The sequence below is a fragment of the Hymenobacter fodinae genome, from assembly GCF_004745825.1.
Classification (GTDB): Bacteria; Bacteroidota; Bacteroidia; order Cytophagales; family Hymenobacteraceae; genus Hymenobacter; species Hymenobacter fodinae.
This window is the reverse complement of record NZ_SRLA01000001.1, coordinates 115,080-229,658: the sequence shown is the minus strand read 5'-3', so window position 1 is coordinate 229,658 and position 114,579 is coordinate 115,080. Positions and strand designations below refer to the sequence as shown.

104 protein-coding genes (2 of these 104 running past the window's edge) are annotated in these 114,579 nt (G+C 57.3%); 42 read left to right on the top strand and 62 right to left on the bottom strand.

Annotated features, from left to right (window positions below; all coding sequences use genetic code 11):
• From EU556_RS00960 to EU556_RS00925, 8 genes are all read right to left on the bottom strand, one after another.
• Window positions 1–330, bottom strand: the 5' portion of a protein-coding gene (locus EU556_RS00960) for a DUF2625 domain-containing protein (protein WP_135430108.1). Its footprint begins 366 nt before the window's first position; 330 of the gene's 696 nt are visible here — the first part of the coding sequence; its start codon is at window positions 328–330; its stop codon lies beyond the left edge, outside the window.
• Between the two features lie 141 nt (window positions 331–471).
• Complete coding sequence (locus EU556_RS00955; protein WP_135430106.1) at window positions 472–1,203, bottom strand: ZIP family metal transporter; 732 nt, start codon at window positions 1,201–1,203, stop codon at window positions 472–474.
• A 118-nt stretch (window positions 1,204–1,321) separates the two neighbouring features.
• Complete coding sequence (locus EU556_RS00950; RefSeq protein ID WP_135430104.1) at window positions 1,322–2,059, bottom strand: class I SAM-dependent methyltransferase; 738 nt, start codon at window positions 2,057–2,059, stop codon at window positions 1,322–1,324.
• Window positions 2,060–2,179: 120 nt separating this feature from the next.
• A complete protein-coding gene (locus EU556_RS00945) occupies window positions 2,180–2,443 on the bottom strand; it encodes a heavy metal-binding domain-containing protein (protein WP_135430102.1) in 264 nt (87 codons plus the stop codon).
• A gap of 3 nt (window positions 2,444–2,446) precedes the next feature.
• Window positions 2,447–2,830 (bottom strand): hypothetical protein, encoded by a 384-nt coding sequence (locus EU556_RS00940; RefSeq protein ID WP_135430100.1) that lies wholly within the window; start codon window positions 2,828–2,830, stop codon window positions 2,447–2,449.
• A 61-nt stretch (window positions 2,831–2,891) separates the two neighbouring features.
• A complete protein-coding gene (locus EU556_RS00935; protein WP_135430098.1) occupies window positions 2,892–3,515 on the bottom strand; it encodes a hypothetical protein in 624 nt (207 codons plus the stop codon).
• A gap of 98 nt (window positions 3,516–3,613) precedes the next feature.
• Window positions 3,614–4,474, bottom strand: coding sequence for a carboxylating nicotinate-nucleotide diphosphorylase (gene nadC, locus EU556_RS00930; protein ID WP_135430096.1), 861 nt, complete (start codon window positions 4,472–4,474; stop codon window positions 3,614–3,616).
• Window positions 4,475–4,616: 142 nt separating this feature from the next.
• Complete coding sequence (locus EU556_RS00925) at window positions 4,617–5,015, bottom strand: DUF4783 domain-containing protein (RefSeq protein ID WP_135430094.1); 399 nt, start codon at window positions 5,013–5,015, stop codon at window positions 4,617–4,619.
• A gap of 141 nt (window positions 5,016–5,156) precedes the next feature.
• On the opposite strand from EU556_RS00925, the gene gpmI reads away from it, so the two are divergent.
• Window positions 5,157–6,704 carry a 2,3-bisphosphoglycerate-independent phosphoglycerate mutase gene (gpmI, locus tag EU556_RS00920; protein WP_135430092.1) on the top strand — a complete coding sequence of 516 codons (1,548 nt, stop codon included), beginning with the start codon at window positions 5,157–5,159 and terminating at the stop codon, window positions 6,702–6,704.
• Window positions 6,697–7,284 carry a hypothetical protein gene (locus tag EU556_RS00915; RefSeq protein ID WP_135430090.1) on the top strand — a complete coding sequence of 196 codons (588 nt, stop codon included), beginning with the start codon at window positions 6,697–6,699 and terminating at the stop codon, window positions 7,282–7,284. Before gpmI ends, EU556_RS00915 begins: the two co-directional genes overlap by 8 nt.
• A gap of 94 nt (window positions 7,285–7,378) precedes the next feature.
• Here EU556_RS00915 and EU556_RS00910 read toward each other — a convergent pair whose 3' ends face one another.
• The 4 genes from EU556_RS00910 to prfA form a co-directional block, all read right to left on the bottom strand.
• Window positions 7,379–7,972, bottom strand: coding sequence for a hypothetical protein (locus EU556_RS00910; RefSeq protein ID WP_167855396.1), 594 nt, complete (start codon window positions 7,970–7,972; stop codon window positions 7,379–7,381).
• Between the two features lie 108 nt (window positions 7,973–8,080).
• A complete protein-coding gene (locus EU556_RS00905) occupies window positions 8,081–8,503 on the bottom strand; it encodes a secondary thiamine-phosphate synthase enzyme YjbQ (RefSeq protein ID WP_135430086.1) in 423 nt (140 codons plus the stop codon).
• 92 nt (window positions 8,504–8,595) lie between these two features.
• Window positions 8,596–10,155: a hypothetical protein gene (locus EU556_RS00900; RefSeq protein ID WP_135430084.1), complete on the bottom strand. Its 1,560-nt coding sequence runs from the start codon at window positions 10,153–10,155 to the stop codon at window positions 8,596–8,598.
• Window positions 10,156–10,301: 146 nt separating this feature from the next.
• Window positions 10,302–11,372: a peptide chain release factor 1 gene (gene prfA / locus EU556_RS00895; RefSeq protein ID WP_135430082.1), complete on the bottom strand. Its 1,071-nt coding sequence runs from the start codon at window positions 11,370–11,372 to the stop codon at window positions 10,302–10,304.
• 383 nt (window positions 11,373–11,755) lie between these two features.
• Here prfA and thrA point away from each other — a divergent pair, with 383 nt between their 5' ends.
• From thrA to EU556_RS00865, 6 genes are all read left to right on the top strand, one after another.
• Complete coding sequence (gene thrA, locus EU556_RS00890; protein WP_317128694.1) at window positions 11,756–14,224, top strand: bifunctional aspartate kinase/homoserine dehydrogenase I; 2,469 nt, start codon at window positions 11,756–11,758, stop codon at window positions 14,222–14,224.
• Window positions 14,225–14,370: 146 nt separating this feature from the next.
• Window positions 14,371–15,300, top strand: coding sequence for a homoserine kinase (locus EU556_RS00885; RefSeq protein ID WP_135430078.1), 930 nt, complete (start codon window positions 14,371–14,373; stop codon window positions 15,298–15,300).
• A 33-nt stretch (window positions 15,301–15,333) separates the two neighbouring features.
• The gene (gene thrC / locus EU556_RS00880) at window positions 15,334–16,641 is read left to right on the top strand and encodes a threonine synthase (RefSeq protein WP_135430076.1); all 1,308 of its coding nucleotides are present in this window, start codon (window positions 15,334–15,336) and stop codon (window positions 16,639–16,641) included.
• A gap of 56 nt (window positions 16,642–16,697) precedes the next feature.
• Window positions 16,698–17,375, top strand: a complete 678-nt coding sequence (locus EU556_RS00875) for a c-type heme family protein (protein ID WP_135430074.1) — start codon at window positions 16,698–16,700, stop codon at window positions 17,373–17,375.
• 112 nt (window positions 17,376–17,487) lie between these two features.
• Window positions 17,488–18,306, top strand: a complete 819-nt coding sequence (locus tag EU556_RS00870; RefSeq protein WP_135430072.1) for a toxin-antitoxin system YwqK family antitoxin — start codon at window positions 17,488–17,490, stop codon at window positions 18,304–18,306.
• Between the two features lie 56 nt (window positions 18,307–18,362).
• Window positions 18,363–19,628, top strand: coding sequence for a protoporphyrinogen/coproporphyrinogen oxidase (locus EU556_RS00865; RefSeq protein ID WP_135430070.1), 1,266 nt, complete (start codon window positions 18,363–18,365; stop codon window positions 19,626–19,628).
• 150 nt (window positions 19,629–19,778) lie between these two features.
• Here the strand turns inward: EU556_RS00865 and EU556_RS00860 are convergent, their stop codons facing one another.
• Genes EU556_RS00860 through EU556_RS00850 form a run of 3 tightly spaced genes read right to left on the bottom strand, consistent with a single transcriptional unit; the run spans window position 19,779 to window position 21,345 of the window.
• Entirely contained in the window at window positions 19,779–20,549 is a 771-nt protein-coding gene (locus EU556_RS00860) for an exodeoxyribonuclease III (protein WP_135430068.1), read from the bottom strand.
• Between the two features lie 52 nt (window positions 20,550–20,601).
• A complete protein-coding gene (locus EU556_RS00855) occupies window positions 20,602–20,961 on the bottom strand; it encodes a hypothetical protein (protein WP_135430066.1) in 360 nt (119 codons plus the stop codon).
• 3 nt (window positions 20,962–20,964) lie between these two features.
• Window positions 20,965–21,345: a carboxymuconolactone decarboxylase family protein gene (locus EU556_RS00850; protein ID WP_135430064.1), complete on the bottom strand. Its 381-nt coding sequence runs from the start codon at window positions 21,343–21,345 to the stop codon at window positions 20,965–20,967.
• A gap of 202 nt (window positions 21,346–21,547) precedes the next feature.
• Here EU556_RS00850 and EU556_RS00845 point away from each other — a divergent pair, with 202 nt between their 5' ends.
• On the top strand, window positions 21,548–22,255 hold the full coding sequence (locus EU556_RS00845; RefSeq protein ID WP_135430062.1) for a ComF family protein: 708 nt from the start codon (window positions 21,548–21,550) through the stop codon (window positions 22,253–22,255).
• Between the two features lie 151 nt (window positions 22,256–22,406).
• On the opposite strand, the gene EU556_RS00840 is transcribed toward EU556_RS00845, so the two are convergent.
• Complete coding sequence (locus EU556_RS00840) at window positions 22,407–23,663, bottom strand: SUMF1/EgtB/PvdO family nonheme iron enzyme (protein WP_210116196.1); 1,257 nt, start codon at window positions 23,661–23,663, stop codon at window positions 22,407–22,409.
• Between the two features lie 67 nt (window positions 23,664–23,730).
• Entirely contained in the window at window positions 23,731–24,744 is a 1,014-nt protein-coding gene (locus tag EU556_RS00835; protein WP_167855395.1) for a PorP/SprF family type IX secretion system membrane protein, read from the bottom strand.
• 366 nt (window positions 24,745–25,110) lie between these two features.
• On the opposite strand from EU556_RS00835, the gene EU556_RS00830 reads away from it, so the two are divergent.
• Both EU556_RS00830 and EU556_RS00825 read left to right on the top strand, forming a co-directional pair.
• A complete protein-coding gene (locus EU556_RS00830; RefSeq protein WP_135430058.1) occupies window positions 25,111–28,191 on the top strand; it encodes an AsmA family protein in 3,081 nt (1,026 codons plus the stop codon).
• A 122-nt stretch (window positions 28,192–28,313) separates the two neighbouring features.
• Window positions 28,314–29,153, top strand: coding sequence for a DUF4382 domain-containing protein (locus tag EU556_RS00825; RefSeq protein ID WP_135430056.1), 840 nt, complete (start codon window positions 28,314–28,316; stop codon window positions 29,151–29,153).
• Window positions 29,154–29,245: 92 nt separating this feature from the next.
• On the opposite strand, the gene EU556_RS00820 is transcribed toward EU556_RS00825, so the two are convergent.
• The 9 genes from EU556_RS00820 to fumC form a co-directional block, all read right to left on the bottom strand.
• Window positions 29,246–32,632 carry an Ig-like domain-containing protein gene (locus tag EU556_RS00820; protein ID WP_167855394.1) on the bottom strand — a complete coding sequence of 1,129 codons (3,387 nt, stop codon included), beginning with the start codon at window positions 32,630–32,632 and terminating at the stop codon, window positions 29,246–29,248.
• A gap of 671 nt (window positions 32,633–33,303) precedes the next feature.
• A complete protein-coding gene (locus EU556_RS00815) occupies window positions 33,304–36,432 on the bottom strand; it encodes an Ig-like domain-containing protein (RefSeq protein ID WP_167855393.1) in 3,129 nt (1,042 codons plus the stop codon).
• Between the two features lie 747 nt (window positions 36,433–37,179).
• Window positions 37,180–37,800, bottom strand: a complete 621-nt coding sequence (locus EU556_RS00810; protein ID WP_135430050.1) for a thioredoxin family protein — start codon at window positions 37,798–37,800, stop codon at window positions 37,180–37,182.
• Window positions 37,801–37,897: 97 nt separating this feature from the next.
• On the bottom strand, window positions 37,898–38,401 hold the full coding sequence (locus EU556_RS00805; RefSeq protein ID WP_135430048.1) for a DinB family protein: 504 nt from the start codon (window positions 38,399–38,401) through the stop codon (window positions 37,898–37,900).
• An 88-nt stretch (window positions 38,402–38,489) separates the two neighbouring features.
• On the bottom strand, window positions 38,490–38,963 hold the full coding sequence (locus tag EU556_RS00800; protein WP_135430046.1) for a DUF6970 domain-containing protein: 474 nt from the start codon (window positions 38,961–38,963) through the stop codon (window positions 38,490–38,492).
• 113 nt (window positions 38,964–39,076) lie between these two features.
• Window positions 39,077–39,469 (bottom strand): diacylglycerol kinase family protein, encoded by a 393-nt coding sequence (locus EU556_RS00795; protein ID WP_245327348.1) that lies wholly within the window; start codon window positions 39,467–39,469, stop codon window positions 39,077–39,079.
• Entirely contained in the window at window positions 39,462–40,058 is a 597-nt protein-coding gene (locus tag EU556_RS00790; RefSeq protein ID WP_135430044.1) for a GNAT family N-acetyltransferase, read from the bottom strand. Before EU556_RS00790 ends, EU556_RS00795 begins: the two co-directional genes overlap by 8 nt.
• A gap of 119 nt (window positions 40,059–40,177) precedes the next feature.
• Window positions 40,178–41,248, bottom strand: coding sequence for a DHH family phosphoesterase (locus tag EU556_RS00785; RefSeq protein WP_135430042.1), 1,071 nt, complete (start codon window positions 41,246–41,248; stop codon window positions 40,178–40,180).
• A 322-nt stretch (window positions 41,249–41,570) separates the two neighbouring features.
• Complete coding sequence (gene fumC, locus EU556_RS00780) at window positions 41,571–42,977, bottom strand: class II fumarate hydratase (RefSeq protein ID WP_135430040.1); 1,407 nt, start codon at window positions 42,975–42,977, stop codon at window positions 41,571–41,573.
• Between the two features lie 180 nt (window positions 42,978–43,157).
• Between fumC and EU556_RS00775 the strand changes: the two genes are divergently transcribed.
• Complete coding sequence (locus tag EU556_RS00775) at window positions 43,158–43,448, top strand: hypothetical protein (protein ID WP_135430038.1); 291 nt, start codon at window positions 43,158–43,160, stop codon at window positions 43,446–43,448.
• Between the two features lie 261 nt (window positions 43,449–43,709).
• Here EU556_RS00775 and EU556_RS00770 read toward each other — a convergent pair whose 3' ends face one another.
• A complete protein-coding gene (locus EU556_RS00770) occupies window positions 43,710–45,152 on the bottom strand; it encodes a TonB family protein (RefSeq protein ID WP_135430036.1) in 1,443 nt (480 codons plus the stop codon).
• A complete protein-coding gene (locus tag EU556_RS00765; protein ID WP_135430034.1) occupies window positions 45,139–45,768 on the bottom strand; it encodes an RNA polymerase sigma factor in 630 nt (209 codons plus the stop codon). Before EU556_RS00765 ends, EU556_RS00770 begins: the two co-directional genes overlap by 14 nt.
• A 305-nt stretch (window positions 45,769–46,073) precedes the next feature.
• Here EU556_RS00765 and EU556_RS25925 point away from each other — a divergent pair, with 305 nt between their 5' ends.
• Window positions 46,074–46,247 (top strand): hypothetical protein, encoded by a 174-nt coding sequence (locus EU556_RS25925; RefSeq protein WP_167855392.1) that lies wholly within the window; start codon window positions 46,074–46,076, stop codon window positions 46,245–46,247.
• A gap of 42 nt (window positions 46,248–46,289) precedes the next feature.
• On the top strand, window positions 46,290–48,260 hold the full coding sequence (locus EU556_RS00760; RefSeq protein WP_135430032.1) for a vWA domain-containing protein: 1,971 nt from the start codon (window positions 46,290–46,292) through the stop codon (window positions 48,258–48,260).
• 349 nt (window positions 48,261–48,609) lie between these two features.
• On the opposite strand, the gene EU556_RS00755 is transcribed toward EU556_RS00760, so the two are convergent.
• A complete protein-coding gene (locus EU556_RS00755) occupies window positions 48,610–49,389 on the bottom strand; it encodes a porin family protein (protein ID WP_135430030.1) in 780 nt (259 codons plus the stop codon).
• A 486-nt stretch (window positions 49,390–49,875) separates the two neighbouring features.
• Between EU556_RS00755 and EU556_RS00750 the strand changes: the two genes are divergently transcribed.
• The 7 genes from EU556_RS00750 (at window position 49,876) to EU556_RS00720 (ending at window position 59,065) form a co-directional block, all read left to right on the top strand.
• Window positions 49,876–51,498 (top strand): vWA domain-containing protein, encoded by a 1,623-nt coding sequence (locus EU556_RS00750; protein ID WP_135430028.1) that lies wholly within the window; start codon window positions 49,876–49,878, stop codon window positions 51,496–51,498.
• A 610-nt stretch (window positions 51,499–52,108) separates the two neighbouring features.
• On the top strand, window positions 52,109–52,939 hold the full coding sequence (locus tag EU556_RS00745; protein ID WP_135430026.1) for a prephenate dehydratase: 831 nt from the start codon (window positions 52,109–52,111) through the stop codon (window positions 52,937–52,939).
• Window positions 52,940–52,965: 26 nt separating this feature from the next.
• Window positions 52,966–54,135, top strand: a complete 1,170-nt coding sequence (locus EU556_RS00740) for a pyridoxal phosphate-dependent aminotransferase (protein WP_135430024.1) — start codon at window positions 52,966–52,968, stop codon at window positions 54,133–54,135.
• Between the two features lie 40 nt (window positions 54,136–54,175).
• A complete protein-coding gene (locus tag EU556_RS00735; protein WP_135430022.1) occupies window positions 54,176–55,021 on the top strand; it encodes a prephenate dehydrogenase in 846 nt (281 codons plus the stop codon).
• A 220-nt stretch (window positions 55,022–55,241) separates the two neighbouring features.
• Complete coding sequence (locus EU556_RS00730) at window positions 55,242–56,345, top strand: chorismate mutase (RefSeq protein WP_135430020.1); 1,104 nt, start codon at window positions 55,242–55,244, stop codon at window positions 56,343–56,345.
• 603 nt (window positions 56,346–56,948) lie between these two features.
• Entirely contained in the window at window positions 56,949–57,836 is an 888-nt protein-coding gene (locus EU556_RS00725; protein WP_210116195.1) for a hypothetical protein, read from the top strand.
• A gap of 155 nt (window positions 57,837–57,991) precedes the next feature.
• Window positions 57,992–59,065 (top strand): proline iminopeptidase-family hydrolase, encoded by a 1,074-nt coding sequence (locus EU556_RS00720; protein WP_135430016.1) that lies wholly within the window; start codon window positions 57,992–57,994, stop codon window positions 59,063–59,065.
• A gap of 117 nt (window positions 59,066–59,182) precedes the next feature.
• Here the strand turns inward: EU556_RS00720 and EU556_RS00715 are convergent, their stop codons facing one another.
• On the bottom strand, window positions 59,183–59,995 hold the full coding sequence (locus tag EU556_RS00715) for a tetratricopeptide repeat protein (protein WP_135430014.1): 813 nt from the start codon (window positions 59,993–59,995) through the stop codon (window positions 59,183–59,185).
• Window positions 59,996–60,294: 299 nt separating this feature from the next.
• On the opposite strand from EU556_RS00715, the gene EU556_RS00710 reads away from it, so the two are divergent.
• The gene (locus EU556_RS00710) at window positions 60,295–61,695 is read left to right on the top strand and encodes a lysophospholipid acyltransferase family protein (RefSeq protein ID WP_135430012.1); all 1,401 of its coding nucleotides are present in this window, start codon (window positions 60,295–60,297) and stop codon (window positions 61,693–61,695) included.
• A 5-nt stretch (window positions 61,696–61,700) separates the two neighbouring features.
• Here the strand turns inward: EU556_RS00710 and EU556_RS00705 are convergent, their stop codons facing one another.
• From EU556_RS00705 to EU556_RS00685, 5 genes are all read right to left on the bottom strand, one after another.
• The gene (locus EU556_RS00705) at window positions 61,701–62,306 is read right to left on the bottom strand and encodes a hypothetical protein (RefSeq protein WP_135430010.1); all 606 of its coding nucleotides are present in this window, start codon (window positions 62,304–62,306) and stop codon (window positions 61,701–61,703) included.
• Window positions 62,290–63,117, bottom strand: a complete 828-nt coding sequence (locus tag EU556_RS00700; RefSeq protein WP_135430008.1) for a metallophosphoesterase family protein — start codon at window positions 63,115–63,117, stop codon at window positions 62,290–62,292. The genes EU556_RS00705 and EU556_RS00700 overlap by 17 nt, the downstream gene beginning before the upstream one ends.
• 66 nt (window positions 63,118–63,183) lie before the next feature.
• The gene (locus EU556_RS00695; RefSeq protein ID WP_135430006.1) at window positions 63,184–63,825 is read right to left on the bottom strand and encodes a hypothetical protein; all 642 of its coding nucleotides are present in this window, start codon (window positions 63,823–63,825) and stop codon (window positions 63,184–63,186) included.
• A 2-nt stretch (window positions 63,826–63,827) separates the two neighbouring features.
• Entirely contained in the window at window positions 63,828–64,658 is an 831-nt protein-coding gene (locus EU556_RS00690) for a metallophosphoesterase family protein (RefSeq protein ID WP_135430004.1), read from the bottom strand.
• Between the two features lie 260 nt (window positions 64,659–64,918).
• Window positions 64,919–65,512 (bottom strand): arylesterase, encoded by a 594-nt coding sequence (locus tag EU556_RS00685; protein ID WP_135430002.1) that lies wholly within the window; start codon window positions 65,510–65,512, stop codon window positions 64,919–64,921.
• A 381-nt stretch (window positions 65,513–65,893) separates the two neighbouring features.
• On the opposite strand from EU556_RS00685, the gene EU556_RS00680 reads away from it, so the two are divergent.
• Both EU556_RS00680 and EU556_RS00675 read left to right on the top strand, forming a co-directional pair.
• Window positions 65,894–66,211 carry a thioredoxin family protein gene (locus tag EU556_RS00680; protein WP_135430000.1) on the top strand — a complete coding sequence of 106 codons (318 nt, stop codon included), beginning with the start codon at window positions 65,894–65,896 and terminating at the stop codon, window positions 66,209–66,211.
• 8 nt (window positions 66,212–66,219) lie between these two features.
• Complete coding sequence (locus EU556_RS00675; RefSeq protein ID WP_135429998.1) at window positions 66,220–66,462, top strand: DUF6952 family protein; 243 nt, start codon at window positions 66,220–66,222, stop codon at window positions 66,460–66,462.
• A gap of 98 nt (window positions 66,463–66,560) precedes the next feature.
• On the opposite strand, the gene EU556_RS00670 is transcribed toward EU556_RS00675, so the two are convergent.
• The 8 genes from EU556_RS00670 to EU556_RS00635 form a co-directional block, all read right to left on the bottom strand.
• Window positions 66,561–67,175: a TetR/AcrR family transcriptional regulator gene (locus EU556_RS00670; RefSeq protein ID WP_135429996.1), complete on the bottom strand. Its 615-nt coding sequence runs from the start codon at window positions 67,173–67,175 to the stop codon at window positions 66,561–66,563.
• 224 nt (window positions 67,176–67,399) lie between these two features.
• Complete coding sequence (locus EU556_RS00665; RefSeq protein ID WP_135429994.1) at window positions 67,400–68,011, bottom strand: TetR/AcrR family transcriptional regulator; 612 nt, start codon at window positions 68,009–68,011, stop codon at window positions 67,400–67,402.
• A gap of 68 nt (window positions 68,012–68,079) precedes the next feature.
• Window positions 68,080–68,763, bottom strand: coding sequence for a carotenoid biosynthesis protein (locus tag EU556_RS00660; protein ID WP_135429992.1), 684 nt, complete (start codon window positions 68,761–68,763; stop codon window positions 68,080–68,082).
• A 102-nt stretch (window positions 68,764–68,865) separates the two neighbouring features.
• On the bottom strand, window positions 68,866–70,374 hold the full coding sequence (crtD, locus tag EU556_RS00655; RefSeq protein ID WP_135429990.1) for a 1-hydroxycarotenoid 3,4-desaturase CrtD: 1,509 nt from the start codon (window positions 70,372–70,374) through the stop codon (window positions 68,866–68,868).
• 59 nt (window positions 70,375–70,433) lie between these two features.
• A complete protein-coding gene (locus EU556_RS00650) occupies window positions 70,434–71,696 on the bottom strand; it encodes a hypothetical protein (protein ID WP_135429988.1) in 1,263 nt (420 codons plus the stop codon).
• Window positions 71,697–71,750: 54 nt separating this feature from the next.
• Window positions 71,751–72,938: a class I SAM-dependent rRNA methyltransferase gene (locus EU556_RS00645; RefSeq protein WP_135429986.1), complete on the bottom strand. Its 1,188-nt coding sequence runs from the start codon at window positions 72,936–72,938 to the stop codon at window positions 71,751–71,753.
• Window positions 72,939–73,037: 99 nt separating this feature from the next.
• Entirely contained in the window at window positions 73,038–73,580 is a 543-nt protein-coding gene (locus tag EU556_RS00640) for a hypothetical protein (protein WP_135429984.1), read from the bottom strand.
• A gap of 102 nt (window positions 73,581–73,682) precedes the next feature.
• Complete coding sequence (locus EU556_RS00635) at window positions 73,683–74,138, bottom strand: SRPBCC family protein (RefSeq protein WP_135429982.1); 456 nt, start codon at window positions 74,136–74,138, stop codon at window positions 73,683–73,685.
• 224 nt (window positions 74,139–74,362) lie between these two features.
• Here EU556_RS00635 and EU556_RS00630 point away from each other — a divergent pair, with 224 nt between their 5' ends.
• Window positions 74,363–74,818 carry a hypothetical protein gene (locus tag EU556_RS00630; protein ID WP_135429979.1) on the top strand — a complete coding sequence of 152 codons (456 nt, stop codon included), beginning with the start codon at window positions 74,363–74,365 and terminating at the stop codon, window positions 74,816–74,818.
• Between the two features lie 161 nt (window positions 74,819–74,979).
• Here the strand turns inward: EU556_RS00630 and EU556_RS00625 are convergent, their stop codons facing one another.
• The 5 genes from EU556_RS00625 to EU556_RS00605 all read right to left on the bottom strand — a co-directional run bounded on the left by EU556_RS00625 (window position 74,980) and on the right by EU556_RS00605 (window position 81,162).
• On the bottom strand, window positions 74,980–75,186 hold the full coding sequence (locus EU556_RS00625) for a hypothetical protein (RefSeq protein WP_135429977.1): 207 nt from the start codon (window positions 75,184–75,186) through the stop codon (window positions 74,980–74,982).
• A 46-nt stretch (window positions 75,187–75,232) separates the two neighbouring features.
• The gene (locus EU556_RS00620; protein WP_135429975.1) at window positions 75,233–78,202 is read right to left on the bottom strand and encodes a DEAD/DEAH box helicase; all 2,970 of its coding nucleotides are present in this window, start codon (window positions 78,200–78,202) and stop codon (window positions 75,233–75,235) included.
• 310 nt (window positions 78,203–78,512) lie between these two features.
• Window positions 78,513–79,742 carry an FtsX-like permease family protein gene (locus EU556_RS00615; protein ID WP_135429973.1) on the bottom strand — a complete coding sequence of 410 codons (1,230 nt, stop codon included), beginning with the start codon at window positions 79,740–79,742 and terminating at the stop codon, window positions 78,513–78,515.
• Between the two features lie 91 nt (window positions 79,743–79,833).
• Complete coding sequence (locus tag EU556_RS00610; RefSeq protein WP_135429970.1) at window positions 79,834–80,643, bottom strand: class I SAM-dependent methyltransferase; 810 nt, start codon at window positions 80,641–80,643, stop codon at window positions 79,834–79,836.
• A gap of 87 nt (window positions 80,644–80,730) precedes the next feature.
• A complete protein-coding gene (locus tag EU556_RS00605; RefSeq protein WP_135429966.1) occupies window positions 80,731–81,162 on the bottom strand; it encodes a ribosome-binding factor A in 432 nt (143 codons plus the stop codon).
• Window positions 81,163–81,386: 224 nt separating this feature from the next.
• On the opposite strand from EU556_RS00605, the gene EU556_RS00600 reads away from it, so the two are divergent.
• Entirely contained in the window at window positions 81,387–82,802 is a 1,416-nt protein-coding gene (locus EU556_RS00600; RefSeq protein ID WP_135429964.1) for a hypothetical protein, read from the top strand.
• A gap of 234 nt (window positions 82,803–83,036) precedes the next feature.
• Here EU556_RS00600 and rpiB read toward each other — a convergent pair whose 3' ends face one another.
• From rpiB to EU556_RS00585, 3 genes are all read right to left on the bottom strand, one after another.
• Window positions 83,037–83,471 carry a ribose 5-phosphate isomerase B gene (gene rpiB / locus EU556_RS00595; protein WP_135429962.1) on the bottom strand — a complete coding sequence of 145 codons (435 nt, stop codon included), beginning with the start codon at window positions 83,469–83,471 and terminating at the stop codon, window positions 83,037–83,039.
• Window positions 83,472–83,565: 94 nt separating this feature from the next.
• The gene (tatC, locus tag EU556_RS00590) at window positions 83,566–84,423 is read right to left on the bottom strand and encodes a twin-arginine translocase subunit TatC (RefSeq protein ID WP_317128692.1); all 858 of its coding nucleotides are present in this window, start codon (window positions 84,421–84,423) and stop codon (window positions 83,566–83,568) included.
• Between the two features lie 150 nt (window positions 84,424–84,573).
• A complete protein-coding gene (locus EU556_RS00585) occupies window positions 84,574–85,866 on the bottom strand; it encodes a serine hydroxymethyltransferase (RefSeq protein WP_135429960.1) in 1,293 nt (430 codons plus the stop codon).
• Window positions 85,867–86,375: 509 nt separating this feature from the next.
• On the opposite strand from EU556_RS00585, the gene EU556_RS00580 reads away from it, so the two are divergent.
• From EU556_RS00580 to EU556_RS00570, 3 genes are all read left to right on the top strand, one after another.
• Window positions 86,376–88,622: a beta-1,3-glucanase family protein gene (locus EU556_RS00580; protein ID WP_135429958.1), complete on the top strand. Its 2,247-nt coding sequence runs from the start codon at window positions 86,376–86,378 to the stop codon at window positions 88,620–88,622.
• Between the two features lie 132 nt (window positions 88,623–88,754).
• Window positions 88,755–89,270 carry an RNA polymerase sigma factor gene (locus EU556_RS00575; protein ID WP_135429956.1) on the top strand — a complete coding sequence of 172 codons (516 nt, stop codon included), beginning with the start codon at window positions 88,755–88,757 and terminating at the stop codon, window positions 89,268–89,270.
• 102 nt (window positions 89,271–89,372) lie between these two features.
• Entirely contained in the window at window positions 89,373–90,179 is an 807-nt protein-coding gene (locus EU556_RS00570) for a tetratricopeptide repeat protein (protein WP_135429954.1), read from the top strand.
• Here EU556_RS00570 and EU556_RS00565 read toward each other — a convergent pair.
• The 6 genes from EU556_RS00565 to EU556_RS00540 all read right to left on the bottom strand — a co-directional run bounded on the left by EU556_RS00565 (window position 90,176) and on the right by EU556_RS00540 (window position 95,834).
• Window positions 90,176–90,874, bottom strand: a complete 699-nt coding sequence (locus EU556_RS00565; protein ID WP_135429952.1) for a metallophosphoesterase family protein — start codon at window positions 90,872–90,874, stop codon at window positions 90,176–90,178. The two genes, EU556_RS00570 and EU556_RS00565, sit on opposite strands and share 4 nt — an antisense overlap.
• A 135-nt stretch (window positions 90,875–91,009) precedes the next feature.
• Complete coding sequence (locus EU556_RS00560; RefSeq protein ID WP_135429950.1) at window positions 91,010–91,225, bottom strand: hypothetical protein; 216 nt, start codon at window positions 91,223–91,225, stop codon at window positions 91,010–91,012.
• 71 nt (window positions 91,226–91,296) lie between these two features.
• Window positions 91,297–91,797, bottom strand: a complete 501-nt coding sequence (locus tag EU556_RS00555) for a hypothetical protein (RefSeq protein ID WP_135429948.1) — start codon at window positions 91,795–91,797, stop codon at window positions 91,297–91,299.
• Between the two features lie 283 nt (window positions 91,798–92,080).
• Window positions 92,081–93,172 carry a 3-oxoacyl-ACP synthase III family protein gene (locus EU556_RS00550; protein ID WP_135429946.1) on the bottom strand — a complete coding sequence of 364 codons (1,092 nt, stop codon included), beginning with the start codon at window positions 93,170–93,172 and terminating at the stop codon, window positions 92,081–92,083.
• Window positions 93,173–93,593: 421 nt separating this feature from the next.
• Window positions 93,594–94,820, bottom strand: a complete 1,227-nt coding sequence (locus EU556_RS00545; RefSeq protein ID WP_135429944.1) for a multidrug effflux MFS transporter — start codon at window positions 94,818–94,820, stop codon at window positions 93,594–93,596.
• Window positions 94,821–95,105: 285 nt separating this feature from the next.
• Window positions 95,106–95,834, bottom strand: coding sequence for a GAF domain-containing protein (locus EU556_RS00540; RefSeq protein WP_135429942.1), 729 nt, complete (start codon window positions 95,832–95,834; stop codon window positions 95,106–95,108).
• Between the two features lie 252 nt (window positions 95,835–96,086).
• Here EU556_RS00540 and EU556_RS00535 point away from each other — a divergent pair, with 252 nt between their 5' ends.
• The 8 genes from EU556_RS00535 (at window position 96,087) to EU556_RS00500 (ending at window position 103,163) form a co-directional block, all read left to right on the top strand.
• Entirely contained in the window at window positions 96,087–96,341 is a 255-nt protein-coding gene (locus tag EU556_RS00535) for a 4a-hydroxytetrahydrobiopterin dehydratase (RefSeq protein ID WP_135429940.1), read from the top strand.
• 307 nt (window positions 96,342–96,648) lie between these two features.
• Complete coding sequence (rsmI, locus tag EU556_RS00530; RefSeq protein WP_135429938.1) at window positions 96,649–97,398, top strand: 16S rRNA (cytidine(1402)-2'-O)-methyltransferase; 750 nt, start codon at window positions 96,649–96,651, stop codon at window positions 97,396–97,398.
• Window positions 97,388–99,094, top strand: coding sequence for an apolipoprotein N-acyltransferase (lnt, locus tag EU556_RS00525; protein WP_245327345.1), 1,707 nt, complete (start codon window positions 97,388–97,390; stop codon window positions 99,092–99,094). The genes rsmI and lnt overlap by 11 nt, the downstream gene beginning before the upstream one ends.
• Before the next feature lie 159 nt (window positions 99,095–99,253).
• A complete protein-coding gene (locus EU556_RS00520) occupies window positions 99,254–100,060 on the top strand; it encodes an inositol monophosphatase family protein (protein WP_135429936.1) in 807 nt (268 codons plus the stop codon).
• A gap of 196 nt (window positions 100,061–100,256) precedes the next feature.
• Entirely contained in the window at window positions 100,257–100,454 is a 198-nt protein-coding gene (locus EU556_RS25920; protein WP_245327344.1) for a FeoB-associated Cys-rich membrane protein, read from the top strand.
• A 121-nt stretch (window positions 100,455–100,575) separates the two neighbouring features.
• Window positions 100,576–100,917, top strand: coding sequence for a hypothetical protein (locus tag EU556_RS00510; protein WP_135429934.1), 342 nt, complete (start codon window positions 100,576–100,578; stop codon window positions 100,915–100,917).
• 91 nt (window positions 100,918–101,008) lie between these two features.
• Entirely contained in the window at window positions 101,009–102,304 is a 1,296-nt protein-coding gene (locus tag EU556_RS00505; protein WP_135429932.1) for an erythromycin esterase family protein, read from the top strand.
• Window positions 102,305–102,512: 208 nt separating this feature from the next.
• Entirely contained in the window at window positions 102,513–103,163 is a 651-nt protein-coding gene (locus tag EU556_RS00500; RefSeq protein ID WP_135429930.1) for an outer membrane beta-barrel protein, read from the top strand.
• A gap of 117 nt (window positions 103,164–103,280) precedes the next feature.
• Here the strand turns inward: EU556_RS00500 and EU556_RS00495 are convergent, their stop codons facing one another.
• From EU556_RS00495 to EU556_RS00485, 3 genes are all read right to left on the bottom strand, one after another.
• On the bottom strand, window positions 103,281–104,252 hold the full coding sequence (locus EU556_RS00495; protein WP_135429928.1) for a hypothetical protein: 972 nt from the start codon (window positions 104,250–104,252) through the stop codon (window positions 103,281–103,283).
• A gap of 134 nt (window positions 104,253–104,386) precedes the next feature.
• Window positions 104,387–105,034 (bottom strand): helix-turn-helix domain-containing protein, encoded by a 648-nt coding sequence (locus EU556_RS25915; protein WP_167855391.1) that lies wholly within the window; start codon window positions 105,032–105,034, stop codon window positions 104,387–104,389.
• 129 nt (window positions 105,035–105,163) lie between these two features.
• Entirely contained in the window at window positions 105,164–106,186 is a 1,023-nt protein-coding gene (locus EU556_RS00485) for an SPASM domain-containing protein (RefSeq protein ID WP_135429926.1), read from the bottom strand.
• Window positions 106,187–106,391: 205 nt separating this feature from the next.
• Here EU556_RS00485 and EU556_RS00480 point away from each other — a divergent pair, with 205 nt between their 5' ends.
• A complete protein-coding gene (locus EU556_RS00480; protein WP_135429924.1) occupies window positions 106,392–106,754 on the top strand; it encodes a hypothetical protein in 363 nt (120 codons plus the stop codon).
• Window positions 106,755–106,864: 110 nt separating this feature from the next.
• Here EU556_RS00480 and EU556_RS00475 read toward each other — a convergent pair whose 3' ends face one another.
• Both EU556_RS00475 and radA read right to left on the bottom strand, forming a co-directional pair.
• Window positions 106,865–108,343: a TlpA family protein disulfide reductase gene (locus tag EU556_RS00475; RefSeq protein WP_135429922.1), complete on the bottom strand. Its 1,479-nt coding sequence runs from the start codon at window positions 108,341–108,343 to the stop codon at window positions 106,865–106,867.
• 360 nt (window positions 108,344–108,703) lie between these two features.
• Complete coding sequence (radA, locus tag EU556_RS00470; protein WP_135429920.1) at window positions 108,704–110,095, bottom strand: DNA repair protein RadA; 1,392 nt, start codon at window positions 110,093–110,095, stop codon at window positions 108,704–108,706.
• A gap of 503 nt (window positions 110,096–110,598) precedes the next feature.
• On the opposite strand from radA, the gene EU556_RS00465 reads away from it, so the two are divergent.
• The 4 genes from EU556_RS00465 to EU556_RS00450 form a co-directional block, all read left to right on the top strand.
• On the top strand, window positions 110,599–112,209 hold the full coding sequence (locus EU556_RS00465; RefSeq protein ID WP_135429918.1) for a hypothetical protein: 1,611 nt from the start codon (window positions 110,599–110,601) through the stop codon (window positions 112,207–112,209).
• 47 nt (window positions 112,210–112,256) lie between these two features.
• A complete protein-coding gene (locus EU556_RS00460; protein ID WP_317128690.1) occupies window positions 112,257–112,940 on the top strand; it encodes a phage tail protein in 684 nt (227 codons plus the stop codon).
• A 16-nt stretch (window positions 112,941–112,956) separates the two neighbouring features.
• Window positions 112,957–114,384 (top strand): T9SS type A sorting domain-containing protein, encoded by a 1,428-nt coding sequence (locus EU556_RS00455; protein WP_135429916.1) that lies wholly within the window; start codon window positions 112,957–112,959, stop codon window positions 114,382–114,384.
• Window positions 114,385–114,578: 194 nt separating this feature from the next.
• Window position 114,579 carries a 1-nt sliver of a sensor histidine kinase gene (locus EU556_RS00450; protein WP_135429914.1) on the top strand. Its footprint extends 1,394 nt past the window's final position, so a 1-nt sliver of its 1,395-nt coding sequence is all that appears in the window; only part of the start codon is in view: it crosses the right edge, with 1 base visible at window position 114,579; the stop codon falls past the right edge of the window.

Genomic DNA, 114,579 nt, shown 5'->3' with positions numbered 1-114,579 from the left:
CAGTAGCATACCTGCGGGCTTGCCTTGGTTCCAGCCCATCAGGGTCCGGTTCATCTGAAAGCTACCAGAGCCCAGTACTCGGAGCCACCCGTTATCAATCAGAATGCCTCCCGTCTCGTAAATAATAGCTCCTATAGGCGACCGGGTGGTGACTTGCGCGGCTAGCAAGGCACTATCGGCCCGCGCGGGCGTTTTCGGTAGCACTTGCACCTTGTTCTTGGCCTCACGAATCCACTGATTTACGACCTCCCAAGCCGGCTCCTGCCTATTGATGAGCTCTGCTAATGGCCGGGTTGCCGTACCCTGCGCGTGTAGAGTGGAGGTGGTCATAAGCAGGATAAGGATGCCGAGGCAATACCTAAATAAACAGACAGAATACACGTTGCGTAACACAAGGATGCTTATTAGCTAGAGCAGGAAAGGTAGCTAAACTCGCCTCCGCTTACATAAATAATATCAGGCCTTACTGGCCTACACCAAATCCACCAGCAGCGCCAAGGCTAGGCCTGCTACGGTGGCTACTACTTTGCGCAGGTTGAGGCTGTGGTCAGGGCTGGTTTCGAAGAGGATAGTGGTGGAGACGTGCAGGAAGTTGCCAGCTACCAAGCCTAGCAGACAGGCATAAAGGCCATTGCGCAGCAAGTCTTCCAGTACCACATAGTTGCTCATAATAATGCCTGCTGGGCCCGCCAGCGCAAACAGCACCAGATACGGCAGCGCCCGGTTGAAGCTGCCCAGCCGCAGCAACAGCGCCGCCATCAGGGCAAACGCCGCCGGCACGTGGTGCAAAGCTACGCCTGCCAGAATAGCGTAGAAATTATTGCTCACGTCGCCAGCCTCGGGGGTTTTAACCAGAATACTGCCTTCCAGAAACGAGTGCAGCACCAGTGAGAACAGCAGCAGGAAGGGCACCCTACCGGCGTGCTCGGTGTGATGGTGCACATGGCCGTGTTCTACGCCCTGCGAGAACACCTCCAGTACCAGTTGCCCGAAAAAGCCCGCCAGTACAAAATACCCAATGCGGTGGCCGGGCATCATCTCCAGCGCCTCGGGCAGCAAGTGGGTGATGGTGAGCGTAAACAAGTAAGCGCCGCTGAAGGCTAACAGCGGCTTCATCCAGGTGGTGCGAGCCGTGGGCATCAGGCGGGTAAGCCAACCGGCTCCCAGCACTGTGCAGAACAACGCAAAAACGGCAAACCACATAGGAAGTGATGAAGTGATGGGGAATGAAGTGATGGGGTTAACAGCGTACTGGCGTAAAAGTGAGAAAGCAGGAGAATGCTCATGGCATAACGGCTTGCTTTATCACCCTGTCACTGCATCACTTTTTAAGCACGAAAATCATGCGGGGGCTGGTAGCCTCATCGAACGGAGCTAGGTGGTAGTCGCCGAGTACCTCCACAAGCCGTAGGCCTGCCATACGGAAATACTCCTCGAAACGCTCCCGATTGAGAGCCCGCACCCACTCCTGAAAGTGCCGCTCCTGGCCCGTTTCATCCTGAAACCAAATGTCTTTCACGATAAAATCGTGGTGCAAGTGCCGCTGAATTCGGAAGGTGGTCCCGCCCGTTTCTTTGGTTTCCGTCGCCACCAAGTTGCGCACGGTACGCTCCGTGTTCAGGAAGTCAATAACCATTTTGCCGCCCGGCTTCAGAGCCGCCGCCGCATTGCGCAGGGCTACCACATTTTCAGCCTCTTCCTTGAAATAGCCAAAGCTGGTAAACAGGTTGAAGATGAAATCGAACTCGCCGGTCAGCGGTTGGCGCATGTCGTGCACAAAAAAGCGCAGATGTGAGTGCTCAGCTTCGCTGGCGTAGGCAATGCTTTCCGGCGAAAGATCAATGCCCGTCACATCATACCCTTGTTGGCTGAGATAGATAGCATGCCGGCCTTTGCCACAGGCTAAATCTAGTAATCGGGAGCCTGGCTTAGGTTGCAGCCGCTCTAGTAAGGCTGAAATAAACGCCTGTGCCTCGGCATAATTTCGATCCTGGTACAAGAGGTGATAGTAGGGCGAGTCGAACCAGGTGCTAAACCATTCGGTGTGGGTGGTGGGCATAGAGAGCAAGAAAGCACACAATGAAAAAGGGCGTCTGCACGCCCTTCTCCTGAAGTCCCGAAAACAACCGGGCGCCATATTCGCAACAATGTTGCAAACATAGGCGCCCGGCTGGTAAAATCAAAGCGAATCGGTGGGGGCAGCGGTAGCTTTTGCAGTAGGGTTAGGCTCTAGGTCCATCCCACACACTGGGCATTTACCAGGCTTGTCGCTGGCACTGCCCTCGCAGCCCATAGGGCAGACATACGCGGCAGTCTTCACGGGAGTAGCAGCGGCGGGGGCAACGGCTGTCTGTTCAGCAGGCTTCTGCTGGCAGCTGGCGAAAGAGGCCGCCATGGCCACTAGGCCACTTGCCACCCACGATTTCCAAGAAGTATTCCGCATCGTTTACTGCTGGCTGCCAGCCTTCTGCTGAGTTGCCTTGGGCTGCTCAGCGGGCGTGGGGTTGCTCTTCTTCACGCTGTTAGGAGCGGCCGTGTTCTTGGTGGCAGGAGCGGCATCGTCGTTAGCCGTGCGGCTCTGGTCGCCGTTGGGGCGCTCATCACCCTGCAAATCTGCGTGCGAGCTGATGGGAGCCTCAATAGCACCACCCTTCGACTGGTCGGCGGCAGCCGCAGTGTGCTGGTCGAAGTTGTCGGAAGAGCGCGAGCCGGGAGCTACCATGTCGAGGGACACTTTATTTTCAGGGCGCCAGTCGGAAGGCTCCGAGCTGCAGGCGTTCAGGGCGAGGGTAGCCAGAGCTAAGGCAGAAAGCGCGAATTGCTTGGTCATGAGAAGGAGAATGATCTAATACAAACGAGTTAAGGACGAAAGAAGGTGCCGCGAGGTTCGGCTAGGCCACCTGCCCGGGCAGGGCCGGTAGCAGGCTCTTGCGGCGCAACATAGCCTCGAACAGCTTCTGGTCGTTGGCGCCTTTGAAAATTTTATCGGGTACCTGCAGGAAAATAGGCGTGTCGAAGGTTTTAGCCGCCCAACGCTTCCAGCCGGTAATTTCAGCGGGCAGCTCCTCGGGGCCTTTCAGCGTGAGCAGGTAGCCATCGGCCTCGCGCTGCACGCCGCCAATCATGTCCCAAGTCAGGCGCATGCCTTCGCGCTCATTGCGGCGCAGCACAATCTGCTTGTTATCAAACTCATAGTTGAGCTTCTCGAATAGGGGCTTGCTTTGCTCCATCTGGGTGGCACCCGTAATCTGGGCCGAGCGCAGCAGCACGTACAGCAGCGTTAGGATGAGGGCCGAAGCCAGCCACCACCACGAGTGCCAAATGAGGGCGGGCGCTAGGCCAATGGCAAACGGAATAAGGGCGTACCACCACTCTTTCCGCCATACCCGGCCCATAGCTAAGCGGGTATAGGTGTCGGTGTCGAGCTGGTGCTTTTTGGTGACGATGGCCAGCGGTGAAGCCCCCGACTGGGATTGTTGCTGCCGAAAGCCGCCACGTTGATTGGGAAGTTGCATTGGGTATGTGGTAATTGCTGATTGCTGGTGGTTACTTGTTGGCTACTGTGAACGATTACGATCTAACAATCAACAACTAACCCGTAACAGCCACCTTTTTAAAAAGCTTTCAAACTCAGGTCGAGGCTTTTAACTGAGTACGTTAAAGCGCCCACCGAGATATAGTCGACGCCCGTGGCCGCTACTTCGGCCAGGGTTTCATCCGTAATGCCCCCGCTGGCTTCTAGGGGGTAGCGGCTAGCTACCAATGCCACGGCTTCGCGCAGCTGGGTGGGGTTCATGTTGTCGAGCATGATGCGGTTCACGCCCCCTATTTCCAGCACCTGCTGTACTTCCGACAGGTTGCGCGTTTCCACTTCAATCTCCAGCGTACGGCCGGTTTGGGCTAAGTACTGGTGCGTAGCCTCAATGGCCTGGCGGATGCCGCCGGCATAATCGACGTGGTTATCCTTCAGCATAATCATATCGAAGAGGCCGTAGCGGTGGTTTACGCCGCCGCCAATAACTACCGCCCACTTCTCGCACAGTCGGAAATTGGGCGTGGTTTTGCGGGTATCCAGCAGGCGGGCCTTGGTGCCGGCCAACAGGCTGGTCAGATAAGCCGTGCGGGTAGCAATGCCGCTCATGCGCTGCATGCAATTGAGTACCAGGCGCTCAGCGGTCAGAATACTGCGCGACCGGCCTTCTACCGTGAAGGCAACGTCGCCGTGCTGCACGCGCGCGCCGTCGGTGAGAATGTTCTGCACGCGCAGCTCCGGATCTACTTCCCGGAAGATGTGGTGGGCCAGCTCCACGCCCGCCAGTACGCCGGCGTCTTTCACCAGCAGCTGCGCCCGGTTGTGGGCGTCGGCCGGAATGGAGGCCAGCGCAGAATGGTCGCCATCACCAATATCTTCGGCCAGGGCCGTTCGGATGAACGAGGAAAGAGACTCGGGAGTAATGTAAGGGGGGATTTGCACGGTGCAAAAATAGCAAAAAACGGCCCGATTAGCGCCGTTCAGCTTGCTATCTGGCCTGGGTGGCCTGGGTTAATCGTAATCCATAAAAAAAGCGCGCCGCAGAAGGTTCTGCGACGCGCTTCAGGGAGAGTCTAAAAGCTGTTTACTCTTTCGAAAAATCGATAGTCCCGATTTTCAGAGTTCCTCCTACCGATTTCATCTTCACGAACATACGGTAGGTGCTGGTTTTGCCAGCGTACTTGCCCACGGCATAGGGCGTTCCTTCGTTGCTGCCGCCGTAGTGGATAAAGTCAAAAGAAGCGGGTGAGTTCTTCGCAAAGAAATCCTTCATCACAAACTCGGCCTGCGTAGCGCTGTAGCTTTGCTTGTCGCCATCGAAGCTCAATTCCACCGTAGGAGCGAAAAAATCGGCCAGCTCCCGCGAGGAGCTTCCTCGGATGGCATTGCGAATGGGCGCGAAGGCTTCACCTTGGGCGTTGGCACCTACCGCAATAAGCAGGCTCCAAACGAGGGCAAAAGCCAAAAAGAGGTTGCGTTTCATGTTAGCGTAAAGATTTCATCATCTCACTGGCGAAAACTATGCCAAGCTTGCATCGTAAATAAAAACTCTCCTAGGCCACCCCACCGCGGCTAAGTTAGGAAAATGTGCGTGTTTCGGTGGCCTACGTGTATCTTTGCCCTTATGAACAAACAGGTATTGTTGGTGATTCTGGACGGCTGGGGTCTGGCGCAGAACAAAGAAGTATCGGCCATTGACCAAGCGCGTACGCCCTTTGTCGACTCGTTGTTTCAGCGCTTCCCGCACAGCAAGCTGCAAGCGTCCGGCGAAGCCGTAGGTCTGCCCGATGGGCAAATGGGTAATTCTGAGGTTGGCCACATGAATATTGGGGCTGGCCGCGTAGTATACCAAGACCTGGTTCGCATCAATAAAGCTATTCGGGAGCGGAAGCTGGGCTCTATGCCCGCCTTGGTGCAAGCCTTCGAGTATGCCCGCACTAATGGTAAGCCCGTGCACCTGATAGGACTGCTCTCCGATGGCGGTGTGCACTCGCACATTGAGCATCTGAAGGCACTGTGCACCCTGGCCCACGACCAGGACGTGCATAAAGTGTTCATCCACGCCTTCACCGATGGCCGCGACACCGACCCTAAGGGCGGCGTGAGCTACGTGAACGACCTGGAGCAGCACCTGCAGCATGGCGCCAGCGGCAAAATTGCCTCCATTGTAGGCCGCTACTACGCCATGGACCGCGACAACCGCTGGGAGCGGGTGAAGGTGGCCTACGACCTGCTGGTAAACGGCAAGGGCACCCAGTCGCAGAACCTGATTCAGTCCATGCTCGACTCGTATAAGGAGGGAGTGACAGATGAATTCCTAAAGCCGATTGTGAAAGTAGGGGCCGACGGACTGCCGCTGGCTACGATTCAGGATGGCGACGTGGTGCTATGCTTTAACTTCCGCACCGACCGGGGCCGCGAAATTACGCAGGCCCTGACGCAGCAGGACTTCCACGCCTTCAACATGCACCGGCTGAACCTGCACTACCTCACCATGACCAACTACGACGCTACGTTTTTGGGCGTCACTCCCATCTTTGAGAAAGACAACCTCGAAGATACCTTGGGTGCGGTGCTGGAAGCCAACCACAAGAAGCAAATCCGGATTGCCGAAACTGAGAAGTACCCGCACGTAACCTTCTTCTTTTCGGGGGGCCGCGAGAAGGAGTATGAGGGGGAAAGCCGCATTCTGCGTAACTCGCCGAAGGTAGCCACCTACGACTTGCAGCCCGAGATGAGTGCCTACGAGTTGCGCGACGCTCTGGTGCCCGAGCTGCAGGCTAAGTCGGCTGACTTCGTGGTGCTGAACTTTGCGAATACGGATATGGTAGGCCACACCGGCGTATTTGAAGCCGCCGTGAAAGCCGCCGAAGCGGTAGACGCCTGCGCTAAAGACGTGGTGGAAGCTGCACTAGCCAGCAACTACTCCTGCATCATCATTGCCGACCACGGTAACGCCGACATGATGATCAACCCCGATGGCACGCCCAACACGGCCCACACTACCAATCTGGTGCCCTGTATCTTGGCCGATAATGACTACCGTGGCACGCTGGTAGATGGCAAGCTCGGCGACATTGCTCCCACGGTGTTGCAGCTTATGGGCCTACCCCAGCCGGAAGTAATGACGGGCCAGAGCCTGCTCCGCCCTGAAACCGCCCCTAATGCGTAACGCGAGTTGCGCATCGGCGGTAGTGCTGCTCCTGTTCACGGCCGCGTGCGGTGGACAGGAGCAGCCCGTTACGGCCAGCTCCAACCGGCCGGTCCACGCGCCGCGCTATTTTGACGTGAACGGCTTTATAGGCCAGCAGGCTGCCCGGCTCAACCAGCAGCGGCCCGCCGTGGAAAAGCAGGTGCAGCTCCGCACGGGTGGCCTAGAAACTACGCGCGTACCACAGGTAGACTGGACAAAAGAACTGCAGATTTTTCAGCAGGCCGATATCAACAAGCCGGCCTTGCGGGGCACGTACGCCATCGACTCCCTCACCACTCCGGAGGGCCTGACCAAGCGCACCTACCTCCGCCTGCCAGGTCAGGAGTTTCCGGTGGAACAGCTTACTGTAATTACGCAGGGCCCGGCGGTGCAAGCACTTACGGCAACTCTAGCGCAGGATAATCCGCTGGTCTACTCGCAGAAAAAGCTGGAGCTACAGTGCCGGAACGGCCAAGTGGTCAGCTACCGGGTAGATGGCACCCAGAAGCTGGTCTTGTTTGATACGGTTCGGTATTCGGCGGCTGGCAAGGTATTGTAACCGTTGCGGGCAATTAGCCTGATAGAAAAGGGAGCCGGAAAGCAGCATAGTACTTGCTTTCCGGCTCCCCTTCTTATGTTGAGCTAGGCCTTGTTTAATCAACGTAAGGCTCTACATGCACGGCGCTTAACCGGCCGCTATTGTAAGTCACAGAAACGTAGTTGGCGCGCTCCGTGTCGCCAATACGGACACGCTCAGTGGTACCAGCGGCGGGGCGGTGTGCAGCAGTCATACGGGCACGAAGTCGCTGCCCATAGGCCGTTTCAAAGTTAGTGATGGAGGCGTCGCGCAGTAGGTCCTTTTCGGGCGCGCGGTAAAACTCAAATAAGTTACCGCGGTGACGAAGCAGCAGAATGGTATCAACCTGGCCGGCTTCGTGCAGGTTGTGGAAAGGCTTACGCGTAACTACGGTGCCACCCGCGTGTAGAAGTTCGGTTACCGTTGGCTCCGAGCCGAAGGGCTGACCGGCCAATGAGTCGTTGGTCAGGCGCACTACCTTGGCGGTCGAGTTGGGGGCCGCCAGTGGCTTAGCTTGGGCCGGGGTAGACCTGGGCCGTTGGGTTGTTTGCTTCCGCTCGTCGGCACCGGTGTCGCCGGAGGCGGTAGTAGCACCCAGGAGCAGCGCTGCATATACCGATGCAGCAGTAAGGGCCTTGGCAGAAGAGGAGAGTAACAACACGGTAAGCATAAGCACAGGCGAACAGTACCTTTTCGCTGTATACGCAAAAGTGCAGCCAACGGCTTGCATATCATGCGGTAAATCGGCGGGCAGGCGCGCTGGCTATGCCGATTGAGCCTACTGCCCCATCAGGGTGGCTACCACCCAGCGACGCCCTCCTTGGTTACGGTGCTCCCCCAGGTAAATGCCCTGCCAGGTGCCCAGCGCCAGCTCGCCGTTGCTGATAGGAATGCTCACGGCGTGGCCTAGCAAGCTGGCTTTGATATGCGCGGGCATGTCATCGGGACCTTCTAGGGTGTGGCGGAAGTAGGGCGCGTTTTCGGGCACCGTACGGTTGAAGAACTGCTCAAAATCGTGGCGGACGGTGGGGTCAGCGTTTTCGTTGATGCTGAGGCTGGCTGAGGTGTGCTGAATAAAGAAGTGGGCTGTGCCCGTGCGAAGCTGCTCCAACTCTGGTAATTCCGCTACCAGCAAATCAGTAATCAAATGAAACCCCCGGCTGACGGCGGGCAGGCGCAAACGCTTCTGAATAAATTGCATGAGCAGGTTATTAGTTACTGATTGGTAGTTGCTGATTACTAGTAGCTGGCTTGTACTTACAACCCGCAATCAACAAGTAGCCACCGCCCCTCTTACGGATTTTTCCGCTCGTAGGCGCCAATGTCGGGAGCGTTAGGGTCGCGGGAGCGGTTGAGTAAGTCGGTGGTCAGGCCAGGCAGCGGCATTCCCTTATTGCTGGCTGGCGAAAGGGTATCTAGCTCATAGCTAAACATTTTACCTCTCGGGCGAGGGGGGGTGCTCTTAAATAAATAGTTGGGCCCTTCCACGGGGTTTAGAATGTTGCCGTTTTTATTCTGGCTGAGCGGCCCCGCCGTGTAACTCTTCGTGCGCAGCACACTAGTTGAGATGCTTATATTGCTGGCGTACCGCTCCCCGTTGCTGAATACCAACTCGTCTTCGCCCGTACCATCTGCGGCAAACCGCGGCTGCGCCCACACAATAGAGTTGCGCATTGTAAAACGAGGGCTGGCGAGTGGCCTAGGCCGGCCATTTATCTCTATTCCGTCGGATAGCTGTACGGAAGGAGTCTGGCGAATGAGGGCGCTAGTAGAACCAGCAGGAGCCGACAGGTAATTGGCAATAGTGCAATAGTCGAGCTCATACACGCTGCCTTGCGCACCCCAAATAGCGTACTCCCAGCAATTTGTCAGCAAGGTGTTGCGCACAGTGAAGTCGCCGGATAGGCCTAGCAAACCAGCTCCTTGCAGCGGAAGGCCACCGCTGGCAAAATCAAGGCTATAGCTGGAGATATTCTTAATGATGCTGTTCTCTACCGTCACTTTAGGGCGGGGCTGACGGTTATCGGGGTTATAGATCAGCAAGCCAAACGAGGCGTTCTTAATTTCTGTGAATCGGATTTCGTTGTCGTGGCTGCTAGCGTCAAATTCAATGCCGCCCCACTGCCCAGGTAGTTCAGCATATTCTTTTTCGCGCCGGTCGCCCTGGAAGCGCACAATGTTTCGGTCATCGGCCTTTATTTCTCCGCTAGGCCTATAATTAGGGCTGATGCGCAGCCGGCCCTTCACTACCAGAAACGCCCCGGCGTGGCTATAGATGCGAGTTCCGGGTTCGATTGTGAGGGTACAGTTGGGGTTTACCAGAGCATAGTTGTAGATGACGTGAGGCTTATCGGCCTTCCAAACGGCATCGCACGCTAGAACTGCGCTGCTGTGGAAATAGGCGTTTTGGCCGTAGCTGATCACCTTCACCTGCTGGTCATTGCCGTTGGTGCGAAAGCGCAGGTTGTTATCAACCAGAAATGGTTTTTCGTCGCTAGGCGTGGGGTCAATGGTAGCCCGCACTAATATCAGCAGGCTGTCCTTGCCCCGAATCACTTTGTCGCGGGCCGTAGTCACGGCGTCGCCATCGATAAGCAGGGAATACGTTACGCCTGGCTGACTCTCGATACTGATTTCCTCCACCTTCACGGCCCGCGGGTTGCGGTTGCGTACCCACAGCCGCTTCGTGACCGAGCCCACCGAGGTAAACACGGTATCAAACATAACCGTGTCGGTGGAAAACGTAAGCGTGGCGTTGCTATCCGTGGTCAGCAAGTCTTCCTTCGGCTCGCAGCCCGGCAGTAGTACCGTAAGGCAAGACAACACGAGCAACAGCGGAAGTAGAAAACGCATAGCGAGGAAGATAGATATAAAAGCAACATGCTGAGCGGAGTCGAAGCATCTCTCCCGGTTTTCTAGGCCAGTAAGCGGCCAGCGGTAGAGATGCTTCGATCAGCTCAGCATGACAAACGAGGTTGGCAAGCTCTTAGTACAGAGGCCTAGGCCACTCCTTCTTTCAGACGCTCGGCGCTTTCGGCGAGGCGCAACTGCTCCACGAAGTCGTCGATGTTGCCGTCCATTACGCTGGTCAGGTTGTACACCGTGTAGCCAATGCGGTGGTCGGTTACGCGGCCCTGGGGGTAGTTGTAGGTCCGGATTTTGTCGGAACGGTCGCCGCCCCCGATCATGCTCTTGCGGGCTGCGCCTTCGGCTTCATTTTTCTTGGCCAGCTCAATCTCATAGAGGCGCGAGCGAAGTACCTGCAGGGCCTTATCGAAGTTTTTGAGCTGCGACTTCTGGTCTTGGCACTGCGCCACAATACCCGTGGGAATGTGGGTCAGGCGCACGGCCGAGTAGGTGGTGTTAACCGACTGACCACCGGGGCCCGAGGACATGAACAGGTCCTTGCGCACGTCGTTCATATCAATTTCCACGTCCAGTTCCTCCGCTTCGGGCATTACCACGATGGAGGCTACCGAGGTGTGAATGCGGCCCTGGGTTTCGGTGGCCGGTACGCGCTGCACGCGGTGCACCCCCGACTCGAACTTGAGCTTGCCGTACACGTCCTCGCCTTTCACAGCCAGGATAATTTCTTTGTAGCCGCCCGAGGTGCCTTCGGTAGCGTCCACGAGTTCCATTTTCCAGCCCTGGCGTTCCGCAAAACGCATGTACATGCGCTGCAGGTCGCCGGCGAAAATAGCAGCCTCGTCGCCGCCCGCCCCGGCCCGGATTTCCATGATAATGTCCTTGGAATCGTTGGGGTCTTTGGGAATCAGCAGATCCTTGATAACGGCCTCCAGGCGCTCCTGCTCAGGGTAGAGCGTTTCCAGCTCGTCCTTGGCCATTTGGCGGAAGTCCTCGTCTTTCTCGTTGGCAATAACTTCCTTGGCGCCGTCGATGTTGGCCAGCACATTTTGGTAGGCCTTATACTCTACCACGATCTTATTCAGATCCTTATACTCTTTATTGAGCGTCTTGAAGCGCTTCATGTCGCTCATGACGTCGGGGTGCGTGAGCTGTTCGCTCACGTCGTTGAAGCGCTGTTGGATGGCCTCTAGTTTATCTAGCATCGTGCCTGCAGAAATGATATTGGGAGTGCAAAGGTACGCAAACGAATCCGTCCCGGAATACGGGCGAACTAGCTGGCAGCGTAGGAGTTTGTCATTCCGCGCGGAATTCTCCTTACCGCTTGTTCTCCCGTAGAAATTGTAGAATTAACTATTTGATAAACATTGCTCTTTCAGAATAATTCCTAGCTTACCGCCACAAACCCGCACGTATGGCCTCGCTCCGAGCCCTTTTTGTTTCACCCCGCACGGTAATGACTAGCCTAGTCATTATTACAGGGACAACCGTGACAACAACCCGCTAAGCGGGCTGCGGATTTCTCTTACACTTCAGATTCCTCGCCGCCCGCTTCGCCGGAAAGCCCCACCAGGGAGCTACCGGACCGATGCGGGCTTTTTCATGTCAACACGTTATGCAGGTTCTCAAATTCGGAGGTTCATCGGTGGCTACGGCCAAAAATATGCAGCGAGTCTTAGCCCTGGCAGAAGCCGCTGCTAGGCGCACGACTACCGTGGTGGTGGTATCGGCGCTGGGGGGTGTAACTGATGCACTGATTGAGGCCGGCCGCCGGGCCGCCGCGGCCGATGGGCAGTACCGCGAGCAACTGCGCCACTTGGAGGAGCGTCACCTGGAAGTGGTGCGTGGGTTGCTGCCCATCACGGGGCAAAGTGCCGTGCTCAGCTTTGTGAAGACCCACTGCAACGAATTAGAGAGCCTCTGCGACGGAATATTTGCGCTGGGAGAACTCTCCGACCGCACCCTCGACCGGCTGGTAAGCTATGGGGAGCTGCTGTCATCGAGGGTGGTGGCGGCAGGCTTGGCGGCGCGCGGAGTGGCCTACGAATGGCTGGACAGCCGAAAACTCATCCGTACCGATGCCAAGTACGGCCACGCGGCGGTAGACTTTGGCATCACGAACCAGCAGATACAGGAGGCTGTGGCGGCGGCTGGAGTGCCGTTGCTGGTGGCCCCGGGGTTTGTGGCTTCGGAAGCAGGTGGCAGCACCACCACGCTGGGCCGCGGCGGCTCCGACTACACGGCCGCCATTTTTGCCGGGGCGCTGGGGGCCGAGCAGCTGGAAATCTGGACGGATGTGAGCGGCATGATGACGGCCGACCCACGGCTGGTGCGCCACGCTAGGCCTATCCCACGCATCTCCTACCAGGAGGCCATGGAACTCTCGCACTTCGGGGCTAAGGTGTTGTACCCGCCTACCATTCAGCCGGTTCGCCAGCAGGGCATTCCGCTCTGGATTAAGAACACCTTTGCCCCCGACGATGCCGGCACGCTGGTGGAAGTGGACCCGCCGGCCAACAAGGCCATTGTGCGGGGGCTGTCGAGCATAGGGCCGGTGGCCTTGCTGCGGCTGGAGGGCAGCGGTATGGTGGGCATTCCAGGCTTCTCGCGGCGGCTGTTTGCGGCACTGGCCCGGGAGCAAGTCAATGTGATTCTCATCACCCAAAGCTCCTCGGAGCACTCTATCTCGGTGGCCGTGAGCGAGGCTGAAGCCAGTCGGGCCAAGCAAGCCGCCGACGCTGAATTTGAAGCAGAAATCAGCAACGGTCGCCTCGACCCCTTGGCGCTGGAAGGTGGCCTAGCCATTGTAGCGCTGGTGGGCGACCAGATGAAAGACCATCCTGGCATCAGTGGACGCATGTTTTCGGCACTGGGCACGAACGGTATTAATATCCGGGCCATTGCCCAGGGCTCCTCGGAGAAGAATATCTCCACCGTGATCCGGCAGCAGGATGTGCGCAAGGCCAGCAACGTGCTCCACGAAACCTTCTTCGAGGCCACTACGCGCCAAGTAAACTTGGTAGTAGCGGGCGTGGGCAACGTGGGCGGTAAGCTGCTAGAGCAACTAGCTCGGCAGCAAACCTGGCTGCGTGAAAAGCTCCGCCTCAACCTGCGGGTGGTAGGCCTAGCCAACAGTTCCCGCTTCGTGCTGAACGAGGAAGGCCTGGAGTTAGAGAACTGGCAGCAGGCCCTAGCGGCAGGTCAGCCCCTGGATTTAGATACGCTCACGGAGCAGTTACTAGCCCTAAACCTACGCAACACGGTATTCGCGGACGTAACGGCCAGCGCCGATGTAGCCACTTGCTACGCCCCGCTGCTGGCGCGCTCGGTGGCGGTGGTGGCCTGCAACAAAGTGGCTGCTTCCTCGGAGTACGTGGCCTACGCCCGCCTCAAGGCCCTGGCCAGTGACTTCAACACGCAATTCCTGTTTGAAACCAACGTGGGCGCGGGCCTGCCAGTCATCGGGACGCTGAACGACTTGCTGCGCAGCGGCGACGAGGTGCACCGTATTGAAGCCGTGCTATCGGGCACGCTCAACTTCGTGTTCAATAATTACGATGGCACCCGGCCATTCGCCGAAGTGGTGCGCCAAGCCCAAGCCGAAGGCTACACCGAGCCCGACCCACGCCTTGACCTAACCGGCGTTGACGTGGCGCGCAAGATCCTGATTTTGGCGCGCGAGTCGGGTCAGCAGTTGGAACTCAGCGACATTGAGAACGACTCCTTCCTGCCCGCCTCTTGCCTGGAAGGCGACGTAGCTGCGTTTTACGAACAACTGGCGGTGCACGAGCCGCACTTCCGGGCCCTGTATGACGCGGCAGCGGAGAAAGGCGAGAAGCTCCGCTTCGTGGCGCGCTACCGCGACGGACAGGCCCGCGTAGGCCTGCAGTCCATTGCCCCCGGCCACGACTTGTACGCCCTCCAAGGCAAGGACAACGCCGTACTGTTTTTCACCAACCGCTACACCGAGCAACCCCTCGTCATTAAGGGGGCAGGCGCCGGCGCCGACGTAACGGCCTCGGGGGTGTTTGCGGATATCTTGCGGGCGGTGCAGTAAGACATTGAGCCGTGCCGTTTAGCCCGTCATGCTAAGCGAAGCCGAAGCATCTCTCCCTCTGGCTGATTCCTATCGTGAGAACGAAGCGGTAAAGATGCTTCGACAAGCTCAGCATGACGGCCCTTTGACTATCGACTTGAACACCTATGAATTTCTCTGATTCTATTACTGTGCTAGCTCCGGCCACCGTGGCCAACGTGGTGTGCGGGTTTGACGTGCTGGGCTTTGCGCTGAGTGAGCCGAATGATACCATGCACCTGCGCCTCACGGAGCAGCCGGGAGTGACCATCATCAACGAAGACGACTACAACCTACCTACTGAGCCTACGCGTAACGTGGCTGGAGCCGCACTCTTGGCATTATTGCGGGCCGTGCCAGAGCCGGTGGGCATTGAGGTACGCATCAGCAAAGCTATTAAGCCGGGCAGTGGCATTGGCAGCAGCGCCGCTAGTGCTGCCGGGGCCGTGGTGGGCGCCAACCGGTTACTAGGAGAACGATTCAGCAAGGCCGAACTGGTGGAGTTTGCCATGTACGGCGAGGAAGTGGCCTCTGGAGTGCGGCACGCCGACAACATTGCGCCCGGCATTTACGGGGGCGTCACGCTGATTCGGTCAACTACGCCGCTGCCAGATATTGTGCCTCTCTCGGCTCCGCCCTTATTCGTGACGGTAGTACACCCCCAGATTGAAATCAAAACCTCGGATGCCCGGCAGATTCTCAAGCAGGAAGTGCCGCTGAAAGATGCCATTCGGCAGTGGGGCAACGTGGCGGGCTTGGTGGCCGGCCTGCTGCAGTCGGACTACGACCTTATTGGTCGCTCACTCGAAGATGTGATTATTGAGCCCGTGCGCAGCATCCTGATTCCGGGATTTGCGCAGGTGAAGGAGCGCAGCCGCGAGGCGGGGGCCTTAGGCGGTGGCATTTCCGGCTCGGGTCCCTCGCTGTTCATGCTAAGTCGCGAGGAAGCCACGGCAAAAGCTGTGGAGGCGGTGATGCAGGAAGTCTACACTGACCTAGGCCTCGAACACCATACCTACCTGACCACCATTAACCAGCAGGGCTGCCAGATTTACTAGTGGCCTAGCTGCTTCACCTCATTGCTTTCTCGCATGCGTTACTATAGCCTCAACCGCCAAACCGAACCTGTTGACTTCCGGGCCGCCACCGTAGCGGGTCAAGCCCCGGATGGGGGCCTCTACTTTCCCGAAACCATTCCGCGCTTTCCGGCGGGCTTTGTGGAGCAGCTGCCAGAGCTGAGCCCTGCGGAAGTGGCCTACACGGTGTTGCAGCCCTACGTGGGCAATACCATTCCGGAGGTGGAGCTGCGCCGCATCTGTGCCGAGGCCGTGGACTTCCCGTTTCCGCTGGTGCCGGTTACGGACCGCATCAGCGCTCTGGAGCTGTTTCACGGGCCTACGCTGGCGTTTAAGGACGTGGGGGCACGGTTCATGAGCCGGTGCCTGGGCTACTTCTCCCGCCACGAAACACGGCCGGTGACGGTGCTGGTGGCTACCTCCGGTGATACGGGTGGGGCAGTAGCCAGCGGATTTTTAGGCGTACCGGGCGTGGAGGTAGTCATCCTTTACCCTTCCGGCAAGGTAAGCCCGGTGCAGGAGCAGCAGCTCACGGCCCTGGGCCAGAACATCACGGCCCTGGAAGTAGACGGCAACTTCGACGACTGTCAACGGCTGGTGAAGCAGGCTTTCCGGGATACGGACCTGATGAGCCGACGGCGCCTTACTTCCGCCAACTCCATCAACGTGGCCCGTTGGCTGCCCCAGCAGGTGTACTACTGTTATGCGCTGGCGCAGTGGCCTAGCCAAGCCGCCCCACCCGTGGTGTCGGTGCCTAGTGGTAACTTCGGTAACCTGTGCGCCGGGCTATTGGCCTACGTGTCGGGGCTACCCGTGGCGCACTTTGTGGCGGCCTGCAATGTCAATGATGCCGTGCCTGCCTACCTGCGTTCGGGTAATTACTCCGCCCAAGTTGCCGTAGCCACACTTTCCAACGCCATGGACGTGGGTGACCCCAGCAACTTTGGGCGCATTCTGGAGCTGTTTGGGCACGAGCACCCCGTGATTCAGCAGCTCCTGACTGGCTATTCCGTGTCGGATGCCGATACGGCCGCCACCATCGGGCGCGTGTATGAGCAGACTGGCTACTTGCCCGATCCGCATGGGGCAGTGGCCTATTTCGCGTTGGAAGATTATCTGGCTCAGCACCCCAGAGCCAGCGGCATTTTCCTGGAGACAGCCCATCCGGTGAAGTTCCCGGAAGCGGTGGAGCCCGCCACCGGCCAGCCGGTACCCGTGCCGACCTCGTTGGATGAGTTGCTGCGGAAACCCAAGCACAGCATTAAGCTACCACCGGAGTACGAGGCCTTGCGGGCGATTCTGCTGGAAAACGTAGTGGCCTAGGATGACATTTTTGGCGGCTGGCTGTTACCTTTTCGCCTCCATTTGCCACCCGCCCTATGCGTACTATCCTCCGCGCCGCCCTGCTCTGCCTGCTGCTCCCCGCCTGCCGTCCCGACCAGATTGAGCACCTCAGCAACACCAAAGAACTGGCCGTGGAGGCCGAGAACTGGCAGGTGAAGCGCATTATGCCTGCCGATCTGCTCCGGGCCACCCGCTGGGGCGGCGACTCCCTCACCAACACCGCCGACCGGGAGTTGCGCCGCATCCTGGCCGAGAAGCTGCAGGAAGGCGGCGTGGCCGCGGCTCTGCCCTACTGCCGCCCCGCCACGTTCCCTAGAGTCGATTCAGTAGCCAAAATTCTGCAAGGCTCGCTCAGTTGGGTGAGCCCGCGCCCACGTAACCCCGCGCACCGAGCCAACCTAACGCCCCAGGAGCTGGTGCCCACCGACACTACCCGCCGGGTGGCCCGGCTCTCGGCGGAGGAGTTTACCTATCAGCGCCCCGTGGTGCTGAACGACGCGCTGTGCCTGCGCTGCCACGGCACCGTAGGCCAGGATATCAAGCCCGCCGACTACGCTCTCATCAAACAGCAGTACCCCCAAGACCAAGCCACAGGCTATAAGATGGGTGATGCCATGGGCGTGTGGCGCGTGAACTTGAAGCGGGCTGGCGTGGCGGAGCTGTACACCATGAAGACCCGCAAAATCATGAAGAAGCGTAAGCCGCTGTTCTAGCGGCTTTTGCCATTGAACTTTACTGAGGAGAACTGGCCTATGCGGCTGCTTTCAGCTCAGCAACATTCTACTATATATCCGCGTCTCTATTACCTCGACTATACAATATGCTATGGGGTACCGCTTTACTACTTACCTTCTACTTGTGCTAGTGGGCTTTTTAGCCAGCCAGCCAGTGCAAGCTCAAAAGCGCCGCGGCGCCGCTCCCGAACCTACCGCGGCGCCGTCTTACCGCCTCTCCCAATATTACCGGGTGCTAGGCCGAGACAGCGCGGCGTTCTTTTACAGTCGAGACTACGAACTGACGCTGCCAGGGTGCGCCGTAATCTGGCGGGAAGCCAAGGTAGATAGCGCTACCGGCCGCTTCCGCGGCTTTGTGCGCGATTATTGGCTCAACAATACCAAGCCTGCGCTCAAAGGCGCTTATAATGCCGAGGGGCGCAAAGAAGGTCCATTTGAAATCTATCATCCGGATGGTACGCTGGCGGCCAGCGGCACCTACCGCAACGGCCGCATGATTGGCAACTGGGCCTACTGGTACCCCTCGGGCGCAAAACGGCAAGTGCTGAGCTTCGGCGACGGCAGTATGCTGCTGGTGCAGCAATTCTGGAATGAGGCCGGCGAGCAATTGGTAACGGATGGCAACGGCACCTGGTACCGCACCGAGGAAGACGTGTGGATGGGCGGGCCCGTGCTCAATGGCCTGCCTGAGGGCCGGTGGCAGGTGAAGGAAGTAAAAGGCAAGCAAGACATGCTAGCCCAGGAGAGCTTCCGGAAAGGTCGGTTTGCCTACGGCATGATTCGGGGCACGAACCACTATTACACGGACCAATCAACCATCTACATCACCGATTGGGACAACTATAGTCAGGCCGAACAGGTTAAAATCCAGCCGGCCTGTGACGCGAAGCCGCCACAGCCAGCACCATAGTCCACTGATTCCATCATCGTAGGCCACTATAGCCTCCGCTATCGTACTCTCTTCTAATGTCTTCTTCCGCTCCCATCGTTATCATCGGGGCCGGCATGGCCGGATTGGCCTGCGCCTGTTACCTCCACCGCGCCGGCCGTCGGGTGCTGGTGCTCGAAGCCAGCGACGCCGTCGGGGGCCGCGTCCGGACGGACATCACACCCGAGGGCTTCCGGCTTGACCGGGGCTTTCAGGTCTTGCTCACCAAGTACCCCGAGGTGCAGCACCTCATCGACTACGGGGCTCTCAACCTGAAAGCCTTCCGCTCGGGCGCGGTTATCCGGCTGGCCAATGGGCGCGAAACAACGGTGCAGAACCCGCTGCAAAAGCCCACCGCGGCTTTCACATCCCTACTCTCGCCCATTGGTACCCTGGAAGATAAGCTGCGCATTCTGAGCCTTACTCATCACGTAGGCCAGTACACCAGCGGGCAGCTCATCAGCCGCAACTCTACCAACACCCAAGACACTCTGTCCTTTCTGCGCGAGTATGGCTGGAGCGAGCAGATCATCGACAACTTCTTCCGCCCCTTCTTCGGCGGGGTGTACCTGGATCGGGGCCTGACAACGGCCGCCAACTTCTTTGAGTTTGTGTTCCAGCAGTTTGCTCAAGGCGATGCCGTGGTGCCAGCCCTAGGTATCCAGCAGATTCCAGAGCAGTTAGCCCAGCGTCTGCCTGCCGGCACCATCCGGCTTAACTCGCCCGTCGATGCCATCAACGGCACCACCGTGCGCCTCTGGACTGACGAAACCATTGAGGCTGCCGCCGTGGTAGTAGCTGTAGATGGCGAAGCCGCTAAGAAGCTCCTGCCCCCCTCCGACGAGGTTCCCGCCACCACTTGGCGCCGCACCACCTGTACCTACTTCGCGGCCCCCGACTCCCCCGCCCGCCACGACAAGCTGTTGCGCCTCAACGCCTCCCCCAATGCGCTGGCGCATAATGTGAGCTTCTCGTCGGATGTTTCTTCGGATTACGCCCCCTTCGGGCAGACGCTGGTTTCGGTGAGTACGCAGGGTGAACATGGCCTAGCCGAAGAAGAATTGACTGCCCGCCTGCTCCAGGAGCTTACTGCGTGGTTTGGTCCCGAAGCGAGTAAGTGGCGCCACCTGCGTACTTACTTTATTCCGCAGGCCCTACCCGTGTACGCCGCCGGTCAGCCGGCCCGCCAAACCCTGAAAATAGCCGACAACCTCTACCGCTGCGGCGACTATACCTCCTACCCTTCCCTGAACGCCGCCATTGCCACCGGCCGCGAGGTGGCAGAGATGTTGCTGGCAGGGTAATACTTTAGTAGAGCTATCTTCCATAGAAGCACGTCATCCTGAGCAGAGCGAAGGATCTTATCAGGTGGGAACGAGTGGCCTAGCACCTCATGCTCACGTGACAGGATCCTTCGCTCTGCTCAGGATGACGTGCTGTTTAAGTAAAACTGCTTAGCTGCTGAACTCTACTAGGGCGGGGCAGTGGTCGGAGTGCACCACATCACGCAGCAAATGGGCCTCGTGCACACGTGGCACCAGCTCTTTATCCACCAACAAGTGGTCGAGGCGCCAGCCTACGTTGCGGGCGCGGGCACCGGCACGGTACGTCCACCAGGAATAATGGCCTACGGCGTCGCCGTGGTGGTGGCGGAAGGTATCCACGAAGCCATCCTGCAGGAAATCGGCAAACCACTGCCGCTCCTCGGGTGTGAAGCCGGGGCTTTGCTGGTTGGCCTTGGGGTTGTGCAGGTCTATGTCGCGCTGGCAGCAGTTGAAGTCGCCCCCAATAACCAGGGGCGGGGCACCAGCCGCCTGTAGCTCGCGCACGTAGCGCCGGAAGAAGTGCAGCCACTCTACCTTGAACGCCTGCCGCTCGGGGCCGCTGGTGCCGGAAGGCATATATACGTTCAGCACGGCGCAATCCGGAAAATCAAGCCGCAGTACCCGGCCCTCCGTATCGTATAGCTCTGTGCCGCAACCGTGCACCACGTTCAGGGGCACCTGTTTACTAAACGTAGCCACCCCGCTGTAGCCGGGCTTTTGCGCCGGATGCAGGTAGGCGTGGTAGCCCAGGGCCTCAAACCCCGATACATCCAGTGGCTCCCGCCCGGCCTTTATTTCCTGCAGACACAGCACGTCGGGGTCCGCCTCGCGCACCCATTCCAGCAGCCCTTTGCTCAGCGCCGAGCGCAGCCCATTTACGTTGTAGGAAATAATTTTCACTGAGTACAGCTCATACCCCCTCATGCTGAGCACGAGGGGGGTAGTAAACACTTTATTCGTCTTCCTGGGCGTCGAAGTATTCCAGCACGTGCCACTTGAGCATGCGCTCCTGCTCCTTCAGGTTGGCGAAGGGCACCGGACGCACCAGGCGGTAGTGGGGCCAACCTTCTTCGTCGATGCGCTCCAGCTCGTAATAGCCGGAGTAGCTGAAGATTTTGCAGGTGGCAATGTGCATCAGGTCCTGCTTTTGCTCCTTGGTGAAGGGGCCAGCGCCCTGGCCTAGCTCCTGCACGCCAATGAGCAGCAAGAGCGCATTCATGTCGGGCTTTTTGCCGAAGCGCTGGCGCATCTGGTTCATCAACTCCCACCAGCGCTGCTCAAACTGGGCCTCAGTTTCTTCGGGGTTCAGCATGGCCTAGGCCTGGTGCTCGGCGTGGATGGGGGCCGGTGTGGCCGACTCTTCCTTCAGAGCCTCCCAGTACTCTACCGCTCGGCGGAAGTGCGGAATCACGATGCTGCCCCCAATGAGGTTGGCAATGGCAAATACCTCGTACACCTCTTCGTCGGTGAGCTTTTCCTCGTAGCATTTGCCGAGGTGGTACTTGATGCAGTCGTCGCAGCGCAGTACCATGGAGCAGGCCAGTCCCACAATCTCCTTGGTTTTCACCGACAGTGCACCTTCCTGGTAGGTATTGGTATCGAGGTTGAAAAACCGCTTGATGACCTTGTTATCAGCCGCCATGATCTTTTCGTTCATGCGCTGGCGGTAGTCGTTGAATTCGGTGACGAGGCTCATAGGTAGTCCGTAAGTTCAAAGTAGAGAAAAGCGGTAATGGAAGCACTAGGCTAGGTTTGGCCCTTGGCTGCTTTTCAATACCGCATTTAAAACTTAAAATTAGGGAGAAGTTCACCAGCATAAGCGCCCCACCGCAGAAGATGCTCGTTTGCTTCAGGTTAGCTATTCGTATTTTTATTCCTGCTTGCTTATCCTCTTTACTATGCCTATCCCGGCGCTGCTATCCGACTTCGTCTCACTCCTGTTTCCGCGCGTGTGCCTTGCCTGCGAGGAACCGCTGGCCCGCGGCGAAGAGCACATTTGCACCAACTGCCGCGCCCAGCTCCCTTACACCGACTATCACAAGCTGCCGCCCGCCGAAAATCCGTTAGCCCGACGCTTCTGGGGCAAACTACCCGTCAAGCACACGTTAAGCTATCTGCGCTTTCTGCGTCACGGCCGGGTGCAGCACCTGCTACATCAGCTGAAGTACCAGGGTCAGCAGGAAGTAGGGCGGGTGCTAGGCCACTGGTACGGGCAGGAGCTGGCGGAAGCGGGCTTCACCTCGGAGTTCGACCTGATTGTACCCGTACCCCTGCACCCGCGCAAGCTGGCCCAGCGCGGCTACAACCAGGCCGATAGCTTCGCGGAGGGCTTGGCGACTGGCCTAGGCTTGCCCTGGCAAGCCACCGCGTTACAGCGCACTACGCATACCTCTTCTCAAACTCGTAAGAACCGACTGCAACGCTGGCAAAACGTGTCCACCGTTTTCGCCGTGGCCGATGCAAACGTGGTGCTAGGCCAGCGCGTGCTTATTGTGGACGACGTTCTCACAACCGGTGCCACCTTGGAAGCCTGCGCTAATGTACTATTAGCCGCTGGCGCTGCCGAGGTCAGTGTGGCCACCATCGCTACCGCCGACCGCCACTGATCACGGATTTAAGCTGATTGCACGAAATTAGCTGACTCACTCATCCTCTCAGACTAGGCATTGGCAACAACCGCTACATGTACTAACAAACAAAAGAGCCACCCCTTGCGAGGTGGCTCTTTTGTTTGGATCAATTACGAACTCGTAATCCTTATTTGTTGGAGCCGGCGTTGATCATAGCGCAACGGAAACCGATGGTAGCCGTGGCTGAGTCTTCGGCCATGAAGCGGCGCGTACCGGGCGAGAGCCAGTAGGCCACATCGCGCCAAGAACCGCCTTTGTACACGCGTACGTGGTCGTCGATCAAAGACTGGTAGCCTTTCTTGTCGTACTTCTCCGAGGGGTCGAGGAAGCCGTTACGACGGAAGGGGTTCAAGTCTTCCACATCTTCGAACGACAGCGGACGGTAGATGTCCTGTACCCATTCGTTTACGTTGCCAGCCATGTTGTACAGGCCGTAGTCATTCGGTGGGTAGGCGTACACGTACTCCGTGATCATAGCGCCGTCGTTGAGGGAGCCGGCAATACCGGCGTAGTCACCGCGCCCACGCTTGAAGTTAGCCAAGAACTGGCCCATCTTCTTGCCGTAGGAGTTCCGCACTTGGCGACCATCCCAGGGGTAGATGCGCTTGTTCTCCTGGTTTTCGTTGCCAGTTTCCTGGGTACCGATGAGAGACTGTGCAGCGTATTCCCATTCAGCCTCCGTGGGCAGACGGTAGTTGGGCAGCGTGTTACCGTTTTCGATAGCCACTTTAGCTTTGCCGCCGTCTTCCGAAGTGCCTTCGGCTGCGGCGCCAGCATCACCCTTTTTCTTACGCTTGAAGAGGCCACCTCCGCTGCTGCTGCCGCTGTCATCAGCGTCGCCAGCGAGGCGCTCGTTCACCTTAGCAGTCCGCCAGGTGCAATAGTCGTTGGCCTGCAGCCAGCTTACCCCTACAACTGGGAAGTAGCGGAAGCCGGGGTAACGGAGGTAGTAATCTACGTAGGGGTCGTTGAACGACAGCTCGCGGGCCCACACGGTAGTGTCAGGCAGTGCCGACAGGTAGAACTCCTCGGCTGAGTCTTTCCGCACAAAGTGCAGATACTCGAGCCAGTGAATGTTAGCTACCTCGGCTTCGTCCATGTAGAAGGAAGCCAGCGTCACGGTGCGCTCGAGGTTGTCATGAGTCATGGCTACGTCCTCTTCGGCGGAGCCTAGAACGGTACGACCACCTTCGATAAACACCAGACCGGGTCCATCGGGAATGCCTTGGTAGTCCGCGACTTTCATTCCTTCCTCGGTGTTGTACTCGATGCCCGTGGTGGAGCTGTACTTACCGGGTTTCTGGGCCGTGGGCGGACCGCCTTTGCAGGCTGCCAGCGCGCAGGCGCCAACTACAGCAAAGCGCAGGTACTTGGAGAAATTCATGATTGAGTTGAAACTACCTGTGAGAAAAGGTTTTAGATAAGGCAAGTTGCTGCAATGATACGGCTTTTCAGAACGCCGGACAAGGAATTGACGGGTAATTCCGTCGTTTTAAACGTCGCCAAGCGGCTTCCAGCAAGTCAAACTCCCGAAGGCTCAAAGAAATTTCATGAGCACCTCCTAATTCCGCACTAAACTGGCTTAAACTCACGTCATAGCTATAACCGAGCCGAAAACTACCAACACTCACGCCCGCAATAGCCGTCAGAATCTGCTGTGGGTGTTGAGAACCGGGCAGCGGAATGCCCCGATACACGGCCCCCAGCGTAATGGGCGTCGCAGTAAAATACAACCCAGCCTCGGCCCGTTGCGAACCTCCCTGATGGGTGTAAGAAACGGTTGGAGACAGGCTGATTTCCCGGAACTCCTGCTTAACGTTGGTCTTGAGAAAATAGTATTTATACCCGCCCTGAAAATTTAAGCGCAACGGTAGTTGGGTCTGGGTAACAAAGCCCAAGTTAGGCTGATTGATGTGGTGCGCGGAGGCTCCTACCCAGAATCTGTCGGTGTACAGTAGGCCCCCTAGCCCTGCCGTGAAATAATGAACTGGCTTATAATCGACAACTTCCAGCGTCTGGTCCCGGATGACGCCGTCGTCGGATAGCTGGTCACCGAAAACTAAGTTGCCGTAGCTCACCCGTTGCAGACCGTAGCTCACGGAAGCCCCGCCGCTTAGGCTTAACTGCTCGGTGAGCCGGGCATGGTACGCGTACACTCCTCCCGCCTGAAACCGCGTGTAGCCAATTCCCCCCGTCCGGTCATAGTTCACCAATAGGCCTAGGGCACTGCGCTGGTCGCGGAGGCGGTAGTCGGCGGCTAGCTGGCTGGTCTGGAAGGTGCCGGCCAGGGTAGGAAACTGGTTACGGTAGCTGAGCGTGAGGCTATAATCATCGAGCAGACCCGCATAGGCGGGGTTCTGGTACATGCGCGTGGCATAGGGTTGCGCGAAGTATAAATCCTGCGCCCGGGCGGCCCCGCCCATTCCTAGGCCTATGATAGTTAATGCTATAAGCCGTCGGAGCATGGCGTGTGTAACGGAGAACATTTGACAGGGGCGCATACGGAAAGCTCTAACGCCCAACACGGCCCTTTGGTACGGCCGCTAGGCCACTTTACGGAACTAAAGTGGCCAATTCTTTCCTCATTATACAACATAGGCAGCCAGCCTGAGGGCGGGTTGGCGGCGGGATACACTGGCGGCCCGCTAGCCCAGTACGGTATTACCCTATTTTTGCGGCGGCGCGGGTACAACGGAGCCAACTGTTTTTTTACTCTGTTAAACGTTCGATAAACTCAGCAGTCAACTATTGTCGTTTACTTGTTGCCGACTGGGCTACCTCCGGCCCGGCCTTTGCACGGGCGCTAGTGTCTTTCTTCCTTTCTATCCATCATGCGTAAAATTCTCCTTGGCCTTCTGATTTTTGTAGTGGTGCTGGTAGCAGCCTTAGCCGCCGCACCCTTCCTGTTCAAAGACAAAATCCGACAGGCTTTCGACCAGCAACTGGCCCAGCGGGTGAAGGCCACTGTGCAGTACGACCCCGGCAACGTAGACGTGACCCTGCTGAGTACATTCCCCAACCTTTCGTTGCGGCTCGAGCAGCTCCGCGTGATTGGGCAGGACTCTTTCTCACGTGATACCCTGGCTTACTTGCCCCGCCTTGATGTAGGCCTAGACCTGATGAGCGTCATCAGTGGCGACCAGATCAAGATCAAGAACGTGACCTTGGAGCAGCCCGACATCAGCCTGCGGGTGCTTAAGAGCGGGCGTGCCAACTGGGACGTGTTTGTGTCGGACTCGGCGGCCGCCGCCAAAGGGCAGGATACCACTGCCGTGAACTTGGCCATCAAAGGGTGGAAGATCAACGACGGCCGGTTGCGCTACGACGACCGCAGCATTCCGTTTGCCATGGAGGCCCGCCACGTCAACCACTCCGGCTCCGGTGACTTTGAGCGCAACGTGTTTGACATGGTGAGCCAAACCACCGCCGAGCAGTTTACGATGAACTATGCCGGCACCGACTACATCACTCGGAAGAAGCTGACCGCCGACGTGACTATGGCCATGGATCTGGAGAAGATGCTGTTCACCTTCAAAGACAACAAAGTACAGCTCAACGATTTTCCCGCTTCCTTTCAGGGCACCATCGGCCTCCCCAACGCCACCGACATCACCTACGACCTCACGTTTAAGGCCCTCGAAACTGACTTCAAGAACATCCTGAGCTTGGTGCCCGGCGCCTACACCGAGCAGTTTAAGGACATTAAGGCCGAAGGAAAAGTGGCCTTTGATGGCTACTTCAAGGGGGTGCAGAACGAGCTGAAGATGCCCGGTTACGGCGTGAACCTGCAGGTAAAGAACGGCATGTTCAAGTACCCCGATCTGCCCCAGGCCGCCCGCAACATCAACGTGGACATGAACGTGGACAATCCTTCAGGCTTCACCAACAATGTAAAGGTGAACGTGAAGCAGTTTCACCTCGACCTGGGCGCTAACCCCGTGGATGGCAACGTGGCCATTGATGGCCTAGAGCCCATGAAGGTAGATGGCCGCGTGAAAGCCAACGTGGACCTGGCCGAAATGACGAAGGTGTACCCCGTGCAAGACCTGATTCTGCGGGGCAAGCTCTTCGTGGATGGTACCGCCAAGGGTATCTACTCCAAAACTCAGATGCCGGTAGTACAGGCCAAGATGAACCTGACTAATGGCTACGTGAAGAGCAAGCAGTTCCCGGCCCCCATCGAGAACCTGACCCTCAACGGCACCGTCACGAATCCCACCGGCCAGCTCAACGATACCCATGTAGATATTCCGCAGTTTCGGATGCTGCTGGACGGCGAGCCGCTGGCGGGCCGGGTGGCTACGCAGGGCGTAGATAAGCTACGCTTTGATACCGATGTGAAAGGCGTAATCGACCTGACTAAAATCACGAAGATCTTTCCGCTGGAGGGCATGACTGTAACTGGTCGCCTCAACGGCGACATTGCCGCTAAAGGCAACATGGCCGACATTGAAGCTGGGCGCTACCAAACGGTGGTAGCCTCGGGCACGGTAAAGGCCCAGAACGTAACGTATAAGAGCAAAGACCTGCCCCAGGGCATGAAGGTGAATCAGGCCACCGCCACCTTCAACAACGATAAGATTGTGCTGCAGAACATGACGGGCTCGTTGGGCTCGTCGGATGTGGCGGCCTCGGGTACCATCTCCAACTACATGGGCTACTTGTTCGTGCCCGGGCAGCCCCTGCGTGGCGCGCTTTCCGTGAACAGTAACCGCTTCAATGTGAATGAGTGGATGGTAGATGAAGTATCGGCAAAACCCACGGTAACGGGCGCCGGTCAGGCACCAGCCAAGGCCGAAGGAGTGCTGCAGATTCCGAAGGAGTTTGACCTAGTGCTGAACACCACCGTAGGCCAGGTCATCTACGACAACCTGAAGCTCGACAACGTAAAGGGCACTGTGACGGTGCGCAATGAAATAGCCACCCTTAATAACCTGACCTTTAACACCCTGGGTGGTGCTTTTGCCACGAACGGCAGCTACAGCAGCCAGAACCTGGCGCACCCCAAATTTGACTTAGGATTGAACATCAAGAACCTGAATTTCCAGAATGCGTTCCAGGCCTTCAACTCCGTGAAGGTGTTGGTGCCACTGGTAAGCAGCTTGGAGGGGGTATTCTCCACCAACTTCAACGTGAGTGGGGAAATGGGTCCCGACATGATGCCGAAGTACAGCACACTCACGGGCAAAGGCTTGTTTGAGGTGGTGCGCGCGGCAGTGGCCAACTCGGCGGTGCTCACTAAAATCAGCAGCCTCACGCAGTTTCAGGAACTGAAGAGCTTTGCGGTGAATAACAAGGATGTTGCGGCCGAAATCATCAATGGTAACTTTGTAGTGAAGCCATTTGACCTGACCGTGGGCCAAATCAAGATGACGGTGGGGGGCTCTAATAACGTGAGCACGGGTGGCCTAGAGTACGTAACGGCCCTGAACGTGCCCACGGGCAAGCTGGGCAACCAACTCAGCAGCAAGCTTACTAGCCTGACCGGCGTGCAGAACCTGCAGGGCACCGACCGCGTGACGCTAGGCCTCAATATTGGGGGCACGGTGGCTAACCCGCAGGTGAAACTTACTACTGGCAGCGTGAAGGCCCAGGCCAAAGACATTGTGAGCAACATTGTGCAGGCTAAAGTCGATGATGCGAAGCTCAAGCTGCAGGCCCAGGCCAAAGTAGCGCAAGACAGCCTCCAGCACGAATTGCAGCGCAAGCAGCAGGAGCTGGCGGAAAGGGCTAAACTAGAGCTTGACAAGAAGCGCCTGGAGGCCCAAAGCAAACTGCAGAACCAGGCCAAACAGGGCCTAAATAACATTCTGTTCGGTAAGCCCAAGACACAGCCCGCTAAACCAGCTGAAGCGCCGAAGCCCGCCGAGCCAGCACCAGCCAGCCAACCGGATAGCATGAAATTAAGATGATGTAATTTATCCAATTTAGCTCAACAGGCGAGTTTGGCTAATTTGTTGTGAAACAGAGAAGCCGTTGCACCACCACATGCAACGGCTTCTCTGTTTTTGTTTTCTCCCATATTTCCGCTCCCATGAAGCTCTCCCGCTTACTCCCCTTGGCCCTGGCCCTCCCACTGGCACTAGCTAGCTGCAGCAAAGACAATGAATCGGCTGGCACCTCCAAGCTGCAAGTACGACTGATGGATGCCCCCGGCGACTACCAGCAAGTAGTACTGGATGTGCAGCAGATTGAAGTACATCTGCAGGATGAGTCTACCCCCGATGGCTGGCAGTTGCTACCTTTCAAAGCTCAGACCATCAATGTACTGGAGTATGTAAATGGCAAATCGGCTCTGCTGGTTGACACTGACTTTGCTCCCGGCGACTTAAAGGAAATTCGGCTGCTACTGGGCCCTAATAGCTATGTAATTGGCCGTGACGGCCAGCGCTACGACCTGAAGACGCCCAGCGGCCAGACTTCGGGCGTGAAACTCAAGCTGAACCAAGCGACCCTGCGTGAGCGGGAAACCTTCCAGCTCCTCCTCGACTTCGATGTGGCCAAATCCGTTGTGGAGCGTGGCAACTGGAAGCCCGGCAACGAACGCAAAGAGCGGTACTTGCTGAAGCCCGTAGTTAGGGTAGTCGCCCAGGACATCAAAGGTGGCCTACGCGGCACCGTGACGCCCGCCGCTGCCCTGCCGCAGGTGCTGGCTATCCGCTCGTCCATCACGGTGCCCGATACATTCAGCACCGCCGCCAATGCCTCAGGGGCATATCAGCTGAGCGGTCTGCCCTCGGGCACGTACAAGGTGCAGTTCTTCCCCAGCACCACTGCTCCAGCCAACCAGTCCGCTTACAAAGTGGTGACCCGCACGGGCATCACGGTTACCAACGAGCAAGTAACCGACTTGGGCCAGACTTCCCTGAATTAGTATGCGGCATCGAGTGGCCTAGGTCACTCCTACCACCAACAAAAAAGCCCTGGCTATACAGCCAGGGCTTTTTCTATGAATAACTCACAGTCTTATTGTTTGACCATGCGTTGCGTGAACTTGCCCGCTTCTCCGCGCACGAACACCGTGTACATGCCGCTAGGCCAGTTGCTTAGGGGTAGAGCCACGGTTTGACCACCAGCTTGGGTAGCGCTGTACACCGTTCGTCCGGCGGCGTCTACTACTGTTACATGGTACTGGCCTAGGGGCAGCCCTGTCAGGTCGAGGGTAGCCTCGGTGGTGGCGGGGTTAGGCGCTACACTAATGGAGGCGTTTCGGTCGGGGCGGAATGTTACCACCCGCACGCTGCTGAAGCTGGTAGTGCCATCTGTGTCTACCTGCTTGAGACGGTAGTACACCGTACCACTTACTTGGCTACGGACGTTGGCATCGGTAAACCGGTAGGAGGCGCCGCTCAAGGTGGTGCCGCTGCCTTTCACGGTACCAATGGTCATGAAGGTAGTACCGGTAAAGCTCCGTTCTACTTCAAACCGGTCGTTGTGCAGCTCGGTGGCCGTGCTCCAGCTCAACTGGGTGTTGCTACCCACGGCTTTGGCCTCAAACACCACTAACTCAACTGGCAGCGGGCCGCTGGTAGCAATTGTATAAGTGGCCATGTTCGACATGCCGCCCAAGTTATCGGTAGCGTAGTAGGTGAAGTTGAAGCTACCTGCCGTCTTCGGATCCGGAGTGTAGGAGAGTTCACTGGCTTGCTCTGGCCGAATGGTCTGGTTAGCCGTCACAAGTACCCCGTTCAGGGTCACTTTCCCGCTAGCAGGCAGCGAGGCAATAGTGTAAGAGGCAATACTGCCATCGGCGTCGGTGGCCGCCAAGGGGCTTAGCGGGGTAGTGCCCCACGTGTTCCGCATGCCGCCCATGTTCTTATTCTGCGCTACCGGCAGCTGGTTGCTGATCGGAACGGTGTAAATGGCCGTGTTCGATTGGTTACCGTCGTTGTCGATGGCATAGTACGTGAACGTAGCGTTGCCCGCGTACAGGCCCGTGGGGTCGAAGGTGAGCTGCGTCAGCTGGCTCGGCAGTACCTCCATGGGCGCAGTGCTTACTTTCACACCACCTACGTAGAGCGTGCCGTGCGTAGCATTAGGTACGCTGGTGATAACATACTTGCTGATGGTGCCATCACCATCGGTAGCACGCAGTGGGTTGATGGATGTAGCAGCGGCCGTATTGGAAATAGCCGGCGAGGTGGTCACGTTTTCGGCCAGCGGGGCAGTATTGCCGACCGGAATAGTATAGATTGCCTCGTTGCTGAGCGAACCGCTGTTGTCGGTGGCCTGGAAGCTAAACGTAACGTTACCGCTGTAGCCAGCTGCCGGCTGATACGTGAGCTTGCTGTTGAGAGCCGCCGCAAAGGCCGTTCCTCTCACGGCTGGCCGACCGTCTACGTACAGCGTGCCAGTAGCCGGCAATGCCGTGATGGTGTAGGTGTTGATGGTGCCATCGGGGTCGTTGGCATTCATCGGAGCAATGGCTGAAACCGGAGCATTTACCGCCAGCCCAGTAGTAGCCGTGTTGTAGGCCACCGGCACGGCATTACAGGTACCAAAGTACAGGTCATCGATGCCGATGTCGTTGCCACCGCGGTCCAGGGTCAGGTTACGGATTTCGAAGGTGGCGGTGGTGTTGTCGCCCGAATACCATACGTCGGCGTACTGCACCCACTGGTCGGGAGTTTCGGGCACCACAATAGTACCTGAGGTCGAAGCTCCGTTAATCACGAAGCCTACTTCCGGGAATTTACCATTGGAGTTGGGAGGCAGCAGGTTGTTGAACCAAGCCGAGAAGGTGTAATACCGGTTTGGCTCTACTTTAAACGTTTGGGTGTACAACGTCCGGATGGCCGAGGTGGCATTAATCATCATGAAGTTGTTGCCATCAAGGCTGGCTGTACCCGTGCCGTGGCCTTTGCCCTGAAAGTTGTAGTGGTACTCGCTGGCGTTGGATCCAATCCCGTAGGTGGTTTCTGGCACTAGCTCAGTGCTCACCCCCGGCAGGTTTTCCTTGTACTCGTAGTTGGTGTTGAAGCCCACGTTGCCATCTGCAAAGCTAGAGTTGGTCAGCAGGTTGGGTCCGGTAGCCGAGATACACTGAATGCGAGGATCGTATACGTTCAGAGAAACTGTGGCGGTACCACACTGCGGAACACCCGTTTTATCGCACGCTTTATACACGAAGCTGTCGGAGCCAAGGTAATCAGTGGCGGGAGTGTAGTTGTATGAGCCATCTGAGTTCAGCACCAGCGTTCCGTGGGCCACTGGCGTCACCAACGTCACCGTAAAGCCAGTATTTTCGGGGTCAATGTCGTTGAGAATTACGTTGCCAAATATCTTGGTGTTCTTCTCTACCTCGTTGCTGTCGTCAAAGGCCGTCGTCACGTTCTTTACTTCCACCCGCACCGTTGCCCGGTTAGATGTCAGCCCAGAGTTATCCTGCACGGTGTAGGTAATGGTGCTTATACCAGCGAAGTTATTGACGGGCACAAATGTGACAACACCGTCGGCATCGACCGTGAATTTACCCTGCCCCGTTACGGTACGCTCCTTCTGCATACCCGCCACGTCGGGGTCCAGGTCTACCGTGGTTTTGTTGATCGTTCCATCGCTATCCGTGTCGTTTGCCAGGATGTTGACCATGGCCGTTTGGTTGCGCGCGACGGTTACAATTGGGTCATTAACGGCCGTGGGTGGGATGTTAGCAACCGGAATGGTATAGGTAGCTGTGTTAGCCGACTCCAACCCATCATTGTTAATGACGGTGTACGTGAACGTACGCTCGCCAGAAGTGCCGTTAGGCGTAAAGCTGAGCTTACTTCCTTCCGCAAACGTCAGGTTCCGAGCGGCAGTGATTTCGGTTGTGGTATTCAGGAAAAGCTTTCCGCCAGTAGGGATGCTTTTCAGGCTGAAAGTAGTGATGGTGTTACCCGTAGCCGGAGTACCTGACAACTCTGCAATGGCTGTGTTAGCGGCGTTACTGGGCATTGCCCCCGTCCGGACATTGTTGGCAACGGGCGGAATGCTAACGGTGACCGTAATGGTAGCTTCAGCCGAGGTTGTACTACTGTCAAACAGCCCATCTACGTCCTTAACCGTGTACCGGATGGTTGTTTGAAATGCAGTAACTGGTTTACTGCTAGGCATAGTAAACGTTACTACACCGCTAGCATTCACGGAGAATGTGCCACCGTTGGTGCCAGGAATGTTGGTTGTTCCACTGGAGGAGGCGCCAATCAACCGAACAGTAGCTGGGTCAATTGCATCACTTCCGAGACCTAAGCCTCCTCGGCTGTCATTAGCCAGAATATTGATGGTCGCAGAAGTAGCATTAATGGAGACAGTAGCCGCGTCATTGACCGTAACTGGGGCAGCCGCCCACGCTGCCATAGGTAGGCCTAGCATCATACCCGCCAGCCCAGCTAGACGTGTAAGCCTTTTTGCTCCTATCGGACTTCGTGCAGAAGGGGTTGTGGGGAAAAGTGTTTTCATATTGGGAATAATTAGTGAGCGGTAGCAGATTGGCTCTAACCACTTGATTGAGTGAATTTGAAGCCTTTCCTGAATTTACTATCCACATATATGATTTTTCAATGCTCACCCACTTTTCATTTAGTAAGCACAAAGTTTTTTATGATTTACCTTTTCAAGCGTAACTCAGTCTAGTAAATGATTTAAATCATACAATACTTCCATTTTTAGGACAAAACCCCATTATGAAACATTTCCCACTCGTTCTAGCAATGGGAACTCAACAGTATTCCCCTGTAACACTAACTCTTCTCTAATGTAATTAAACCATTATAACCACTGAACACTTGTCTATCAAGTAGGTACTTTATCCTTGATCTGGCTATTTACTGGCAGTCAATTTCATGCTGTGCAAGTGCTTAACATGCACCAGCAGATGTCGGGCTTTAGTAGACTGAGCGAGTAAGCTGCTGAGCTGTGTTTAGGTAAGACTCGCCTGCTGTTGAGCACTTTCTGAGGTACACCAAGGCTGGGATGTACACTGAACAACGACAATAAAAAAAGCCCCGGCTGTAGTAGCCGGGGCTTTCCTCCTGGAATGCGAAACGCTATTGTTTTACTACGCGCTGCATGAACTTGCCTGCTTCGCCTTGCACAACTACCAAGTAGATGCCGCTAGGCCAGGTATTCAGCGCCAACGGTAGTTGCTCGCCTCCGCTGCGGGTGGCGCTATACACTGTCCGCCCAGTAGCATCGAATACGCTTACGTGGTACTGGCCTACAGGCAGAGCCGTTAGGTCAAGCATAGCCTCAGTGGTAGCCGGGTTAGGTGCCACGCTGATGGCGGCCTCCTGCTGACTGAACTTAACAGTGCGTACTACGCTGTACGACGTAGTGCCGTCGGTGTCTACCTGCTTGAGGCGATAGTACACCGTGCCGCTCACTCGGTTACGAACGTTGGCATCGGTGAAGCGGTAGGCCACTCCTGTGTTGGTAGTGCCTTTGCCTTTCACGGTGCCAACGGTTACGAAGGCTTCGCCGGTAGAGCTGCGCTCCACCTCAAACCGATCGTTGCGCAGCTCCGTGGCCGTAGTCCAATTCAGTTGAGCGCTGTTGCCCACAGCTTTGGCCTCAAACCCAACCAACTCAACCGGCAGCGGACCACCAATTGGCAAGGTGTACGTAGCCATGTTGGAAACCCCACCCAGGTTGTCGGTAGCATAATAGGTGAAGTTGAAGTTGCCGGTGGCTGACTTAGCCGGGGCGTACGACAGCTCACTAGCCTGCTCGGGCCGGATAGTCTGGTTTAGGGCTACCGATACGCCATTCAGGGTCAGGGCACCGGAGGTGGGCAAGGTAGCAACGGTGTAGGAGGCAATTGTACCGTCCGCGTCGGTAGCCACCAGGGGGCTCAGGGGCGTCGACCCGTTCGTGTTCCGTAGGCCAGTCGCCGTTTTGTTCTGGGCCACTGGCAGCTCATTGCTGATCGGAATGGTGTAAATGGCCGTGTTCGACTGGTTACCGTCGTTGTCGATGGCATAGTACGTGAACGTGGTATTGCCCGCGTACAGGCCCGTAGGGTCGAAGGTGAGCTGCGTGAGCTGGCTCGGCTGCACTACTTGCGGAGTCGTCACACGGGCTGCGCCGATATACAGAGTGCCGTGAGTAGAGTTAGGCACACTCGTAATTACATAGCTCGTAATGGTGCCGTCACCATCAGTGGCACGCAGCGGGTTGATGGACGTGGCAGCGGCTGTGTTGGAAATAGCCGGTGAGGTAGTTACGTTCTGAGCCAGCGGGGCGGTATTACCTACTGGAATAGTATACGTGGCCTCGTTGCTGAGGGAGCCGCTGTTGTCAGTAACCTGGAACGTGAAGAGGAAGTTACCATTGCGCCCCGATGCCGGCGCATACGTCAGTTTACCGTTTTCAGTAGTAGAATAGGACTTGTTCACTGTGGCCGCTACTCCGTCTACATACAAGGTACCGAAAGCCGGCAGCGACTTGATTGTGTATGAAATAATGCTGCCGTCAGAGTCGGTGGCATCCATGGGCACAACGGCGGTAGCCGTGGTAGTGCTGCTCGGAATGGCTCCCGTAACGGTGTTGTTCGCTACTGGCACAGCGTTACAGGTACCAAAGTACAGGTCATCGATGCCAATGTCGTTACCACCAGCATCCAGCGTCAGGTTGCGGATTTCGAAGGTGGCGGTGGTGTTGTCACCTGAGTACCATACGTCGGAGTAGTTCACCCACTCATCCGGCGACTCCTTAATAACCAGCGTTCCGGAAGTTGACTGCCCGTTAATAACAAACCCCACTTCTGGCTCTTTGCTATTTGAGCCGGGAGGCAGCAGGTTATTGAAGTACGCTGAGAAGGTATAATACCGGTTCGGCTGCACCTTGAACGTCTGCGTGTACAGCGTCCGGATAGCCGAAGAGGCATTGATCATCATGTAATTGTTGTTGACCGTAGCACTTCCGCCACGACCATAACCACGGAAGGCGTTATGGTAATTATTAGCGTTATAGCCAACACCATACGTGGTTTCGGGTACCAACTCGTTGTTTACGTTCGGCAGGTCCTCCTTGTACTCGTAGTTCGTATTGAAGCCAATATTGCCATCAGCAAAGCTAGGATTCACCAGCTGGTTAGGGCCTGTAGCCGCAATACATTGCACTGCGGGGTCATACACGTTGAGATACACCGTGGCCGAGCTGCACTGCGCAGGCGTACCCTTGTCGCAGGCCTGATAAGTGAAGCTATCCGTGCCGATATAGCCCGCAGTGGGTGTATACGTGTAAGAGCCGTTGAGATTCAGGGTAAGTGTGCCGTGGGTAACGCCTTTACCAGCCACTAGCGTTACATTAAAGCCGGTGTTATTGGGGTCAATGTCATTGAGAATAACGTTACCCGATACCGTTGTTCCCTTCTCCACCTCATTGCTGTCATCGTAGGCGGTGGTAACGTTCTTTACCTCTACTTTAATCGACGCTCTGTTCGAAGTGAGACCTTGCACATCCTGCACGGTGTACGTGATGGTGGTGATACCGGCGTAGTTATTTACGGGTACAAACGTAACGATGCCCGTACTTCCTACTGTGAAAGCACCCTGGTTTGTTAGCGTGCGAGTTTGCTGAATCCCAACCTGATCGGGGTCCAGGTCGACGGTGCTAGCGGCAATGCCACCTACTCCGTTTGCATCTCGGTCGATGTCCGTATCGTTCACCAGCACCGAAATGCTAGCCGACTGGTTGCGCGCTACGGTTACAATTGGGTCGTTCACGGCAACCGGGGGCACATTCGCCACCGGGATGGTGTACGTAGCCGTATTAGTTGACTCTAGACCATCGCTGTTGATAGCCGTGTAGGTGAAAGCAAAATCTCCGAATCTCGTCCCGGTCGGGTCGAAGTTCAACTGTCCTGCTTCCGTAGCTGTTAACGAGCGTGTCGCTGTGATTTCGGTCGTATTCAGGTAAAGCTTTCCACCAGTTGGCAGCGTCTTGAGCGCATAGCTAGTCACGCTGGTGCCAGTAGCCGGCGTGGCAGAAAGAGCCGAAATAGAGGTAGCATCCGCGTTGCTAGGAAGCAGTGCGGTACGCACATTGTTGGCCGTAGGCGGATTGCTGACCGTGATGGTATAAGTTACCCTTGATGAATACTCCCGGCTGTTTCCGCCATTATTTGTGTCAGTAGCAACTAAATCGAACGTAACCGTGCCTACACCTGAAGCCACAAAATATACTTCAGGATTTGGCCCTCCTGGTATTGGCTCGTTGTTAGTATATGAGGTACCTGTAGCGTTTACTGTTCCTAATGTGGAGGTAGTGTTAGATGTTCCTAAATACAAACCTCCAATAGTGCTTTTAGGCGTGTAACTAACTATCAAATATTGCACCCTTGATCTGGTGTTGGTCAGGGCTGGCAATGTTAACTGGACTCGAGTTCCAGTAGGGGTGAGTATAGCAGTTCGGTTGCTGCTAGAAATGGTTGGAGCAGCCCAAAGAATCACTGGGCTGAGCAAAAGCCACAGGAGTACTAGCAGGCCAGTGCGGAAAGGTGTTTTCATATTTAAGATTTAGGATGAACAAAAGAAGGAAGATGATATCGCAGGCTTATCCTACAGATAACTAGGTCAAAACTAGCGCTATAACTATGATTTTTCAAGGAGGCCCACAGCCCGATTTTTTCTTACCAGTGGTACGATTCCATTTTTGCAAATCTATCTCCCATTTTGAATACATTTCATAATAATTTCATCTTCAGATTCATTTTGCTTCAAAAAATGAAAAAGAGCAGGATTAATTAATTTTTAGAGATGAATTCTAACCAAAAATTCAATTATGTTTAAGTCTACATTTTTTATAACTATAGTAATATAGCAAAATAGAAAAGGGAACGCCCATGTGTGACTAATTACACATGGGCGTTCCCTAAGCTTACAGAGTGATCAACTCAGCTCTTCAACGAAAGAACAAAATCGTTAGGCCAAGTCGCGAACCAAAGTCAACAGCTCTTGTTGCGTTGCCTGGGTCTTGTTGCGGGCGTACCAAGCGTGGACTTTTTCGGCGTACTCTTCGTGCGTGGCCCCGCTGCTTTTGAGGCTTAAGAACAAGGCTTGTGCTTCGGCGGGGCGTGGGCCCCACTGCGCTACCTCCTGCAGCGTATCAACACGCAGTACTACTAGTTTGGGGATAGAGCGGCTACCGTTGGTCAGGTAACGATCCATCAAATCTAGATTTTCGTCACGCAGGAAATAACGGGTGGTAAAGCGCCCGTTACTAGCCTGGGCAATGGCTTCGAGCACTGGTACAATTTGGGCTGCATCGCCGCACCAGCCTTCCGTCAGGACCAGCCACATGTAGGACTGTTGCAGGTTCTGCACCGCCTCGCGCAGCTCTGGTACTACCTGCGTGGTTTTATCCAGGCGCTGCATGCGTTGCACGTTTAGGTGGGTGTAGTGCGTAAGGGCTGCCGACTGCTGCAGCCCAGTAGTTTTACCTTGGGCTTGCAGCTCGTCGATGAGCTGGCGGTAGCTGCTATACGAATACGCCGTAGCGAGGCGCTCCGGCGTGAGAACCGGAGCCAACGTGTTAGTAGACATATGCTATATGTGGAAGTGACAAACTCTATAACAACGAAAAACCCTTTTCGGTGGCGCTTGCCAACCAAAAAGGGTTTCGCTAAGAACTAGGCCTGGCTTAGAGGCTGGGCACATCGGCCGCGGCGGCCTTAGCCGACAGCTCACGGCAGTATGTGATGAAGTCGGTATTGATGGGCTCCAGCCCATTTAGGCGCAGCTCGCGGGCCACCTGAGCGCGGTGGTAGTTGGCGTGCACCGGTACGTGAGTCATGATGTCGGATACCTGGCTGGTGTAGCCCTCTCCGATGGAGTTGGTGTAGGTAATCAGGCGCTGCAGCTCTGCATCGTCGGCGTTGATGCCATATTGGTGAAAGCGCTCCGAGGTTTGCTCGTGCCAGTGGTGCAGGGTAGCCAGGTCGTGCTCTTGCCACACTTTCACGGGGCTGGGCGTGTTGGTTAGGCGCCCCAGCCAGATGGCCTGGGCATTGAGCACGTGGCTGAACAGACGCAAGGCACTAGCCGGAATGGTAGCACCACCAGCCACTAGGCCATCGAGGTGGCGCAGCAAGGTTTCATTCGCCCACACATTGTAGGCGCCCAGCTTTTCATTGGTGTTAATCATGGGTACAAAAAAGTAATAGGGTCAGGAAGTGATGAGGCAAAGAAGGCTGATGTCCTGTCACTGCATCACTTCAGTACCTCTTTGCTGTTTATCGAGGGTCTTGCCAGACCAGGCGTTCCTCGGTACGAGCCTTGGCGAAGTCGGTGCACTGCCCGTCGCCGCGGCCGGTGAGGCCGCCATCGGGGTGGCAGAGCACCTTGCCGGTTGATGAGTAGAGCGTAGTGTATTGGTCGCAGCAGCCCATGATTTCATAATACACTAAGCCGCCGTTGTATTGGTAGCTCATGATTTGCACCGGGGGGTTCTGCTTTTTCTCACTGAGGTGGTGCTGGATTCGGTCGTTTAGCCATTGAGGGCGCTTCCGGTCATCGAAGGTAGCATCGGGTTGGGGCGTGGGCTCAATGGTGTTGGCGCTAGTGGGCGCCGGCGTGGAGGAAACCCCATTCACGTTGCCGGTTTGGGGGGCATCAGTGGGCGTCGTGACGGCTACGTTGCGCTGGCAGCCTGAGCCGCCAAGCAGCAGGGCGCAGGAAGCGGCCGTGAGAAGTATGGAAAGGCGCATCTGGGAGAGAATAGCGGGTGGCAGGCAACGATGCGCCCGAAGTGGGCGGCAAAGATGCACACAAACTCTTGTTACGCGAGCCCCCAGCCGAGGTTGTTCCACTCACCCGCCCGCTAGGCCAGTAGGGCCCAGAGTTTTGGCCCAAAAATCAGCAGGCCCACTGCCAGCGCGGCCACGGCCATCACCAGCACGGCCCCGGCCGCCACATCCTTGGCCCGCCCCGCCAGCGGGTGGTATTCCGGCGACACCAGGTCCACGATGGTTTCAATGGCCGTATTCACCAGTTCGGCGCTCCACACCGCCCCAATGGCCACGGCCACGGCTACCCATTCCCAGCGTGCCAGCCCCAGGTACAGGCCTAGGCCTATCACTATTACCGTAGCCGCGGCGTGAAACTGCAGGTGCACTTCCGTCTTTAGCGCCGACCACACCCCCTGAAAGGCATACCCGAAGCTGGCTACCCGGCGGCGCACCATGCCGGGCCGCGGAGTGGGCGCGTTATCCACGGGCTTCAAATTGCTGAAACACCGTGTGACATAGCTCGTCCCACTCGGGCTTCAGGATGCTGAAGTACACCGAGTCGCGGCGGAGGCCACCTTGTGTGAGGCAGTGGCTGCGCAGAGTGCCTTCCTCAGTAGCACCCATTCGGCGCATGGCCTCCCGACTTTTCCAGTTTCGGGCATCGGTCTTGAGTTCCACCCGCTCACAACCTAGCTCGCCAAAGGCGTACTTCAGCAGCAAGTGCTTGGCGGCCCGGTTGATGCCCGTGCGCTGATACTCCGAGCCCAACCACGTCCAGCCGATTTCTAGGCGCTTGTCGTCGAGGGCTACGTTGCCGTAGCTGGTGCTGCCCACTACCCGGCCGCTTTCTTTATCTACAATGGCGAAGGCGTAACGCTTGCTGGCCTCCCGGTCGCGCACGGCCTGGGTGAGATAAGCGGCCAGCTCCACGCTATTCTGGGGCATGGGCGTGGTCAGGAAACGCCACACATCAGAGTCAAAGGCAATGGCTTTGAGGTCTTCGAAGTCGGTTAGCTCAAGCGGGCGAAGACGGACGCGGCTGTTTTCCAGCGTAATGCAACGAGCAAAATCCATGAGGAATGGGTCGGAGGAATGGGTCGGAGGGAATGGTGCGCAAAGATGCTTAAAAAAGCAAAAAGCCACTTGGGCAGGGAGGCTATTCAGCGGGCTGCTAGGCCACTACGACCCTCCGCTTATACCTCAAACCCTAAGCCCCGCAGCAGAATATTGAAGTCAGCTTCAGTAAGGTGACCGCCGCTGGCTTGCGGGTGGCCGTGCGCGAAGTTGGCAGGTGGCGCTGCGCCTTGGTGGGCAAAGGCAGTGCGTAATAGGTCTGGAATGTGCAGCTCCCGGCTGGCCGTGCGGCCGGATATGGCCACCATGCCTGCCGGTAGGTAGCCGCGGTTGGCGCACAGCACCACCCGGTCGGGCAGGCGGCCAATCCACTGCTGGGCAATAAGTGGGTGAATCTGACAGGGCGAGTTGATGGTGACTACTGCCACCGGCGCCGCGTGGGCAGCGCCCTTCGGCGGAAACTTGGGCGGCAGTTTTCGGGCGGCGGCCAGCTCGGCGGCTACCTCGGCCCGGTACTGGCCTAGGCGCTCATCCTGGGCCAGTCCGCGCGGGTTATCGTCGTGCAAGAGGTAGCGCAGAGGGAGTTCCAAGTCGAACTCTCCGGCCCGGCGGGCGGCGTTGCACATGGCCACGGCTTCCTTGAGCCACTTAGCCGTGTACTGCTTCTTCACGGCGGGCAGCGGGGCCCAATCGGCAGAATCACCCAAATCAGATAACACCCCAATGGCGGCTACCCATTGTAGGTCCGTCATGTCGGCTTCGGCGGCCAGCAGCTCGTATGCTAGCCACGCCGAGCAAGGCACCGGCTCTAGGCCATACCCGGTTAGTACGGTGCCGCCCGCCGGCGGGCGGCCTTCTGGAATGTGGTGGTCGACGTACAGCACGGGGATACCCGCAGCCTCTAAGGTACCATGCTCGTGCACGCCCAGGTCCGTGACAATCAGCGCATCGGGCTTCAGAGCCAGCAGCCGCTCGTGGGCACTGGGAGTCAGGAAGGCATTTTCGCCCTTACCCGAAGGCACCACCTCTACCAGCCAGCTTGAGTTGATACGGTTTAGACCGCGCCCAAACATGGCCCCCGCCGCCAGCCCATCCGCATCGAAATGACAAAACACCACGATGCGGCCGCCCTTGGGCACCTGATTAAGAAAGGCCCGGAAGGGCGCCACAAACTGCGGATAAGCGGGCATGAAAACGGGCAGCCCGCATAGTAGCAAGCTGCCCGTTGTTCGTAAAAGTTGCGGTGGAGGTTGTAGCACGAAGCTCCCCTGCTCAGATGATTCGGCGCATCAAGCGGTGTGAGATTGGGGATTGTTGATCAATCGTTGTTTATAAAAACCGTCATTCCGAGCGCAGTCGAGGAATCTCGCGTGCTGATGTTGCGATGCTAACTCAGGCGTCAGCACGCGAGATGTCTCGACAAGCTCGACATGACGGCGATACGGTCGTTCTAGACCACCCCCAACCCCTCCTTATCTAAGGAGGGGAGTTGCCGTTCTACCTTGCTCTACCTTACTTCTTGATTTCGCCTACCATGTCCTCGGGCTTCAGCCACTCGTTAAACTGCTCTTCGGTGAGGTAGCCTAGCTGGAGGGCGGTTTCTTTTAGGGTAGAGCCGTTTTTGTGGGCCGTCTGGGCAATTTCGGCGGCTTTGTAGTAGCCGATGTGCGGGTTGAGGGCCGTTACCAGCATCAGCGACGAGTTTACGTGCTTCTGGATGTTGGCTTCGAGGGGCTCGATGCCCACGGCGCACTTGTCGTTGAACGACACGCACACGTCGCCGATGAGGCGCGCGGAGTGTAGGAAGTTGTAGATCATCAGGGGCTTGAACACGTTCAGCTCAAAGTGGCCGTTCATGCCGCCGATGTTGATGGCTACGTCGTTGCCCATTACCTGCGCGGCTACCATGGTCATGGCCTCCGACTGGGTAGGGTTTACTTTGCCGGGCATGATGCTGGAGCCAGGCTCGTTGTCGGGGATGTGCAGCTCACCAATGCCCGCGCGCGGACCCGAAGCCAGCAGGCGGATGTCGTTGGCAATCTTCATCAGCGAAGCAGCCACGGTCTTCAGGGCACCGTGGGCTTCCACAATGGCGTCGTGAGCGGCCAGGGCCTCGAACTTGTTTTCAGCCGTGATGAAGGGCAGACTGGTCAGGTCGGCAATGTGCTTGGCCACGTTCTCGGCGTAGCCGGGAGGTGTGTTGATGCCGGTACCCACAGCGGTGCCGCCCAAGGCCAGCTCGGAGAGGTGAGCCAGGGTGTTCTTGATGGCGCGCAGACCGTGGTCGAGCTGCGACACGTAGCCGCTGAACTCCTGGCCTACGGTCAGGGGCGTGGCGTCCATGAGGTGGGTGCGGCCGATTTTCACGATATGCATGTACTGCTCCGACTTCTGGCGCAGCGTGTCGCGCAGCTTCTCAATGCCGGGAATGGTCACCTCCACCAGAATCTTGTAGGCCGCAATGTGCATGGCCGTCGGGAAGGTGTCGTTGGAGCTCTGCGACTTGTTTACGTCGTCGTTGGGCGCCAGGAATTTCTTCTCATCGGAGAGCTGGCCGCCGTTGAGCACGTGGCCGCGGTAGGCCACTACCTCGTTCACGTTCATGTTGCTCTGGGTACCCGAGCCGGTTTGCCATACCACCAGCGGAAACTCCTTATCGAGCTTGCCTTCCAGAATTTCGTCGCACACGCGGCCAATCAGCTCGGCCTTCTCCGCGTCGAGCACACCGGCGTCGCGGTTGGTGAGGGCAGCGGCTTTCTTCAGGTAGGCGAAGGCGCGGATGATTTCCTTGGGCATCTTGTTGATGTCCTGGGCAATCTGGAAGTTATCGATGGAACGCTGGGTTTGGGCGCCGTAGTAGGCGTCGGCGGGAACCTGAACGGTGCCCATGGTATCTTTCTCGGTGCGGAACTGAGCCATGCTTCTAGTGGGTGAGAAGAAAGTAAGGTGACAAGAAAGCGCGCCGCAAGCCGGCACGGCGCAAAAGTACACAACCGCACCCCGCGCGCCACCGCCACCCCAAAATTCTACGCGGCAGTGGCCTAGCCGCTTACCCGCAGTCTGCCGTATAGCTCAGTACTTACCTAGCAATTCCTTCCCATGAACAAGACCTTCGAAGACGAGTCCGACGCCCTATCCGTGCAGCCAGACCAGCCTACCACGGCCCAGCCTTCCGCTGTAACGCCCTCCTCCCAGGAAAACACGGCCCCCACGCCTCCCTCAGCTCAAGATATCAACACTAACACCGACGAAACGCCCGTGCCCGTAGCTGGTAACGGCGCCCCCGACTACAGCCACGTCGACGTAAAAACCGAACCCGACCTCCCCACCCCCGACAAAGCCGGCGGCAGCGCCACCGAGCCCGAAAGCGGCGGCGGCTACAGCGGGTAAGGTAAAACGGTGATTGAGTGAAGTGGCCTAGCGGCGCGGTCATTACGCGTCCGCAGAATGTTCTATAGATCAAGCTGACTCACTTTTTCTCATTTGCCCGTCATAACCATAAATCAAAAGCCCTGACTTTCACAGTGAAAGTCAGGGCTTTTGATTTATGGTTATGATTGTAGAAGGCTGAGGAAATATTGCTTCGCTCTGCTCGTAAAGACAGACAGGCCTAGGCCACTTTGACCAATTCACTCAATCACCGTTTCACCGCTAACGTCCTTCTATCTTGAAGGGCACGCTTACCTCAACTTGGCGCGCAGTGCGGCGGCCGTTGACGATGGCGGGGAACCAGGCAGGCCCCTCCTGAATCAGGCGGATAGCTTCGGCGTCGCACTCATTGGTGAGCTTTTTTACCACTTTGATGTCGCTGACTTTGCCATCAACGCCTACTACAAAGCGCAGCCGCACGGTTCCTTCGGTGTGCGCCTCCAGAGCTTTTTCAGGGTAGTCGAGGCTGTCTTTCAGGTATTTTTTCAGGCTGCCGTAGCCCCCAGCCGGCATAGCGCTTACCGACATAGGAGCGGGCCCGGCCTCCCGGCGCACTACCACTACTTCACTTAAGTTTTTGGTATCAGGAGCTAGGGCCAAGGCCAGCGTAGAGTCGTTGGGTTTTAGGGGCTGGGTTTTGGAGGTGTAGCCAATAGAACTGATGCTGAGCTGGGAAGTAGTTGAGGGCACCGTCAGGCTGAATGAACCATCGGCGGCCGTGGAAGCGCCTTGCTGAGTGCCGGGTACCAGTACGGTAACTCCTTGCAGGCCTTGCCCGGTGGTTTGGTCGGTGATGCGGCCCTGCACAGTGCGCGTGCCTACGGAATCAGTTGCTCCGCTTGCCACCGTTGCCTTCCGCTTGGCCGGTAGGCCACTCGGCCGCATGGCAGATGCTGGACTTAGCTTGTCGGCCGCTGCGGGGGCTGCCTGCACTGCATAGTCCTGCTTCTGCTTTGCGGCGGCAGTTTTTGCGTTGCTTGCTTCAGCATCTGAGGCAGACGTACTTGCTTGCGCCACTGTTCCTTGCAGCTCTGTGACTTCTGGTTCAGTACGCGCGTTGTCCTTACGAGTCGCTTTCGGCGCCACCCGCGCATACGTTGAGCGACCAGCCCGCCGGCCACGTCCCAATGGCCGCGGCTGCGCCGGGGCAGCTATGCTGGCCGCCGCACTGGGCGGCGGGGGAGCAGCTAGGGCAATGGCAGGCTCATCCTGTTCTTGTTCCGGTACGGGCACTGGCCTAGGCGCCCGGATGGCAAGACGCTCTACGGCACGCCGACCAGACGAAGCTACTTCAGGGGAAGACCGATGCATCATGGTAAACCATAGCACGGAGGCACCCAAGGTGAGCAGCAGGGCTGCCGCGGCGGCTAGTTGTTGCCAAGCCCACCCAAGCACTGGCCTAGGTCTAGAATCGGCGGCTAATTGTTCTACGCGGGCATCCAGGCGCTGGCGCAGGTCCGCGAGGCTGGCATCGGTAACCGCGGCGGGGCGCATTTCCAAGCCTTCCAGCACCTCGGCGCAGCGGGGGCAGTGTAGGGCATGTGCTTCTACGCGGTACCGCTCAGTGGGGCTTAGCGCCCCGGCCACGTACTGGCGCAGCACCTCTACCGGCAGGTGCCGGCTGGCAGAAGGTAGTAGCTCAGAAGCGGGTTTACGGGGACGCATTGGAGGCAGAAATTGATTCTAAGTGGCGGCGCAGGTTGCGCTTGCCGTTTTGGATGTGACTTTTTACGGCGTTGAGGTCGAGGCCCGTGAGGTCGGCAATGTCGCGGTAGCACTTCTTTTCGAGGTAAAACAGCTCCAGACACTGTTTTTGTCCCGGTGGTAGCCCGGCCAAGGCCTGCTCCATTTGCTGAAGTTGTTGCTCGTGGAAGTCGGCTTCGGCAGGGTCATCGTCTACAAGATGCCGACTGACGGCTGATTCCATATCGGCGGCATCGGGAAAGTGAACTACCAGGGCCCCACCGGCCGCAGGGCCGGCGCGTTGGCGGGCCCGCAGCGCCATCAGGCAGTGATTGCGGGCGGTGGTATGCAGCCAGGCCGGGAAGTTGTCTACCTCGTGGCGGCGCAGCTTCTCCACCAATTGCTCAAAGAGCTGCATCACGGCGTCCTTGGCGTCTTCCTCTTCGCGTAGGTAGCGCCGACAAATGGCTAGCACCGTGGGCATGTGCCGCTCATACAAGGTGCCCAGGTCGTGCACGCTGCCCTCGGTGCGGTAACGCTGGAGCAGCTCCGCATCGGAGAGCTCAGCAGCAGGCGCAGGACGGCGGCGGAAAAACATGCAGCACTAAGTGAATAAGGCAGAACCGAAAGCTACGGCTTCGGCAGCAAACTTCTCTGGGCGCCGGCTACCGGCCACCGCTTTCCTGACTTACAAAAAAAAATTTAAAAAAAATTCCTGGTGGCCGTGTGGAATCCGTGGCTGGGCGGCATCAACCTAGCAACACCGCCTACCTAGCTGCTGCTATGTGTTACTCTTATCCTCTATTTCTATCTGGTTTGGTGCTCTCCGGCAGCGCACGGGCTCAAACCGTCGCCCTATCATTAGAGCTACTTATTGATTCAGTTACCTATGCTCTGGCACCAATGCGCAGTGCCTCAGTCCCAGATCTGCCCTGGTGGCTGCCGAACGCCCAAGAACACGCCGGCATTCGGGCCGTGGAAAAGGGTACTGCGCCACGTGCCGCCCAGCGGTGTACCCGCACCTTGCGCCGCTGGGCAAAGGAGCAGCCCGAACTCCAGCCCCGGCCCCGGCCCTAGGCCACCTACTCCGCTATCTGCTCACTCCTATTCTTTCTCGCCATGAAGTATTTCCTCTATTGCGCGCTGGCCGCTTCCCTGATGCCATCAATACCCGCCCTAGCGCAACCAACCCCGAAGCCGGCCGCTGCTTCAGCCACTACCTATACCGTGCAGGGCCGCGTCACGGACCGCAGCACCGGCCAAGGCCTCCCCGGCGTGACGGTGCTGGCGAAAGGCACGACCACTGGCGTCAGCACCAACAAAGATGGCACCTATTCTATCCAAGTACCCAAGCAAGCTAAACTATTACTCTTCAGCTCTATTGGTTACATGCAACGGGAAGTGAAGCTCACCGGGCAGACCACTATTAATGTGTGGTTGGCGAGTGACTCGCAGCAGCTGAGTGAAGTAGTGGTAATGGGCACTGCGCCGGCCGTACAGAAGCAGGAGGTAACGGGCAGCGTAAGCTCCGTGATTACGGGCAAAGCAGCAGGTGTTTCGGTGCGGGGCAGCCGTTCCTTGAAAAGGAAAGACCGAGAAGCTGCGGCCAGTGCTCCATATGGCTATGCATATCCTGGTCAACCCGAGCCTGGAGCCGGCGAATCATACGCTACTATTGCCGAAAACGGCTTCCGCAACGCCACCAAGGAGCCGCTCAGCACCTTCAGCATTGATGTAGATGCCGCGAGCTACAGCAACGTGCGCCGCTTCCTGCAGCAGGGCCAGCTGCCGCCCACCGATGCCGTGCGCACCGAGGAGCTCATCAACTATTTTCAATACAATTACCCCCAGCCGGAACCTACTGCCCCCGAACCGTTCCGCGTAATCACGGAGCAAGCCCAGTGCCCCTGGAACCCCGAGCACCAGCTAGTTCAAGTAGCATTACAAGGCCGCAAAGTGCCCACCGAAAAGCTACCACCCGCCAACCTAGTCTTCCTGATTGATGTGTCGGGCTCGATGCAGGGCGATGACCGGCTAGGCCTAGTGCAGCAAGCCCTGCGCCTGCTAACCAAGGAATTGCGCCCCCAAGACAAAGTAGCCATGGTGGTGTACGCCGGCGCCGCGGGTACCGTGCTGCCGCCCACGGCGGGCTCAAGTCGCGCAGATATTCTGGCTGCTATTGGTCGACTAACGGCGGGCGGCTCCACGGCCGGTGGGGCGGGCCTGCGCCTGGCCTACCAGGTAGCCCGCCAAAACTTCAATAAAGAAGGCAACAACCGCGTGATTCTCTGCACCGATGGCGACTTTAACGTGGGTGAGCAGAGCGACCAGGCCATGGAGCGCCTCATCACGGAAGAGCGGGAAAGTGGCGTGTTCCTGACCGTGCTGGGCGTAGGCCAGGGCAACTACCAGGATAAGAAGATGGAGCTGCTGGCTGATAAGGGTAACGGCAACTACGCCTACCTCGACAACCTCGACGAAGCCCGGCGGGTGCTGGTGCAACAGTTCGGGGGCACCTTGTTTACCATTGCCAAGGATGTGAAACTGCAGGTAGAGTTCAACCCCGCCCGGGTGCGGGAGTATCGGTTGGTGGGCTACGAAAACCGCCTGCTGGCCGCCGAGGACTTCAACAACGACCGCAAAGATGCCGGTGAGCTGGGCTCGGGCCACACCGTTACGGCCCTCTACGAGGTGGTACCCGTGGGTGCCCCCGCCTCCGTCGATCCGCTCAAGTACCAACCCGCAACGCCCACTCCCACCCCAGCCGCTACCGCCGAACTGCTAACCGTGAAGCTCCGCTACAAGCAGCCCCAGGGTGGCAGCAGCAAATTGCTGGAGCAGCCGCTAACCGGGCAGGATAGGCCACTTGCCGAGGCCAGCGAGAACCTGCGCTTCGCCGCCGCGGTGGCCCAGTTCGGAATGCTCCTGCGTCAGAGCGACTACCGCGGAACCGCCACCTGGGAAGCCACGGCCGCCCTCGCCAAAGGCGCCAGAAGCTATGACCCTGACGGTTACCGCGCTGAGCTGGTGCGCCTCATCAAGCTGGCCGAGGGCCTGCGGCCTAGCCCTACGGAACTGGGCTCACGGTAAAACGATAGTGCAAGCCACCACCCGTGTCAACAACTATTTAACCTACAGTATTTCAAGCAAATGCAACTTATCTCACCGGCGTAGGCTCCTACTATCAGCCAGCTTTATACCGTCTGACTTCGAACTGGCTCCTGGCTTTTTACCGAAGTCGGTCCGCGCTTCACTCACTACTGCGGCCTGGGTGGCACTGGTTGCAGCCTCGCCATCGGCAAGGGCCGTTGGGCCGACTTCGGCTTGCTATTTTATCCTCCGTGCTGCATCCTTATTAGCTATATCATTCGTGTAGAAAAAAAGGCCCCGCCGAAATTCGGCGGGGCCTTTTTGTAGGGAATAGGAGATAGAAGAGAGATTAGAACGAGTAATTCAGGGACGCTTTGATGACGCGGTTCTGAGCGTCGAAGCGGTTGTTTTTATCCAGCGAGGTCAGGCCGTAATCGTAGCCGGCGCTCAGGCCGAAGCCATTCTGGAATTGGTAGCCTAGGCCACCCACCACGGCAAAATCGACGGGGCGGAACTGGTCTTTGATGTCGAAGTCGCGCTTGAAGGCCGAGAAGCCCAGGGCGCTAGCATCCACACGGGCTTTACCCGAGAGCAGTACCGAGGCTTGCGGGCCAGCGTACACGTAGAGGCCGTCGGTGAGGAAGGCTTTCGCCAGCACCGGAATATCGAGGTAGGCCATGCGGCCGGTAGCCGTCACTTTTGCATTCAGGAAGTCAAACTGCTCTAGCGGAATACGGCCCGTGAGGACAGTACCTTTCTCGGAGTAGCTTACACCAGGCTCAATGGCAAAGCGCGGGCCAAGGGGCAACGTAGCATACAGCCCTACATGGAAGCCGGGCTTCATTTCTTTGGTCACGGCGCCGTTGGTATACTCGGCCACGTCCATCACGCTGTTTACAGCGTCGCCCGACCAGTCAGAAACGTTTACACCAGCTCGGATACCGATTTTAGGGCCATCGGTGGCGGAAGACGTGGAGTAAGAACGGGTGGCGGGCACGGAACGGGCCTTCGCTGGGCCAGTATAAGCCGGCACGCGGTGGGTCTGCACCTGGGCCTCAGCGGCCGTAGTAAAACCAGAAATCAATAGGGTAGCAGCGGCCAGGCGGCCGAAAAGTCGCTTCGTATTCATGGCAGGAATAGTTGGAAAGGAAGAGCTGGTGCCACGTTGCGCAGGGTGGGCGACTAGCTTCTGACGGGTACTATTTCAAAACCGTGCCAACTTTTATTTCTCCCTCCGGCCTCAATCTTTGCCTAGGCTACCACTGTAGCTTCATGCCTCTATAATTGGCAGATGCGGCGCATAAACACGACTAAAATTTATACAAAAATATAGCAAAGCATAATCTTCAAAAATTAATTTATTCGAGACGGGTTACTTCTCTAGTGCACTTGTATAAAAACGGACCAAGAGTGCCTCTTATCTTATTATTGCCGTTTATTAGCTTGGTATAGGTCGTCCGTTTTGGCCGGCCGGAATTGGGTGCGCTGCTCGCGACAGTTGCCACTCACCCCATTATGCATTCTTGTTAAAGTTTAACTTCTGCTTCATGCAGAAGCACTCCCTGCTGTGCCTTTGCACGGCAAGGCCACCTCCCACTTTCTTTCTACTGAACCCATGCCTATCTCCCGACTGCTGCCCTTAGGGCTGCTGGCCGGTAGCCTGTTGCTGCCCGCCTGCACCCAGCAATATTCCACCGAGCAAGCCACCGAAAGCTTGCCCGCCTATGATACCGCTGTTGCCAGCGAGGTGCCGGCCTATGACGGCGCCTCTGAGCCCAACCGCGAAGGCTACGCCGCCATTGCAGAAAACCACTTCCAATCGGTTTCGCAGGCTCCGTTGAGCACGTTTGCCATTGACACCGACCCCGCTAGCTACGCCAACGTACGGCGCATCCTGACCCAGAACGGCCAACTGCCTCCCCCTGATGCCGTGCGCGTGGAGGAGCTTATCAACTACTTTCAGTACGAGTATCCGCAGCCTGCTACTGCTGGGGCACCAGCCTCTCTTAATGCGGAAGTAGCCGCCTGCCCCTGGAATCCAGAGCACCAACTGGTGCTCATTGGCCTGCAGGCCCGCGAAGTGCCCACCCGTGTGTTGCCACCCGCCAACCTTGTATTTCTGCTAGATGTCTCGGGCTCTATGAACGACCCAGACAAGTTACCGCTGCTCAAAGCGGGCCTTACGCAACTAGTGCGCGAAGCCCTGCGGCCCCAAGACCACGTTTCGGTAGTGGTATACGCCGGGGCCGCGGGCGTAGTGCTTCCGCCTACTGCCGGGTCTGACACTCGTCAGATTGTGGCTGCCTTAGATGAGCTAGAGGCTGGTGGCTCTACTGCTGGCGGAGAAGGGCTGCGCCTGGCCTACCAGGTAGCCCGTCAGAACTTCAATAAGGAGGGCAACAACCGCGTGATTCTTTGCACCGATGGCGACTTCAACGTGGGCGAGCAAAGCCAAGAAGCCCTAGAAGAGTTGATTACCCACGAACGGCAGTCGGGTGTGTTCCTGTCTGTGCTGGGTGTAGGCGAGGGTAATCTACAGGATGCTACCATGGAGTTGCTAGCCGACAAAGGCAATGGCAATTATGCCTACCTCGATACAGAGCAGGAAGCCCACCGGGTGCTGGTGCAGCAGTTTAGCAGCACGTTATTCACCCTGGCCAAAGATGTGAAGCTGCAGGTAGAATTTAACCCGGCACAGGTGAGCGAATACCGCCTCATTGGCTACGAGAACCGTGCTTTAGCCACCGAGGACTTTACCGATGACCGCAAAGATGCCGGCGAGCTAGGCACCGGCCAGCAAGTCACTGCCTTGTACGAAATCGTGCCTGCTCGTACCGCACTCATGCAGGCTGCTGCTATTAATAAGCCCGGCCAAACTTCAGCGGTGGGTGCCACCAATGATGAGTTGTTATTCGTAAAGCTACGGTACCAAGAGCCCCAGGGACACACGAGTCGCTTGCTCACCTTGCCCGTGCCAGCAAAGGCAGCACCCGACATCAGGGAAGCCTCCGGTAATTTGAAGCAAGCTGCTGCCGTGGCGCAGTTCGGCCTGTTGCTACGCCGCTCCGCCTACCGGGGCACCGCCAGCTACGATAACGCCTTAAGCTTGGCGCAATCGGCTTTGGGTAACAGAGAAGATGCTTTGCGGCAAGAATTTGTAGAGCTGGTGCGGCAGGCTGCTTCGTTAGATGCTTCCTCGGCACGAGCTACTCCCACCGAAGAGCGGCGCTACCGCTAGGCCAGTGTAAGCACCTATAATTTTTTAACGCATACAGTGTGGTATTGCTAGGCCAGGTAGAGCACATCTGCTCACTGGCCTAGCAGCATCATCACTTATTTCATAACCATCACACTTACATTAACTTATCACATGCTATACGCTTATAGTATTGGCCTTTTCAGCAACTTATAATGACAGGTGATAGGCGGCATGTTCTGCCGATTTAGCAAACGTTTGTTAGTGGTTATTTCCAAAAAATAATTTGGAATTACCACCAACGCACCCCACCTTGCCGCCATCAAAGCACTTGATACTCATGCTTCAGTCGGCCGGCCACTTTTATTTTAGCTACTACTTCTATTACGCCAACGCGTAGTCGAGCGGCCCCTCTGTAGCTTTCCCAACCGAAATTCTCCAGCGCCCCTCGACAACCTCGGGAGGCGCTTTTTTTACGCTCACACAGTACCTCACATGGCAGCTCAGCACTTTTTTTATTACGGCCACTACTACTTCTTTTTTACAGAGAAGCGGGGCCCGATTTGCCGAGACTGACCTACCAGCAGCACCACAGCAAACCCAGGCCCCGCACTACGGAGGCCTTTTTTATTGCCATTTCATCACCAGCACCATGCTCCCCACCGTTGCCATTCAGGGCTTTGAAGGTAGTTTCCACCAGATAGCCGCCCGCCACTACTTCGGCCCCGAAACGCTGACTGCGCCTTGCGCTACGTTTAGCGAGGTGGTGCGCCAAGTAGCCAGCGGCAGCACCGGGGCGGGCCTGATGGCCATTGAAAACTCCATTGCCGGTAGCATTTTGCCTAACTACACGCTGCTGCGCAAGTCGGGCCTGCGGGTGATGGGCGAGGTATATCTGCGCATCCGCCAGCACCTCATGGCGCTGCCCGGCCAGCAGCTTTCCGACATCAAGGAGGTGCACTCTCACCCCATGGCCCTGCTGCAATGCGCTGATTTCCTGAACCAATACCACCACTGGCAGCTGGTGGAGTCAGAAGATACAGCCCTGAGCGCTCAGCGCGTGCGGGAGCAAGGCCGGCCCGGCGTGGCGGCGGTAGCCGGCCGCTTGGCCGCCGAGCTATTCGACCTGGAAGTGGTAGCCGAGGATATTCACGCCGAGAAAAAGAACTACACCCGCTTTCTGGTAGTAGCCCGCCCTGAAAACGCGCTGGAAGTAGAACAGCCCAACAAAGCCTCCCTCTACTTCCACACCAACCACACCCAGGGCAGCCTGGCCCGGGTGCTGGTACGCATTGCTGATTTGGGCATCAACCTCTCCAAGCTGCAGTCGTGCCCCAAGCCGGGCAGCACCTGGCACTACTACTTCCACGCCGACCTGGAGTTCGACCAACCCGAACAGCTCCAGGCCGCCCTCCGCGACATTGCCCCCGTGACCGATGGCCTAGAAGTACTAGGCGTATACCACAAAGGCATCACCCATTAATCCGCTCCACGACTCAACAGAACGTCATGCAAGTTTCCGTCGCCAGCCGCCTTCAGCACACCCAAGAATACTACTTCTCGCAGAAACTGCGGGAGATTGAAGGCCTGAACAAAGCCGGTAAGCAGATTATCAACCTGGGTATCGGCTCACCTGATATGCCGCCCCACCCCAACGTAGTAGCGGCCCTGACCCGCGCGGCTGAGCAGCCAAATACGCACGCCTACCAGAGCTACAAGGGTGTGCCGGCGCTTCGTCAGGCCATGGCGGGCTGGTACCAGCGGCAATACGGCGTGACGCTAGACCCGGAGTCGGAAATTCTGCCGCTGTTGGGCTCTAAGGAAGGCATCATTCACGTAAGCATGACGTTCTTGGAGGCAGGTGATGAGGTGCTGATTCCGAACCCCGGTTACCCTGCCTACCGGGCTGCTGCCCACCTGAGCGGCGCCACCCCCATCGATTACGACCTGACTGCGGAGAATAACTGGCTGCCCGACCTGGAGGCGCTAGGCCAGCGCGACCTGAGCCGCGCGAAGCTTATGTGGGTGAACTACCCCCATATGCCCACCGGCACTGCCGCCGATGCTGCCTTCTTCACCAAGCTGGTAGCCTTTGCCACCGCGCATAACATCCTGCTGGTGCATGATAACCCCTACAGCTTCATCCTGAACACCGAGCAGCCCCAGAGCCTGCTGGCGGTGCCGGGCGCGCGGGAAGTGGTGCTGGAACTGAACTCCCTGAGCAAGTCGCACAACATGGCGGGCTGGCGGGTAGGCCTGCTGGCGGGTCGCGCCGATTTGCTGCAAGAAGTGCTGCGCTTCAAAAGCAACCTCGACTCGGGCATGTTCTTGCCGGTGCAGCTGGCCGCCGTGGAAGCCCTCAACCTCGACGAAACCTGGTATGCTGAGTTGAACGCCCACTACCGCGCCCGCCGTGAGCTGGTGTTTGAGTTGCTCGATACCATCGGTTGCTGCTACGACCGCAACCAAGTGGGCCTGTTCGTATGGGCGCCCATCCCGGCGGGATACGCCGACGGATACGCCCTCAGCGACGAGCTGCTCTACAACGCCAACGTGTTTATCACCCCAGGCGGCATCTTCGGCAGCAACGGCAACAACTTCATTCGGGTGAGCTTGTGCCAGACCAAAGAAGTGCTGCAGGCCGCGCTGGGCCGCATCAAGCAAGCCCAAACCGCCTAGGCCAGTCAACTCACTCCATTACGCATTCACTCAATCACCGATGGTAGTTACGATAATCGGAATTGGCTTGATTGGCGGCTCCCTCGCCCTTAGCCTCAAGGAGACTGGCCTAGCGCACCACATCATTGGCGTCGACCGCAGCCTGGATAACCAGAAGCAAGCGGTAGCCCTGGGCCTGGTAGATGAGATTGAAACGGACCTGGCCACTGCCGTCGGGCGCGCCGACCTGGTGGTAGTAGCCGTGCCCATGGATGCCATGCTGAGCGTGCTACCTCTGGTGCTGGATGCCGCCACGGAGCGCCAGGTAGTCATTGATGTCGGCTCCACCAAGGCGGCGCTGCTGGCGGCCGTGGAGCATCACCCCAACCGGGCCCGTTTCGTGGCCGTGCATCCTATGGCAGGTACTGAATATTCGGGCCCCTCAGCGGCCGTGCCCGGCTTGTTTCGGGAAAAGACCCTCGTGATTTGCGACGCCGCCCGCAGCGCCGAAGATGCCGTGGCGCGGGTAGAAGCGGTGTTTGGGCGGCTGGCAATGCGCTTGGTGTACATGGATGCCACCGCCCACGACCTGCACACGGCCTACATCTCGCACATCTCGCATATCACTTCTTTCGCTCTGGCTCTCACAGTATTAGAGAAAGAAAAGGAAGAACAACAGATCTTTGCACTGGCAAGCGGAGGTTTTGAATCGACGGTGCGCTTGGCGAAAAGCTCACCCGATATGTGGGTGCCCATCTTCCGCCAGAACCGTGTGAACGTGCTTGATGTGCTAGACGAGCACATTCATCAGCTCCAGCACCTGCGCGAGCTGCTTAATCAGGAAGACTACTCGGCTGTTTATCAACAAATACAGCAAGCCAACCTGATCAAGAAGATTCTGAAATAACCAGAGCTAGAACTAGAAACTAGCTCCCCTCCTCAGACGAGGAGGGGTTGGGGGTGGTTGACCAACCGTTGAACATCCTCTAAAAAACTAGCTCTAGATTGTTCTCCTATCATCAACCACCCCCAACCCCTCCTCATCTGAGGAGGGGAGTCTAGAACTAAAATTCTAGCGAATCACAGGTCCCTAGGCCACTTCCCAACTACAAAAACAACCTCATATAATGGAACAGCTCATCACCTCCCCTGCCGACGCGGCCGAACACAAGACCTTCCTAGCGAAGAAGCCCCTCATCATCTCTGGTCCGTGCTCGGCCGAGACGGAAGAGCAGCTTATAGAAACCTGCACCCGCCTGGCGGCTACTGGTAAAGTAGATATGCTGCGCGCCGGCATCTGGAAGCCCCGCACCAAGCCCGGTCTGTTCGAGGGCGTGGGTACCAAGGGCCTGCCCTGGCTCCAGAAGGCTAAGCAGCTAACTGGCCTACCGACCACCGTGGAAGTAGCCACGCCCAAGCACGTGGAAGACGCCTTGGCTTTCGAGGTAGATGTGCTCTGGATTGGAGCCCGCACCACCGTAAACCCCTTCTCGGTGCAGGCCGTGGCCGATGCCCTGCGCAACACCGATGTGCCCGTGTTCATCAAGAACCCCGTGCACCCCGACCTGGAGCTGTGGATGGGCGCCGTGGAGCGCCTCGCCAAAGCCGGCGTAAAGAACATTGGCCTGATTCACCGCGGCTTCGCGAGCTACGGCAACACCGAGTTCCGCAATGCTCCCATGTGGCACCTGCCTATCGAGATGAAGCGTCGCCTGCCCGACATGCCCATCATCTGCGACCCGAGCCACATCTGCGGCAACCGCACTGGCCTAGCCGGCATCGCGCAGAAATCCATTGACCTGGATTTTGACGGACTGATGCTGGAGTCGCACATTGACCCCGACAATGCCTGGAGCGACGCCAAGCAGCAGGTAACGCCCGAACGCCTCGCCGAGCTGCTCGACGGCCTGATCTGGCGCCACGAAACCACTGATCAGCAGGAGTTCATCACAGTACTTACCAAGCTCCGCGAGCAAATCAATCAGCTCGACGACGAGATTCTGCACCTGCTGGGTCGCCGCATGCAAGTGGCTGAGAACATCGGCACTTACAAAAAGGAGAACGACATCACCATCCTGCAAACCAACCGCTGGAATGAGATTCTGGAGCGCGGCGTGCAGAAAGGCAACCAGCTCGGCCTCACCAAAGACTTCATCCTGAAGTACTTCGACGCCGTCCACCTAGAGTCCATCAACCGCCAGAACCGCGTCATGAACCGCGAGAATCTGTAATTGAGTGAAAAGGTGACGAAGTGATGGGGTAATGAGGTGACGAGGTAAAAAGTCCGTCATGTCGAGCCTGTCGAGACATCTCGTCTACTCACGTTGCTATAAATAGCACGTCATTCTGAGGGAAACAGGTTTTTCATGTAGACACGACCAGGCTTCTGCTTAGTTGTTCTTGCCTGATAAGCTCCATTTCCTCTCAGAATGACGTGCTTTTTTGTCTTCAGTAGATGGTGTGAACACAGTTAGCGCATCCTGTCAAGCCTAGCGAGCAAATGGGAGATTGAGCCAAGAGCAATAGCATTTATCATATATAAACATTTAAAGATTGCACCTTGCTATGTAGAACGATATATTTCGCCCTTTGTACAAGTCAAAACCAGTAATTAACGTATTGAAGAACAGTTGAGCAATACTCCTATTAAGTAGAATAATCAGCAAGATTCTTAATTATATTTAGATTAAATCAATATATAGGCACCACCACTTACAACTCACAGCAAGATTATTCACTTTTTCTCCTATACATTGAAACACTCTGTACTCCTACTTTTCTTATTACCACTCCCCGCATTTGCGCAGTTTAACCGGGGCTACACCGGTCCCACTATGCAACAGAACATGCAGTCCCGCCAGGATTTCAACCGGATGACAAACCAGCGGAGTCAGGAATTTCGCATGGCACAGACGCAAAAAAACCGAGCTGGGTACGGTGCTGGGCCAATGACCAAGGAAGCTCAGCTACAGGCCCAAGCTAAACAGCAAAAGCTAGAGCTGGAAGCCAACCAGAAACTTGCGCAATTGGCACAGGAGCAGGAGCGTAGAAGGCAGCAACACCCCGCCCCCAACCCGCAACAGGCGGTACTTCAACAAAAAAAAGACGACAAGCAGTTGAACCGCCTCGCCGTGAAAAACTACCGTGAGGTGTTTTTGCCTGGGCAGGTAACCAATGCATTGCAAGCCCAGCAGCTCTCGCCCGAGGCTCAGCATCAATTGCAGCGCCTCAACAAGAACCTGATGGATAAGTCATGGTGGAAAAACCGAGATGGAGTGCAGTTGCAGGCCTCTATTAAGGCTTACAGCGATACGCTCACCTCGCTTACCACTGGCCTACTGGGATTCAATCTTGCCTCGCCCCCATCGATGCCCTCCGCCTTCTCGGTTAGCAGCCTCAATGCCCAGCTTGCCAACGACAAATTTGATCAAGGTGCTGCCAACCGACTTATTCAAGATGCGGCCTTGACTGGGAGGCTTACGGCTGGTGAACAGTTGACCAAGGCCGTCAACGAGTTCAGTCGCCTAAGCACTGCGGCTTCCGATCAAGAGCTTCAAACCAATACGAAGAAGTTGAAGGAGGAAGTCCAAGAAGGCGTACGCTCAGTTGCCAAGGCAATGGACCGCTACATCGTCAGAATTAACTCATCAACGGCTATTGACGACGCGCAAAAAGCGCTGCTGAAATCAACTGAAACTTACTTGGCGAAGAAAGGGAAGTAAGCTATCAGGACACTGTCCTCAACTCTTTACCCTATCACCTGAAAGCCCGTTATCCCTCGCGTAGGATGGCGGGCTTTTTGTGTGGTAGCAATACCGGCCTAGCGGACTTTTGCTCAGTTATTTCTACTATTGAAAAGAACTAACTGCTCCCTTCCATGCCCGCACCTCTCCTCTCCCGCCTGACTGGCCTAGCGCTGGCCACCAGCTTGCTATTGGCCGGTTGCCAGCAGAAGCCCGATGCCCCGTCGGCACCGGCCGCCGAATCGCCCAATACGGTTACCACGGGCTATTTGCAGCCGTTTGAAACGGGTGTCCGGAGCGGGGGCGTACAGATGATTCCGGTTAAGACGCCCAAGGGTACCTTCAACGTCTGGACGAAACGGTTTGGGACGGGCAAGATCAAGGTGTTGCTGCTGCACGGGGGCCCGGCCATGACCCACGAGTATTTTGAGTGCTTCGAGAGCTTCTTCCCGCAGGAAGGCATTCAGTTTTATGAGTACGACCAGCTCGGCTCGTACTACTCCGACCAGCCCCAGGACGATGACTTGTGGCGCACGGAGCGCTTCGTGGATGAGGTGGAACAGGTACGTCAGGCTCTGGGCATCGATAAGTTTTACGTGCTAGGCCACTCCTGGGGCGGCATTCTGGCCCTGGAGTACGCCCTCAAGCACCAAGACCATCTGGCCGGCCTCGTCATCTCCAACATGGTGGCCAGCATCCCGCGCTATGATGCCTATAACAAGACCCTGCGGGCCCAGCTGCGGCCCAGCCTGCTAGATTCGCTGGAGAAGTTTGAGGTGAAGAAGGACTACCACAACCCCACGTATGAAGCGCTGGTAATCAAGAACTACTACTCTCAGCACCTGCTACGCCTGCCAGAGCCACCAGAGCCGGCGGCCCGTTCCTTCAAACACGTCAACCAGCACGTGTACGAGCTGATGCAGGGCCCGAACGAGTTCAAAACCGCCGGCCGCCTGCTTACCTGGGACCGGTGGAACGACCTCGATAAGATTACCGTGCCTACCCTTATGATTGGGGGCCAATACGATACCATGAACCCCAAGGACATGGAGAAAATGAGCCGCAAAGTGAAGCAGGGCAACTACCTACTCTGCCCTCAGGGCAGCCACATGAGCATGTGGGACGACCAGCAGACCTACTTCCGCGGCCTCATCCGGTTCCTGAAATCCGTGAATGACGGCACGTTTAAGACAGGCACTACGCTGTAGTATTAGTTACTTCGAACAAAAGCCCCCGGATAGTAGCCACTAGGCTACTATCCGGGGGCTTTTGTTCGAAGTAACCGCACTCCGCTGGTCTAGGCCACTACTCACCTATCTGCTAGCTTACTGCGGCTTGGAGGCAGCAGTTTCTTTCATGCGCTCCTCAATCTGGGTTAGCAGAAAGCTCGCGTCTTCTTTGTGGGCGGCGTCCTCAAAGAGCTGCACGGCACGGCGGGCGTGGGCGCGAGCCTTGTCAAACTCCTTAAGCTCCAGATACACAAATGCCACATTGAGGTGGGAGGTAGGATAGTTTTTGCGCAGCTGAATAGAGCGCTCAAACGGCATCAGGCTTTCCTGAAACTGGCCTAGGCGCTGGTAGGCGTACCCCAAGGCGAAGTAGGAAAGGTAGTCGCCCTGGCCGTGGTCGTGGGCCTGCTGGTAGAACCGAATAGTGCGCCGGAACACCTCATCCTCGCCCAGGTCCTGCTCGGCGCAGTCGCACTGTTGCACGGCAAAGTAGTAGTCGCCGAGGGCGCGGTCGAGCTTGTAGTTGTCGGGGTATTTATCCTTGAGCTTCTCCAGCACGCGACGCACCGGGAAGGAGTAGCGCACAGAATCGCGCCCCGCCTGGCGCAGGCTATCAATGGAGGGCGAAAGCAACGCCAAGTCGCGGAAGGCAAAGCGCGTCAGCTCGTCGGTGCCAAGGTGGTAGTTGAGGGCCAGCTCGGTCTTTTTCAGGGCCACGGCCGGCTCCACGTTCATTTGATCCGTGAATTTCAATAGCTTCCACGCCGATTCGTAGCGGCGTTCCAGCATCAGCTGGTTGGCCTTTTTAATGGCCGTAGCTTGCGCCGCCGCTTCGGCAGCCCCAGCAGTTTGGGCCCTACTAGCCATTGGAACCAGCACCATCCCCAGAAAAACAAACAGCAAACGCATAACGGGCAATTCTAAACTTGGGTCAAAGATGCTGGATTTAGCCGGAAGCTGCTGGCAGCAAGAAATACCAGCCCATGCCTATGCAACTGAACGTACAATAAGCTCTGCATCGTGCGGCGCTAGGCCTACTATGAAGGCTGGCTGTACCGGAACGGGTAAGGCAGTAAGTTCTTGCCAGAAGTCTTGGCCTTTTTTCAAGAAGTGGCCTAGATACGGTTCCTAAATTACCGTCGGTTTCGTAAGCTCAACATTACCCGCTTTTCCCGTTTCCGTTCTCCCACTCTCAGCTTTTCCTGCCCATGCTCTTTTATACTGTGATGAAGCCCCTCGTGCAGGTAGCCCTACGCGTGTTTTTCCGGCAGCTAGAAGTGCGCCACCCCGAGCGCCTGCAGATGCGTGGCCCCTTGCTCATCACCAGTAACCACCCCAATACCCTCATGGACCCGCTGGTAGCCGCTATCAACCGCCGGCAGCCGGTGGCATTCTTGGCCAAGAGCACCTTCTTCAAAAACCCCATTCTGCGGGCCATTATGGAGTCGGGCAACTCCATCCCGATTTACCGCCGCCAAGACCTCGACACCGGCGCCGAAACTCTGACGCCCGCCCAGCTGGAAGCCCAGAATGAGAAGGCCTTTGGCCGGTGCTACGACTACTTTGACCGGGGCGGCACCATCATGATTTTCCCCGAGGGCACCAGCGTTTCGGAGCGGCGGCTGCGGCCTCTAAAGACAGGCGCGGCCCGCATTGCCTTGGGTGCCGAGGCCCGCCACGACTTTAAGCTAGGCCTGCACATTCTGCCCATGGGCATCAACTACTTCGACCCGCAGCGTTTCCGCTCCGATGTGTACGTGGAACTGGCCGAGCCCATTAGGGTGGCCGAATACGCCGAGCACTACCGCCAGGACCCCGAAGCCGCCGCCGACGTGCTGACCGACGAAATCAGGCGGCGCATGGAAGCCAGCCTGGTTATCACGCGCACCGATGAGGAAGATGAGCTGGTAACCCAGGTGGAGCGCACGTTTGGCCAGCACCTCATTCAAGACGACGAGGAAACCCTCTCCGATAACTTCCAACTCAGCCGCACCTTACTGAAAGCCGTGCGCTTTTTTGAAGGCCACGACCCCGCCCGGCTTGCTGAAGTGCGGGAACAGTTGCATGCCTACCTGCAAGAGCTACGGCAGCTCCGCCTCACTGACGACGCCCTAGAAACTCGCCAGGCGGAAGGTAGTCGGGCTAGCCGGGCCTTCTCGGCAGGGGTGCGGCTGTTGCTGGGCGCGCCACTGTTCCTGTACGGGGTCATCAATAACTACATACCCTACAAAATCCCGTCTATGGTGGCCAAGCGAGCTACCAAGGATGTGGAGTTTGTGGCTCCCATCATGCTGGTAGTAGGCATGATAACCTTCACCCTGGCCTACATAGGGCAAACGGCAGTAGTGTATCACTTCACCCAAGATTGGCGCTGGGCGCTGCTGTACTTCCTGAGTCTTCCAGTGTCGGGGTTCTATGCGCTCAGTTACGCAGGCAACCTGACGGCTCGAATTCGGCGGTTGCGGGTATTACGCCTGTTTCGCACGGAGCGCCCCTTGATGGAGCGTTTACTGCGGCAGCGTACGGAGCTTCTGAAAATATTGCGCGAAGCTCGGGAGGTCTACCTAAGTCGACCAGCTACTCCTGCCGGCGGCAGTTCTGGCCAATAACTAACCTACCAGCTTCCTTTCAACCCGCCTCCCAGCGTGAGAATATCTGGGAGCTTGAGGCTGCGGTTAGTAAGGGCACTGACAAGATACAAGTCGTTGGTACCTAACTCGGCGTAGAGCGTTTGCCGGGATGGGCGCGGGGTGCTGGGGTGGCCTAGGTGCGTTAGGCGAGGACCCACAAATGCGCCCACCCGCACCGCCGACGACCACCAGTAGTAGCCGGACCGGTAGCGCCCGGCGCTGTTATTGGTGAGGAAGTACTGTTGGCCCGTGGTGTAGCTCAGCCAACCGCCCGCCGCCACGGGGCTTACTTCCCACCTCGACTGGCCTAGGCGCGGCGAGAAAGGTATATAGGTGGTTTTGAGGGTGATGACTGCCGCCGCCCGACCCGCAAGCTTCGCCGGTAAATAGCCTACCAGCACTTCGGGCTCTAGGCGTTGGTGCGCTACCCGGTAGCCCCCGCCCAGGGCCACTAGGCCAGTGCCGCCGGCAAAGTGCAGCGTCAGGAAGAACGGCCCCGCCGAGGGTTGAGCGTCGGTTTGCGCTTGCACGGGTAGAGCTACCCAGATGGAGGCCAGCAGGCCTAGCAACAGCCTACGCTTCAGGCCCATAGGTCACGGTTTCTAGTCGAAACTGGCGCTGCCCCCACAGCGAGATGATGTGGTAGCGGTGCTTGGCTAGGCTATAAGTGGTCAGGTAAGTAACGCCGTCGTGGAAGGGCTGGCCGGCCGTGTAGCGGTGTACGTGCCCGCTCAAGTGAAACACCAGCCGAGAGCAGCCGCGCAAGGTGGCAGTGTAAGGCGGTACCAGAGCGGGGTCGAAGTCTTCATCGGTGGGAGGCACGTGGCTGAGCACCACCGTACGCTGGCTGCCCGCGGTATCCTGCAGCTGCTGCCGGAGCCACGGCACATCGGGTACCTGGGCCCCAAAGCCATACTCACGGCCGTTGGTGTCGAGGCAGATAAACTTGGTGCCGCCGTACCGGAAGGAGTAGTTCAGGGGTCCGTAGATGGACTGGTAGATGGCGCGCCCGTTACCCACCAGATCATGGTTGCCGACCACCGTGAGGTAGGGCACGCGTAACTGCTGCAGGCGCTGGTGCACCCACCGGAACTCTCGCAGCAAACCAAAGTCGGAGATGTCGCCCCCCACAAATACGAAATCAATGGCTCGCTGCCGATTGACGCTGGCCACAAACTGCTCGGTTTCATCGTAAAAACGCTGGGTATCACCCACAAATACAAACCGCACGGTGTCGCCTGCAGCGGCGCGGGGCATTTGCTGCAGATGGGCCAGCGTTTGCGTAGTCAAGCCCCGCTCAGTGGCGGGCAGGTGGGTTTGGTTGGGACTGTATTCCACCAACGAACAGCTCACCAAGCTCGTGAGGGCCAGTACACATCCGCAGGAATACCAGCTATTCATGGAGAAGTAACCTTACGGGCGAGCTTGCTTAGCCTACCCACCTGCACCTTCGGCCCGGAGGCCACTTTAAAAATCAGCCTTCAGGCCCAAGCTCAACGTCAGAATATCCCCTACCGACAGCGCCTTGCGGTTCTGCACGTAGCTGAGAATATATAAGTCGTTGCTGCTCAGCTCGTAGTAAAACGCCACGTTGCGGGGTTGTCCGGCGGGGGTGCGCCGGCGGTAGGCCAGGCGGCTGCCCAACACGGGGCCCACGCGGGTGTCAGTAGAAAACCAGTAGTAGCCCTTGGCGTACTGGCCCTTTTCCTCGTCGTTGACGGTGCCGTGGGTGTAGCTCAGGTAACCACCCACCGTGAGGGGCCGGATTTGCCACCGCTCACCGAGGGGCAACACAAAGGGCGAGTAGGTGTACTTGGCCGTGACAATGCTCAGGGAAGAGCCAGCGTACTTGGTGGGCACGTACCCTAGCAGAATATCCAGCTCATTTTTGTCTTTGCCCAGGCTATAGCCTACGCCGGCGGCCACCATGCCAATGCCGCCCCCAGTTTGCAGCACTATGTGGCGGGGACGGTACCAAGGCTTTTTATCGAGGGGCTCTAGGCCAGTGGAGCGCGTGATGAGCGAGTCAGGGGTGGCGGGGCGGGCGGCGGTGTCAGGCGCCGTCGGGGAGCAGGCCAACGCGGCGGCCAACAGAAATTGCGGTGCCATTATTAGAAGGGTACTTTTTTAAGCCGAAACTCCTTGTCGCCCCACATCGTCACAATGAGGTATTGGCGCTTTTCGAAGGCGTAGGAGTTGACGTAGGTAACGCCATCGTTGAAGGGCTGCCCAATGCTGAAGTCGTGGCGGTGGCCGTTCATCTCAAACACCAGGCGCGGATCTGCGCGCAGGGCCGTTACGTATGCATCACGCACGGCGGGGTCAAAGTCCTCGTCTTGCGGGGGCACGTGGGAGATAATCACGTGGCGGCGCACGGTGTTGTCCTGCAACTGCTGGCGTACCCAGGGCATGTCGGGGATGCGGCCGTTGAAGTTGTACTCGCGCCCGTTGGTGTCGGTCATGATAAACTTCGTGTCGCCGTACACGAACGAGTAGTTCAGAGGCCCGAACACCTCCCCGTACGCCTTGCGGCCGTTGCCCACTTGGTCGTGGTTGCCGATAACGGTGAGGTAAGGAATGGTCAGCTTGCGCAGTTGGTCATCTACCCACCACATTTCGCGGGCTAGCCCAAAGTCGGAAATGTCGCCGGCCACCAGCATGAACTGCACGCCCTTCTGCTGGTTTACACTTTTCACCAAGGCCTCCGCATCGTCGTAGAAGCGTTGAGAGTCACCGGTGTAGACAAAGCGAAGGGTATCGTTGGCAGGCAGTGGCTTGGCCAACAGCGTGGTTAAGTTTTTCTGGGTCAGGGCCTGCTTATCATCGGGTGAGCGATGATCATTGGGGCTAAATTCCAGCATCTCGCAGCTGCTCAGGCCAAGGGCGGTGGCAGCTACGGACACATACGTGAGAAGAGGTTGGGAGCGGAAACGTGAAAGCATACTGGTGCACTAGAACCGCTGTGGCTACCTAAAGTAGGAAGCATCAGCACAGAGCTATATACCCGCAGCTTCGCCCGTTTGTTTGCCTACGGTTCAGCCGCACTGCCCCTGGCGGCTATGCCCCAGCTTCTTGCCACAGTTGAGTTTCCATAGCCAACCGCTTTTCCGCTATTGAGAAGGCCGAATTCAAAACCGGAACAAGACTTAAAAAAAAAGCGGCGTTTCCAGTAAAAAAATGTCTTGCTTAGGTAGCCTTTGGGTTAGCCCCGCTCCAAAACCGGACGCAATATGGTCCACACGTTATCGGCCAGAATGCGCTGGCCTGCGGCGTTGGGGTGCACCCCATCGGGTAGGTTAAGGTGACGCTGCCCAATAACCCCCTGCAGCAGGAAAGGCACGAAATCGACTTGGTTTTTCTCGGCCAGCAATCGGAACAAGGCTTTAAACTCTTGCGCGTAGTGCCCATAGCGGCCACCCCCGAGCGTAGCCAGAGGCCCTAAGTCGAATGGAAACTCTAGGCCTACCAGCACAATGCGCGCCTTGGGGTGCTGGCGCCGAACCTCATCCAGAATGAACTGTAGGTTTTGGGTGGTTTCGCGCACGGGGATGCCGCGCAGCCCGTCGTTGGCTCCTAGCTCCAGCACAAACACCTCAATGTTCGTGAAGCGGGCCAGCACGGAACTAATGCGCTGCCGGCCGCCGGCAGTGGTTTCGCCGCTCACCCCGTAGTTATGAGCTTTATAAGACAGGCCTAGCGCATCTATTTTCTCCTGAATCCGAGCCGGAAACGACTCACTAGCCCGAAGCTGATAGCCAGCCGTGAGGCTATTGCCGAAAAAGATAAGGTTCTGCATACGCAAAGAATAGCCGCAGTTATGACCACGCCACCAAGCACCGCCTCCGCAGTTGCGCTACCTGGCCTAAGGGCTGGCCGTACCCCAGATAACGTAAGCCAAGGCTACGGGTTAAGTCGGTTCCGGCAGCAAACAAAGTACTCCCCAGCTTCGCCCCATCCTACCGCCCCTCCTGACTAGCTGTGCCGCGCCGATACAGTTCAGTGCATATACTCGGCTGTACCACTACCACTGAGAGCCAAGGCGGTACGCCCGCCTCATGAGGTAGGCCAGGTAGTTTTAAATGGGGTAGGCTTTTCCGAAATCAGTGCCTTACCTTTGCACCCCGATAAGAATGATTCTTATCTGGACCCCTCCTGTTGTTTACCAAACTCTGTTGCAATGCCCGTTACGAAAGCCACTGATGCCGATTTTCGCCAGCTCCTCGACCAGCATGAAAAGGTAGTAGTGAAATACTACGCCGACTGGTGTGGCAACTGCCGGCTGTTTTCGCCAAAGTTCAAGCGCCTCTCGGAGGCGGAGCCCGAAGTAGCCTTCCTCGACGTAAACGCGGAAACCAGCCCTGAGGCCCGCAAGCTGGCTAACGTTACCAACCTGCCTTACTTTGCGGTATTCCGCAATGGAGAGCTGCTCGAAACGCTGGCTGCCAGCAAGGAAGAGGCGGTAGTGGAGCTGATTTCGAAACTCCACGCCAACTAAGCTGCCCCATGAAAATGCCCGTTATTAAGCGCCTGGTAGAAACCCAGACGCTGGAAAACCTAGTGGCAGCCGAAGAAGCCCTACTAGAAGAACAGCCCCTCCCGTTTGAGGTAGAAGGTGAAGACGAAGGCGAACAGCTCACGCATATTTTCGCAGCTATCTTCATTCATAATCACATGCGTGAGCACGGCTCCCAATTTAAGGATGCCCTGCGCGAGTACACCAAAAAGGTACGGGTGTCTATCAGCTAGGCTCCTAAGCTCGGTTCCCCACTAGGCCAGTAACACCAGCGCCTGCCTTCCGAAGCGGAGGGCAGGCGCTGGTGTTACTGACCTAGTGGGCAGGGGCTTTAGATGCGCGCAAAGTGCTTGGAAGCCAGCTGGATGCCCTCTTCGGTGCAAATACCCCGGATGTAGTACAAGTAAATACTTCTGAATACTTCCGCCAGGTTATAGCGGTCGGGCGGGAAGACTGCCGAGTTTAGAATCAACTGCATCTGCTCCAGAATAATCTTGGTAACCAGCACAATGTTGATGTCGCCCCGGAACTGGCGCTGCAGGATACCCTCATTCAGCAAGCCATGAATCTGAGGTGCCGAGTAGCTTTGCAAGTGCTGCAGCAGCACCTCCCACACCCGCGGATACTCGCGCTGCAGAGCGATGTAATCGGTTTTAGGGGCGCGTTGCATCTCGGCAATGCCGTGCTGCAACAGGGCCAAGATGCGTTCAACGGGCGAGTGCAGTTGAGACAGAAGATGCTGGTGCTCCTGCTTCTGCCGCTCCAAATCGAAGCGGACCACCTGCACCAGAAACTCCTCTTGGTTGTGGAAGGTGGCCTGAAAAGCGGCGGGCGTAAGTTCTAGGCCAGTAAGAAGGTCAGCTTCTGACAACTCAGTTATACCACCAGCGCGGTGAAAGAGTGCCTGTGCCTGCTCAAACAGGCGGGCCTTGTCAGTTTGGTTCATAGAGAATGGTAGGAAGGAAGGGGCGCGGCGAGGCATGGCTGCCTCACCAAAGTACGTGACTTTCCAGCGCCTCCCACAATCTTCCGGCCAATATTTCGTTTGGCCGCCCGAGCTCTCGCTTAACTTATTGAACACCTGCCGCCTACGCTACCGGTTAGCACTGGCACGCAGCTTAACCGTAAGCTAGGGGTAGTTCTGTTACGGCGCAGAAGTTAGCACAGGGGCTACATTCGCTCGAAGTGCAGGCTTACCAAGCGCAGGCCTTCCACGGTGCAAAGGCCCCGCACGTAGGGCGTAAACACGCTCCGATAAATATCGGCCTGGTTGACGTGGTCGGGCGGAAAGTAGGCCTCGTTCAGAATCATGTTCATCTGGGCCATCATGATATGCGCAATGAGGCCCGGCTCCAGGTCGGAGCGGAACTGTCCCTCCTGAATACCCTCCTGCAGCAGGCGCGTGAGCAGCGGGAACGAGTACACATACAAGTGCTCCTGAATAAGGCCCCAGCACTCTGGGTACTGCTCGCGCAGCACATGGTAATCGTAGTGGGGCGAGCGGCGCAACTCCTGCAGACTGTGGTGCAGCCAAGCCAGCAAGCACTCTACGGGAGTAGCCAGGTTTACGAATAGCTGATCGTGCTCCTGGCGCTGGCGCTGCAAATTATGCTGGGTAGTCAGGCGAAGTAGGCCTGCTTTGCTGCCGAACACCTCCCGGAAGGCGGGCACGGTCAGGTCGAGGGCAACGGCCAGCTGCTCTTCGTGCAGAATGCCCACGCCCACCTGGCGCAATAAGTCATTGGCTCGCTCTATTAATTGGTGGAGTACGGTGTCCTCCATAACATGTCGGATAAAATAATACGTAGGCCATCCGCTCGCACCAACCTACTATCAAACGATACAGAGGCCTAGGCTAGCATACTGAGCCCGAAAAAAAACAGGAGCTGCAGCAGATACAAAAACGGCACTAGGGGGTTACGCCTGCTGATCTCCAGCCGATTGAAATATACCAGCAGAATAAGCGCCACTGCAAACCAGCCTTTAAAATTCTGCAGCGGAATGATGTTGTAACGCCAATCCCAGAAATCGTATTTCACGGCCACCGGCTCAATGCAGAGGTCCATGCCTACCAACAGCAACGCCCCTACCACGGCTTTTAGGAACCCTGACAGCTTCAGGTAGTTGGCCAGCGAGCCACCCATCAACACGAGCATAAACCAATTGAGGCCGATGATCAGAGGGACATCGAGCCACTGCGGACCCAGCGTGGGGCCGTACTCATACTGCCCAAAAATAAGCCCCGTGCGGATGCCCGCCACCTCCACGAAGAAGCCCACCAGCATAGTTACAACCACAAAGCTCCAGAAGGTGGCATCGCGCCGGGGCTGGAAGGCAATCAGCAACCCCGCCGTCAGGAGCAGGTTTAGAGGCACAAACTGCAGGTAGAACGACTTATCCTGTGCAAAGCCCAGCCCCAAGAACCCGGTAACGTGAAAAAGCAGCAGCACGCCCTGCGCCAGCCGCAGACGGCGCCGCGCAGTATCAGGAGCCTCGGCGACTATGGGTTGAGGCTGTTGGGTTGGTTCGGTCATCAGAGGCAAATAAAAATTCTCACGCAAAAACTTACAAACTGCGCCTCCACAACAAGGCTGCCGCACGGTGGTTTAGCGGCTAGGGCGGCGCACCTAAGCACTCTACTGGGCAATTAAGTCGGCCACAATGCGGGCCGAGAGCAGGCAGAGCGGAATACCGCCCCCCGGGTGCACCGAGCCGCCACAAAAATAGAGGCCTTCCAGCTGCTGCGAAAAGTTGGGATGCCGCAGAAAGGCCGCCATTGTGTTGTTGGAGGAACTCCCGTATAACGCCCCACCGAACGAGGAGGTTCGGGCCTCAATGCCCGGCGGGTCCCACACGTGCTCGGCCCGAATCAACTGGCCTACATCGGTGCCCAGGGCTTGGCTCACGCGAGACAGCACCGCCTCTCGGGTGCGGGCCACCAGCGTAGGCCAGTCCTGGCCCTGGTCGTGGGGTACGTTTACCATTACAAACCAGTTCTCGTGGCCCTCAGGCGCATCGGTGGGGGTGTGGCCACTGGTAATGTTTACGTATACCGTGGGGTCGGCGGCAATGGTCTTTTCCTGGAAGATGGCGTCGAACTCACGCTTGTAGTCTTCGGAGAAAAAGATGTTGTGCACGCCCAGCTGCGGAAAGCGCTGCCCAATGCCCCAGTAGAAAATCAGGGCCGAGGAGGAGCGCGGCTGCCGCAGCGTACGCTCGGGGGCGGGCTCTTTGTGCAGCAAACGGCGGTAGGTGGGCACCACATCCATGTTGCTGACCACTAGCCCGAAGTCGTACACTTCCTGGGTGGTGCGTAGGCCAGTCACGCGGCCGGCCGCAGTCAGGATTTCCTCCACCGGCTCGTTGTAGCGGAACTGCACGCCCAGTTCCTCAGCCAGCTTCACCAAGCTTTCGGCAATGGCGTAGATGCCGCCTTCGGGGTAGAAGGCGCCTAGCCCGTGCTCCAGGTGCGGAATCATGCTGAGCGTAGCCGGGGCCTGATAGGGGTCGGAGCCGTTGTAAGTGGCAAACCGGTCGAAGAGCTGTACTAGGCGCGGCTCCTGCGGAAAAGCGGCCGTGTGGCGCTGGTGCATGGTGCTGGTGAGGCCGAGCCGGGGCAGGGCCGCCAGTGCCTTTAGCACATCAGCGGAGAGGTAAGTGCGGGCCTTGTGCAGGGACTTTTGCAGGAAGGTGTCGGCAGTGGCGTCGTAGGCCAGTCGGCTGCGCTTTAGAAACTGCAGCACCTCGGGGGCAGGCACGCCCAGCTTTTGCTCTACCTCCTGGGCAAACTTCTCCTCGTCGGCCCAGGCGGTGAGTTGGGTACCGTCGGGAAAGAAGTACTGGGTGATGGGGTCAAGACGCTGGTAGCGGAAGTGCTCTTTGGGCTCGCGGCCAGCCAGCCGGAACAGTTCATCCACCAGGTGGGGTAGAGTGAACAATGAGGGCCCCCCATCAAAGCGGTAGCCGCCCGGCAGCACCAACTGGTGCATCTTTCCCCCAAAGCTCTCCTGGGCCTCAAACACCGTAACCTTGTGCCCCGCTAGCGCCAGCCGCACGGCCGTAGCAATGCCCCCAATCCCAGCCCCAATGATAGCGGCGGGTTGCTTAGGGGAGTTGGACTTGCGGGCAGAGCGGGAAGCGGACATGAGGGCGGGAATGAGCAACAAGAATACTACTAAACTAGACTACGCGGCAGTAGTTCACTTCACATTCCTGCCGGGCGCTGAATTCGCTCATAGCGCAGCTTTGTGGGCTGGGTAGGGTTGACGTAGAAGGCGTAGGAATAGGACGATGCTTCTGGACTAAGCGTAAACCGGATTTCGGCGGGGCGCTGGGGCCGCCGGAAGCGCTGCATCTGCCGGAACGGTAGCTCCGTAAGGACGGCCGGGTTGTGCTTGTCGAGCTGGGTGAGACCACGTTTCTCATCCAGCAGATAGTAGGAATGGGTTTGCCACACGTAGCGCCGGGGAACCTGGTAAAACATGGTGCCTCCGTAGCCATCATAGCGGAATTGCTTCAGCAACTGACCTTTCGTGCTAAGCACAAAGGCATTTGGTGCATTTCGCAGGCGTTTGTCTACTATCCACTTCGCGTCCTGGAAGTCAGCACTTTCCTGCTGGCTTGCGGCTGCCTTCTCCTCGTTTGTGGTTTGCTGCTGGTATTCTCCGTACCGATGCACCGTGAATAGGGTGCTATCTGTTAGGGGAAAAGCCGCTACTATCTGGGACTTAGGCTTCTGCAGGCTTACCAATTTGCCATCAGGCTGCAGCAAGGCCCGGCAGGTTAGCAAGGTGCCATCAGGCAACAGCCGAGGCTCACAGTCGGGGCCATCCCAGTTGGAGTCGTAGCTGCTTGCTATGTGGCGCACCCGGCCATCTAGGCCTAGCATCAGAACGCACTTCTGCCACACGTCGCTGTATGGAATTCCGATATCAAGCGTAAAGGCAAGCGTTTTGCCCGGAGCATAACCACCAATGAACTTGGGTCGCTCCGGCTTGCTCACCGTCACAATATCACGACTGGCAGCACCGTAGAAGTCAGCCTTTCGCAGGCGCCGTTGAAACACCCGGCGCCCCGCCGAATCGAGCAGAGTAATGACTGGTCCTCCCTCGTAGCCACGTACGCGCCGGGTGGTGGCGAAGGTGCTAGTATCCTCGGCAAATGCCTCACCTACACTCCCATCCGTTACTGCCACCAGCGGTTTGGTTGAGTCGGTTTCGGCACGCAACAGCAAGCGGTAGCGCTGCTTCCCCAGGTAAAACGTAGTGTCGCGGCCTGCTTGGTAACCTAGGCTGGTTCGGCTGGCATCCGTGGTATCGGGCGGAGTCGGCTGGGCCGTCGGCAGTGCTACCGTCAGGGTAGTGTCGGCGAGAGGGCTAGGCGCGGCAGTTCGCTCGGTGGGCTGGCGCTGCTCGCAGGCGGTCAGGATCAGCCCAGCAATTCCTAACGCGAAAAAGGAACTACGCATAGCAAAACGCATCAGCAAGCCAGACGCCCAGCATCGAATCAAGCAGTTAAGCTCCTACTCCACTGCCAGCACAAGCCCTTTCAGGTATTCACCCTCAGGGTGGAACAGGCTCACGGGGTGGTCGGCGGGTTGGGTAAGGCGGTGCAGTATGCGGGCGGGGCGGCCAGCCTCAATGGCAGCGGCTAGTACGGCCCCTTCAAACAGCTCCGCCGAAACTACCTGCGAGCAGCTGAACGTGAACAGCAACCCACCCGGCGCAATATGCCGGATGCCGGCTGCATTCAGGCGCTTGTAGCCCATGAGGGCGTTGTGGCGGGCCGAGAGGTGCTTGGCGAAGGCCGGCGGATCAAGCACGATGAGGTCGTACTGCTCCTCGGTATCCTTCATGAAGGTGAATACATCCTGGGCAAACGCCTCGTGCTTGCTCTCTAGGCCAGTGAGGGCGGCGTTGCGCTCGGTCAGCTCAATGGCTTTCTTTGAGCTATCCACAGAGTGCACCAGCTCCGCGCCGGCCTCCAGGGCGTAGCTGCTGAAGCCGCCGGTGTAGCAGAACGTGTTGAGCACCCGGCGACCGGGGGCGTAGCGGGCCAGTAGGCTGCGGTTGTCGCGCTGATCGATGAAGAAGCCGGTCTTCTGGCCCGATTCCCAATCGACGGCAAAGGGGTGCCCGTTTTCCTGTACAATGTGTTCCTGCCCGTTGCTTTCCCCAAACAGATATCCATTTTGGGCACCTGGGGCCGCTTTGGCTGGCACAGTTTCGGCGCTCTTGTCGTAGATGGCGCGCAAGCCCGGAATTACGGCTTGCAGGGCGGCGGCAATCAGGGGGCGGGCTTTGTACATACCGGCGCTATGCGCCTGCACCACGGCCACGTCGCCGTACACGTCAATAATGAGGCCGGGCAGACCGTCGCCCTCGGCGTGGGTGAGGCGGTACACGTTGGTGTTGCCAGTGCCCGTGAGGCCTAGGCCTTGGCGCAACTGGTAGGCATTGCGCAGACGAGCTTCCCAGAAGGCCGCGTCGGGCAGTTGGGCATCGGGGCCAAAGTCGAGCATGCGCACGGCAATGGAGCCGGGGGCGTAGTGGCCTACGCCCAGCAGCTCGCCGTTGGCGGCCTGCACATGCACTACCTCGCCTTCTACTACCTCGCCCTGCATGCGGCCAATAGCCCCCGAAAACACCCACGGGTGGCGGCGACGAAGGGACTGATCTTTACCGGGTTTGAGCGTGATAGTAGCGGGCATGGCAGCAAAAGTTGAAAAGCGGAGGGCAAAGGTACACCATAGCCCGCCGGTGGCCTAGCATCAGGGGTTCAGCTCAAAAAGTCAACATCAGCCTGAGGCTTAACCGAAGGGGTCGAGGTAGGCCACTAGCACAGCTAAGGCGGCCAGTCCCGCCAGAATAGCCCAGACCGGGCCACCCCAAATCAATAAGCCGATCAGGCTAATGGGCAATACTACTAGGCCTAGCACGCCCAGCACCGTGGTGCCTAAGCCTACCTCGGTATCGTGGCGGGGCCCGGCAGCCTTATGCGCTTTTTGCGCTGCTGGCCGCGCCAGTAGCGGCTTCAGTAACTGCCGTGGAGTTGTTGTAGCCTGCGCTACTGCTCGGCGTAACTCTTGCCGTAGCTGCCGGGGTTTTAGGGATGCAGGCGGTGCTGCTTCAGTGGTAGTTGCCACAAGTACTGGCTGGGGCGTTGCCCTCACTTCAACGTGGTTCGTAGTGACTTTGGGGGTGGATACTGGCCTAGGGGCCGCTATTGTGGGGGCAGGTCGGAACTGAAACGCCGACTGGGCATTGCGGCAACCCGAGGCCAGCGTCAGGAGGAGCAGCGCCAAGGGGAGATACAGGAAAAACCGGGTACGGTGAGCAGAAGTACAAGTCATACGCATGGGCAAAACCAGAAGCGGGCGCAAGCTACACTACTTGCTGCGGTCCTATACGGGAGCTGGCCGGTTGGCGCTGCCTAACCGTTTAGTTTTCGTGCGCTACCGGGCCGAGGGCATGCCAAACCAGCGCCGGTAGATAGGCCTACGCCAGGCAAACTGTGCCCACATTACAGGCCGCATCAACAAATCTAGAGCGCGTAGGCCAGTGCGGTACTCCAGATCCTCCACAATATAGGCACCGCCACCGGGAGCGGGCTGCATCAGGTGGCGGTGGCGCCAAAACCGCAACGGGGTGGGCAGTATCTGGCCTTCATCCACGAAGAAGTAGGTGCCATCGGGGAGCACGCCGTGGTCGGTGATGAGGGAAGTCCAGGGTTGCCGGAAGGGGCCGGCGCCCAGCTCAATGTGCACCTCGTCGCCACGGCGGCAGCCATCAAAGCGGACCAGATGAAATGGCGGAAACGGCGGAGCCAGCGCTAGGAACAACTCCCGGGTGAAACCGGCCCACACTTGCGCCGGGGCTGCCGCTACGTGCGTGCGAAGAGTGAAATGCATGTGCCTAGTACCGCTACCGCCGGGGCTTTGTTTGCCGCTGTCCTTGGCACATCCGGCACTAGGGCCACCCCTTGTACTACTGAAGAGGCCTAGGGTACCTTAAGCTCAGCTGTAGGCTTGCTTTTGCCTAATTAAATGCAGACCTAGAGCCCGGCATAGCTGACAAGAGCCCTAATCCTTACCACTCAACCCAATTCACCTTACACACCTTTTTCTCCTTTCATATGAAGAACTCTAACTCTCTGCTAGGTGCCGGTTTATTACTGGCCGGCGCCGCCCTATTGCTTACCTCGCGCAAGAAAGGAACTCCTGGCTTCCCACTCGGCGACTCCGACCCAAACTCACCTAGTCCGTTCAATCCTAATGCGGGCGACCCGGTTTCTATTCCCACGGCCAAGCAGTACGCCAACAAGTACAAGAAGCGCTATAAAGGCAACACCAGCTCGAACTACTGTAACCTGGCTATCATCGACGAAATCAGAGCCGCGACCAACTGTTACGGGATTCGCATCTATCGGATCCTGAATGAGGATAACACCCACGGTATCGTAGTGGTGGGCGTGGATGAAGCTGGCCGCGACATCACCACGCCGGTTGCCAACAGTGCCACCGATGTACTGGCAGCGGAAAGCTACGAGAAGTGCCCCGAAAACTGCGGTGGCACCATTCTAACAAAATAAGCTACCTCGCTGCGCGCTACTGCAGAGCCGGAAAGGAGCATAAACCCTCGCGACCTGCGGTGGTGCCCACTATACTTGCAAGCTACTTTAAGGTGAGGAGGCCTAGCAGCCGCAGCTCAGGGCTCAAAAAAGCGTCGTCAGCGTCGAAATCTACGCCCCGCTTACTGCGGCTTAAACCAATGGATGTAGCCGCAATTGTCGCAGGTGTAGGCCACTACGGTCGGGTCGAACCAGTCGGAGTGAAATAATTCTGCTGGGTCTAGCCGGATGTGCCTGCGCCAGAATCGGTCGTACCGGCAGATGACGCAGTACAGCACATTGCCCTTTATTTCAACTCCCACGGGCTTAGGAGCATCGAATAAACCCATCTGGGATAGAATAGCTTGCTATAACTGGAACTGCTGGGCTAGTGGCCTAGCCCAGCAGTTCCTCAATATCTTCCTTGGTCAGGCTCTTGATAATGGCTTCGTCGGTGGTAATCAGGTCCGTCACCAGCTGAATCTTCTTGTTCTGCAGGGCCAAGATCTTCTCCTCCACCGTGTTCTTGGTGATGAACTTGTAAGTAAACACCGTGCGCTGCTGCCCGATGCGGTGGGCACGGTCTACAGCCTGGGCCTCCACGGCGGGGTTCCACCAGGGGTCGAGGATGAACACGTAATCGGCGGCGGTGAGGTTGAGGCCTACGCCGCCCGCTTTCAGCGAAATCAGGAACACGCGTAAGTCGTCGGTTTCCTGGAAGCGGGCCACCTCCCGGTGCCGGTCGCGGGTGTTGCCGTCGAGGTAGGCATACTCAATCTGGCGCTCATCCAAGGAAGCCCGCACAATGTCGAGGTGCTTCACGAACTGACTAAACACCAGCACCTTGTGTCCCTCCGACACCACACTCTTAATCATACGCACCACTTCACGCAGCTTGCCCGACTCATGCTCGTACTCATCGTCGGCCATGCGGGGGTGGTTGGCAATCTGGCGCAGCTTAGTAAGGCCCTGCAGCAGCATAAACTGGGTACTGGCAGTGCCGTGCTCCTCAATGCTCTGCAGAATCTTGTTGCGGTAAAAGCTTTTGGTTTCCTCATAGCAATGCTGCTGCTCCTCGGTCATGGGGCAGTAGCTGAGGTGCTCAATCTTCTCCGGTAGCTCGCGGGCCACTTGGGCCTTGTGGCGGCGCAGAATGAAGGGCTTGATGAGGGCGTGCAGGCGCTTGGTTTTGGCCTCGTCTTTACCTTTCTCGATGGGCTTGAGGAACTCCTTCCGGAAAAACGACTGCGAGCCCAGTAGGCCAGGGTTGATGAACGACATCTGCGACCACAGATCCATAGTGCTGTTCTCCACCGGGGTTCCCGTCAGGATCAGGCGGTGGCGCGAGTGCAGCCCCCGCACGGCCTGCGAGGTAGTGGAGCTGGGGTTTTTGATGGCCTGTGACTCATCCAGAATTACATAGTCGAACTTGTAGCTTTTCAGCAGTTCAATATCCAGACGCACAATACCGTAGCTGGTCAGCACCACGTCGTAGTCGGCGAACTGCTCTACGTTTTTGTCGCGGTAGGTGCCCGTGTAAATCAGCAAGCGTAGGCCAGGCGTGAACTTGAAGGCCTCGCTCATCCAGTTGTACACCAGCGAAGTGGGCATCACCAGCAATGACGCCGCGCCCTTAGCTGCGCCGCTTTCTTTGCGGTCGAGCAGCAACGCCAGGGTTTGCACTGTTTTGCCCAAGCCCATATCATCGGCGAGGCAGCCCCCGAAGTGGTAGTCCTGCACGAAATGGAGCCAGTTGTAGCCCGCCTTCTGGTAAGGCCGCAGTTCACCTCGGAACCCCGCGGGCATGGGCTTATCTTCCACCATCTCAAACTCGCGCAGCTTCTCCAGCTTCCGCGACATGAGCACGGTGGCTAGGTTACCGTTCTGCAGGTCAGACACCAGCGCTAGGTGGTGCTTGCGCAGCGTGAGCGTGTGGTGGTTCTCTTCGCTGAAGGCAAACAGCTCCAGATACTGCGTAAACCACTCTTCCGGGATAATGGCAATCTGTCCGTTGGGCAGCCTGAACTCGTGACGCTTATTCAGGATGTAGGGCCGCAGCTTGATGAAGGGAATTTCAAACTCCCCAAACTGCACCGTGCCATGCACATCAAACCAGTCGTTGGTTTCGGTGATGCCTACCTGCACAGTAATCGTCCCGATGAAGTAGTCTTTGCCAGAGGTAGTACCCTGCTGCACCGTGAAGCCCAAGCGCACAAGGTCATCGGCGTGGTTGTGGAGCCAGCGGAAGGCCGTGGCTTTTTCCAGCACCGCGCGGCCGTTGCGCACCTCTAGGGCCCGGTCGTGCAGTTCACTGATAATTTCCTGTTCCCGGTCGAGGTTGCGGATGAGCCGGTGGAAAATGTAGTTGTCGTTCTGCTTCTCCAGCTTCACGCATACCCGCTTGCCATGGCCCGTGTGGATGGTATGGTCGCCGTAGCGGAAGCTCAGATCAAAGTGAATGTGGTCTGATACGGCCGCCTCCGCCGTAACGGTAGCCGCACTTGCGCTAGCGCGCCGACCAGCTCCGGCAGTGCGGCTGGTTTCGGCGGCCACTACAGTTGCACCGGGGGCATCGGAGAAGGTGAGGTGGGGCCGCGCCATGTAGCGCTCCGAGCGTATATCAAAGCCGCGGGCGTGCACATCGAACGATTCTACCAGCGGTGCCACAAACCGCTGGAAGTAGCTTTCCTCTACCTGCCGCGGAATTACGATGAACTTCTTATTAAGGAAGGGCTTCAGCTTTTTGCCGTCTACATCCTTATGGAAGTTGTGCAGCACGTCACCGAGGAGTAACCAGGCCGGCTGCTCGCACACAATCACTGCATTCTTGTACTGAAAGTCGAGCTTTTGCCCTTTGTACTGAATGGTAGGAAAGTAGTGCGTGCTGTCCTCATTGCGCCGGAAATGGAACAAGACCGAGGCTGGCTCCGTGGCCACGCGTATCTCGCGCCAAGTGGGCTCCCCATCCTTACCCATAATGAAGACTAACTTGCCCTGGAGACGCTCCAGAATCTGGCCCATGCGCTCCTGCACGTACTGGCAGATGGTTTCCTGCAGCGCCTTATCGCCTTTTTCGGGGTCGTAAATCTTGAGGAAAAACTCGGCGGGAGTAGTTTTCTTCGGCCAGAACTCCTTCATCACCACATCCTGCTGGATCTGGTCGGTGAGGGCAATCAGCTCGAAGTCAATAATATCTAAGCCATCGGCAAATTCGGGAGCATTCTTAGCCGATACCGTCTGGTGCTGTAAGGTAAGCTGTCCGCGCTGGTTACGCTGAACTACGTATGACTCGAATAGATAGCCTAAGTACTCGTGCTCGAGTAAGGAATAAACAATTTGAAATGGCTGTGAAGTAGAAACCTTCATAGTCGGCGGCTAAGATGCAGCGTTGAAAGTAATAACAATTGACAAATAGTCGATTATTTCATAAAAAGTAAAATTCATTCAAAGAATAGTTATACCAAAAAGACGAATCCCTGCTAGAACAGGCCTAGCCACCCTTTGTAGTAGACGAATCTAAAAACCTCTTCGAGGTTAAATTATATTCCTTTTGACAAGAAAAGGTCAACTACCAGCTATAAAAGACGCATGGCGGTCATCAACATGTACTAGGCCTAGCGCCTAACCTTCGTGTTAAATCTCCTCACCAGTATGAGTAGGCCGGTAGAGCAGTGGCCTAGAGGTTTTCGCGCACGTCGAGGTGCGAGGCATTGAGAGCGGGCCGGATAGAAACCGAAATGGTAATAACAATGATAGCAATAGCCGTCAGGACAATATCCGATGACTGCATTTTCACGGGGTAAGAATCGACGACGCTGGTAGCCATGCCCATGCTTACCAACCCAAATGTTTGCTGCGCCCAGCAGATGCTTACGCCCAGCACTAGGCCAGTAATAGCTCCTACCAGAGCCACAATGGCCCCTTCCAGCAGGAAGATGTTCCGCACGGTGCGGGTGCTGGCGCCCATGGCCATGAGCACGGCAATATCCTTCCGCTTGTCAATCACCAGCATCGACAGCGAGAAGAAGATATTGAGCGAGGCAATGAGCAGGATGAAGGCAAACGTGATGAACACGAACATCTTCTCCACCTTAATGGCCTTAAGCAAGCTTACGTGCTGCTCATCGGAGTCGAGCACTTTGAAGGTGTTACCCAACTGGTTCTTGAGCCCGGTTTTCACCTTATCAACTGAAAAGCCGGGCGCTACCTTCACTTCCAGGGCCGTGCGGCGGTTACCGTATTTCAGCAACTCCTGGGCAAACTGCAGAGGCACAAAGATGTAGCTGTCGTCGATGTGTTGCTCAATCAGGAACACCCCGCCGGCCAAGATGCTCTGCTCATTGAACGCCGTTTCGGGGTTCATGGAGAGCGTTTTCTTGCCGGTGTTGTTGGGGTAGAGCAACCGCATAGGCGAGAAGCGGTTGTTGATGGTGATGCTAAGCTCGTGCTGTACACCAGCCCCCAGCAGGGCATAGTCAGCCCCGTCGTGGTGGAGGCGGTGGTCGCCGTCTACTATAGCCGAGTCGATATTACTCTGGTAGTGATAGTTATCCGACACGCCCTTCATCTTCACCACCATTTGGCGGTCGTGATACTGCAGTAGGGCGTTGTCCTCGATTACCTGCGTTACCAGAGCCACACCGGGTGTGGTGGTAAGGCGAGTGAGCAGCTGGGCTTCTACCGGGAAAGACTTGCCCTCTACTGCCGTAATTACCAGGTCGGGGTCCGATTTTCCGTAGAGGCTGCGTACGAGGTCCTCCAATCCGTTAAACACGGACAGCACGATAATCAGCGCCATCGTGCCCACCGCCACGCCAATCATGGAGATGTTTGAGATGATGCTGATAATGTTGCGCTTCTTCTTCGAGAGAAAATAACGCCGGGCAATGAGCAAGGGTACGTTCACGTGCGGGGCGCGGAGGAGCTAGTAGGTAGCGTAAATAGAATGATTCAGACCTAGATAGTTTGGAGCAAGATACGCCACCGGGCGCAAAAGTCTATTTCCAGGCTTTCACAATCAGGCCCGTGCCCGACTCGTGCTTGGTGTTAGCATCAAACCAGTTCAGCACCAAACAGAAAGGAAAGGTGATGAGGTAGTAGAAGGGCAACAGCAGAAAAAACAGCTTTGACTTTCCCAACATTAAAATAGGGTACTTCATGCTCAGGCGCCACGAAATCTGACCGGGCTCCCCGTAGCTGTACTGGGCCTCGATGCGCTCAAAACCGGCCGTACGCAGCTTCTGCTGAATTTCATGGATGTTGTAGCCGTCGCGCACGTGCTCCTCAATGAAGCTCGTTTCGCCATCGGCATGCACGTCGGAACCGCCCTGGTCGGAGGGGGTAGAGATGAGCAGCATACCACCGTCTTTGAGGGAGGCGTGAATGTTGCGGAACACTTCCACATCTTCCAGGATGTGCTCCATCACGTCTACCGACAGGGCCAAATCGAAGGTGTTGGGCTGCTGGTAGAGCACCAAATCCTGCACGGCAAACTGGGCGTTGGTGCGGCCAATCTGCCGGAAGAAGCGGTTAGAGTCGGCTACTTGCTCGTCCTTCACATCCACGGCCAAAATCTCCCACTTCTTGCTCAGCCCCGACATCCAGTACGTGTACTGCCCGTAGCCGGAGCCGGCGTCCAGAATGCTGGCCGGCTCGTTGGTGCGGCCCTTTGCCCACTGACGCAGCTCGCGGTGCACGTGCCAAGTCCGAAGCAGCAACAAATCGAGCAGGTGGTAAAACAGGCGTCGCAGCCAAGGCGTACGGTTGAAGACTTCGCCGAGCGACTTCTTAATCGGGTCGTAATACAAGGGAGTGAATGCGTATATGAGTGAACGAGTGAAGCGTAACGTGAGCAAACAAGGAAACTATCCCTCGTTTACTCAAGCACTCATTCACTACTCGTCTTCGTCAGCGAAGAGCTTGGGACGCTGGGGCTTGGTATCGTCGGAATCGGCGGCATCATCTTCGGCAGGAGCGGGCGGAATGTGCAGGTCACCGAACACCTTGTCCATGTGGGCAGCGTAAGCGGCCGAGTCGTCGATGAAGAACTGCAAGTCGGGCACGATGCGCAGTTGCTTGCCCACGCGCTTAGCCAGGGCCTGCCGAATCACCTTCACATTATCTTCAACCAGCGTCTGCTGGGCTTCCACGTCGCGGGCCAGCAGCAGGCTCAGGTACACGCGGGCCACGCCCAAGTCGGGCGATACGCGCACTAGGCTAATGCCCGGCGGCAAGCCCGGAAACAAGTGCGGGAGGTCGCGCTGAAATACGGCGGCCAATTCCTGCTGAAGCAGGCTGGCTACTTTTTGCTGTCGTTTACTTTCCATAAGAATCCGCAAAGATAGGAAGTTAGGGGCTTGGCAGCGCAGGAAGTTACGGGCGGTAACGGCTGCTATACTAGCCTACGAGCTATAGCTCCAGAAAGCTTCCGGTAAGAGCAAGGCGTGCTGGCGGCCCCGGCGGTTATCTTTGCCTTATCCGGGTCAGCCGTGCCGGGGTGGCCTAGGCCTCTTCTACTCAGCTGGCCAACTCCTTAAGCTTCTGATTTTCCTTGCTTCAATTTTTTAAAAGCTCCCTTCCTACCCGCCTCTTTGCGCTGGTGGTGCTGCTGCTGGCAGTGCGGCTGCCCTTGCTGTGGTGGGGTGTGGCCCTAACGCCCATTGAGCTGCACGGGCTGCTGGTGGGCGAGCGGCTCCGCGATGGAGCCGTGCTCTACCGCGACCTGTACGATAGCACTGCCCCCCTCACGGCGGCCCTTTCGGGTGCTCTGGAGTGGGTGGGCAACCGCCCGCTGTGGCTTTACCGGGTGTTGGCCCTCTTGCTGCTGGGGTTTCAAGCACTGCGCTTCAACTTCGTACTCAACCGGGCCGATGTACACCCAGAACGGGGGTACGTGGGGGCCCTCACCTACCTGCTGCTAGCCAGCCTTACCTCCGACCTCGATACCCTCTCGCCGCTGCTGCTAGGCCACACCTTCATCATTGCGGCCCTGAGTGCTCTGCTGCCCACCTCCAGGGAAGGCTATGATAACCGCCGACTGTTCAGGGCGGGCTTTCTGGTGGGGGTTGCGGCGCTGTGCTACCTGCCGCTGGCGCTGTTTCTGCTGGTAGGCCTGTTTGCGGTTATCATCTTCGCAGCCAACTCTTTTCGTAGCTTTTTGCTGCTGGTCTGCGGCTTCCTGTTTCCGTATGCGGTGGCGGCTACCTTCTTCATGTACACCGATTCCCTGACAGGGTTTGCGCAGTTTCACCTCCAGCCTACTCTCCGAGGCCTCATGAATGAAACTGATGGGCTGCCGCTGTGGGTGCTGCTACGCCTGCTGATTTTGCCGGGTGTGTTGCTGGCTCTGGGCCTAGTGCGCAGTTTCACCACCCCGCTAGGCCTGGTCTTCCAGATCAAGTTTCAGCAGCTGATGCTGGTGTGGCTACTGGTGTCCACCGGTATGGCCGCCGTGGGCCGGGGCATGGCTACGGGTACACTAGTGCTGTTTCTGCCAGCCCTCACCTACTACTCGTTGTTTTTGTGGCAGAAAGCGCGCCGGACTTGGGTGCCGGAGGTACTGTTGCTGGTAGTACTAGGTGCCGTGGTGGTGGTTCGTTACCGCAGTGTGCTGCATCTGGAGCAAGTTCTTCAGATTCCATCTGAGAGCCGGTACGCCGTGAATCCTAACCCGCGCTATGCTTTTCTCGATGGTCAGCACCTGCTGGTGCTCGGCCCCGATCATCGCCCCTACCTGCATAACCGGCTGGCTACCCCCTACCTCGATTGGCACTTAGCTCAGGTAGATTTCGCTCACTTAAACGAGTACGACGCCGTATTCCGGCTGTCTCAAAACTTCGAGCCCGCCCCGCCCCGTTATATTATCGACCAGATGGGCCTCATGCCGGAGCTGCAGTACAAGGTACCTGCCATTTTCGGCCGCTACGAGCGTACCAATTCCCCAAAAGTATACCGGCTGACGCGGTGAAGTGGCCTAGAAGATGCGCCATCAGATGTTTTCATGTGCTAAATGACGTCAATTATCGTCCATACAAAAGCCCTGACTTTCACTGTGAAAGTCAGGGCTTTTGTATGGATCAGCGTTAGAGAATGAGTTGCTACACTGGACTACAGATGCACTATACTGGTAAAGCCTATACCGCTAGCCCACTTCACTCATTTACTCATTCACCGCTTCTTTACTCATTCACCGCTTCGCCGCCTAGCAGCTGATTTTGTTTACGCGGGTTTGATGGCGGCCACCTTCGAAGGCGGTGTTCAGGAACTGGCTAACAATACCGCGGGCGGTTTCCTCGCTGATGAAGCGAGCTGGAATGCAGATGATGTTGGCGTCGTTGTGTTGGCGGGCCAGGCTAGCCAGCTCTTCCTGCCAGGCAATGGCGGCCCGAATGCCTTGGTGCTTGTTGGCCGTAATGCAGACCCCGTTGGCGGAACCGCACACCAGAATACCGCGCTCTAGCTCGCCGCCGGTAATGGCCGAAGCCAACGGGTGCACAAAGTCAGGATAATCTACGGAGTCGGTAGAGTGGGTGCCAAAATCGCGCACCTCGTAGCCATTGTCGCGCAGCCACTGGCCTAGCATCTGCTTGTACTCAAAGCCAGCGTGGTCGGAGCCGATGGCAATCAGGTTATTCATATGTGGAGTATTAGGATGGAGCGAAAAGAAAAAGGGCTGGTCGGGTAACGAAACGTTCATCCGGCCAGCCCTTGCTTCATGCAAACAAGTGAAATCAGGCTACTCCCTGGTTTTCCGCGAGCTGCGCGTTGAGCGAGGCGGTGCGGTTGCGCGTCACGATGCGAGCAATATGAATACTGAGCTCGTAGAGCAGCACAATGGGGATGGTAACGATGATCTGAGAAGTAACCTCGGGGGGCGTGATGATGGCCGCAATAACCAGCACTACCACAATAGCGTGCTTGCGGTACACCTGCATGATTTCGGGCGTAATCAGACCCGCTTTAGCTAGGAAGAACACAATCATGGGCAGCTCAAATACGAACGCGCAAGCCACCGACATGGTGGTAAGCGTGCTCAGGTAGCTTTGCATGTCAATCTGGTTCTCGATGGTGGGGTCAACCACGTAGCCGGCCAAGAACTGAATGCTCATGGGCGCGGCAATGTAGTAGCCGAACAACAGGCCTAGCGCAAACAACACCGACACGAAGAACACGGCCCCTTGCGAGTTCTGGCGCTCGTGCGGGTAGAGGCCCGGCTTAATAAAGCGCCACAGCTCCCAGAACAGGTACGGGAAGCCCAGCACCAGCCCCACGATAAACGAGGTGCTGATGTGCATGGTTAGCTGTCCGCTCATCTCGCGGTTCTGAATCACGAAGCCGATTTTGTTGATGCACAGGTCGGGGGCACCCAGCCAAGCCGCAAACTTGCACGACATCCGGTAGGTCCAGAAGTCGGCACGCGAGGGGCCTAGAATGAGGTCGTGAAACAGCAGCTCCTTCGAGAAGAAGGCCGCCGTGGCAAACGCCACCACCGCAATAGCCGCGCGGATGATGTGCCACCGCAGGGCTTCGAGGTGGTCGATGAAAGACATTTCGTGCTGGTCGCCCCGCACAGGTTGTTCGGTATTCAAGGGGGAAGTAGCCAAAAGATGAGGTAGAGAAATGGTGAGCCGGCGAGCCGATACAATAACCAGCGAAAGACAAACGAAATTTAGCCCTAACAGGATGCTGACACCCTACAATTGGCCTGTGTTATCAGGGCGCCGACTCACCAGTTTACCTTATGCGAAGAGCGGGTACTGCTGCATCCACTCCTGCACTTGCCCACGCACCTGGCTGATGCGGGCGTCGTCGGCGTTGTGGGTCAGCACTTCATCGATGAAGTCTACGATGCGCACCATGTCGGGCTCGCGTAGGCCGCGCGTGGTCACGGCGGCCGAGCCAATGCGCATGCCGCTGGTCACGAAGGGCGACTTATCATCGAAGGGCACCATGTTTTTGTTGATGGTGATGTCGGCCTTGATGAGAGTGTTCTCCGCCAGCTTGCCCGTGAGGCCTTTGCTGCGCAGGTCAATCAGCATCAAGTGGTTGTCGGTGCCACCCGAGATAATCTGGTAGCCACGCTCCACGAAAGCACCGGCCAGAGCCTGGGCGTTCTTGATTACCTGGTGGGTGTAGTCGGTGTAGGCGTCGCTGAGGGCTTCACCGAAGGCCACGGCCTTGGCACCAATTACGTGCTCGAGGGGGCCGCCCTGGGTACCAGGGAACACGGCGCCATCGAGCAGGCTGCTCATCATCCGAATTTCGCCCTTGGGCGTTTTCAGGCCGAAGGGATTCTCGAAATCCTTACCCAACAGAATCAGGCCGCCGCGGGGGCCGCGCAGGGTTTTGTGGGTGGTGGTGGTTACAATGTGGCAGTGGTCGAAGGGGTTATTCAGCAAGCCCTTGGCAATGAGGCCGGAGGGGTGCGAAATATCGGCCAGCAGCAGGGCGCCTACCTCGTCGGCAGCTTCGCGCAGGGCTTTGTAGTCCCAGTCGCGGGAGTAAGCCGAGGCACCGCAGATAATGAGCTTGGGCTGCTCGCGGCGAGCCGTTTCCTTTACTTTCTCCCAATCGATGAGGCCGGTTTCTGCCTCTACGCCGTAAAAGGAGGGCTTATAGAGCTTGCCTGAGAAATTTACCGGCGAGCCGTGGGTGAGGTGGCCGCCGTGGCTCAGGTCGAAGCCGAGGATTTTGTCGCCGGGGTTGAGCACAGCCAGCATTACGGCTGCGTTGGCCTGGGCACCGGAGTGAGGCTGCACGTTTACCCACTCTACGCCAAACAGCTCTTTGGCGCGGTCGATGGCCAGCTGCTCAATCTGATCGACAATTTCGCAGCCACCGTAGTAGCGCTTGCCGGGCAGGCCCTCAGCGTATTTGTTGGTGAGGATGGAGCCTTGAGCCCGCATCACTTGCTCCGAAACGTAGTTCTCGGAGGCAATCAGTTCAATACCGTGGGTTTGCCGCTCTTTTTCCTTTTGAATGAGGTCGAAGATGGCCGTGTCTTGGGCGAGGGTGGTGGCTTGCGTTTCCATGGCTTCAAAGGTAGGGGATTGAGGGCATTAGCTCGGCACCCAATCTGCTGAGCAGGGGCACTAAGAGTCGAGCTATCATTTTTACAACGAGGCGAGTTACAAAATTTGGTTATGTGGCCTAGCCTCAGCTGGTTGGCGGCGTGTGCAGTAAGTGTCAAGCCAATGCAGCGCAGTAGGTCAGCTAGCCCTGGGCAATGAGCATCACATGTGAAGTAACCTGTGCAAGAATGAGGATTAAGTGATTCTGAGCGACGGAAACCTCCTTGGGCCGCTTTGCAAAGCACTTTATTTCCTGGAAAAGCCCAGATATATTTCAAATATCCTATTGAAGCCGCGGCCCATGCTGTGGCAGTGGCCTAGCGCTGCGGCACCCTTGCTAGGCCACCTCCGCTCCTACTTATCTGCCCTTGGGCTCTCCTTACACATATAGGTTACGTCTGCTTCCGCCGGAGCAGCAGTGGCCTAGTATGCACTGTCCAATCCATTTCCCACCACAACCAATTCACCGTATGAAAAAGCCTACTCTCTTGGCGTTGCTGACTCTATTGCTCAGCGTGCTCAGCCCCTTGGCCACCTGGGCCCAGGGCAGCATTCCGTTTACCATTGCCAACAACTCGCCCTTTCCCGATACCGATCTGTACGTGGCCATTGTGGGCATTGACCCGGCCGGCAACCATGTGTGGATCAATGCCGCCAACAGCCAGGTGCTGCCCATGTCCTCCTCGTATAATACCGTGACCGGGCCGACCTACAACGGCAACACCGGCCCTGGCCAGAACTCCAAGTACGCGGCCTGCTTTACCCGCCTGAGCAGCATTCCGAACAAGACCTTCACCCTGCCCTACATAGCCGGTTGCCGGGTATTTATTTCCAGAGGCCAGCAGCTGTACCTGTACTTCTTCGGGGCCTCGGGCGCGCCTTCGGGCTACGCTGCGCCCAACCCGCAGAACCCGAACGACCCGAACCGGGACATCATGTACGAGTTCATTGAGCTGACCAACAACAACACCGGCTTCTACGGCAACACCACCCGCGTCGACGCATTTCGCTACCCCATGGGCCTGGAGCTGTTCGGCAACGGCTACCAGAAGCGCACCGGAGAGCTGAAAAGCGCCGCCGACATTGTGGCTGCCTACAAAGCCAACGTGCCAACCGAATTCCAGGGCACGGTGAATAACACCACCGGCGAAATCACCTTCCCTTCGAAGACGGCCGCTTTTCAGGATGGCTCGAACGGCACCGTGGCCGGCCCCTATGGCAACTACTTCAAGAGCTACATCGATGCCATCTGGAACAAATATAAAACCACAGACCTGATTTTCTACGCTGGCAACGCCGGTGTATTCAAGGGCCGCGTTGATGCCAACGACCGGCTGGTGGTAGTAGGCCAGTCGGGGGCGTTTGCGGGCCGCACGGGCATCATTAATGGCCGCCCCACCACGCAAATGGCGTTTGAGGGTAAGGGCTTGCTCGACAACCGTGTAAGCGACGGCGACTGCGACCTGGTGGTGCAGGCCCAGATGACGGCCGCCATCAACCGCCACGTAGTAGACGTAACCACGGCCACCCCCGGCCAGCAGAACTGGTACGATGCCAGCAAGTACTACCAGGCCGCGCCGGCCAACTACTACGCCCGCTTCTGGCACCTGCCCGGCATCAGCGTAGATAACCTCTCCTATGGCTTCGCCTACGATGATGTGAACGACCAGTCGGCTACGCTGCACACGCCCCAGCCCACCAAGGTTATTGCCACCTTCGGCGGGTACGCGGGCAGCACGCCGCCCCCAGCCACCGGCGTGAGCACCATGTATAAGGACTGCAACTACACCGGCACGGCCGTCAACCTGCCCGTAGGCGACTACAACCTGGCAGCCCTCCAGAGCCGCGGCATTCTGAACGACGATATTTCCTCGCTCAAGGTGAATGCCGGCTACGAAGTGGTGCTTTATGAGAACGACAACTTTACGGGTAGCACCCTCACGGTGGGAAGCGCTGGCAATAGCTGTTTGGTGAACAACCCGCTTGGCACCGGCAACTGGAACGACAAAGCCACCTCCGTGCGGGTGCGTACTGCCACTACCAGCACCACCTTTAGCCTGCTGCTGCAAGCCGAAGCCGCCAACGTGAACAGCGGCATGACGGCGGAAGCTTGCTCCGACACGGGCGGCGGCCAGGACATGGGCTACGTTGATGCCGGCGACTACTTGGTGTTTAACGGCATCAACTTCCCCACCTCGGGCACTTATACTATCGAGTACCGCGTGGCCAGCGGCGCTAGCGGCGGCACCATCTCCTCCGACCTTAACGCCGGCGCTATTCAGTTGGGCAACACGGCCATTCCGGCTACCGGTGGCTGGCAGAACTGGACTACCGTTTCCCGGACCGTCACCATCAACGCGGGTACTTACAACTTTGGCGTGTATGCCCAAACCGGTGGCTATAACATCAACTGGATTCGGATTTCCAAGGCTGCTAATGCCTCGTCTGCCCGCACCACACTGGCGGCCCCGGAGGCTACCAACTTGGAGGCCGCGCAGCTCTACCCCAACCCGGCCGTAGACCGCGTGCAGATCAGTGGCCTAGAGGGTCAGCTAACGGGTAGCCGCTACCGCATCCTGGATGTGCGCGGGCAAACAGTAGCGGAAGGTGCCTTCGACCACGGCTCAGCCCCAGTGCACAAGCTGGCCGGGGGGATGTACCTGCTGCAGATAAGCACCCAAGACCAGCGAGTAATTACCCGGCGCTTCACGAAGTAATCGGGTCAAAGCACTCTTCTGAAAAGGCCGCCCCAACCAGGGCGGTCTTTTTTGCGTGAAAATCACTCGGCTAGGCCACTCATTTCACCGTGGTGCTTGCTCGTTGTCGATAGTTCCTTGTTACTTGCTGCTATGAACACCTCTCAGCCGTTAGCCGAAGTCCTGACCAGCCTGCGCGTGGGCAACCAGTCGTTTCTGGTGAGCTTCTACGAGCAAAACCGCGGCCTTTTTGCCCGCTGGGCTCGCCGCCAGCATAACCTGGCCCCGGCGGCAGCCCATGAGCTTCTCCGGACGGTGCTCGTTGAGTTCTACGACCAAGTGGCTGATGGGCGCATAACCAAGCTCCCTCCCGATCTGCGGGCCTACCTCTACGGCATGGCTGGTGAGCACCTAGCCGCCGCGGGCCGCACTACCGCCGAGTTGCCCATGGCCGAGGCCAGCCGCCGTAAGTACCTGCTAGGCCTGTTCCGGCAGCTCAGCACCGACTGCCAAAAGGTGCTCATGTATTTCTATTTCCGGGGCTATAACTTCGAGAAGGTGGCCGGCAAGATGGGGTTTGCCAACTCTACGGTGGCCCGCATTCAGAAAGCCGGGTGCCTGCGTCAGCTCTATGAGCTGCGCCTGCGCAACGAAAGCGCCAGTGCGTAGCGAGCGGCTGCTAGGTTCTGCGTAGCTTAGCCCCTGGTTCATTTTTCCTCTCAGCTGCCGCGCCGGCCCTGGCCGCGGAACACGTGTATCTCTGGTTTTAGCATGGCCCCGTCTGCCCCCGATCTGCGCCCCTACCTGGAAGAGCTAGAACGCTTTGCCGATGGGCAGATGACCATTGCCGAGCAGGAGGCCTTTGAGCTACGCCTGGAGCAGGACCCAGCCCTGGCGCAAGCCTTTCTCACTTATGAGCAGCTCACGGCCGATGTGCGCTGGGTGGCCGGTCACGAAACTTTGCGCCTGCGCCTAGAGTCGCTGGACCGCCGCCTTAACCAGCGCGACCAAGCCCTTTCGCGCATCAAACAGCAACAGCGCAAAACCCAAAAACAGTGGGGCCTCATAGCCAGCTTGGCTGGGGTGGGCTTGCTAGCCCTATGGCTGCTCTTACGCCCTAGTAGCTCTTTATCAGAAGAGGCCTGGACTCGCTACTACGTGCCCGATGCGGGCCTGCCTGCATCGGTTATCAATGAAGAGCGGCGGCCCTTGCTGGCCGAGGCCATGCGCGAGTACCAAGAGGGCCGCTACCCCACGGCGTTGTTTACGTTGCGCCGCGTGCCCACTACCAACCTCGGCCAAGATACCCTGCTGTACTACACTGGTATTTTTCTGCTGAGCCAGGGTAAGCAGGAAGCTGAGAAAGCCCAAGATGCCCAAACCTTTCTGCGGAAAGTAGCCCAGCAGCCGGGCTCGGTGCTGGCTCCTAAAGCCCGCTACCACTTGGGTATGGCCTACTGGTTTACGAAGCAGCCCGAGCAAGCGCGTGCCACCCTCCAAACCGTGGCCGATGATGCCAGCAACCCCTACCAGCAAGCTGCCCGCCGCCTGCTCCAAACCGACGAGCTACCTCACTAGCGCTTCGCTATCTCATACGGCTCCTCAATATTGGGCTGTAGCGTGAGCTTGAACGTATCGAGATTAAGGGCCGCCAGTTGGCTGAACTCTGGGTTATGGCGGTATACGCAGCCCGTATCAAGCCCAATGGCCTGCGCATGCTCTTTCACACGCTGTTGCACTGTAGTGGTGGGTGTAGGCACGTGGCCGTGCAGCAGGCGCTTACCGCCCAAACGGGATGCATCCATCACAAACTCTTTGGTATTGAGCATGGTGTGCCAATCGCGGCGCATTTCCTGCGGTGGCAGGCCAAAGTTGAAGCCAGCGTGTACCAGTACAAAGTCGGGCAGCTCAAACTGATAGGGCAAATCATCGAGCCAGCACAGATAGGGAGCCGGAATGTCTTCTACCCTGCTTACGCCAAAGCTCTGCAGGGTCAGGGCCCGGTCATGGGCTGAGGCCCAGGTGAGGTGCGTGAGGCCGCGGGCGGCATCCAGCAGCTCTTGGTCGTGGTTGCCGCGCAGGCACACTACCCGGTAGCCCCGCTCGGGCAGGCGAATTAGGTAATCGAGCACGCCGCGGCTATCGGGGCCCTTGTTCACGTAGTCGCCCAGCACATAGAGTTCATCTTGAGGCGTGAGCTTGAGCTTTTCTTCTATCAGATGCCGGAATGAGAGCAAGCACCCATGAATATCGGTAGTTACGTAGCGAGCCATACGCGCAGCGAGCAAAGGGAAAAGTGGTATTCCGATAAAGAGAAAAGCACCTGCGGTAAATGGCAGGTGCTTTTCATGGGTATGGTGTCGGGCAGCGCTAGGCCACTCGGGGCACCACGTTGTCAGGGCTTGCGCCTAGCTGTATGCGGGCTTATCCAGATCGGGCTTTTCAAGGTTCCGATTAGGATGACGTACTCCCGCGTCAAGGGCTTCTTGCGCTAAACGGTCCTCCGTTTGCTCATCCAGGTTGCTTACTGGCAAGTCGCCGGTGCCTTTTGGCTTCTCCGACTGCGTAGGGCTGCCGTGGTTTTCCTTGGACTGCTGGTTGGTATTATTGCTTTTGTAGGGCATGGCTTTCGGGGTTTGAAGTTTGTTTTCAATCAGAAAAGCGGAGCCAACTGAAGCTGGCTCCTAGGCCACTGCTACTGGTCAATAGCCGTATCAGTAGCGTTGCGGTCGGTCAGGTCGGCGTTGGTGCCCTGGCGGGCGAGTTCATCGTTGTTGGGCTGGCGCTGTTCCATCTGGCCCATTCCCACGCGGGAATTTGGGTTGCGCATCTCGTCTTTGCCGGGCCGGTCATCGTCGGCATCCAGTTCGTCAACGGGGCGGCGGGGCTGCAGGTCGGGGTCTCGGTCCTGGGGCATGTCCTGGTTGGGCAAATCCTCACGGCCTTCCTCGTTGCTGCGCAGGTTGTCCTTGGGACGCTGGGCGTCGTCGGCGTTTTCGTTTACGGCCACGGCCGTAATACCGGCTTCGCTATCAGTGCCGTAGCCTTCTTTGCCGTCGCGGTTGCCAAAGCCCCCGCGGGCCGATTCGTTTTTGGGTGGATCAGCGCCGGGAATGATGTGTCCGGCGGCTAGCTCCTGGTCGGTGGTGTCATCGTTAATGACACGAACCGGACGATTATTTGGGTCAATGGCCATAGTGAAGTAGTCTAGAATGGGAGTGGGAGGTAGTACAGTAGAATGTACTGTGGTTTGGGGATTTGGGTTTAGGTAGCCGGATAATGCTACCCTATAAAATTGTCGCCCTCTGCGCGTTATCACCCCTCTGCTGTTATTCCTTTTCTTCTCCTAGGCTATAAAACAAGCAACGCCTCCCACCAGAAACCGCCGCGCAACACGGCGATAATTCTGGTGGGAGGCGTTGCTTGTATGGAAGGCGGAAGCTGCCTTGGCTTAACTGGCCTAGCGGTGCGTAGGCCAGTTAAGCGGGCATCTTATACACCACCGCGTTGATGTTCATGCCGGCTCCAACAGAAGCAAACACCAGCGTGTCACCCGCGTTGATTTCGTGCTTGTCCATCTTATCGTTCAGCATCAGATCAAGCAACGTGGGCAGCGTAGCCACCGAGGAGTTACCCAGCCACGAGATGGTCATGGGCATCACATCCTGCGGCACCGTCTGCATGTTGTAGAGGCTGTAGAGACGCTTCAGAATGGCCTCATCCATTTTGCCGTTGGCCTGGTGAATCAGGATTTTATGCACGTCCTCAATAGGAACTTGCGCTTTCTGCAAGCACGCCTGAATGGCCTGGGGCACCGTTTTAAGGGCGTACTCGTACAGCTTGCGGCCATCCATTTTCAGGAACTGGTCGGTGCCCGCATAGTCGGCGTTGTACGACGGGCCCATGCGCAGCAGGTGGGCAGCCCGCTCCGTATCAGAGCGGGTAGTGTGCGTGATAATACCCACGGGCTCTGAGCTTTCCACGGCTTGCAGAATTACGGCCCCGGCACCATCGGCGTAGAGCATGCTGTCCCGGTCGTGGGGGTCTGACACGCGCGACAGGACTTCGGCTCCAATCACCAGAATCTTTTTGGCGTCGCCGGAGCGTAGGTAGTAATCGGCCTGAATTACGGCCTGTAGCCAGCCAGGGCAGCCAAACGGCAAGTCGTAGGCCACCGTGTAGGGGTTCACAATGCCGAGCTTGTGCTTTACGCGGGCCGCCAAGCTGGGCACCATATCGGTGCGCCGGTTGTGAGCTGGCACATCGCCAAAGTTGTGAGCTACAATGATATAGTCCAGCTCTTCCTGATTGATGCCCGAGGTAGTGAGGGCTTCTTGGGCGGCCAGCAACGCAATGTCAGAGGTTACTTGGTCGTCGGTTACGTAGCGCCGCGCCTGGATGTCAGTTATCTGCTCAAACTTCTCTACAATCTCGGTGCTGGGCTTTTCTAAGCGGGCCCCTGCTGCATCATAAAATGCGGCCGTACTAAAATCCTGGTTGGTGACAATGCTGGGTGGTATATAGCTCCCGGTGCCGACGATAACGGAGTAGATCCTGGGGGTGTTGGTCATGTACTATGGGAAACGACTCTTGTGTCGATTAACTCAAAAGTAACATACTGGGGCCGTACCCTTCGGAAGCGCCTCTTTGATATTTACAATTTCCAAGATTGGAAAACTACATTATTCTTCTATTTAAACAGACCACAAAATCATCTACTTGAACTTGAATACTAACTATACATGCTTCCAACTGCTGTCAAAGCACTATTCTAGCCATTACTCACCCTTACTTGAATTTATACTAATAGCATTATTCACTTATTTGACTCTCTAAACTAGGGGGTGATATTCGGGTAATATTTGTTGCTAGGTCTTCGCCCGCGCACGTACTAGGCCTAGAGAACAGACTTATTCGCTTGTATCTGCCCGGCCCCCACGGGTAGTACACACCTTATAGGCTTGTTATCTGTGGAGGGGAAAGCTGCGATGATTAGTGCGCAAGCACCGTTGCTTCTTCTGCCGCGGCTACCGGCTCCCCAATAATTCGGCGCCCTATCAGCTGAATTAGGAGGGCCAGGAAGGCTGAGGCTGCCATAATAGCTACCATAGGTACGGCCGTGTGGGTATTAAACACGCTTACCCCAAAGGAGGCTAGCGCGCCCACCGCCATTTGCGTGGCTCCCATGAGCGCCGCCGCGCTGCCCGCGTTTTTGGCAAATGGCGCAATGGAAAGCGCAGCCGCATTAGGGTTTGCAAAGCCCAGGCAGCATAAGAACAAAAAGAGCATCCCGACGGTAGCCAGCAGCCCAAACCACCCAAGCAGGGTACCTATCAGAAACACTGCTCCAATCAAGGACTGGCATACCATGGCAGCCAGCACAATCTGCTCGCTGCGGTAGTAGCGCAGCACCCAACTGTTTACTTGGCTTGAGCCAATGAAGCCAACCGAAAGCAGGGCGAAAATCCAGCCGTAGTGTTGCTCACTGACGCCAAAAATATCCATGAATACCAGCGGAGAACCCGATACGTAGGCCAGTAGCCCCCCAAACGTCATGGCCCCGGTGAGGGCATAGGTAAAGAACTGCGGGTTCTTGCTCACAGTCCAGAAGTTGGTGAGAATGGGGCGCGGGTGCAGGGAGTAGCTAGGGTCGGGTGGATAGCTTTCGGGCAGCCACAGAAAAGCCGCCAACAGCATAAGCGCCCCCATCACGAATAACACCACAAACACCGACTGCCACCCGTAGGCCCCTATCATGTAGCTACCTACCGTAGGCGCCAGCATCGGCGACACGCTGATAACCAGGGAAAGCAGAGCAAATACCTTAGCGCTGTCTTTCACCGGAAACAGGTCGCGCACCATGGCCACCGAGGCTACCGTGGCGGCGCAACTACCTAGGGCCTGCACAAACCGCAGGGCAATGAGGGCATCAATGGAGTAGGCCAGGTAGCAACCCACCGAGGCCGCTACGTACAGCAGTAACCCCACGTACAGCGGCTTCTTACGCCCGAAACGGTCGAGCAATGGGCCATACAAGAGCTGACCCGCCGACACCCCAATAAAGAAGCTGGAAAGCGACAACGACACTTCCGCCACGGAGGTGCGCAGGTCCTTAGCAATAGCCGGGAACCCCGGCAGATACATATCAATGGAGAAAGGACCCAGCGCCGCCAGGGTGCCCAGAATCAGGATCAGCAGGAAATACCGTTGTTTGCTCATGTGTGCGGCGCTAAGCGCCCGTCGGTTCAGTGGCCTACAAAGGGGCCTAAATAGCAACCCGGCCGAGGTTAGGCAGGAGTTGCGTACGTACAGGATAGGCTCTACAAGGCAAAGCCTACCCGATTTGTTCATTCTGGCGCTCATTAAACGCCTGGGTTTTTCTTACAGATGAGATTACCCAAAAGCAGCTCGCACCGGCTACCAGCCCGACCATAACATATTGCTTAGCAGAGCTTTTATCTTTCTTAGCGCACAGCTTTGGCTAGGCAGATGCCTACTTGTGTGCTAACTCCGCTGCTCGGTAAAACCGGCTATGGCCGTCCGGATTTGGCGTTGCATGCCGGCGGCCACGCTGGCCATTTCCTCGTGGCGGGAGCGGCGGTAAGCTTGGGCTGATACCGTATCGGGGCTTTCTTCCCACTCAGCCAGAGCCGTGAGAGTATCCAGCCGGGTCAGCGAATCAGCAATGGAGATGTAGATATCGGGCCAGAGGGCTGGCACGGGCGAGGTAGCGTTTTCCAGCACTACCTGAAGCTCTAGCAGGCGCATTGCCACGGCCGCCAGGGTTTCCAGCACGGCCCGCTCCTCCGTCGAGAAGGTGCGCGGCAACCGGTCAATGATAGTCAGGGCCCCAATGGCTTCCCCAGCCGCATTGTGCAGGGGGTGGCCAGCGTAAAACTCCAGTCCCAGCCGCAGCACCGCCTCGGGAGTTACCAGGCTGCATAGGTGCTGTTGCCACTCCTCGGGGGCCGTAGCTTCTTGGGGCAGAATGGCCACCGCACATAAGCTGTGCGTCCCGGAAGGCTCCTGCGCATCGGCTAGGCCAGTTTGAGCTTTTACCCACACGTGGTCGGCCTCCACCAGCGAAATAACCGCAACGGGTACCCCAAAGAGCTTGGCCGTTACCCGAATGAATTCCTCGAAGAAAGGAGCCGAGCCTCGTACCTGGTAGGGCCGCAGGGCTGCTAGGCGTTCAGCTTCGTTGAGGGGCAGCAGAGCATCAGACAAGGGCATACGAACGGGCCGAGGGCAAGTGGTTAGCACGCCAAGGCCCTCAAAGATAACCTTAATTACCGCGGCTTGCTTTCCATATTAGCCCTTGCGTGTGCAAAGTCTGGGGCTTTACCAGCCTTGCCCGGGTCACCACAACTCAGCAGTGGGTGCCTCTACAAAGCTGCGCGGCTTGCTTGTGAACAAACAGTTTCAGTGCGAGGCCAGTATCTTGGGCGCTCCGTTCTGCACTTTCTTTACCAACTACCTAACGCTATGTGGACCGAGCACGACAACGCCCTAACCCGCACTTTTCGCTTCGAAGATTTCCAGACGGCCTTCAGCTTCATGTCGGATGTGGCAGAGGAGGCCGAATACCAGGAGCATCACCCGTGGTGGAGCAATGAGTACAACGTGGTATCATTCCGGCTGCGCACGCATAGCGCTGGCAACCGCGTAACAGAAAAAGACGTGCAGCTAGCCGCCGCCATCGACCACCTCGCCGCCGACTATGGCGGGCAGGTAGAGTAGTCTGGCGCCAGTGGCCTAGGAGCGGGCCGGGGCTGCCGCTGGCACCGGCGCTTGCCCTGGTGCGCCCGAGTACACCTCGTATTTCCAGATGAGGCCAGAAATCGGTAGCTGCTAAACACTAGATACGTAAGCGTAGAACCAGGCGCAGACATAGAGGCAATACTAAAGAAGGATTGCAAATTACCCCGCTTCGCGCTGCCAACTGCTATGCTGACGGCTCAACTAACTTGCTACGTGGCGCGTTTGGTTGGGCACGGCTGCGGCTAGGCCTGCCCGCCCGGCTTGGTTTCCCGTTACCTTTGCTCCTATGTCTGATACCGCAGCCTCCACCGTTCTGTACCTCGTACCCACGCCCATTGGCAATCTGGAAGATATCACGCTCCGCGCCATCCGGGTGCTGGGCGAGGTAGACACCGTGCTGGCCGAGGACACCCGCACCAGCGGCCGCCTGATGCAGCACCTGGGCCTGAAGAAGCCCATGCTCAGCTACCACCTCCACAACGAGCACCAAACCGTGCAGCGCCTGCTAGAGCGCCTGGGTAAGGGGGAAACTATGGCGTTGGTATCGGATGCGGGCACTCCCGGAATTTCGGACCCCGGCTTTTTGTTGGTACGGGAGTGCCTGGCGCGGGGCCTCAAGGTAGAGTGCTTGCCGGGTGCTACAGCCTTCGTGCCGGCCTTGCTGAAGTCGGGTTTCGGGGCGGAGCGGTTTACGTTTGAAGGCTTCCTGCCGGTGAAGAAAGGCCGCCAGACCCGCCTAAAGGAGCTGGCCTCGGAAACCCGCACCATGATCTTTTACGAGTCGCCGCACCGGATTGTGAAGACCCTGGAGCAGCTGGCCGAAACGCTGGGCCCCGACCGCCAGGCCTCGGTGAGCCGAGAGCTGACCAAGCTGTTTGAGGAAACCGTGAACGGCACCTTGCCCGAGCTGGCCGCCAACTTCGCGGGCCGCGCCGCCATTAAAGGTGAGATAGTGCTGGTGGTGCAGGGCCGGGAGAAAGAAGAACGTATCAAAGAAGACCGTTACGCCAACAACGAAGACCGCAGTGCTGACTAAACCAACTCCCACCGTAGCCCCAGCGGCCGCGGCTCCATCGTTACCGGTTTCCGGACTGGCGTACTGGCTCCCGAGCTTGCTGGCGCTACTTAGTGCGTTCTTGCTTTGGCTGGGCTGGCCGGTTCACCCGGCCCCGCTGGCCTTGGTGCTGCTGGTAGCCTGGGTGCCTTACTTGCGCATGGAGCAGGTGCTAGGCCAGCGCGGAGCTAGCGGCTGGAAAGTATGGCGCTACACCTATCTGGCCTTGGTGCTCTGGAACCTGTTCACCACTTACTGGGTGAGCTACAGCACCTTAGGTGGCGGCATTACGGCCGTAGTCTGCAACGCGCTACTCATGAGCCTGCCCCTCACGGCGTTTTACCACACCAAGAAGCGCCTAGGCCACCTCATCGGGTACATCTCGCTACCTATCTACTGGATTGCCTTCGAGCAGCTTCACCTTCATTGGTTCCTGACTTGGCCCTGGCTAACGCTAGGCAATGGCTTCGCGCAGGCAAACAAACTGGTGCAGTGGTATGAGTACACCGGCTTTCTGGGTGGCTCCGTCTGGATTTGGCTGGTGAACCTGCTGGTCTTTGGGACGTGGTTTGGGCTGCGAAGCGCTACTAGACCACTAACTGAAGAAGGTCACCCAGTTACCAGTGGCCTACGCGTAAAGTGGGTGTGGCCTGTGCTGGCCACAGTGCTGCCCATCGGCTTGTCGTATCTTATTGGCAGCCAATATCAAGAGAAAGGCGCTACTGCCGAGTTGCTGGTGATTCAGCCCAACGTTGACCCCTTTGAGGAGAAGTTTGAGGGTGGCTCCCGTTTCATTCCGCACACCGAGCAGATTACCCGCCTGCTCACCCTCACCGAGCAAAACCTGACGCCCCAGACCAAGGTGGTGTTCTGGCCCGAAACCTCTCTGGACGAGGTATACCCCGAGGAGACAATCAACTTCAACCCCAACATTCAGCGCTTGCGGCAGTGGCTGGGCGAGCACCCTGGCGTGGAGCTGATTACTGGCCTGACCTCGGCGGTGCGCTACCCCTCCAAAGAAAAAGCCAGCCCCACAGCCCGCTTCCGCGAAGGCGTGGGCTACTACGATATTTTCAATGCTGCTATTCACCTGCGCGACGCCGCCGCGGCCCCGGAGTTCTACCATAAGTCGCGGTTGGTGCCGGGCGTGGAGGGGGTGCCGCCGTGGCTTTCGGCCTTCGTAATTGATTTGGGCGGCACAGCCGGTGGCCTAGGCTCGCAGGAGGAGCGCACCGTGTACCAGACCCGAACGCCGGCCTTGCGTATCGGCCCTATCATCTGCTACGAATCAGTGTACGGCGACTTTGTGCGTGATTATGTGAAGAACGGCGCCACCCTGCTGGGCATCATCACTAACGACGGCTGGTGGTCTAACTCGCCGGGCCACAACCAACACTTGCAGTACGCCACTTTGCGGGCCATTGAAACCCGCCGCGACATTGCCCGTTCTGCCAACACCGGCATCTCGGGCTTCATCAACCAAAAGGGCGAAATCACACAGCGCACCGGCTGGTGGGTACAGGCGGTAAGTCGCGCCACCGTTCACCTGAACACCGAAGAGACCTACTACGTCCGCCACGGCGAGCTAATTGGGCCCGCCACGCAGGTGCTAGCCGTGCTCCTACTGGTGCTGACGATGGTGCTAGCCTTTACCAACAAAACTCGTTTGTCGGCTTAACACCTTTCTTGTCATTCTGAGCAATTCGCCCGTTAAGCGGCAACGAAGGACCTACTCACATCACCACGACTTGCTCTAGGCCAGTTGGTTGGGTGTGATGAGGTCCTTCGCTAGCTCAGAATGAGATGCTATTTTTCGGGCCGACCTTACTTTTACCCCATGGATTACAATCAACTCAGCTTTCAGCTGGCGGCCGTAACGCGGCACGCGGGCCAGTTTATCCGCCAGGAGGCGGCCACTTTCAACCGCAGCCACATCGAAACCAAAGGTGTGCACGACCTGGTGTCGTACGTGGATAAGGAAACCGAAAAGCTGCTGGTGGCTGGCCTACGCGAGGTGCTGCCGGAGGCGGGCTTTATCACGGAAGAAGGCACCGAAGGCGCCGACCGCGCCGATGGCTATAACTGGATTATCGACCCGCTGGATGGCACCACCAACTTCGTGCACGGCCTGCCGGTGTACTGCGTAAGCGTGGGCCTGATTCATCACGATGAGTTGGTGGCAGGTGTGGTGTACGAAGTAGTCCGCGATGAGTGCTTCCGGGCTGCCAAAGGAGCCGGGGCCTTCTGCAATGAGATTCCGATTCATGTAACCGACGTGCCCGACCTCAACAGCTCCCTTATTGCTACCGGCTTCCCCTATACCGATTTCGGCAAGATGGACGACTACCTGCAGTTGCTGGGTGCCTTCATGCGCCGCTCGCACGGGGTACGCCGCGTAGGCTCCGCCGCCGCCGACCTGGCCTACGTAGCCGCGGGCCGCTTCGAGGGCTTCTTCGAGTTCAACCTCAACTCCTACGACGTAGCTGCCGGCATTTTGCTGGTGCGCGAAGCCGGCGGCCGCGTGACCCAGTTTCTCAAGGATGGCGACCCACTGTTTGGCCGCGAGGTAGTAGCCAGCAATGGCCTGGTTCACGACGAAATGCAGGCCACTATCCGGGAGTTCTGGAAGGAACAGATGGCCTAGGCCAGTCTAACCCAAAGCCTGTCATGTTGAGCGCAGTCGAAGCATCTCTACCGCTGGCTGACTACTGGCCTAGAGAAGACTCAACGAAGCGTGAGAGATGCTTCGGCTCCGCTCTGCAGAACGTTCTTGGCGCTGTTAATACCATCTAGGCCACTGCGCTAAACTTTTCCGGCGGCCTCGTAGTTTTGTGACCATCATGTGGATACAGTATCTCATCATCGCCTTGCTTTTTGCCGGAGCCGTCTTCTATGTGGGTCGGATATTCTGGCGTGCGTTCTTCGATAAAACTCAAGCAGGCTGCGCCAAAGGGTGCGGGGGCGCCTGTTCCACCATTGATGTTGATCGTCTGCAGCGCACTATTGAGTTGGCCGCTACGCAGAGTACCGGCAAGTAAGCGCAACAATTCTTCTCAGCTTCGGATAACCTGTCCCCGTACTGGCTACGTATAGCCGGTACGGGGCTTTCTTTTGCGCCCTCTCCCCAACCGACTCTTTCATTTCCAAAACGCCCCTCCCATGCAAGATAAAGAAGAAGAACGCTCGCTCGTAAACGTAGAACGCAAGCTCAGCCAGGATGGCTATACGGCCGATTTCCGCGTGACGGAGGGCCGCCTGCATACTATCGATAATGAGCGCGATAAGAGCTACGGTCCTAATGAAGTGACCATTGTGGACTTCTACCGCTTCGAGGGTGAAAGTGACCCCGACGACATGTCGATTCTCTATGCCCTGGAAACTGCTGATGGCGTGCGTGGTACTATTTCCTCAGCCTACGGTACCTATGGCGACTCCGATGCCTTGGAGTTTCTGAAACAGGTAGAAGACCTGGGTAAAAATCTGAGCAAGAGCCACAAATAAGCTCTTCCATAATTCTACCCGCACTAGATAAGAGTGCGCCGCAACCCCGTTGCGGCGCACTCTTGTGTTTCCGCTCTACCCAATCTCGACTATGAAGACGACCTTGCCCACCCATCCGCTTCGCTCCGCTGCCGACCTCGACCCACTCATGCAAGCCATTGGCGATGCCCGCGTGGTACTGCTGGGGGAGGCTTCGCACGGCACTTCCGAGTACTACAGCTGGCGCACGGCCCTCTCCAAGCGCCTGATTCAGGAAAAAGGCTTTCAGTTTATTGCCGTGGAAGGCGACTGGCCCGACTGTTTTGAGGTAAATGCTGCCATCAAGGAGCAGGTTGAGTCTGACACGCCGGCTTCCCATGTGCTACGCACCTTTAACCGGTGGCCTACCTGGATGTGGGGAAACTGGGAAATTGCAGCCCTAGTAGACTGGCTGCGCCAGCACAACCGCCCGCTGCCCGAGGACAAGCGCGTGGGCTTTTACGGATTGGATGTATACAGTCTGTGGGAATCGTTGCAGGAGATTCTGCAGTACGTGGAAAAGGAGGGCGACGGGGCCGTGCAGGCCGCTCATAAAGCCTTCCGGTGCTTTGAGCCCTACAGCGAAGACCCGCAGGAGTATGCCCAGGCCGTGGCCTTTGTGTCGGAAGATTGCGAGGATGAAGTGACGGAGATGCTGCGGGCCCTGCGCCGCCAGGTTCGGGAGCTACACCCCGATGGCCTACCGGCCCAGGAGCAGAAGTTTAACGCCGAGCAAAACGCCCTGGTGGCCGTGAATGCCGAGCGCTACTACCGGGCCATGATCAAGGGCGGCTCGGCCTCCTGGAACGTGCGCGACCGGCACATGATGGAAACCCTCACCCGCCTGCTCGACCTCCACGGCCCCGACAGCAAAGCCATCATCTGGGAGCATAACACCCATATCGGCGACGCCCGATACACTGACATGCGCGACGACAACATGGTGAACGTAGGCCAGTTGGCCCGCGAAACCTACGGCCGCGAGAACGTCTTTGCCGTGGGCTTCGGCTCCTACCAGGGCACCGTGGTGGCCGGCAAGAAGTGGGGCGCTACCCCCGAAATTATGCGGGTACCAGAAGCCCGCCGCAGCTCTTGGGAATACACCCTACACCAGCAACTACAGGGTGATAATGCCCTGCTGTTTTCCGATGAGTTGCGCGGCCACCCCTTGCTAGAGAAGCCCATGGGTCACCGCGCTATTGGGGTAGTATATCGGCCCGAGTTTGAGCAGTTCGGCAACTACGTACCCACGCTTATTCCTGAGCGTTACGATGCGTTTATGTTCCTTGACCAGACTCGCGCCCTTCACGCCCTACCCACGCACCAAGACGAGCACACTCCTCCAGATATGTACCCCTGGAATTACTAGGGCAGGCGTTTTTACTAGTTACAAGGCACCATCGGCTGTACCTGTGTAAGATATCCTGGGTTGGTGGCCCTAAGCTTTATAGGCTTGAAAGCTATCAACCCAGGGTATTTTTATTGCCTTGGCTGCAACGTTTCGTAGGGTTTAAGCTTCTTCTAGATGTTCACTTTGCTATTTAATCCTCTTTTCTACTTTTTATACTTTTCCGTTTATGCTTGTTCGGTCTATTGCCGTTGGCGTTGCTCTACTCTCAACCCCACTGTTCAGTCTTGCGCAAACTACTGAACCAGAAACACCTCGGTATTACATTGGCGTTTCAGCCTTTACCAACTTCTCCCAACGATTGAGCCGGGAGCTGGACAAGAGCACAGTGCCACCCTTGCAGCTCACACTCGGCTACCAGCTTAACCCGCGCTGGGCGGTGCAGTTAGGGGCAGCCTATAGCAGTAGCCCAGGTTCTTACGCAGGCACTCTCCATGATATTTACGGCAACCCCATCGGAAACTACCGCAATGACTACCGCAACACAGCCTTAACCGTGACAGCATTAGGACGATATACCCTTACTCGCACCCTAAGCCATCGTTTTCAGGTTGATGCATTAGGTGGCTTTACGTGGGACCACGAAACCTATCAGGGCAAAGGGTATAACCCTGATTATGTTACCACTAGCGGTACCGTCCCTTTTGAACGTAGCTCCCAAACGAACCACAAAGCGTTGAGTCTAGGCCCTAGCTTCCGCTACCGCATCATTTCTGGTTTAGAGGCTGTAGCCGAAGGCACCGTTAATATGGACTTACGTTCTCCACGAGTCGTGACCACCTCGGGTGCTGTAGGCCTGCGTTATCGGTTTGGTCGTTAGCAAGGCCTGAAATCGAGCAACAAGACTATTTTCCAGAGAAATTTGGATGAAGTGAGCAGCGGCTCTGCATGTTCCGGAAAGGCTGGGCTATGCAGAGCCGCTGTTTCTACTTCGCGCTTACCGTACTACTCCAAAGCGCCCGCCGGGCACATCCAGCACAATGGTGTGCTGCTCGAAAGCCTTGTTGCCCAGCATGCCGCCCATGCCCGAGAAGCGCATCAGGGTGTTCTGCATTAGGCTAGTACCTTCCACGTAGGTCACGTCCCCAAAGGGTACCGTCATGTGGTTCAGTTGCATGGCTTCGGTAGTGGCAGTAGTGTAGGTGGTGAGCTTGCGCCCCATGGAGTTGGAAGCAGCCGTGAGAACGGGGGCCTGGGGCTGAGCCATTTGCTGCCAAGTAGCGTGGCTGGTAATAAGGGAGAAGGCGCTGCTGCCCGAGTCGAAGAGCAGCTTCTCGTCCTGGCCCTGCACCTGCGCGGTCAGAATTATACGACGGCTGGCATAATCCAGGGGAACAAATGCAGCGCGGCGGGCCAAGCTATCGGGCACTTGGGTGGTCAGGCTGATGCGCTGGTGGGCGTAGTCAATCACCAGCACGCGACCATCAAGCACATCGGCCCCTAGGGTACCAATGATGAAGTGTTCGGTGTTGTCGGTGGGCAGCTCTGTGGCACCATACTGCAGGGTCCGCAGCCAGTGAGCCTGCACGGTAGCCTGGTCTAGCGTGAAGGTAACGTCCCGCACGGTATCAGCCTGGGGTAGCAGGCGCTGAGCTGTGGCTGGGTACTCTTTGCGAAGGGCTGCCAAGGCGTTGGCGTAAAGTAGGGTGGAAGGAGAGCCCGTGTCAAACTGCAGGTAGCACGTGCGGGGGCAGCCGGGCAACGTTACGGGTACCAGCAGGCCGGCGTGAGGGTTCACTGGCTTAACCCCGCTGGCATGCCACGCAAAGTTGAGGGTGGCAGGTAGGCCAGCAACCACCAGTTGATTGGCGGCGGGCTCAAACTTCTTACGCATGTAAAAGTAGCCGCCTAGGCCACTAACCAACAGCAGGATAAGTACGGCGAGCAGGATGTTGCGGAAGAGTTTCATGACGAAGTAAGTGGGGGTTGGATGATGCTCCAAAGCTATCCTCAACCCCACCCGTGTACGGCCGCCATTTACCCGCCATTTTGCCGCCATTTGATATAATTACTTATTATACAAGCAAGTACACAACCCCCATCTCACAGTCGGAAAGCGTAAATGTTGAGGTTGCCTTGCCTCAGTTTCCACCCGTTACAGCCTATCGTCAGCAGGTTTAACAGGTAAGAGCCAATAAAAACCCACATGAAAAGGTTGGGCAGCTTTACGTGATACAAGTGGGCCCACAGCTGAGCTACAGCGGCCAGGCCATAGCTCAGAAAGCAGAGCACCTGCCACAAAATCTGAAACCCCAGCACCCGCCGCCCTACCTCGCCGGCGTGCTCCACATCGTGTCGGTGCTTGCGCCACAGCACCCAGGGCACCACCACGTTCAGCAGCGGAAACACCAAAAAGCTTAGGGCACTCAGGTTGAGTAGCTGCAGCAGTTGCGGGTCGGGGAGCGCGGCCCCCGAGGGCGCTAATGCTGGCGCGGGCGCGGCGGCCAACACTGGGGCCGGAGCAGCTTCCGGTTTAGGGAGTGGAGCCGGTTCAGGCTCTTCTGAGCGGAAGGCTTCCAGCGGAACATCCAGGGCGGCGGCCAGGGCCTGCAAGGTGTAGCCCCGCGGCACGGTGTCGCCCTGCTCTACCCGCTGAATAGTGCGCAAGCTTACCCCCGATTGCTCGGCCAACACCTCCTGCGAAACACCTTTACTCTTGCGGATGGTAGCGATGCGTGCGGCAGAAAACATAGGTCACTGAGATAGATAAGAAAAGCCTGCCTCCAAGATAAGCGCCAACTGAACATACTACATTGCTCTGCTCCGCATGACGTTCTGAAGTAGGTTCACATCGGCTCTAGGCCACCTAGCAAACTCCCCTTATCCCCAGACCTTGGTGCCTTCGGTGCAGTTGCGGCACATCTCAATTTGGTCGCGGCCTTTGAGCAGGGAAGCTCTGAACTTCTGGTACTTGGTGCCGTGCCAGAGCTGGCGGAAGGTTTGCTGCTTCAGGTCGCCGAGGCGGTATTCGGCATCTTTATCAAAGCAGCAGGGCACCACTAGGCCATCCCAGGTCACCACGCACGAGTGCCACATCTTCCAGCAGTGGTTCACTAGCTTGTTCTTGATGCTCCAGGTACCGTTACCCTGGTTTTCGTAGCGCGAGTAATAGTCGATGGTGGGGATGAGGGGGGAGCCGTTGTGGTAGTCGTAAATCTGGGCGGTCTTGAACCACACATCGTCTACACCCAGCTCCTTGGCCAACTGCTTGGCCTCCGCAATCTGGTGCTCATTGGGGCGCACCACCAGAAACTGAAACACCACCCGCGGCGTCTGCGACTTCAGCTCCCGCCGCCACTTAATAAGGTTGCGGGTACCCTCCAGCACCTTATCGAGCTTGCCACCTACCCGATACTGCTGGTATACCTCCTGCGTGGTGCCGTCGAGGGAGATGATAAGGCGGTCTAGGCCACTCTCCACTGTGCGGCGGGCGTTCTTATCGTTGAGGTAGTGGGCGTTAGTGCTGGTGGCAGTATATATGCCTTTGCGCGAGGCGTACTGCACCAACTCCAGGAAGTTGGGGTGCAGGTAGGGCTCCCCCTGGAAATAGAAGATCAAATACCAGAGCCGCGAGGCTACCTCGTCAATGGTCTTCTTGAACAGCTCATCGGGTAGCATGCCCGTGGGGCGCGTGAAGGAGCGTAGGCCACTGGGGCACTCGGGGCAGCGCAGGTTGCAGCTGGTAGTCGGCTCAAAACTTAGCGCTACGGGCAGACCCCAGTGCCGGGCTTTACCGGTGAGCTTGCTAAGCAAATAGCCGCCCGTCACTTGCGTGGCGTTCCAGAGGCGCCCGGGTGAGGTCTTGGAAACGAAGTTGAGCGCGTCGGAGAGGAGGGAAGCCATGCTGCAGTAAAGGTACAGTGCTGCTAACAACAAAGGCAGCAAAAGCTCCCAGTGGCTCGTAGCATACGTTTTAACTTATAAAACAGCCTGTAAACACAATCTCTTGACAGCTTGAGCATTCATCATTCATATACTATTTATATTAGTATTATAACCTAATAAATTTAGCTGCGTATACCAGCTATATCCAACCTTGCTACAGATCATGAAAATTTCAGTTGAGAAAGGACAGGAAAAAGGATTTCTGCCCGACGGCCGCCACACCGTAGAGATTACCGATATCCAGGAAGGCCAGAGTGAACACCAAAATGTGCCTTTCTTCGCCGCTCGCATGGAAAACGAGGAAGGCTTCGTGACCCAGCGCTTCTACACTTCGCAGGCGGCTATGCCCATCTTGCTTTCCCTGTACGCAGCCGTGGGCATCCATGCTGAACCGGGCAAAGACCTCGACACCAAACAGCTACTTGGTAAGCGCGTATCGGTGGAGATTGGGGAGCATAGCTATTCTGACCCCGCCACTGGCAACGAGCGCTCCATTAAGCAAGCTACAGGCTTTCGTACCGCCTAGGCCAGTAACCACTGGTCTAGAATCGGATATGAACTACCAAACGCCATAAAAAAAGCCGCTCAGCATATCTGAGCGGCTTTTTTTATGGCGTTTCCTAAGTTTGGGCCACCTTACTTGTTACCCGCAGGTAATGTGCTGCTATACGTGTTAGCTTTACCGAAAGACTCTTTGATTTCATCAACTGCCGCGCGGCTGCTGAGGCGTTTGGGCTTGGTATTGAGGAAAGTCCCGTCTTCAGCAAGCAAGAAATAGGCTGGTACATCTTGTACTCCGTAAGCCTTGGCTACTGCCGAGCGAAGGCCCCCACTAGCTCGTACGTGTACGCCGGGCAGGCGCTTAGTGAGTACCAATTGCTTCCAGGCACCTTCATTATCGTCGAGGGCGATATTCAGGAACACGATGTTCTTACCGTCGAACTTCTTGGCTAGCTCCGCGGCATAGGGCAAGTCGCGCAGGGCTAGGCCACTAGTAGTGCGCCAGAAGTTGATATACACCAGCTTACCAGCCAACTGCTTCAGGCTCACTGAGTCGCCTTTGGAGGAAACGAGGGTAAAATCTGGGGCCGGGGCGCCAATGGCGAATGCCTTATGCGACTCGAAATCGTGCTGCAGAATGGGGTAATACTTGTTCTGCGGATCGGCGTTTTTAAAATCAGCCAGCATAGCCGCCGACTGTTTTACGTGCCCAAACCGGAACGACTCCTGCAGAACCCGGCCCATGATAATGGGTTTTACGGGGCCCGTCAGCTGATTCTTGGCCAAGTCATAGCACACTTGGTAGAAATCAGGGTCGGAGCGGCGCTTGCCACTGCTCTCGGCGGAGTAGTGAATGTAGTTGAGCAAAAACTCCTGATACATGCCGCTGCCCACTGAATTAGGGCTGTTGATCAGGGCTTTATCATTGAGAAATTCGTAGTAGGCGGGCGTCATTTTCAGACGGCTCTCCGTAGCTACCACTTGCTCGCGCAGGTCCTGGAAGGTCAGGCGGTCGTTGGCGTAGCTGTAATCTATCTCAGCCTTGGCGTAGTCCTTAAATGCCTGGCTCAGTTGGTTGTCCTCGCTGTAGTGCTCCAGAAACTTGCGCTCTTCTTTGCGCCGGTAGTCCAGAAACGACAGAAAGCCGGGCTCATAGAGCATAATGTTATCGGGCAGCACCTGGAAGCCATCATTCTCGATGAACTTCTCATCTACCTCGGCCAGGTAGGTGCTGGTTTCTGCGCCTTTGCCTTTAAACCGAACGGTGCTTGCCATATCAGAGCCCTTAAACCGGATATCCAACTGGTTGCCAGGCTCCAAAAACAGATCTGCCACATCGTCGCCGTACACCAGGTCGGCGCGGGTAGGGCCATCCACCTTAACGGCCATCCGAAACTCCCCTTTATCGTCGAGGCGAGCGTAGGTAATCTGTTCTTTCGGATCGAGCGGATTCTCCCGAATGGATACGGCCACGGTATCGTTGGTGCGCCCGCTTATTTTGCCCGTGAGAACCACCGTGCCCTGGGCCATCCCGAGGACCGGGGCAACCAGCAGACCGGCCCATAGCAGGGCAGTAGCAATGTGGGATTTAGAGGCCATCAGAGGAAATTGCATACATGAGGGACTTGGAATTGTCCGCTTTGGGGATTCAGGTAGGACTGCTCTCGTCAGGTGATTCGCGGTAAAAGCCAATTCCTGCACCGAAGATACGGCAGAAAAAACAAGAAAGTCCAATCCGGTAGCACCCTTTTTTCGTAACGAGTTCCCGAAGACAAAGTTTTGAACGTAGGCTCTCCCTTGCCGGGCATGCCATCTATCCGGTCTATAAACCAAGGGCCACGCTTCCGGAAGATAATACTCCTGGAAGCGTGGCCCCTGGTAAAAGCCGTGTATTGTTCTCGTAATCAGAAGGAGTCTGGTGGACTTGGTAACCGCAACTATGCCCTTGTCTCCGGTCAGGCCCTACGGTTCAGCTTAGCCAAACAGCCCATTCAGCACTTCATCAAGCCTTCCCGAAGGATGAACCCGGATGCCGTAGCGAGCAATATCGAGCCCACGGGCGTTGAACTGGGAGATGTACATTTCAGCAAACCCGAGCTTTTCAGCCTCTGAAAGGCGTTGATCTAGGCGGCTGACTGCTCTAATTTCTCCGCTCAGGCCCACTTCCGCCGCCAAGCACACTTCACCGGCAATAGGCACGTCGTTGAGGCTGCTCACCACGGCGGCGCACACGGCTAGGTCCAGGGCAGGGTCATCGAGGCGTAGGCCACCGGCAATGTTCAGGAACACGTCGTGCTGGCCTAGGCGGAGGCCACTGCGCTTCTCCAGCACCGCTAGTAGCATCTGCAGGCGCTTGGCATCAAAACCAGTGCTGCTTCGTTGGGGCGTGCCGTAGGTGGCGGGCGTCACTAAGGCTTGCACCTCTACCAGCAACGGACGGTTGCCCTCCAGCGTGGCCCCAATAGCCATGCCGCTTAAGCTCTCGGTGCGCTGGCTCAGCAAAATCTCGGAGGGGTTGCTAACCTGCCGTAGGCCACTGCCCTGCATCTCGTAAATCCCTAGCTCCGAGGTTGATCCGAACCGGTTCTTGACCGTGCGCAGCAGGCGGTAGCTTAGGTGACGGTCGCCCTCAAATTGCAGCACTGTATCCACCATGTGCTCCAGAACTTTGGGGCCGGCAATGGAGCCATCCTTCGTGATATGCCCGATGAGGAGCACCGGCACGCCAGTATCCTTGGCATACTTCAGCAGCTCAGTGGTACACTCGCGCACCTGACTCACAGAACCGGCTCCGGCCTCAACCAGCGAAGAGTGCAAGGTCTGGATAGAGTCGATGATGACAACGTTGGGCTGGAGCTGGTCGATTTGCCGGAAGATGTTCTGCGTACCCGTCTCGGTCAGGATGTATAGGTTAGGGTGCTGCTTGCCCAGACGCTCAGCTCGCATCTTGATCTGCTGCTCACTTTCCTCGCCCGACACGTATAGGATGCGCAGGTTGCCCATGTGCATGGCAATCTGGAGCATGAGGGTACTCTTGCCAATGCCCGGCTCGCCGCCAATCAGCACCAAAGAGCCCGGCACTAGGCCACCGCCCAGCACGCGGTTCAGCTCCCCATCGTGAGTGTTGAGGCGCGACTCTTCTTCATACAGAATGTCGCCCAGAGGCTTGGGCTTGGCGGCTTTGGTAGTGGTGCCGCCCACGGAGGTAGAAGCCTTCCAGGCGCCAGCCGCTGTAGCCGTATCGGCCTTTTCAATAACCTCCTCCACGTAGGTATTCCACTCGCCGCAGGAGGGGCAGCGACCAATCCACTTGGCGGATTGCGCGCCGCAGTTCTGACAAAAATATAGGGTCTTGATCTTGGCCATATAGGGAGCTCTGACTGAGCCAGGGTAAACTAAAGAAATGCGCGCGACGGCTAAAAAGTTTGGTAAGAAACGGCTTTTTGGTGGAGGCTACTGCTCAGTACATAGTGTGCCCTGCATTAGTGCTCATAAGCAATAGCTTAGCCCGAGCTAAAGGGTTATGATGAGTACGCATATTTCGCATAGCCAATTCATTATAAATTATACTATAACAATAATCTTATCTCTGACAACAAGTTCGGATTCATGACGCTGGATTGTACTACTTGTTGCTTTTTCTATTAATCGTTCAACTAACTCATGTATAAGTGAATCTTCCAAAATGAAATCTGGATAATGGATTACACAACCGTAGTCACAGTTGATAATAACTTAAATAATGTAGATACATAAATTATTGGACTTATTCTATAGCATTTCACATATATTCTTCATAAGTATACCTTTGATCATATTTAATTCTTCCAAGAAGTATCATAATCAGCTTCTTAACTACTGCACTACCAATGCAACACCTTTACCGTTACCTGCTAGGCCTGTCGTTCAGTGCCCTAGCTGTATCTGCCAAAGCCCAGTCTGTAGGCGTGGGCACAGCTAATCCAGACCCTGCCGCAGCCTTGGATATTTCGGCGGGCGCCGGCAACAATAAGGGCCTGCTAATACCGCGCATGACGGCGGCTCAGCGCACGGCTATTACCAACACTTCGCAAGGGATGCTGGTGTTCCAGACCGATGGGGCGCAGCCCGGTTTCTGGTACTTTCAGGGGGGCGTATGGGTGGCGTTGCCCTCGGGTACTGCCACCAGCTCGGCTTGGCAGCGCACTGGCAATACGGGCACTGACCCTGGCACCAACCCCGGCGTGGGGGGCACCACTAGCCCCGGCACCGACTTCATCGGCACCACCGACAACAAGGATGTGGTAGTCCGGACTGGTAACACGGAGCGCCTGCGTATTACTACTGATGGCAGCCTGTATAGCCGGTCAACCTTCGGTCTGATTCTGAATGCCAACGATGCCCCGCTGATTACGCGTGGCTGGGATGCCTTCACCAGCGGAACGTACAGTGGCCTAGGCCGCTGGGGCATATTTATGCGGGCTAACTCCTTGTCGTCGGGCATTCCAGACCTGGGGGGCAAGTCGTTTACCTGGGTAACGTGGAATGACAATTCCACTGTCAACAAAACCCTCATGACGCTGACGCAGACGGGTAATTTGGGCATTGGTAGCCCTACGCCCTCAACTCGTCTGATGGTTACGGGGGCTGGCACGGGTAACCCCGCCACCGTAAATGCTAATCAGAGCGCCGGCCAATACGCTCGGTTCCAAGATGGCTCTAATAGCCTAGCCCTCGACCTGGGTGGTAATGGCACGGCCGGCAACTGGATTCAGAGCACTAACCCTGCCGCACTTGATACCAATTACCCTCTCCGCCTGAACCCCAACGGTGGCAACGTAGGCATTGGCTTACTTACACCCGCGCAGACACTTGACGTGCAGGGCACGCTGGGCCTACGCAATAGTGCGGCCTGGGACCACCTGTTCATCGCCCACGATGGTAGCACAGCATCCATAACTGCTGGGGGTGCCGAAACAGGCCTAGGATTCCGGGTAGGTGCTAGTGCCGTGGGAACTTACAACGACGCCTCGCAGAACTACCGCGATGTAATGCGCCTGATGCCCAGCGGCAACGTGGGTATTGGCACTGCTACTCCGGGCGCCACGCTGGAAGTGGCAGGCCAGGTAAAGATTACCGGGGGCACACCCGGCGCAGGCAAGGTACTAACCTCTGATGCGAGTGGCCTAGCCAGCTGGCAAACCGCTACTTCAGGCGCTACCAACATTCAGACCACCAGCACCTTCGCTATTCCCACTACGGGCACGGGCACGCTGAATGCCACGACGGGCATGGTAGTACTGCCGAACAACAGCGGTGCGAACGGCGCCATCACACTGGGCACCGGCACCAACGGTCAAACCCTGATCATTACCAACCTCGACGCCGACGCGGTGAGCATTACTAGCGCCAGCAGCACGGGAACCCTGCTTCCCAATTTCGCGGCGCAATTCGTGTATGTGGTCAATGGCACCACCAGCGGCTGGTTCCGCATCAATTAATTCTCCCTTCCTCTTCTTCCTGATTTTTCTTCTCGGCTATGAGATTTATGGCTACTCCTGCTGGCATTGTACCAGCTTCTTCTACTCCTCAACCTCAGGCGGAGCCGCAGCGCCGGGGACTGCTCAAGCGTCTGGGTGCCCTCCTTGGTGGCAGCCTGTTGGCTGGTCCCGCACTGGCCGGCACGCGCAGCGTGGCTTCTACGCAAGGTACGGAGCCCTTCGTTGGAGAGATTATGCTGTTTGCGGGCAACTTCGCTCCAAGGGGCTATATGCTCTGCCAAGGACAAATCTTATCCATTGCTCAAAACACTGCTTTATTCTCCATTCTGGGTACTATGTATGGTGGTAATGGCCAAACAACTTTTGCGCTACCGGATCTGCGTGGACGTTTCCCTATGCAGCAAGGGCAGGGCCCCGGCTTGTCGCCTCACATACAAGGTGAAATGAGTGGCACGGAGACAGTTACTCTTAATAACGCTCAGATGCCGTTTCACAACCATCAGCTGATTGCCTCTACCACTACTGGCGACGCTGCTTCTCCGGGCGGCAACATGCTAGCCAATGATGGCCGTGGCGGTACTCAGTTTACTATGGCCAACAATACAAACACTCCCATGAATGGCCAGAGTGTAAGTGGGGTCGGCGGCAATCAGCCCCACGAAAATATGCCACCGTATCTAGCCCTAAACTTTTGCATTGCGGTTGAAGGCGTATTTCCTCAACGCAGCTAGAGCTCTAACTATTAGGATGAAGTTTTTCTACTCCTTACTAGGGCTCTGTGCCCTAGCCGAAGCGAGTGTTGCCCAGAGCCTGACCAACAACGGCAGCACCATCACCGTGCAGTCGGGGGCGGTGCTCTACGTACCGGGCACCCTCGACAATAAGGCGGGCAGCACACTGACCAACGCGGGTACCGTGCAGGTGCTCGGTAACCTGACCAATGCGGGCACTCTTACGGCTTCGGGCCGGGTACTGCTGAGTGGCGCGGCGGCCCAAACCCTCACGGCGGGCGGCGCCACGCTAGGCCAGTTGGAGGTAAACAACGCCAGCACTCAGGGCGTTACTGTGCCCGACAACCTGACGATTACGCAGGAGCTGAAGCTCACCAATGGCATGGTGCGCACTCCCGCCACGTCTACCATCAGCCTCACCAACGCAGCCAGCGTGACGGGCGAGGCGACGGGCCGCTACGTGCTGGGCAACCTGCGCGTAACCCGCGACAACGTGACGGCCGCCACCGATTTCACGAACAGCGCCACCATTGGCGGCAACGGCCAAAGCCTAGGCCAGGTAGTGGTTACGCGCACCGCCGGCCTCGCCACCGCGGGCACCAGCTACGGCACGTTCAACAGCTTCAAGAGCATCGACCGGATCTGGACGGTGACGACGAGCCAGGCCCCCACGGGCGCCGTCCCGATTACGCTTTCTTGGCTGCCCGATAACGACAATGGCCTAACGGACTTTGCCCGGGTGCTCATCTGGCGCCAGGCTACCCAAACTGCTCCCTGGAATGGGGTGGGCTCAGTGGCCGACGCGTCTGCTACGCGCAGCATCAGCACCACTACCACCGTCTTCGACCGCCTGACCGTTTCCAACTCCGCCAACCCACTACCAGTGCAGCTGATTTCCTTCGCGGCCGAAGTCCGCGCGGCAGATGTGCAGCTCCGCTGGGCTACGGCTTCGGAAAAGGATAACGCTCAGTTTATCATTGAAGTAAGCACCAATGGCCAGCAGTTTCAGTCGGTAGGCCAAGTAGCGGGCCGCGGCACTACCGGCCAGCAAACCACCTACTCGTATACCGATGCCAGCGTCAGACGCTACAACGCCGATGTACTGTACTACCGTTTGCGCCAGCAGGACCACGATGGCACCGAATCATACTCTTCTGTTCAGGTAGTAAGGTTGGCCTCAGCAGAGTTGTCTATTGCCTTACAGGCTCACCCCAACCCGTTCAGCCAGGAGCTGTACGCCCGCGTAGTGGTGCCCCAGGCTGGCCTCACCAGCATTGCGCTCCATAATACGCTAGGCCAGGTGCTGCTTACCCGAAAGCTGGAGTTGCCGGCGGGCACTTCTGAAATAGCACTGCCGGAAGCCGCAGCGCTACCCCACGGCGTGTACTTCCTCATTGTCCGGCAGGCTACTGCCTCGCGGGTAGCGAAAGTAGTGAAGGAGTAGGGGTACCTACTCCGGTATACCGCTTATGTAAAACGGCCAGACTTCCTGCGGGGAGTCTGGCCGTTTGCTTTACCATTGCTTTAGAGCGAGAATTAGAAAGTAAATTAGACCTTTACCTAGTTGTACTAGCAGTTTATCCCGATGAGCTTTGGTAGCCTCTACCTGGCTTATGCTCAATCATCTTCCTTTCTGCCA

What these genes read in the sequence shown, in the direction of transcription:
- EU556_RS00835 (WP_167855395.1), bottom strand. Translation starts at nt 24,744, where the DNA reads ATGCTCCGACGGCTTATAGCATTAACTATCATAGGCCTAGGAATGGGC.
- EU556_RS00465 (WP_135429918.1), top strand. Translation starts at nt 110,599, where the DNA reads ATGCAACACCTTTACCGTTACCTGCTAGGCCTGTCGTTCAGTGCCCTA.
- EU556_RS00505 (WP_135429932.1), top strand. Translation starts at nt 101,009, where the DNA reads ATGAAGACGACCTTGCCCACCCATCCGCTTCGCTCCGCTGCCGACCTC.
- EU556_RS00905 (WP_135430086.1), bottom strand. Translation starts at nt 8,503, where the DNA reads ATGCAATTTATTCAGAAGCGTTTGCGCCTGCCCGCCGTCAGCCGGGGG.
- EU556_RS00670 (WP_135429996.1), bottom strand. Translation starts at nt 67,175, where the DNA reads ATGAACCAAACTGACAAGGCCCGCCTGTTTGAGCAGGCACAGGCACTC.
- EU556_RS00605 (WP_135429966.1), bottom strand. Translation starts at nt 81,162, where the DNA reads ATGGAAAGTAAACGACAGCAAAAAGTAGCCAGCCTGCTTCAGCAGGAA.
- EU556_RS00725 (WP_210116195.1), top strand. Translation starts at nt 56,949, where the DNA reads ATGCAACAGAACATGCAGTCCCGCCAGGATTTCAACCGGATGACAAAC.
- EU556_RS00685 (WP_135430002.1), bottom strand. Translation starts at nt 65,512, where the DNA reads ATGCAGAACCTTATCTTTTTCGGCAATAGCCTCACGGCTGGCTATCAG.
- EU556_RS00750 (WP_135430028.1), top strand. Translation starts at nt 49,876, where the DNA reads ATGCCTATCTCCCGACTGCTGCCCTTAGGGCTGCTGGCCGGTAGCCTG.
- EU556_RS00660 (WP_135429992.1), bottom strand. Translation starts at nt 68,763, where the DNA reads ATGACCGAACCAACCCAACAGCCTCAACCCATAGTCGCCGAGGCTCCT.
- prfA (WP_135430082.1), bottom strand. Translation starts at nt 11,372, where the DNA reads ATGCTAGATAAACTAGAGGCCATCCAACAGCGCTTCAACGACGTGAGC.
- EU556_RS00775 (WP_135430038.1), top strand. Translation starts at nt 43,158, where the DNA reads ATGAACAAGACCTTCGAAGACGAGTCCGACGCCCTATCCGTGCAGCCA.
- EU556_RS00625 (WP_135429977.1), bottom strand. Translation starts at nt 75,186, where the DNA reads ATGGGTTTATTCGATGCTCCTAAGCCCGTGGGAGTTGAAATAAAGGGC.
- EU556_RS00565 (WP_135429952.1), bottom strand. Translation starts at nt 90,874, where the DNA reads ATGGCTCGCTACGTAACTACCGATATTCATGGGTGCTTGCTCTCATTC.
- EU556_RS00765 (WP_135430034.1), bottom strand. Translation starts at nt 45,768, where the DNA reads ATGTTTTTCCGCCGCCGTCCTGCGCCTGCTGCTGAGCTCTCCGATGCG.
- EU556_RS00870 (WP_135430072.1), top strand. Translation starts at nt 17,488, where the DNA reads ATGGGGTACCGCTTTACTACTTACCTTCTACTTGTGCTAGTGGGCTTT.
- fumC (WP_135430040.1), bottom strand. Translation starts at nt 42,977, where the DNA reads ATGGCTCAGTTCCGCACCGAGAAAGATACCATGGGCACCGTTCAGGTT.
- EU556_RS00485 (WP_135429926.1), bottom strand. Translation starts at nt 106,186, where the DNA reads ATGGCTTCCCTCCTCTCCGACGCGCTCAACTTCGTTTCCAAGACCTCA.
- EU556_RS00560 (WP_135429950.1), bottom strand. Translation starts at nt 91,225, where the DNA reads ATGCCCTACAAAAGCAATAATACCAACCAGCAGTCCAAGGAAAACCAC.
- EU556_RS00500 (WP_135429930.1), top strand. Translation starts at nt 102,513, where the DNA reads ATGCTTGTTCGGTCTATTGCCGTTGGCGTTGCTCTACTCTCAACCCCA.
- thrA (WP_317128694.1), top strand. Translation starts at nt 11,756, where the DNA reads ATGCGGGCTTTTTCATGTCAACACGTTATGCAGGTTCTCAAATTCGGA.
- radA (WP_135429920.1), bottom strand. Translation starts at nt 110,095, where the DNA reads ATGGCCAAGATCAAGACCCTATATTTTTGTCAGAACTGCGGCGCGCAA.
- EU556_RS00955 (WP_135430106.1), bottom strand. Translation starts at nt 1,203, where the DNA reads ATGTGGTTTGCCGTTTTTGCGTTGTTCTGCACAGTGCTGGGAGCCGGT.
- EU556_RS00840 (WP_210116196.1), bottom strand. Translation starts at nt 23,663, where the DNA reads ATGAATTTCTCCAAGTACCTGCGCTTTGCTGTAGTTGGCGCCTGCGCG.
- EU556_RS00580 (WP_135429958.1), top strand. Translation starts at nt 86,376, where the DNA reads ATGAAAAAGCCTACTCTCTTGGCGTTGCTGACTCTATTGCTCAGCGTG.
- EU556_RS00915 (WP_135430090.1), top strand. Translation starts at nt 6,697, where the DNA reads ATGCGTAACGCGAGTTGCGCATCGGCGGTAGTGCTGCTCCTGTTCACG.
- EU556_RS00455 (WP_135429916.1), top strand. Translation starts at nt 112,957, where the DNA reads ATGAAGTTTTTCTACTCCTTACTAGGGCTCTGTGCCCTAGCCGAAGCG.
- EU556_RS00910 (WP_167855396.1), bottom strand. Translation starts at nt 7,972, where the DNA reads ATGCTTACCGTGTTGTTACTCTCCTCTTCTGCCAAGGCCCTTACTGCT.
- EU556_RS00925 (WP_135430094.1), bottom strand. Translation starts at nt 5,015, where the DNA reads ATGAAACGCAACCTCTTTTTGGCTTTTGCCCTCGTTTGGAGCCTGCTT.
- EU556_RS00675 (WP_135429998.1), top strand. Translation starts at nt 66,220, where the DNA reads ATGAAAATGCCCGTTATTAAGCGCCTGGTAGAAACCCAGACGCTGGAA.
- EU556_RS00810 (WP_135430050.1), bottom strand. Translation starts at nt 37,800, where the DNA reads ATGTCTACTAACACGTTGGCTCCGGTTCTCACGCCGGAGCGCCTCGCT.
- EU556_RS00480 (WP_135429924.1), top strand. Translation starts at nt 106,392, where the DNA reads ATGAAAATTTCAGTTGAGAAAGGACAGGAAAAAGGATTTCTGCCCGAC.
- EU556_RS00460 (WP_317128690.1), top strand. Translation starts at nt 112,257, where the DNA reads ATGGCTACTCCTGCTGGCATTGTACCAGCTTCTTCTACTCCTCAACCT.
- EU556_RS00845 (WP_135430062.1), top strand. Translation starts at nt 21,548, where the DNA reads ATGCCTATCCCGGCGCTGCTATCCGACTTCGTCTCACTCCTGTTTCCG.
- EU556_RS00745 (WP_135430026.1), top strand. Translation starts at nt 52,109, where the DNA reads ATGCTCCCCACCGTTGCCATTCAGGGCTTTGAAGGTAGTTTCCACCAG.
- EU556_RS00720 (WP_135430016.1), top strand. Translation starts at nt 57,992, where the DNA reads ATGCCCGCACCTCTCCTCTCCCGCCTGACTGGCCTAGCGCTGGCCACC.
- EU556_RS00735 (WP_135430022.1), top strand. Translation starts at nt 54,176, where the DNA reads ATGGTAGTTACGATAATCGGAATTGGCTTGATTGGCGGCTCCCTCGCC.
- EU556_RS00640 (WP_135429984.1), bottom strand. Translation starts at nt 73,580, where the DNA reads ATGACTTGTACTTCTGCTCACCGTACCCGGTTTTTCCTGTATCTCCCC.
- EU556_RS00545 (WP_135429944.1), bottom strand. Translation starts at nt 94,820, where the DNA reads ATGAGCAAACAACGGTATTTCCTGCTGATCCTGATTCTGGGCACCCTG.
- EU556_RS00535 (WP_135429940.1), top strand. Translation starts at nt 96,087, where the DNA reads ATGTGGACCGAGCACGACAACGCCCTAACCCGCACTTTTCGCTTCGAA.
- rsmI (WP_135429938.1), top strand. Translation starts at nt 96,649, where the DNA reads ATGTCTGATACCGCAGCCTCCACCGTTCTGTACCTCGTACCCACGCCC.
- EU556_RS00800 (WP_135430046.1), bottom strand. Translation starts at nt 38,963, where the DNA reads ATGCGCCTTTCCATACTTCTCACGGCCGCTTCCTGCGCCCTGCTGCTT.
- EU556_RS00865 (WP_135430070.1), top strand. Translation starts at nt 18,363, where the DNA reads ATGTCTTCTTCCGCTCCCATCGTTATCATCGGGGCCGGCATGGCCGGA.
- EU556_RS00855 (WP_135430066.1), bottom strand. Translation starts at nt 20,961, where the DNA reads ATGCTGAACCCCGAAGAAACTGAGGCCCAGTTTGAGCAGCGCTGGTGG.
- EU556_RS00540 (WP_135429942.1), bottom strand. Translation starts at nt 95,834, where the DNA reads ATGCCCTTGTCTGATGCTCTGCTGCCCCTCAACGAAGCTGAACGCCTA.
- EU556_RS00715 (WP_135430014.1), bottom strand. Translation starts at nt 59,995, where the DNA reads ATGCGTTTGCTGTTTGTTTTTCTGGGGATGGTGCTGGTTCCAATGGCT.
- EU556_RS00830 (WP_135430058.1), top strand. Translation starts at nt 25,111, where the DNA reads ATGCGTAAAATTCTCCTTGGCCTTCTGATTTTTGTAGTGGTGCTGGTA.
- EU556_RS25925 (WP_167855392.1), top strand. Translation starts at nt 46,074, where the DNA reads ATGCGCAGTGCCTCAGTCCCAGATCTGCCCTGGTGGCTGCCGAACGCC.
- EU556_RS00510 (WP_135429934.1), top strand. Translation starts at nt 100,576, where the DNA reads ATGCAAGATAAAGAAGAAGAACGCTCGCTCGTAAACGTAGAACGCAAG.
- EU556_RS00690 (WP_135430004.1), bottom strand. Translation starts at nt 64,658, where the DNA reads ATGCTTTCACGTTTCCGCTCCCAACCTCTTCTCACGTATGTGTCCGTA.
- EU556_RS00945 (WP_135430102.1), bottom strand. Translation starts at nt 2,443, where the DNA reads ATGCGGAATACTTCTTGGAAATCGTGGGTGGCAAGTGGCCTAGTGGCC.
- EU556_RS00665 (WP_135429994.1), bottom strand. Translation starts at nt 68,011, where the DNA reads ATGGAGGACACCGTACTCCACCAATTAATAGAGCGAGCCAATGACTTA.
- EU556_RS00935 (WP_135430098.1), bottom strand. Translation starts at nt 3,515, where the DNA reads ATGCAACTTCCCAATCAACGTGGCGGCTTTCGGCAGCAACAATCCCAG.
- EU556_RS00770 (WP_135430036.1), bottom strand. Translation starts at nt 45,152, where the DNA reads ATGCGTCCCCGTAAACCCGCTTCTGAGCTACTACCTTCTGCCAGCCGG.
- EU556_RS00805 (WP_135430048.1), bottom strand. Translation starts at nt 38,401, where the DNA reads ATGATTAACACCAATGAAAAGCTGGGCGCCTACAATGTGTGGGCGAAT.
- EU556_RS00820 (WP_167855394.1), bottom strand. Translation starts at nt 32,632, where the DNA reads ATGATGCTAGGCCTACCTATGGCAGCGTGGGCGGCTGCCCCAGTTACG.
- EU556_RS00620 (WP_135429975.1), bottom strand. Translation starts at nt 78,202, where the DNA reads ATGAAGGTTTCTACTTCACAGCCATTTCAAATTGTTTATTCCTTACTC.
- EU556_RS00700 (WP_135430008.1), bottom strand. Translation starts at nt 63,117, where the DNA reads ATGAATAGCTGGTATTCCTGCGGATGTGTACTGGCCCTCACGAGCTTG.
- EU556_RS00650 (WP_135429988.1), bottom strand. Translation starts at nt 71,696, where the DNA reads ATGCGTAGTTCCTTTTTCGCGTTAGGAATTGCTGGGCTGATCCTGACC.
- EU556_RS00790 (WP_135430044.1), bottom strand. Translation starts at nt 40,058, where the DNA reads ATGGATTTTGCTCGTTGCATTACGCTGGAAAACAGCCGCGTCCGTCTT.
- EU556_RS00730 (WP_135430020.1), top strand. Translation starts at nt 55,242, where the DNA reads ATGGAACAGCTCATCACCTCCCCTGCCGACGCGGCCGAACACAAGACC.
- EU556_RS00550 (WP_135429946.1), bottom strand. Translation starts at nt 93,172, where the DNA reads ATGACCAACACCCCCAGGATCTACTCCGTTATCGTCGGCACCGGGAGC.
- EU556_RS00680 (WP_135430000.1), top strand. Translation starts at nt 65,894, where the DNA reads ATGCCCGTTACGAAAGCCACTGATGCCGATTTTCGCCAGCTCCTCGAC.
- EU556_RS00635 (WP_135429982.1), bottom strand. Translation starts at nt 74,138, where the DNA reads ATGCATTTCACTCTTCGCACGCACGTAGCGGCAGCCCCGGCGCAAGTG.
- EU556_RS00630 (WP_135429979.1), top strand. Translation starts at nt 74,363, where the DNA reads ATGAAGAACTCTAACTCTCTGCTAGGTGCCGGTTTATTACTGGCCGGC.
- EU556_RS00695 (WP_135430006.1), bottom strand. Translation starts at nt 63,825, where the DNA reads ATGGCACCGCAATTTCTGTTGGCCGCCGCGTTGGCCTGCTCCCCGACG.
- EU556_RS00785 (WP_135430042.1), bottom strand. Translation starts at nt 41,248, where the DNA reads ATGCCCGCTTATCCGCAGTTTGTGGCGCCCTTCCGGGCCTTTCTTAAT.
- EU556_RS00740 (WP_135430024.1), top strand. Translation starts at nt 52,966, where the DNA reads ATGCAAGTTTCCGTCGCCAGCCGCCTTCAGCACACCCAAGAATACTAC.
- EU556_RS25920 (WP_245327344.1), top strand. Translation starts at nt 100,257, where the DNA reads ATGTGGATACAGTATCTCATCATCGCCTTGCTTTTTGCCGGAGCCGTC.
- EU556_RS00940 (WP_135430100.1), bottom strand. Translation starts at nt 2,830, where the DNA reads ATGACCAAGCAATTCGCGCTTTCTGCCTTAGCTCTGGCTACCCTCGCC.
- EU556_RS00570 (WP_135429954.1), top strand. Translation starts at nt 89,373, where the DNA reads ATGGCCCCGTCTGCCCCCGATCTGCGCCCCTACCTGGAAGAGCTAGAA.
- EU556_RS00850 (WP_135430064.1), bottom strand. Translation starts at nt 21,345, where the DNA reads ATGAGCCTCGTCACCGAATTCAACGACTACCGCCAGCGCATGAACGAA.
- EU556_RS00950 (WP_135430104.1), bottom strand. Translation starts at nt 2,059, where the DNA reads ATGCCCACCACCCACACCGAATGGTTTAGCACCTGGTTCGACTCGCCC.
- EU556_RS00585 (WP_135429960.1), bottom strand. Translation starts at nt 85,866, where the DNA reads ATGGAAACGCAAGCCACCACCCTCGCCCAAGACACGGCCATCTTCGAC.
- EU556_RS00755 (WP_135430030.1), bottom strand. Translation starts at nt 49,389, where the DNA reads ATGAATACGAAGCGACTTTTCGGCCGCCTGGCCGCTGCTACCCTATTG.
- EU556_RS00495 (WP_135429928.1), bottom strand. Translation starts at nt 104,252, where the DNA reads ATGAAACTCTTCCGCAACATCCTGCTCGCCGTACTTATCCTGCTGTTG.
- EU556_RS00475 (WP_135429922.1), bottom strand. Translation starts at nt 108,343, where the DNA reads ATGCAATTTCCTCTGATGGCCTCTAAATCCCACATTGCTACTGCCCTG.
- EU556_RS00710 (WP_135430012.1), top strand. Translation starts at nt 60,295, where the DNA reads ATGCTCTTTTATACTGTGATGAAGCCCCTCGTGCAGGTAGCCCTACGC.
- EU556_RS00760 (WP_135430032.1), top strand. Translation starts at nt 46,290, where the DNA reads ATGAAGTATTTCCTCTATTGCGCGCTGGCCGCTTCCCTGATGCCATCA.
- rpiB (WP_135429962.1), bottom strand. Translation starts at nt 83,471, where the DNA reads ATGAATAACCTGATTGCCATCGGCTCCGACCACGCTGGCTTTGAGTAC.
- thrC (WP_135430076.1), top strand. Translation starts at nt 15,334, where the DNA reads ATGCGTTACTATAGCCTCAACCGCCAAACCGAACCTGTTGACTTCCGG.
- EU556_RS00885 (WP_135430078.1), top strand. Translation starts at nt 14,371, where the DNA reads ATGAATTTCTCTGATTCTATTACTGTGCTAGCTCCGGCCACCGTGGCC.
- EU556_RS00575 (WP_135429956.1), top strand. Translation starts at nt 88,755, where the DNA reads ATGAACACCTCTCAGCCGTTAGCCGAAGTCCTGACCAGCCTGCGCGTG.
- EU556_RS25915 (WP_167855391.1), bottom strand. Translation starts at nt 105,034, where the DNA reads ATGTTTTCTGCCGCACGCATCGCTACCATCCGCAAGAGTAAAGGTGTT.
- EU556_RS00900 (WP_135430084.1), bottom strand. Translation starts at nt 10,155, where the DNA reads ATGCGTTTTCTACTTCCGCTGTTGCTCGTGTTGTCTTGCCTTACGGTA.
- EU556_RS00555 (WP_135429948.1), bottom strand. Translation starts at nt 91,797, where the DNA reads ATGGCCATTGACCCAAATAATCGTCCGGTTCGTGTCATTAACGATGAC.
- EU556_RS00645 (WP_135429986.1), bottom strand. Translation starts at nt 72,938, where the DNA reads ATGCCCGCTACTATCACGCTCAAACCCGGTAAAGATCAGTCCCTTCGT.
- crtD (WP_135429990.1), bottom strand. Translation starts at nt 70,374, where the DNA reads ATGTCCGCTTCCCGCTCTGCCCGCAAGTCCAACTCCCCTAAGCAACCC.
- EU556_RS00520 (WP_135429936.1), top strand. Translation starts at nt 99,254, where the DNA reads ATGGATTACAATCAACTCAGCTTTCAGCTGGCGGCCGTAACGCGGCAC.
- EU556_RS00875 (WP_135430074.1), top strand. Translation starts at nt 16,698, where the DNA reads ATGCGTACTATCCTCCGCGCCGCCCTGCTCTGCCTGCTGCTCCCCGCC.
- EU556_RS00705 (WP_135430010.1), bottom strand. Translation starts at nt 62,306, where the DNA reads ATGGGCCTGAAGCGTAGGCTGTTGCTAGGCCTGCTGGCCTCCATCTGG.
- EU556_RS00825 (WP_135430056.1), top strand. Translation starts at nt 28,314, where the DNA reads ATGAAGCTCTCCCGCTTACTCCCCTTGGCCCTGGCCCTCCCACTGGCA.
- gpmI (WP_135430092.1), top strand. Translation starts at nt 5,157, where the DNA reads ATGAACAAACAGGTATTGTTGGTGATTCTGGACGGCTGGGGTCTGGCG.